The organism is Chromobacterium sp. Beijing, from assembly GCF_021496765.1.
Lineage (GTDB): Bacteria > Pseudomonadota > Gammaproteobacteria > Burkholderiales > Chromobacteriaceae > Chromobacterium.
The window spans coordinates 4,738,028-4,853,370 of record NZ_CP053750.1 but is presented as its reverse complement, the minus strand read 5'-3'; the positions used below and the strand labels follow the sequence as shown (position 1 = coordinate 4,853,370).

Sequence of the window (115,343 nt, the reverse complement as noted above, 5' to 3'; positions counted from 1 at the left end):
CGGTAATACCAGTGATCAGAGCCTTCTTTCGGGCATTGGTTGACATAAAAAAGCTCCTCAGAAACGCAACGAGGCGATCGCTTCAATCGCCTCAGGAATAGGGTAATGGTGGTTACCAACGAACAGGCCAAGCTTATCTATATGATTGGCATTTTCTAATTGACCAACCACCTCATGGTCAAAGTATTGAACAACAGGGTTCTTTGCAAAGTTGCCGGTCACAATGGGACGACATTCAAAGCCAAGAGCGCGCAAACGCTCCAGCAGTTGAGGGCGTGTCACCCTTGATCCTGGGCGGATCACAATGCTAAAACCAAACCAACTACTATTACCATGCTCGTGTTGGATCAGCAGATCGGGATGATTAATCATACGCTCAGTCCACTGTGCACCGTTACGGCGACGCTCAGCAACTATACTAGGTAATTTTTTGACCTGCGCACTACCCAATGCCCCTCCCATCTCCAACGGCCTTAAATTATAACCAGGCAAGACAAACTTGAATGACTCTTCAAAAGGATCATCGCTCTTACGCCCAGTAACTAGATTCTCCTGAGGTAAATTTCGAGTCCAGCCATGGGCACGCAAGCACAGCAGAATATGGTACAACTCCTCATCGTCCGTGCAGATGAGACCACCTTCCATCGTGGAAATATGGTGGGAGAAAAAAGTGGAATAGGAGCCCATCAAACCAAAGGTACCGCATTGACGACCTTCCAGCGTCGCCCCCATAGATTCGCAATTATCCTCTAACAAAACCAGATGATGCTCATCGCAGACAACTTGCAATGCATTGAAATCGCAAGGATTCCCGAGTAAATTTACCGCAAGGATCGCACGAGTATGGGAACTCACGGCCTTACGAACTTGCTCCACGTCCATGTTCAGTGTCTGCAGATCAATATCTACAAACTTGACCTTCAACCCATACTGATGCAACGGATAATAAGTTGTGCTCCAAGAAACAGCCGGCACAATCACCTCATCACCAGGGCGTAAACGACGCGACTCGTCCTTTGTGTAGAACATCGCCGCAATCATGGCTAGATTTGCTGACGAGCCTGAATTCACCATGACGCAGAAGCGGCTGCCGGAAAATTCTGCAAACTCTCGCTCAAACTGCGCCACTCTCGGCCCCATACTGAATACATTGGAGTCCACTACCGATTGAATGGCCCCATACTCTGCATCATCCCAAGTAAACGTAGCCAACGGAAATTTGTAACTCATCTCACAGTCCCTCCAAAAATGCCTTATAAGTATTTTCAATACCCTGATCAAGACTAATACATGGCTTCCAATCCCATTCGGCTTGCCGACTAACATCAACTACTTTTCGCTTCATACCTGCAGGTCTAGTTAAGTCATACTGGAAAGAACCGTTCCAACCAATTACTCGGCGGGCTGCCTCATAATACTCTTGGATACTAAAATCCACGCCGGTACCGACATTCATCAGCGGCGGCAGCTCCTCATAACGTTCGCAGCCTTCAATAATTGCGTCAGCTAGATCGCCTGCATACATAAATTCGCGACGAGCCGTTCCATCACCCCAGATTTCAACTGTATTTTCGCCCCCCGTTTTGGCCTCATGAATTTTGCGAATGATGGCGGGAAGCAGGTGCGCGCGGACAGGATCAAAATTATCAAAAGGCCCAAATATATTACACGGAATAAATGACTTATACTCAATGCCAGAAATAGCATCACGTGCATAGGTGCAGAGTTTTAGCACTGCGATCTTGGCAATTGCATACGCTTCATTAGTAGGCTCCAGCTCCCCAGTCAATAGCATCTCCTCAGTAAGATGCCCAGAATGATTCGCGGGGTAGATACATGAGCTAGCCAGATTGAGCAGACGCGGCACACCAGCCTGACGTGCAGCGCTTACAACATTCATCCCAATAGACACATTCTCGATCATGAAGCCCCAAGGATCAGCCCGATTCGCCTCAATGCCACCTACCTTTCCAGCAGCGTGTACAATGATATCTGGCTGAAATGCCTTGATTACCTTCAGCACCGCAGCCCCATCCCTCAAATCCAGCTCGTCCCTAGTTGGCGCCATGAACTCATGCCTATTGGCGCGTTCATGCAGCAACACATTCTTACCGACCATTCCTCGACCGCCAGTCAGAAAAATCTTCATTGCCTAATACTCCGATCTGGGGATTATTAACGGTTTGTCACATACCAAGACAGTGCTTCATCCAGCCCCAACTTCAAGGTATGTGTGGGTTCATAACCCAGCAGCCGACGAGCCTTACTCACATCCGCCTGACTATGGCGAACATCTCCTGCCCGGAAATCTCTATAGGTCGGCGTTGCATCCAGCGAGCTCCCTTCCTTAGATAAACCATCCCGCAACAGATCAAAAAGCTGGTTCAAAGTAGTACGATCACCGACCGCAACGTTATAAACCTGATTACGAGCCAAGGGGTCTACTGTCGTAGCCGCCAAGATATTAGCTTGGATCGCGTTGGCTACATAGCAAAAATCTCGGCTGGTCTCCCCATCTCCATTGATAAACACCTGCTGGCGATCAAGGAGGGCCGCCGCCCATTTTGGAATCACAGCTGCATATGCGCCATTCGGATCTTGACGGCGGCCGAAGACGTTAAAATAACGCAGCCCGATCGTTGTGAAGTCATAACTTCGAGCGAACACATCAGCATACAATTCATTTACATATTTAGTAACTGCATAAGGAGACAGTGGCTTGCCGATATTTTCTTCAATCTTGGGTAACGCAGGATGATCCCCATAGGTACTGCTGCTAGCTGCATAGGTAAAACTCTTCGCATTAGCATCCTTCGCCGCCACCAACATATGCAAGAACCCAGTGATATTCGTGGAATTACTCGTAATAGGATCAGCTAAGCTTCGTGGCACAGAACCTAGTGCGGCCTGATGCAGCACATAATCCACACCCTCACATGCCGCGTGACAAGCTTGGATATCGCAGATATCCGCTTCGATGAAACGGAAGTGGCTCCACTCTTTGGCACTCACAAGTTGTCGAACCTCATCAAGGTTACGACGGTGTCCTGTGGCGAAATTATCGAGGCCCATCACATTCTGTCCAAGCTTGAGCAGCGCCTCTAAAAGATTACTACCAATAAAACCAGCAACCCCGGTGATCAACCAGGTTCGTGGGGAAGCGCGCAAGTCGGCGCAAACTTGTTCATATCGATTCACAAAAGGCCTTTCACAAGCGACCATCGGCGCTGCCCAGCGGCAGGATGCCCTTAACGTCGTACAGCACCACATCTGGCTTACCCAGAGATTTGATACCTTGCTCACCTAAGGTCACAAACTGATGGTGGCCTACAGCAAGAACAATAGCATCATACCTTCCTTCTGGAGGAAACTCAGATAGACACTCGAGACCATATTCATGCTTGGCTTCAGCCGGATCAATCCAGGGGTCGTAGATATCAATATCTGTATTGTACTGCCGCAAACATTTTACGATATCTACCACCTTGGTATTTCGTACATCAGGGCAATTCTCCTTGAAGCTCAGCCCCAATACCAGCACCCGCCCACCAAGTACAGGCTTATTTTTACGCAGCATCAACTTAACCGTTTCGTCAGCTACGTGATGAGCCATGCTATCATTAATCCGCCGTCCGGCTAAAATAACCTCTGGATGATATCCAACCTCTTGCGCCTTATGTGTCAAATAGTAAGGATCTACACCAATACAATGCCCCCCAACCAAACCAGGACGGAATGGTAAAAAATTCCATTTTGTTCCAGCCGCAATCAAAACTTCTTGCGTATCAATCTCAAGTCTATGGAAAATCAGACTCAACTCATTCATCAGAGCAATATTTACATCTCGCTGCGTGTTCTCAATCACCTTAGCAGCCTCAGCCACCTTGATACTGCTCGCTTGGTGCGTGCCTGCCACGATAATTGAGGCATATAGTTCATTTACCTCGCTAGCGATTTCTGGAGTACTACCGCTGGTCACCTTTTTGATGGCGGGCAATCTATGTACTTTATCGCCTGGATTAATTCTCTCTGGGCTATATCCACAAAAAAAGTCTTGATTAAATTTCAAACCGCTTACACGCTCCAGAACGGGAACGCAAATCTCTTCTGTAGCTCCCGGATAGACTGTCGACTCATAAATTATGACATCACCAGCCTTGATCACCTTGCCAACGGTCTCACTAGCTTTAATCAATGGCACCATGTCTGGTCGATTGGCTTTATCGACCGGCGTCGGCACTGTTACAATAAAAATTTGGGCATCCGCAATATCTGCCACGAGGTGGGTATAGCTAAGATTTTTTGCTTCAGCCAACTCTGAAGAGCTACACTCTAGGGTATGATCCTCTCCTCTTTTCAATTCAGAAACCCTGGCCTCATTAATATCAAACCCAACAACGCAACGAATTCGACCAAACTCGACAGCAAGTGGCAAGCCGACATAGCCCAAACCAATAATTGCTATTTTTTTTTCTGACATTTTCAAATTAGACCTCTAAAAAATGGAAACCGGAAAATCAAATAAAACCTTGCCCCTCATGAGCTTTCCGCCCTTAGGCTGCAATCTAGAGAGACTATTTATCGACCACACTTAACCCCAAGCACTACAATTAACCTAAGTGCTTTTCAAAAACGGGTACATTTCCTCAAAGCCTAAGCAACTAAAGCACTTGCTGAATAAGAGTTTTAGCAACGAAAATCTCTCAAACTGCAGCATCCATATCTTTAATTATAAAACACCATAATAAATGATAGAATTTCTGTAGTTTTGCAATGACAATTTGAAACTACGACACCACCAATCAGACATGTGCAATATTTGGCCACCCCATCACCCTCATCGGCCATAGTTGTCTTCAAAGCGGACTATATCATCCTCGCCAAGGTAGCCGCCAGATTGAACCTCTATAATCTCCAATGGAATTGTTCCTGGGTTTGCCAGGCGATGCACCTCTCCCAATGGGATGTAAGTTGACTGGTTTTCCGTCAAGATAAAATTTTGGCTCCCATTAGTAATCTCCGCAGTACCCCTCACTACGATCCAATGCTCTGCACGATGATGGTGCTTCTGGAGGCTAAGGCTAGCCTTCGGCTTAACTAAAATACGTTTAACCTTGAAACGCCCTCCTTCATCTATACTGTCATACCATCCCCACGGACGGTGTACCTTGCGATGCAGCGTGTGTTCTTCTCGCCTTTGTCTTCCAAGCGTACTCACAATATGTTTAACGTCTTGACTGTGTGACTTATCTACAACCAATACTGCATCAGGGGTTTCAACAACGATGACATCCTTTACCCCAACTAAGCCCACCAGTCTACTAGTTGCATGTACCAAGGTATTCTTACTATTAGTTGTGAGTACATCGCCTATATGGGCATTACCATCACCATCTTTGGGCAAAACTTTCCAAACGGCATCCCAAGCACCTAAATCACTCCAACCTGCATCCAATGGTACCATTTTGATTGGAAATGCACTGCCAGGACAGTGCTCTAGAACTGCGTAATCAACTGACTCCGATGGAATCATGGAGAATTCAGCTTTACCAGGCCTAGTAAATTGAGAGTCGATTGTGCGTTTGCTCCAAGCCGAGCAAGTAGCATCAAAAATATCTGGACGAAATTGTTCAAGAACCTTCAGCCATACAGAAGCCTTGATCACAAATATTCCCGCATTCCAAAAGTACCCACCTTCTGCCAAGTATGCTTCAGCAGTCGATTCATCTGGCTTCTCAATAAAACGCTTGACCGTTAATACTTCCTCGCTTGAAGTACAACTCTCAATCTGAATATAGCCATAACCTGTTTCTGGACAGTCAGGTACTATACCTAGAATTACAATTGAACCGTGCTCGGCTTCATAAATAGCAGATTGCATGGCTGATGAAAAAGCGGTCGAATCAATAACCGTCTGATCCGCAGGAGTCACAACCAAAATTGGGTCTCCCTCTCCCTCGATGGCAGCCAGAGCAGCCAAGGTAAGAGCAGGAGCAGTGTTCCGTCCCACGGGCTCGAGCAAAGCCCCCCCCAACGCAACTCCTATTTCACGTAGTTGCTCAGAAGCTAAGAAACGATGATCCTCACCTGTAACAATAAGTGGATCTGAAACTAGAATGTCTTCACTTGACAAGTCAGAGAGTCGCCGGGCTGCTTGCTGAAAAAGGCTTTCACTTCCAGTCAAACACAGAAACTGTTTAGGGAACCCCGTTCGTGACAATGGCCACAAACGAGTACCCGATCCACCACATAGGATGACAGGCGCAACGTTGATCATACCTTTTGTGCTCCTTCTTTCTCAATTCCATCTATCTCTAACTTAAGAGCATCAATCTCTGCCTTTAGCGCCTCATACTCTTCAACTTTACGCTGTAAAAAACGGTGTGTGATAGCGGCTTTTTCTGCAACGCCGCTCAAAGTCAGCACATAAACATACCCAAACTTATTCTTTGAGTTGGCAAAATTCTTCATTTTCACCAATCCCTTTTGCATCAATGCCTTAAGACAATAGTTAAGCCCACCAACACTAATACCGAGTTTTTCGGCCAATTCACGCTGGGTAAGATCCGGATTTTCCTGCAAGATACGCATCACCCTAAAGTAGGTATCTTCTTGCAATTTTGCTTGGCGACTTATCATAAAATTGAATGATTCATCCAAATTAAATATACGATTACACCAACGATGACAAAGCCATTATAACGCGCCCTTTCAACAACCAAAATATAGACTTTAGACAGAAGAAATTTATGTACGAACTTGAACATCACACGAAGAAAAATACCGACTTAACCACATCGGCATTTAACCATTTCACATAAAGCTTTAGAGTCATAACACAGACTATGGCAAGATCAAACCCTGACCATCCCTGTATAATAAAACAAGTAGCGACTAAAAGTTATATCTTCACACTCAAATATCACTCAAAACCATTTCACATACAAACATTGAGATGAACAATAGCCTATAGAAAATATTACCTACTCTTACTTTCTCCAGTCGGTTTTGTGACACCCTAGTCAGATATGTTTAGAGGAGCAGGATACAGCTACTGTTCCCGCTACCAAATACCCAAGTACGCTAACATACCCTCTGCGGCCTGCCTTCCCTCAAACACAGCTCTCACCACCAAGTCTGCGCCTCGAACCATATCCCCACCAGCAAAAATCCTGGGATTGCTAGTTTGAAACGTGTACGCATCATGGGCAGCAACAAGGGTACGGAAATCAAGAGAGTTGGCAATCCCTAACATTTCCGACCAGGGGGCCGCCTCCGCCTGGAAACCAAAAGCCACAACAACATGGTCGCATTCTATGATTCCTTCGCTACCAGGTACAACCTCTGCCCTCCGACGCCCTTTCGCATCCGGCTCACTCAAGCGTGTCTCCGCTAGTCTCACCACCAACGTGTTATCAGATTTCTGTCCGATCTCCAACGGCTGCCGATTCCACAGGAAGTCAACGCCCTCTTCCTTCGCATTCGCCACCTCACGCTTGGAGCCCGGCATATTCGCCTCATCTCGGCGGTAGGCGCAAATCACGCTTTTCGCGCCCTGGCGTATCGCGGTACGGTTGCAGTCCATCGCGGTATCCCCCCCCCCAACACCACGACGCGTTTGCCTTGCATCGTGATCGGCTCTTCGCCATCCGGCAGCGTACCCAGCCCTTGACGCACGTTATTGATCAAATAAGGCAGGGCTTCCAATACTCCAGGCAAATCCTCTCCAGGAAAGCCGCCCTTCATATACTTGTACGCGCCCATGCCCATGAAGACGGCGTCGTATTGTTCCAGCAACTCTTCTATCTGGACATCCTTGCCGATCTCGGTGTTGAGCACAAACTCCACCCCCATGCCCTCCATGATCTCGCGGCGCCGCTTGATCACGGATTTTTCCAGCTTGAACTCCGGGATGCCAAAAGTCAGCAGGCCGCCAATCTCCTCGTAGCGGTCAAACACCACCGTCTTGACGCCATTGCGCACCAGCACGTCGGCACAGGCCAGGCCGGCCGGGCCGGCGCCGATTACTGCGACTTTCTTGTCCGTCCACACCACCTTGGACATATCCGGCCGCCAACCAGCTTTGAAGGCCTCGTCGGTAATGTATTTCTCGATGCTGCCGATGGAAACCGCGCCGAAGCCGCCCTGGTTCAGGGTGCACGCGCCTTCGCACAGACGGTCCTGCGGACAGACCCGGCCGCAGATTTCCGGCAGGCTATTGGTTTTGTGCGACATTTCCGCCGCCTCGAACAGACGCCCCTCTTCCACCAACTTCAGCCAGTTGGGAATGTAGTTGTGCACCGGGCACTCCCATTCGCAGTACGGGTTGCCACAGGACAAGCAGCGGCCGGCCTGGTCGGCCGCGTCCACGCTGTGCAACGGCTGATAGATTTCTTTGAATTCGATCTTACGCACCGAGGCGTCCACCTTGTCGCCGGGGTTGCGCGAAAGCTTCATGAATTGGAAAACATCGCTCATGGTTGTTTCCTGTCTTGCTGGGCCCGTCGCCCGCTGGCGCCCGGGTTTTGAATGAGGTATCGGCGGAACGGCGCCAGGGCCGCCCGCCATGCGCGTCTTAGTCCTTGAGCAGGCTGTCGAGCTTGGCCGCCTTGGGTTTGACCAGCCAGAAGTAATCGACGTAATCGTCGAAGTTCTCCAGCATCGCTTTGGCCGTCTCGGAACCGGTCAACTCAACGTGCTTGGCGATCTTCTCCAATAGATAGGCGCGATACATGCCCATGGCTTCGCCGTTGATCAGGTGGATGTCGATCAGCTCGTTGTTGTAGCGATAAGCGAATTTCTCATTCGGGTCGTAGACGAAGGCGAAGCCACCGGTCATGCCGGCGCCGAAGTTGTAGCCGGTTTCGCCCAGCACGATGACGCTGCCGCCGGTCATGTATTCGCAGCAATGGTCGCCGGCGCCTTCGATGACGGCCAGCGCGCCGGAGTTGCGCACGCCGAAACGCTCGCCCGCCACGCCCGCGGCGAACAACTGGCCGCCGGTAGCCCCGTACAGACAGGTATTGCCGATGATGATGGACTCGCCCGCCCGGTATCCCGCGTTCTTGGGCGGATAGATGGTCACCCGGCCGCCGGCCATGCCCTTGCCCACATAGTCGTTGGCGTCGCCTTCCAGTTCCAGATGCAGACCGGACGCGTTCCATACGCCGAAACTTTGCCCGGCGCTGCCGCTGAACTTGATCTTGAGACAGCCGAACGGCAGGCCCGCCGCGCCGTGCGCGCGGGCGATCTCGCCGGACAGGCGCGCGCCGATGGAGCGGTGGGTATTCTCGATCGGATAGCTCAGCTCCAACATCTGTTTATTGTGGATGGCGGACAAGGCGTCCTGCAGAATGGCTTCCGCCAGCTCGCCCTTGTCGAAGGAGGGATTGCTGGCGCTGACGCAGAAACGCGGCTCGCTGTCCGGCACCCGGCCTTGCGACAGCAGCGGCGACAGGTCCAGCTTCTGCTGCTTGTCGGTGTCGCCGGCCGTCAGGCTCAGCAAGTCCATCCGGCCGATCAGTTGCTCCATATTGCGCACCCCCAGCTTGGCCATCCACTCGCGGGTTTCGCGCGCGATGAACAGGAAGTAGTTCATCACCATTTCCGGCAAGCCGGTGAAGTACTTGGAGCGCAGCTTGATTTCCTGCGTGGCCACGCCGGTGGCGCAGTTGTTCAGATGGCAGATGCGCAGGTATTTGCAACCCAACGCCACCATGGGGCCGGTGCCGAAGCCAAAGCTCTCCGCGCCCATCATCGCCGCCTTGATCACGTCCAGGCCGGTCTTCAAACCGCCGTCGGTCTGCACCCGCACCCGGCCGCGCAGGCCGTTGGCGCGCAGCACCTGCTGGGCTTCGGACAGGCCCAGCTCCCATGGGGAGCCGGCGTATTTGACCGAGGTCAGCGGTGAGGCGCCGGTGCCGCCGTCGTAGCCGGAGATGGTGATCAGGTCGGCGTAGGCCTTGGCCACGCCGGCGGCGATGGTGCCGACGCCGGGTTCGGCCACCAGCTTGACCGACACCAGCGCGGACGGGTTGACCTGCTTGAGATCGAAAATCAGCTGCGCCAGGTCTTCAATCGAGTAAATGTCATGGTGCGGCGGCGGCGAGATCAGGCTGATGCCTTCCTTGGCGTGGCGCAGCCGCGCAATCAGGCCGGACACCTTGTCCCCGGGCAGCTGGCCGCCCTCGCCCGGCTTGGCGCCTTGCGCCACCTTGATCTGCAGCACTTCGGCATTGACCAGGTAATGCGGCGTGACGCCGAAGCGTCCCGAGGCCACCTGCTTGATCTTGGACATTTTCTCGGTGCCGTAGCGCGCGGCGTCTTCGCCGCCCTCGCCGGAATTGGAACGGCCGCCCAGGCGGTTCATCGCGATCGCCAGCGCTTCATGCGCCTCAGGCGACAAGGCACCGAGCGACATCCCCGCGGAATCGAAGCGCTTGAGGATGGCTTCCACCGGCTCCACTTCGTCGATGGAGATAGGCTCGCCCAGCGGCTGCACCTGCATCAGGTCGCGCAACATCGCCACCGGGCGCTGGTTCACCGCCTCGGCGTATTGCTGATAGGCCTGGTAATCGTCGTTCTGCACCGCTTTTTGCAGCAGGGTCACCACATCGGGTTATAGGCGTGGTATTCCTCGCCGTGCACGTACTTGAGCAAGCCGCCCTGGGAGATCGGCCGCATTGGGTTGAAGGCGAAACGCGCCAGCTTGCGCTGATCGTCCTCGAAGTCGGCGAAGCCCGCGCCGGATACCCGCGACACCGTGCCTTTCAGGCACAACTCCACCACTTCCTCGTGGATGCCCACCGCTTCGAACAGCTGCGCGCCGCGATAGGAGGCGATGGTGGAAATGCCCATCTTGGACAACACTTTGAGCAAACCCTTGTTGATGCCCTTGCGATAGTGCTGCAAGGCTTCGTTGAGTTTGAGTTTGACCTCGCCGCTCTGCACCAGCTCGATGATGCTTTGATAAGCCAGATAGGGGTATACCGCGGTGGCGCCGTAGCCGATGATGCAGGCCATCTGGTGCGCGTCGCGCACCGTGCCGGTTTCCACCAGAATATTGGTCTTGCAGCGCAAGCCGCTGTCTATCAGCGCGTGGTGCACCGCGCCGGTGGCAAACAGCGCCGGGATGGGCAGGCGCTGAGGCGTCACATGACGATCGGACAGCACCACGATGACCGTGCCCTCCTTGACCGCGTCCACGACATGCCGGGTCAGCGTCTCCAGCGCCTGGCGCAAGTCGGTTTCGCTGGGGTCGTAGCACAGGTCGAAAGTCGTCGCCTTCAGATAAGGCTCCGGCCGCGTGGTGACGCGGGTGAATTTCTCGTGCGACAGCACCGGGGAGCGCACTTCCAGCCGCTTGGCGTGCTCGGCGCTCTCTTCAAACATATTGCGTTCCGGCCCGAACACCGTGTTCAGCGACATCACCACCGCTTCGCGGATCGGGTCGATAGGCGGGTTGGTCACCTGGGCGAATTGCTGGCGCAGATAGTCGAAGGGCGAGCGCACTTTCCGGCTCAGCACCGCCATCGGCGTATCGTCCCCCATCGAACCCACCGCCTCCTGGCCGTCCTCGGCCAGCACGCGCAGGATTTGGTCTCGCTCTTCAAAGCTGATATTGAACAGCTTCTGCAAACGCGCCAGTTCGTCCTTGGACAAAGGCTCGACACCGGCGTCGTCCTCGATCGACAGCTCCAGGTATTTGGCGCTGTCCTTGATCCATTGCCGATACGGCTTGGCGCTCTTCAATTGGGCGTCGATTTCCTCCGGCAACAAGAGCTCGCCGGTGGCCAAATCCGCGGCGAACAGCTGACCCGGCTTGACCCGGCCCTTGCGCACCACGTTTTCGGGCTGGTAGTCCCACACCCCCACCTCGGAGGCGATGGTCAGCACATTGTCCCGGGTCAGCACCCAGCGGGCCGGCCGCAGGCCGTTGCGGTCCAGCATGCAGGCGGCGTAGCGGCCGTCGGTGAGCACGATACCGGCCGGGCCGTCCCACGGCTCCATATGCATGGAGTTGAATTCATAAAAGGCGCGCAAGTCCTTGTCGGTGGAGTCGACGTTCTGCCAGGCCGGCGGCACCAGCAGACGCAGAGCGCGGAACAGCGGAATGCCGCCCATCAGCAGGCCTTCCAGCATATTGTCCAGCGACATCGAGTCGGAGCCATCGGTCTGCACGATGGGACGCACCGCGTCCATGTCCAGATGCGGAGACGCCATGATGCGCTCGCGCGCGCGCGCCCAATGGCGGTTGCCCTGCACGGTGTTGATTTCGCCGTTGTGGGCAAGGAAACGGAAAGGCTGCGCCAGCTTCCATTGCGGCCAGGTATTGGTGGAGAAGCGCTGGTGGAATACGGCCAGGCTGGACTCGAAGCGGGGATCGTTCAAATCCAGGAAGAACTTGGACAGGTTCTCCGGCGTCACCAGGCCTTTGTAGGACAGAGTATGCGGCGACAAGGTCGGCAGATAAAAAAACGGGTCGTCCGCCTTATTGGCTTTCTCAGCCTGGCGACGACCCATGTACAAACGGCGCTGGAACATTAATTCATCCATGCCGAATGGACAGTTAACAAAGACCTGGACCATGGCGGGAAGCGAGGCCAAGGCCGCCTCCCCACAGGCGCTGTCGTCGGTGGGAACCTGTCGGAAACCGGACACCTCCAAACCCTGGGACTCCAGAAACTCGCGCAGGCGGCGCAAGCTGCGCTCTCCCTGTTCCGGATCGGGATGGTGGAACACCAGCCCGGCGGCGTACACTGGCTTCAGCGTCAAGCCGGCCTCAGCGGCGACTTCGCGCAAAAAACCGTCCGGCTTGCGAAACAACAGGCCGCAGCCGTCGCCGGATTTGCCGTCGGCGGCCACCGCGCCGCGGTGGGTCAATTTGGCCAGCGAGGAGATGGCGGTATCCACCAGCCAGTGACTGGGTTTGTCGTCAAGCTGGGCGATCAAGCCAAAACCGCAGCTATCCTGCTCGAAGTCCGGATGGTACAGGGTGCCCTGTAGCCAGCGTTGTCTGTCCATAGCTTTGTCCTGCTTATAATGTGAAACGAATGTTTCGATTCTAAGGGCAAGGAGCTTGACCCTGCAACCGGTTTTTGTGCACCGCATTAGACGATAAAAATCATCATGTTACAGTGATTTTTTTGATTTTTCGATGTCGAAAAATCGTATTTTCACGGCGAATTAATTGTGATTTTGTGACGCGAACGTTCAATAAAACGACTGTCAAGCCGCCTTGTCAAGGACATCCAAAATGGCGATTTCAACCAAATTCAGTATATTGTCAAACAATAACCAAATATAATGCCCATTCTGTCCCCCCACCCCGCCAATCAGGAGCTGATCCGTCACCTGGCCGAGCAGGCGTTTTCCCGCTCCGCCGGCGCCCCGCTGGTGGGCGGCAATCAGCTGGAACTGCTCTACGACAGCGTGGAGAACTTCCCGGCTTGGGAACAGGCCATCGCCGACAGCCGGGAATCGATCTTCATCGAGATGTATATCTTCGCCAAGGACGCGTTTGGTCTGCGCATACGGGATCTGCTGATTGAACGCGCGCGCGCCGGAGTGAAGGTCTGCCTGCTTTACGATTGGCTGGGCAGCTGGAAAACGCATCTGGGCAGTTTCTTCAAACCCTTGCAGGCCGCGGGAGCGGAATTGCGCGCCTACAACCCGCCGTCTCTGACCGCCGGCCTCAGCATGCTGGGGCGCAATCATCGCAAGCTGATCGTGATCGACCGCCGGACCGTCTTCGTGTCCGGCCTGTGCATCAGCTCCAGCTGGGAAGGCCGTCCGGAGCGCGGTCAAGAGCCCTGGCGCGATACCGGCGTCAAATTCAGCGGACCGCTGGCGGCCGACGCGCTGGCGGCCTTCGCCGACAGCTGGGCCAGCTGCGGCGGCCCGCTGTCCGCGGAATGGCTGACGCCGCCGCCATTGGAAAACTGCGGCGCGGTGGCGGCGCGCCTGATCGCCACCACGCCCGCCACCGCGCAAATGATGCGGCTGGACTTGCTGATCGCCTGCTTCGCCCGACGCACCCTGTGGCTGACCGACGCCTACTTCATGGGCACCAGCATGTATCTGACCGCGCTGAAACAGGCCGCGCGCGACGGCGTCGACGTCCGCTTGCTGGTGCCGCGCTCCAGCGACATCGGCTGGATCGCCACGGTGTCGCGTACCCAGTACCGCCCGCTGCTGGAGGCCGGCGTGCGCGTCTTCGAATGGGACGGCCCGATGATCCACGCCAAAACCGCGGTGGCGGACGGCCGCTGGGCGCGCATCGGCTCCACCAACCTCAATCTGTCCAGCTGGCTGGCCAACCGCGAACTGGACGTGGCGGTGGAGGACCAGGCCTTGGCGGAAAAGCTGGCCGAGCGGTTCCTTCAGGATCTGGACCACGCCACCGAAGTGATCCTGGCCGGCCAGCGCCGCCGCCCGACGCTGACCAAGCCGCGGCCCAAGGACTATCACGGCCTGCTGCTGCCGCCGCATACCGCCGCCCTCAGCGGCGCCAGCGCCGCCGCGCGGCAAGCGGCGCGGATCGGCGACGCGCTGGGCGTGGTGGTGCGTGGCACCCGCAATGTCGACGCCAGCGAGGCGTCCGCCTTCCTGACCATAGGCATGGCGCTGCTGATCTTCGCCGGACTGATCGCCTTCTTCCCCTGGCTGGTGGCCGCGCCCTTGCTCTTTTTGCTGCTGCTCAGCGGCGGCGCCATCGTCGCCAAGGCTCTGGGCTTGTACTGGGCCAGACGTGGCAAAAAACAACAGCCTCCGCCGGCCGCGCCGGCTGGCGAGCAAGATGGCTCGCCCCAGGACAAATGCGATTAAAAACAATCCGTTGACTTGGGCTGATGTCTCCAAGACATCGCCGCCGCATCGCGCCTGGCCGCCGTCAGGCGTTTTTTTCGCGGAAAAAATTTTGCTGCGCAACAACATGACAAGCAAAAGGTCTAAAATGCGCGCTTTCTTGGGATGTTCTCCAGGCCGGCAGACGTGCCGCCCGCGCAGACAGCACAGCGCGAGCCGACGACGGACCGCGGCGCAAAGCGCCCTGTTTTTATTCGCGCCTCAAGGCCAGCCTCCATGGCGGCGGCGGACCCCGGTCTGCCCGTGCGTACAGAACTGCGCCCCAACGCGCACCGAGTGACACCGCAAAGGGTTACAGGTGCCCGCGGCTTCGGCCCTCGCCCACGGCGAGCCGACGGCCCATCCGCGTCCCGCCCCCTCGCGTGTCCGAGTTAACAGCAACAAGGACTCAGGTATGCGTTTTCATTTCCCCATCGTGATCATCGACGAGGACTTCCGCTCGGAAAACACCAGCGGCTCCGGCATCCGCGAACTCGCCGCCGCCATGGAGGCGGAAGGCATGAGCGTGATCGGCTACACCAGCTACGGCGACCTGACTTCCTTCGCCCAGCAGCAAAGCCGCGCCGCCGGCTTCATCCTGTCGATAGACGACGAGGAATTCCACACCGAGGACGCGGCGCAGGAAGCGCTGGGCAAGCTCTACGGCTTCGTCGCGGAAATCCGCCGCCGCAATCCGGACATCCCGGTCTATCTATACGGCGAAACCCGCACCGCGCGCCACATTCCCAACGACATCCTGCGCGAGTTGCACGGCTTCATTCACATGCACGAGGACACGCCGGAATTCGTCGCCCGCCACATCATCCGCGAGGCCAAAAGCTATCTGGACAGCCTGGCGCCGCCGTTTTTCCGCGCGCTGGTGGATTACGCCCACGACGGTTCCTACTCCTGGCACTGCCCCGGCCATTCCGGCGGCGTCGCCTTCCTGAAAAGCCCGGTGGGCCAGATGTTCCACCAGTTCTTCGGCGAAAACATGCTGCGCGCCGACGTCTGCAACGCGGTGGACGAACTGGGCCAGCTGCTGGACCACACCGGCCCCATCGCCGCCTCGGAACGCAATGCCGCGCGCATCTTCAACGCCGACCACCTGTTCTTCGTCACCAACGGCACCTCCACTTCCAACAAAATCGTCTGGCACAGCTGCGTGGCGGCCGGCGACATCGTGCTGGTGGACCGCAACTGCCACAAATCCAATCTGCACGCCATCATGATGACCGGCGCCATCCCGGTGTTCCTGATGCCGACGCGCAACCATTACGGCATCATCGGCCCGATTCCTAAGTCCGAATTCCAGCTCGACAACATCAAGAAGAAAATTCAGGCCAACCCCTTCGCCCGCGAAGCACTGGCCAAAAACCCGCAAGCCAAGCCACGCATCCTGACCCTGACCCAGTCCACCTACGACGGCATTATCTACAACGTGGAGGACATCAAGCATCTGCTGGACGGCGAGGTCGATACCCTGCACTTCGACGAAGCCTGGCTGCCGCACGCCGGCTTCCATGACTTCTACGGCGACTTCCACGCCATCGGCGAAGGCCGGCCGCGCTGCAAGGACAGCCTGATCTTCTCCACCCAGTCCACCCACAAACTGCTGGCCGGCATCAGCCAGGCCTCGCAGATCCTGGTGCAGGACCCGGAGCAACGCCAGTTGGATACCGCTTGGTTCAACGAAGCCTATCTGATGCACACGTCCACCAGCCCGCAGTACTCCATCATCGCCAGCTGCGATGTGGCGGCGGCGATGATGGAACAGCCGGGCGGACAGGCGCTGGTGGAAGAATCGCTGGTGGAGGCGCTGGACTTCCGCCGCGCCATGCGCAAAGTGGACGAGGAATACGGCCGCGACTGGTGGTTCAGCGTCTGGGGACCGGACGATCTGTCCGACGACGGCATCTGCGACCCGGCCGAGTGGCAACTGCGCCCGAACGAGCGCTGGCACGGCTTCGTCGGCATTGAGGACGGCTTCAATATGCTGGACCCGATCAAGGCCACGGTGCTGACTCCGGGCCTGGATGTGGACGGCAGTTTCGAAGAGATGGGCATTCCCGCCGCCATCGTCACCAAGTATCTGACCGAACACGGCGTGGTGGTGGAAAAGACCGGGCTGTACAGCTTCTTCATCATGTTCACCATCGGCATCACCAAGGGCCGCTGGAACACGCTGATCTCCCTGCTGCAGCAATTCAAGGACGACTTCGACAAAAACCAGCCGATGTGGCGGGTGATGCCGGAATTCATCGCCCAGCACCCGCAATACGAGCGCGTCGGCCTACGCGATCTGTGCCAGCGCATCCATCAGCTCTACAGCAAACACGATGTGGCCCGCATCACCACCGAGATCTATCTGTCGGAAATGGAGCCGGCGATGCGTCCGGCCGACGCCTTCGCCAAGATGGCCCACCGCGAGATCGAACGCGTGCCGGTGGAGCAGCTGGAAGGCCGCGTCACCGCGGTGCTGTTGACGCCCTACCCGCCGGGCATCCCGCTGCTGATTCCCGGCGAGCGCTTCAACAAGACCATCGTCGACTACCTGCGCTTCGCCCAAGACTTCAACCGCGAGCTGCCCGGCTTCGAAACCGATGTGCACGGGCTGGTGGCGACGGAACTGGACGGCCGCAGGGTCTACTGCGTCGACTGCGTGAAATGAGAAAGGGCGGCGGCGCTCCGCCGGCGCGCCGCCGCACAATTTCTACACAATAATCCTTAACACACCAGGCTGGCGCGCTCGCGGCGGCGTGCGATAATCGCCGCCATGATGTCATTGGACCGCCGCTACGCCCTCACCGCCTGGCTCTTGCTCAGCCTGGCGGGTTGCCTATGGCTGGGCTGGCGCCAGTTTGGCGCATTGGAACAGCGCTTCCGCCAGGAATCCTTCATTACCCTGCGCCTGCTGAGCCAGAAAGCTTCGCAACACGATGCGGTGCTGGCCACCCTGGCCGCCTCGGAACAAAGCCGTTTGCCCGCCGATATGCTCAAGCGCCTGCAAACCGCCATGCCTCAGCTGAGCGCCATTGGTTACTGGCGGCAACAGCAATGGCATGGTGATCCCAGCGGCCTGCGTCCGCCGCTGGCCTTGCTGTGGCAAGCCCAGCAACAAGGCCAGACCCTGCTCGGCTTCGACGCGCAACAACGCTACTGGCTGCAAAGCCCGGACGGCTGGGCGCTGTTGATCGACCCGTTGCGCATGCTGGTCCAAGCCGAACTGCCCGAGCCGCTGGAAAACATCTCGCTGCAATTGCGCGGCCACCGCATCGAACTGCTGCAACGCAAGGCCGGCGCGTCTGCCAATGATTGGGATCTGAGCCTGGACCGCAAGCTGCCCAGCGCCAGCCAACCCTTCCGCCTGTCCAGCCGCACCGCCTTGAGTTGGGACAGCTTGCCCTGGATGGAAATCCTGCTGTGGAACGCGCTGCTCGCCGCCGTCGCCGTCGCCCTGTACGCCAGGCATAGGCAACGCGCCTCTCAACAGCGCCAGCAACAGCAGGACCGTCTGGCCGCTCAAGCCCGGCTCAATACCCTGAATGAAATGATGGCCGGGCTGGCGCAGGAATTGAATCCGCCGCTGACCGCCATCATCGCCAATACCCGCCAGCTGGAACGGACGCTGGACGAGCCCTCGCAACGCGAAGCCGCGCGCGACACCCTGCTCGCCACCGGCGCGCAAGCGCGCCGCGCCGCGGCCCTGATCAGCCGGCTCAGCCGCCTGCTGGCCCATCCCAAAGCGACAGACACCACGCCGCTGGATCCCGACGCGCTGGTGAACTCATTGCTGTTTCTGCGCCAGGCGGAATTGGCGAACCAGAACATCACCCTGGAATGGAATAATTTAAGCCCGGACGAGTGGCCGCGCGCGGAACGCACCGCGCTGGAACAGATTCTGCACAACCTGGTGCAGAACGCCTGCGACGCGCTGCAGGAACAAGGCGGCCGCATTGTGATCAGCGGCGAAAGCGACGGCCACAACTACCGTTTCAAGGTCATAGACAACGGCCCGGGCATTCCCGAAGCCATCCTGCCCAAGATCTTCCTGCCCTTCTTCACCACCCGCTCGCGCGGCATGGGCCTGGGGCTGCCGCTCTGCGAGACCTTGGCGCGGGCCCAAGGCGGCAAGCTGCATGTACAAAACGCCGCCAACGGCGGCGTCATCGCCCAACTGATACTGCCCTGGGCCAAGCGCGGCGCCTGAGGCGGCGCGCGTCAAACCCGTTCAAAAATCTGCTGCGCTTCGGCGAGATGGATGGAGCAGGCCGTTAAAAACAAGCTCACAATGCTCACGAGCACTCGCACATTTCGCTTGTGTTCTCTTCGCCTCGCCCCTGCCCGCAAGGTTTTGAACAGGCTCTCAGCTCTTGCTCGCCAGCGCCAGCCGCAAAGCCAGCCCGCCGAACACCGAAGCCAGCAGCCATTGCGGCAGCCGGCTGTTCCCCAGCCTGTCGCCAAGCGCGCGTCCGAAACGGCTGGCCGCCAGGATGATCGCCCCATTGATCAGCAGGCCAATCGCGTTCAACAAGGTCGCCAACACCATGATCTGCAGCGAGACCGGCCCCGCTGACGGATGCACGAACTGGGGAAACAAAGCCAGCACGAAGAGCGCCATCTTGGGATTGAGCAGATTGGTGAGCAGGCCCTGGGCCACGATGCGCGGCATAGACTGCGCGCCCGCGGCGCCCGGCACGCTCAACACGCTGCGGCTGCGCAGCGTCGTCCAGGCCAGATAGAACAGATAGGCGGCGCCGGCGATGCGCACCGCGTCGTAGGCCAGCGGCGCGTGCACGAACAACTGCGCCAAACCGAAGGCCGCCGCCAGCGCGTGGCAATACGTGCCCAGTTGAATGCCCGCCAAGGTGGCGAAGCCGGCCTTGCGTCCCTGGCTGGCGCTGCGGCTGGCGATCAGCAACATATCCGGCCCCGGCGTCGCCGCCAGCGCGACGCAGGCGAGACTGAACAGTAAAAGCGTGGACAAATCAGGCATGGCGGACATTCCGGACGAATACAAAGCGATATGATACAAGCCGGCCCGACGGAATCAAAGCCTCACTCCACCAGCGCCGCGCCGCGCTCCCGCAACAAGGCCCGCAACACCGAGCGGTGACAGCGCGCCTCGTCCTGGCAGTAACAGCCTATGGAAAAGTGGCTGCCGTGCGACAAAGCCGCCAGCAAGTCCAGCTCGCGGCTTTGCTCCGGCGCCTTCATCTCCGCGCGATACGCCCGCTCGAACGTCTGCCATTCGGCTGCGCTCTGCGCCGCCTGCGCCTGTTTCACCAATTCCGCGCTGGGCGCCAGGTTGGGAAACCATACATCGTACCAATCGCCGCTGGCGAAGGCCTCCTTGGGCACGCCGCGCGGCGGCCGCCGCACCGTGCCGATGCGCGTGCCCTCCTGCGGGTGACGCGGACTGCCCAATTGCACCACGCGTATCGTCATCGCTCGTTCTCCAAAACGGCGCGGCCCATGCGCCGCGCGCAACAACATTGTCATCGATGGCCAAGCCTGCGTAGACTAAGGGCCCACCCTCTACGCGAACAATCCTCATGCAACACTATTCGCTTTATCTGCTGATGGCCGCTGCCACCGTGCTCAGCCCCGGCCCCGGCATTTTGATGACCCTGACCAACTCGCTGCGCTTCGGCCTGCGTGGCACCCTTGGCGGCATTCTCGGCACCGCCTGCGGTTCCTTCATCGTCGCCGGCGTGTCGGCCACCAGCCTCGGCCTGTTGCTGGCCGCGTCGGCGCTGGCCTTCACTGTGATGAAATGGATAGGCGCCGCTTACCTATTTTATCTGGGCGTCAAACTGCTGCGCGCGCCGGCTTTTCGCTTCGATGAAATCCCAAGCCAGCCGCGCGGCTTTGCCCGGCGCTTTGGAGAAGGCATGGCGGTACAGCTGACCAACCCCAAGTCCATCTTCTTCTTTCTGTCCATCTTTCCGCAGTTCATCGACACTCAGGGGCCTACGCGCCGCAATTCCTGCTGTTGGTCGGCACCTTCAGCGGCCTGATCATCCTGATCCACACCGTGTACGCGCTCACCGCGCAACGCGCGCGCCGCTGGCTGGCCAGCGACCGCGGCGGCAAATGGGTGAACAAGGCCGGCGGCGCGACCTTCCTGCTGTTCGGCGCCCTGCTCGCCAACTCCAACAGGTAAACGCCATGCGTCTGCAACTGGAGTCGCCGCGACGAGCCGATGTGCTGGCCTTGATAAGCCAGCTGGACGAATACCAGGCCGCGCTCTATCCGGCGGAAAGCAATCATCTGATGGACCCGGCGGCGCTGGAACCGCCACGGGCGCATTTCATCGTCGCTCGCGACGAGAAGCTCGCGGCGGTCGGCTGCGCCGCGCTGGTGCCACATGAGGATTACGGCGAGATCAAGCGCATGTTCGTGGCGCCGTCCCAACGCGGCAAGGGCGTGGCCCAGGCGCTGCTGGCGCGCCTGGAGCGGGAAGCCCGCTCCGCCGGCCTGTCCGCGCTGAAACTGGAGACCGGCGTGTCCCAGCCTGAGGCGATCGGCCTGTACCAGCGCGCCGGTTTCAAGCCCTGCCCGCCCTTCGGCGCCTACCAGCCCGACCCGCTCAGCCTGTTCATGAGCAAGGACTTATAGGCCGCCCTGCGCGCGTCGACTACCAACCGTTTTCCAACACCAGATGACCCGGCGCGCTCTGCCGGCTCATCCGGTAGCCCATCTTCATCAATTGCCGGTGGGTATCCTCCACCATGGCCGGGTTGCCGCAAATCATGAAGCGCGAGTTTTCCGGCGACATCGCCAGCCCCGCCGCCCGCTCCAAACCGCCATTGGCCAGCAAGGCCGGGATGCGCTCGTTCAACACGCCCTCCGGCGCGTCGCGCGTGACGATGGGCAAGTATTGCAACTTGTGGCCGTGCTCGTCCCACAAGGGGTGTTCGCTCAGCTCGGCGATGAAATCCTGATAACTGAGCTCAGCGGCGTGCCGCACGCAGTGCGCCAGCACGATGCGATCAAAACGTTGCCACTGAGCGGGGTCTTGCAGAATCGACAAATACGGTGCCAAACCGGTGCCGGTGGCCAACAACCACAAATCCTTGCCCGCCGGCAAGCGGTCCGCCAGGAAGAAGCCCATCGCCTTCTTGTCCAGCATCACTTCCGCGCCCACCTGCAGCTGCGCCAGACGCGAACTGAACTGGCCGTCCGGCACCACGATGGAATAGAACTCCAGATACTCGTCGGTCACTGCCGAACACATCGAATACGCCCGCCACACCTGACCGCCGTGTTCGCCCAACGACAGGCCCAGCCTCGCGAATTGCCCCGGCTCAAAACGATAGGCGTCCGGCCGCCGCAAGCGGAAGCTGAGCAGATTGTCCGCCCAGCGCCGCAGCCACAAGATGGGTTGAACCGTGTACTTTTCTTCGATCGCTGTATCCATTGCTCGCCAATACCCAAGTAAATTACTCAAGTATTGTGCTCCAGATCGACGCCGGCTTCAAGCCTGCGCCGCGGCGGCGCTCACCGATAGGCGGCCAGCCATTCCTCGTGCAGCGTGGCGACCAGTTGCCCCGCCGCCAGTTCGCGGCCGGCCGCCACGTTTTCCCCAGCCCACAAGGACAGAAAATCGCTCAGCCCGGCCTTGGCCGCCGCGGCGCGCAAGGGCCCGGTCAAGGCGTTCATCACCGGATACGCCGGCACCAGGTCTTCCTTGTCGGCCATCAACTGCATATAACGGTTGTTCAGGCCGCGCGCGTAACGGCCGGAAAACGCGCGAGTCAAACGGGTGCCGCCGGGCGCGGCCTTGGCCAGCTCGCTTTTCCACAAGGCGGAAATGCCGGACTCCGGGCAACGCAAAAACGCGGTGCCCAACTGGCAGGCTTGGGCGCCGTGGCGCATCGCTGCGGCGATATCGCGTCCATGCATGATGCCGCCGGCGGCGATCACCGGCAGCGGCTGGTTCTGCGCCAATTCATAGACCAGCGACAAAGTAGGCCGCAGGCTGTCCTGGGGCCGTCCGATGAAGGTGCCGCGATGGCCGCCGGCTTCCCGACCTTGGGCGCAGATCGCGTCCGCGCCCAGTTCGGCCCAGGCCAGCCCTTCCGCCATATTGGTGGCGGTGCCGATCACGTCTATCTTGGCCTGCTTCAAGAGCTTGAGCTGATGGCGATTGAGAATGCCGAAGGTGAAGCTGGCCGCCGCCGGCTTGGCCTCCAGCAGCGCTTCAAACTGGCGCGCGAACGGCTCACAGAAGCGCTCAGGGACCTGCGGTGCCGGCAGCCCCAGCTCCCGGTGCAGCGGCGCCAGCCATTCCAGCGCCTGCCGCAAGGCCTCCTCGCTGGGAGCGGGATCGTCCTGCACGAATAGATTGATGCCGAAGGGCTTGTCGGTGAGGCGCCGCACCGCGGCGGCTTCGCTGAGCAGGCGTTCGGGCGGCAGCAGCGCCGCCGCCAGAAATCCCAGGCCGCCGGCCTGGCTGACCGCGGCCACCAAGGCCGGAGAGGTGGCGCCGCCCGCCATCGGCGCCTGAATCAAAGGGGTGCGCAACTGCCAGCGACGGCACAAAGCGGAAGCCATATATTTCCTCGATTACGCCCGCGCGGGCGTCGGTTGAAAGAATAGCGCAGTCAGCTCAGTCCGCCAGAGCCTGCTCCAGATCGGCCAGGATATCGTCGATATCCTCTATGCCTATCGACAGCCTCACCCCGCCTTCGCGAATGCCCAATTGAGCCTTCTGCTCCGGCGGCATGCCGCCGTGCGACATGGTGTAGCTGTGGTTGATCAGCGATTCGACCCCGCCCAGCGATTCGGCCAGCGCGAACAGCCTCAACCGCTCGGCCAAGCGGCTGGCCGCCGCGCGGCTGTCGTCCTTCAGCCAGATGCTGACGATGCCGCCGAAGCGACGCATCTGCCGGCGGGCCAGTTCATAGCCCGGATGCTCCGGCAGCCCCGGAAAGAACACCCGCTCCACCTTGGGATGAGATCGCAGATAATCCGCCACCCGCTCCGCATTGTCGCAATGGCGATCCATGCGCAGATGCAGGGTCTTGATGCCGCGCAGGGTCAGGAAGCAATCCTGAGGCCCCGGCACCGCTCCCGCCGCGTTCTGAATGAATTTGATCTCGCGGTGCAGCGCCTCGTCGTTGACGGCCGCCAGGCCCAGCAACACGTCGGAGTGGCCGGCCAGATACTTGGTGGCGGAATGCACGACGACGTCGGCCCCCAGGTCCAGCGGGTTCTGCAGATAAGGCGTGGCGAAAGTGCTGTCCACCGCCACTCGGGCGCCGTGCGCGTGCGCGATCCGGGCCAGTTCCGCGATGTCCACCATGCCCAGCAAGGGGTTGGTGGGCGACTCCAGCCACAGCAGCTTGGTCCGCGCGCTGATCAGCGCCGTCAGGTTCCGGCTATCGCTCAAATTCGCGAAAGTGACCTTGACGCCCGCCGGTTCCATCACCTTGCTCAGCAGCCGGTAAGCGCCGCCATAAAGGTCCGCCACCGCGATCACCTCGTCGCCCGGCTTCAGGCAGGCGCGCAGCACCGCGTCGATGGCCGCCATGCCGCTGGCGAAGGCCAGGCCGTGGCGGGCGTTCTCCAGGCTGGCCAGGCAGGCCTCCAGCGCCGCCCTCGTGGGATTGCCGGTACGGGCGTACACAAAGGGCATGGATTCGCCGACATGGCCGTATTCGAACACCGAAGTCTGGTACACCGGCGGCATCACCGCCTTGCCATGCTCTGCGTTGTCATAGCCGGCATGAATGGATCTGGTTGCAAATTTCACGACTTTTCCTCAAAAAATCATTCACTTGTCCGCTTTGTCGGACAAACCGACCGCAATCAAGCTTCTAGCGCGCCGCAGCCATGACTCTTTCATCATTTTTCGAAAACTTCAAGGAAACCGCCGTTAAAACGGCGACTACTCCCTTGATCTTGACTAAATTTTTAGCAGCTTTGGCTTTACATCCACGCTCTTTAGGACTATTTTGCAGCGTTTCGCATTCAAACAATTGTACGAATGAAGCTAGAACGCGTATTTGACATCCTGCCCCGCCAACTCGAACGCCACCCGCGCACCGACTGCCTCGCCGCCAAAACCGGCAAGGAATGGCGCAGGTTGTCCACCGAGGAAGTCGCGGACAGCGTCAACCGCTTCAGCCTGGGTCTGCTGGAGTTGGGCATCGCCAGCGGCGACAAAGTCGCCCTCGCCGCCGACAACTCCATAGAATGGGTGCTGGCCGATCTGGCGCTGCAGCAAATCGGCGCCGTCAGCGTGCCGCTCTATCCCACCATGACCCTTGATGATGCACGCTATATCCTGACTCATGCCGAGGTCAAGCTCGCTTTCGTCGGCAATGCCGCATTGCAACGCAAATTGCATGAGGCGCTGGGCAAATTCAGCTGCCCGATCTACGGCCTGAGCCAGATCGACGGCTGCCCGTCCTGGACCGAAATCCTGGCCCTGGCCAAACCGGAGCGGCAGGCCGAGCTGGAACGCCGCCGCGACGCGATCCAGCCGGACGACGTCTACACCATCATTTACACCTCCGGAACCACCGGACGCTCCAAAGGCGTGATGCTGTCGCACCGCAACGTGCTCAGCACCGTGGTCGCCACCGCGGAATTCACCCACCTGCCGCACGGAGAATGCCGCGCGCTGAGCTTTTTGCCGCTGTCGCACATCTTCGAGCGCGCCGGGGTCTTCTACTATATGTACAGCAGCGCCGGCGTTTACTTCTCCAGCGTGGAATGCCTGTCCTCCGCGCTCGCCGACATCCGTCCGCACACCTTCAGCGCGGTGCCGCGCGTGCTGGAGAAAGTGCACGACAAGCTGGTGGGCAAGGCGCGCGAACTCAGCGGCTTCAAACGCCGTCTTTATCTGTGGGCCGTGGAACGCGCCGAGCGCTTCGACCCCAACGCCCGCCGCTCGCCGCTGGAAGCCGCCAAGCACGCGCTGGCCGACAAGCTGGTTTACCGCAAGTGGCGCGCCGCGATGGGCGGCGAGCTCAAATGGATCAATGTCGGTTCCGCCGCGCTGCAGCCGCGGCTGGCGCGCCTGTTCTGGGCCTGCGGCGTCTCGGTGGCGGAGGGCTACGGCATGACCGAATCCGCGCCGGTGATCTCCGCCAACCCGTTCAACGCCCGGGACACCCGGATCGGCAGCGTGGGCCTGCCCTTGCCCGGCGTGGAAGTGCGCCTGGCCGACGACGGCGAAATCCTGGTGCGCGGCGACAATGTGATGCTCGGCTATTACAAGGAGCCGGGACTCACCGCCGAAGCGCTGAACAACGGCTGGCTGCACACCGGTGACATCGGCGTGCTGGAGCACGGCTATCTGCGCATCACCGACCGCAAAAAGGAAATGTTCAAGACTAGCAACGGCAAATACATTGCGCCGCAAGCGCTGGAGAACAAGCTGAAGGAATCCGCCTTCATCGACCAGATCATGGTGGTGGGCGACGGTCAGAAGTACGCGGCGGCGCTGATTGTCCCGCTCTTCGAGAAACTGAAGGAATGGTGCGCCGAACACGGCATCGCCTACACCACAGACAGCGAGATGAGCAGCCACCCCAAGATCGTCGAGTTGATTGACCGCGAGATCAAGCGCTTCAACCGCTACTTCGGCAACTGGGAACACATCAAGAAATTCACCCTGATCGACAAGCCCTGGTGCGTCGACGCCGGCGAATTGGCGCCCACGCTGAAGCTGCGTCGCAAGGTGATCGCCGAACGCTGCCGCGCAATGATAGAAAACCTCTACGCCCCGGCCTGAGCCGGATGCGACAAAGCCCCGCAACGCGGGGCTTTTTGCTTGAAGACGGCGGTCAACGCTTGTGGGCCAATTCCAGCCGCCGCTCCACATAACCCTGCACCCGCTCGAAGCTGGCGCTCAGCACCCAGTAGATCGCCGCCGCCGCCAGATAGAGCGGCAAGGGCTGAAAGGTCTGGGCGATCACTTCCTTGGTCGCCAGCATCAATTCGGTCACGGTGATCACCGATACCAGCGAAGTATCCTTGATCAGGCTGATCAGCGAATTGGACAGGCTGGGCACCGACAAACGCAAAGCCTGCGGAGCGATGATGTGGCGCATGGTCTGCCACCAGCTCAGGCCCAAGGACAGGCCGGCGTCCCACTGGCCGCGGTGCACGCCGGCGATGCCGCCGCGCAGACTTTCTGACAAATAGGCGGCCACATTCAGCGTCAAGGCCAGAATGCCCGCCGTCACCGGTCCCAACTCGATGCCCGCGCCGGGCAAGCCGTAATAGATGACGAAAATCTGCACCAAGAGCGGAGTGCCGCGCATCGCGCTGACATAGAAGGCGGCCAGTTGCGCCAGGACCGGCACTTGCGCCACTCGCAGCAAGGCCACGACGAAGCCCAGCGCCAGCCCCAGGATCATGGAGACCACCGCGAACATCAAGGTATAGCCCGCGCCTTGCAATAGCACCGGCAGCGCCGATTCGAACAGGACGATCCAGTCAGTCATTCACGTTTTTCCAAAAAAAACCGACGCCCCCGCGCAAGCAGGGGCGTCTTGCCCTATCCACTCTGAAATCAACTACCGCTTATTTCTTGGCCGCCGCCGGCGCTTTCGACACGTCGATGCCGAACCATTTGACCGAGATCTTCTTGAAGCTGCCGTCGGCCTTCATATCGCCCAGCGCCTTGTCTATCGCCGCCTTGAACTGCGGATTGTTCTTGGCGAACGGGATAGCCATCGTCGCCACCTCGCCCACCGGCGCGCCGGCCTTCAAGGGCAACTTGGCCTGCTTGATGGCGAAGGGAATCAGCAAGCTGTCGTTCAGCGCCGCATCCACGCGGCCGCTGGCCAGATCCTGCAGGTATTCGGGCGCGCCGGGATAGGTTTTCACCTCGATGCCGGCCACGGCCTTGGCCATATCGGCGTAATTGCTGCCCTGGCCCACGCCCAGCTTCTTGCCTTTCAGGTCCGCCAGGCTCTTGAAAACGCGGCTCTCGTTCTTGCGCACGATCAGCTGCGCGCTGGAATAAGTATAAGGCTGGGAAAAGTCGAACACGTCCTTGCGTTTGTCGGTCACGCCCACCTGATTGACCACGATGTCGAACTTGCCGGCCTGCAAGCCCGCCAGCAGGCCGCTCCACTCCGCCGTGGTGAATTCCGGCTTCACTTTCAGACGCTTGGCGATTTCAGTGGCGATCTCGACATCGAAACCCGTCAGCTGCTGTTTGGCGTCCTTGAAGTTGAACGGCGGGTAAGTGCCTTCCAACGCGATTTTCAGGCTGCCGCGCTGCTTGACCGTATCCAGCAAGTCCGCCGCGAACACCTGTCCAGCCAGGCCCGCCATTACGAGAAGCGTCATCAGCTTGCGCATATCAATATAACCTTTGGTAATTTTGAAAAACAAAATAGTCAAAAACGAGAATATCACTAGCCGTTGGCGCTGCCAAGTTCTAGATAGAACAATGGCCGCGAAAAGCGGCCATGATGTCAATTCATCTTACTCTGCTTGCAAGCGCTGGCGCAGCGTTGCCCCCAACTTACGCCCCAAGCCAATCAATACCGCCAAGACAAAGCCCCCCAGACCGGCCAGCAACACGATCATAGTCCGTTTCGGTCCCGCCTTTTCCAAAGGGGGGCTTGCCGGCAACACCACCTGCACATCCTGCGACATCAACGCTCTGGCCACCGAAGCCTGCTTCTGCAGCTCCTCCAACGTGGCCTGATAGAAGAACAAATCACGCATCGTAGCCAACTGCCTCGGAGAGATGGACTTGACCTGCGGATTGCTGCGCTCCAATTCCGCGCGCAGTTGCAATAAAGACGACTGTACCGGGCTATTCCCTTCCATTTGCTGAGCGTTCATTTGCGCTTCCAAGCGCGCGAAACTCTCGATCACACGCGCCGATTCGCTGTTCAGGAAGGTCTCGGCTACCGCGCCCAGCTGCTTCTGCTCGCGCTTCGCCCCTGACACCTGGCCTTGCACCACCTTGATCCGCTCCTGCAGCACCAGGTATTTCCTGCTCTGCTCCGTCACGTGCAAGCCCAGAATCCGCTGCCGGGTCTGCTCCACCAGGTAATTGGCGAGCCGGGCGGCGAACTCCGCATCCACATCTTGGACCGAGACTTCAAGCAAACCGTCTTTGCCCGCGGAAACTCTGAGATTGTCCAACAAACTGAGCTTGGTCTTGTCCGCTCCGGCCACGCCGTAATGCTTGGCCAGCTCAAAATGGGCCGCCGCCTCGCCCAGCATCGCATTATCCTTCAACACGCTGGCGCCGCCCTGAGGACCCAACGGGGCAGGCACGAGGAGCAGGGATGTCGCCGCATACCTGTCTTGCAGGTTCAACGCCAAGGCCACCGCAGCCAGCGCGGCGATGATGGGGAGGAAAACCATCAAACGCCATTGTTCTTTACAAAAACGCACGACATCAATCAAACCAATCTCTTCAACACTTTCAGCTTGGCGTTCCAAAACGTATTCCCTTTTATCGACATCCCGCCGGCATCATATTGCCGCATGACAGTTTACGTCCAAAAAAAAGGCATGAGCCAGAGCTGCATGCCTTTATATTCGATTCGATAAGATCACACATTAAATAAGAAGTTCATCACATCGCCGTCCTGGACCACGTAGTCCTTGCCCTCGGCCCGCATCTTGCCGGCCTCCTTGGCCTTGGCCTCGCCGCCCAGCGCGATGAAGTCAGTATAGGCGATGGTCTGCGCGCGGATGAAGCCGCGTTCGAAATCGGTGTGGATCACGCCGGCCGCCTGCGGGGCGGTGTCGCCGATATGAATCGTCCAGGCTCGCACTTCCTTAACGCCTGCGGTGAAGTAGGTCTGCAAGCCCAGCAGCTTGTAACCCGCGCGGATCAGACGATCCAGGCCAGGCTCTTCCAGACCCAGCGTCTCCAGGAATTCGGCCCTGTCGGCGTCGTCCAGCTCGGCGATTTCGGACTCGATCGCCGCGCACAAGGCCACCACCGGCGCGCCTTCCTTGTCGGCCAGTTGCTGTACCCGCTCCAGCAAGGGGTTGTTGCTGAAGCCGTCTTCAGCCACGTTGGCCACATACATCGCCGGCTTGATCGTCAGCAGACACAGCGGCTTGACCAAGACCATTTCTTCCGGGCTCAAGTCCAGCGAGCGCGCCGGCAGGCCCTGATCCAGATGCGGCACCAGCTTCTCCAGCACCGCGATCAGCGCGCGCGCGTCCTTGTCGCCGGACTTGGCCTTCTTGCCTTCGCGCGTCATCGCCTTTTCCACCGCGGACAGGTCGGCCAGCGCCAGCTCGGTGCCGATGGTTTCGATGTCGGCGATCGGATCCACCTTGCCGGCGACGTGAACGATGTTCTCGTCTTCGAAGCAACGCACCACGTTGACGATGGCGTCGGTCTCCCGGATATTGGCCAGGAACTGGTTGCCCAGGCCCTCGCCCTTGGAGGCGCCCGCCACCAGGCCGGCGATGTCGACGAATTCGACGATGGCCGGCTGGATGCGTTGCGGATTGATGATCTTGGCCAGTTCGGCCAGCCGCTGATCCGGCACTTCCACGATGCCTACATTGGGCTCGATGGTGCAGAAGGGATAGTTGGCGGCTTCGATGCCGGCCTTGGTCAGCGCATTGAACAGGGTGGACTTGCCCACATTGGGCAGGCCGACGATACCGCATTTCAGACTCATGTCCGCATTCCTTCGAATTCTTGAAAAATCTTGTTCTGCCGCAGCATAGCGGCAAGCCGGCGATTTGCCCAGCGGCTCATTTGGCCGCGGAGTGCAATTCCTTCATCGCCGCCGCCATCTTGCCGCCGATGGCCGCCGGCAATTGCCGCAAAGCCTGCTCGATCGCCTCGTCCAGCGCCTGCTGTTCCTCGGCGCGCGGCTTCTTCAGCACGAAATTGGCGACTTCGTTGCGGTCTCCCGGATGGCCGATCCCCAGACGCAAACGCCAGAAGGCCGGCGAGCTCAGCCGCGCGGCGATGTCCTTCAAACCATTGTGGCCGCCGTGGCCGCCGCCCTGCTTGAAACGGGCCGCGCCGGGCGGCAGGTCCAGCTCATCGTGCACCACGAGGATCTGGTCCGGCAGAATCTTGTAAAAATGGGCCAGCGCCAACACCGCCTGTCCGGACAGATTCATATAGGTCATCGGCTTGAGCAGCCAGACGTCCTGTCCCTCGATGTCCACGCGGGCGACGTCGCCTTGAAACTTGCCTTCCGTGCGCCAGTTGCCCTTATAGCGCCAGCACAACTCGTCCACCAGCCAGAAACCGGCGTTATGGCGCGTTCTATCGTATTCAGCGCCGGGGTTGCCCAGGCCGACTATCAGGCGAATGCCGGACATATTCTCTGTTCCAAATGAAAAAGCTCGTTGCGGGCCGACGGCTAGCAACGAGCTTTTCAACCGTTACCGTCAGACGGCACGGCAGCTAGATTACACGCGAGCGAAGTCGATGTGCATTACTTGCTGTTTGTACGGGTGCATTTGGAACGCAGCCACTTTAACTTGTTCTTTCTGGCCGTCGATCACCAGATCCAGAACGGAAGTGTGGAACGCTTCGTTCTTCAGCGCGTAGTACATGGTGTTGTGGTCCAGAACGATGGATACGGCTTCTTTGGAAGCGCCGTAAACAACGGCCGGAACCTGGCCGGCGTGACGCAGGCGGCGGCTCGCACTCGTACCCGACTCTTCACGCTTGCTGGCGGTATATTCAAAAGACATGGCAAAACTCCAGTTTCAGATTAAAAGCACCCGGCCCGCCGCGACCAGCGGGCCCGATGTTCACGGCAGGCAGGCGCCCGCCGCAACCAGTTCCTCATTGAAGAGGTAGGACACCGATTCTTCGTTGTTGATCCGGCGCAGCGTCTCGGCCAGCAGGCCGGCGATGGAGGCCACCCGGATGTTCGGGCAGGCTTTGGCCTCGGCGGTCAACGGGATGGTGTCGGTCACCACCACCATATCGATGTCGGAATTCTTGATGCGATCAATCGCCTGACCGGAGAAGATCGGGTGAGTCGCATAGGCCAACACGCGCTGGGCGCCGCGCTCTTTCAGAGCGCTGGCCGCCTTGCACAGGGTGTTGGCGGTGTCGATCATATCGTCGACGATCAGGCAGGTACGTCCGGACACGTCGCCGATGATGTTCATCACCTCGGCCACATTGGCCTTGGGACGACGCTTGTCGATAATGGCCAGATCGGTGTTCAAGGCTTTTGCCATCGCGCGGGCGCGCACCACGCCGCCCACGTCGGGGCTGACCACGATCAGATCTTCGATGCGCTGCGAGCGGATATCCTTCAGCAGCACCGGCGTCGCGTAGACGTTGTCCACCGGAATGTCGAAGAAGCCCTGAATCTGGTCGGCGTGCAGATCGACGGTCAGCACCCGGTCGATGCCGGCGCTGGTCAGCATATTGGCCACCAGCTTGGCGGAGATCGGCACGCGGGCGGAACGCGGACGGCGGTCCTGGCGCGCATAGCCGAAGTACGGAATCGCCGCGGTAATACGACCGGCCGAAGCGCGTTTGAGCGCGTCGGCCATAGTCAGGATTTCCATCAGATTGTCATTGGTCGGCGCACAGGTCGACTGCAGAATGAACACGTCGCGTCCGCGTACGTTTTCCAGCAGCTCCACCGCCACTTCGCCGTCGCTGAACTTGCCGACGTCGGCGCGTCCCAACGAGATATCCAGATGTTTGACTACGTTTTGGGCCAGTTCCGGGTTCGCGGTCCCGGTGAATACCATCAAACTGTCGTATGCCGCCATGATTCGTGTGCCTTAGCTAGATAAAGAAAAAGCGTGTAAGGGATTCTTACACGCTTTTTTCATGCTCTCTCTTATTGAGAGAAAGTCTTGGCTGGGGAGGTAGGGATCGAACCTACGAATGCCGGAATCAAAATCCGGTGCCTTACCACTTGGCGACTCCCCAGTAACCTTTATTCAGCGCTGTCGATTAAGGGATGGACATCGAGTCCTTTTGCTAAAAACCCCTTATATTTTATCGACACCGCCTGATAAACTTTATCGGCTTCGTCTTTAGACTGGCACTCCAGAAACACGCAGGAACCGGAACCAGTCATCAGCGGCGAACCATATTTTCTTAATTCGGTCAGCACTTCATTCACCGCTGGGTACATATTCGAAACAACGTTTTGCAGATCGTTTCGTCGCTGCTGCGTTGTTTCGAGGATTCGCATTATGCCGACGACCCCTGCCTCTGTCAACACCTCTTGCGAAAAATTTTGAAATACTTTGCCGGTGGGCACCTGCACCTGAGGGTGAATTACCACATACCATGCCGGCTTCAATTTGATTTCATTCAGTTTTTCGCCAACGCCGGTGGCCAGCGCGCTGCGCCCGAAAATAAACACCGGAACGTCCGCGCCCAGCTTCAAGCCCAGTTCCTGCAAAGTCGCCCGCGGCAGATTCAGGCCCCACATGCGGTTCAAGGCCAGCAAAACGGTGGCGGCGTCGGAGCTTCCGCCGCCCAAACCGCCGCCCATCGGTATCTTTTTGTCCAGACGAATGGCCACGCCCAGCCCGCACTGGGCATGGGCCTGCAATAGACGCGCCGCGCGCACCGTCAAGTCCTGCTCCGGGTCCACGCCGGCGATCGGCGTCTCCAGCACGATGCGGCCGTCGTCGCGCAAGGCCAGCGACACGGTGTCGCTGAAGTCGACGAAGCGGAACACCGTCTCCAGCAAATGATAGCCGTCCGGGCGCTTGCCGACGACGTGCAATAAGAGATTGAGCTTGGCCGGGGCCGGAAAGTCTTGGAATACGGGGGAACTCATCAACAGAACACCATGGCAATCATTAGAAATAATACGGAGGAAGCGACGCCGTCAGCGCCAGTCGCGGGTCACCACTCTGACCGTCAAACCGTCTCGGGCCAGATCCACGCGCTTGGGATAGCGCTCGCCGGACTCGGCCTCGCGCACGAAGCGGATGCGCCAACCCTGCTGCAGCAATTCGCCGTCGGGACGGACTTCGCTCGCCTCGCCCGGCACGGGCATGCCACGGATCCACCAGGCCAGGCCGGACAGCGGCAGCGGCCAGCCCAGGGTTTTCTCGGTCAGGCTTTCCACATCCGCAGCCTGCCAGGCCTTGCCGTCCGCCAGCAGGGTGACGCCGCCGGCGTCGCGGATCACTTCGGCCACGGTATTGCCCAGCGGCGAGTTGATCGCCAACTGATCGCGCTCAGGCTGGTGCCGCCAATCGAAGTTGGCGACATGCCCCTTGCCGTCCAGATTCACCGACAAACGTCCGCTGACCGCGAAGGGCTGGTCCGCGGACTGCGTCGCGGCGGGCATGAACACCGCCTCGCGCGTCGCGCAGCCGGTGAGCGCAAGAGACAGGGCCAGGATCAGACCGCTCCACTTCATCAATGGGCCCCCAGACGGCGCATGGTTTCGCGCAGCACATCATGTTCCGGACTCGCCTCCAGAGCCTTGTTCCACACCGCCAACGCCTCGTCCTTCTTGCCCAGCTTCCACAACACCTCGCCCAGATGCGCGGCCAGTTCCGCGTCCGGCAACAGCGCATAGGCCTTCTGCAGCGTTTTCAAGGCGGCGTCCAGGCGGCCCAGCTTGTATTGCGCCCAGCCCAGGCTGTCCAGAATGGTGGGATTGTCCGGCTCGCTCTTCAGCGCCTTTTCGATATAGCCGAGCGCTTCCTGATGGCGGCTGGTGCGATTGGTCAGGGTGTAGCCCAGCGCGTTAAGCGCCTGAGCGTCGCCGGGCTTTTCCTTCAGCACTTGCTTGAGATCGCGTTCGGCGTTGCCGACATTGCCCAGGCTGTCCGACACCAGCGCCCGCTCGTACAACAACTCCGGCGCCTTGGGCATGCGCAGCAGCGCCTTGCTCAACAAGTCATGGGCCTTGCCGGGCTGCTTGCCCTCTCGCGCCAACTGGGACTGCAGCAAAGCCAGGGTGATCTTCTCTTGATCGTTGCCGCCCAAGGGCGCCAGACGCGTCAGGGCCAGATCCAGCTTGCCGTCGCCAGCGTCCATGATCGCCAGCCGGCCTTGCGCCGGCAGGAATTGCGGCCCGGCGCCCACCATTTCATACCAGCCCCTGGCCCCGGCGGCGTCCTGACGCTCCTCGGCGATCTGGCCCAGGGTGTAGCGAATGAAATTGGCCTCCGGATGGCCGGCCGCCAGCGCCTGGCGCAGATGCCGCTCCGCCGCCGGCAGGTCGCGCATCTGATAAGCCATCAGACCGGACGCGTAGAGCAAATCGGGGTTATTGGGATTGCTAGGCAGCAGCTGGTCGAAAGCCAGGCGCGCCTCGGCGAAGCGCTTGGCGCCCACCAACAGCCGCGGCTTGGCCAGCTTCAGTTCCAGGCCGGCGTTCGGCCGCCGCGCCAGTTCACGCTGCAGAAAATCGATAGCCTGCTCCGGCTGCTCGCGGCGAAGCCGGTCCACCTGCCAGGCCACCGGCAAGTCCCAGGCCGGCGCGATCTGCGCCAGCCTGTCGAATTCGCGGTTCATCGTGGCCTGATCGCCGGCCTCGGCGGCCACGGCCAGGAGCGCGAAACGCGCCTCGGCCAGGTCCGGATAGCGGACAGCGAATTGCTTCACCAGCTCGTAAGCGGCTTGTTTGTCGCTCTGGCGCGAGGTCAGCCGCGCCAGTTGAACGAAGATGGCCGGCGCCCGCTCCGGCTCTTTTTGCAGCAGCGCCTCGATCAGCGGCTTGCTTTCCGCCAGCTTGCCGGCGCGCAGCAGGGTGATGAACAGCTGTTCTCTCGCCGGCACCGAGTCCGGCGCCAGCTCCATCCACAGGGTCAGGGCTTCCGAGGTTTCCTTCAGCAGGCCGGCGAACATGGAGAATTCGGCCGCGCGCTGCGCCAGCCGCGGATCCCGCGTCTGACGCGCCAGTTCCAGATAGGTCACGGCGGAGGCGCCCACCGAGCCGCGCTGGGCGGCGATTTCGCCGGCCACCACGCCATAGAGGATTTCCGGCGTCAGCTCCGCCTTGGGCAGTAGGGTTTCGTCTTCTTTCTGCGTGATCGCGGCCTCGTCGCCGGCCGGTTTGCCGGCATCGACCGACTTCGCCGCGCCCGGGTGCTTGAAATTGGCGCATGCCGACAGCAGCGCGACCATCAGCAAAGGGAGTGTTTTTTTCAGCCGTTGCATTCGCATGGAGTCAGAGACCTGCTTATAAACCTGTTGAATGCGTAGAATAGCATGACCTGTTTTTATCTTCGCGCCATTCTACCCATGCCTGAACTGCCAGAAGTCGAAACCACCCGTCGCGGGATTCTGCCCCATTTATTGAACGCCACGCTGGAGGGCGCCGTGGTCCGCCACGCCGACCTGCGCTGGCCGGTGCCGCCGGAACTGCACGCCGCCTTGCGCGGCCTGACGATACGTTCCGTCGATCGCCGCGCCAAATATCTGCTGCTGGGCACCGACGCCGGCACCCTGATCATCCACCTGGGCATGTCCGGCAGCCTGCGTTTCTTGCCGGCCGCCACCCCGCCGGAGAAGCACGACCACATCGATCTGCTGCTGGGCCCCAATGTGCTGCGTTACCGCGATCCCCGCCGCTTCGGCGCGGTGTTGTGGCATGTCGGCGCCATCGAGCACCACCCCCTGCTGCAAGCGCTGGGACCCGAACCGCTGTCCGACGGCTTCGACGGCGACACCCTGATCCGGGCCGCTCAACGCCGCGGCAGCGCGGTCAAGCTGATGCTGATGGACAATCACGTGGTGGTGGGCGTCGGCAATATCTACGCCAACGAGGCGCTGTTCCACGCAGGCATCCATCCCGCCCGCGCCGCCAACGCGGTGCGCGACGGAGAATACCGCCGGCTGGCCGAGGAAATCCGCAGCGTGCTGAACCGCGCCATCCAGGCCGGCGGCAGCACCTTGCGCGACTTTGTGCACAGCGACGGCAAGCCGGGTTATTTCCAACAGACTTATATGGTGTACGGCCGTCAGGACCAGCCCTGCCGCCAATGCGGCACGCCGATCCGGCATTTGCGCCAGGGCCAGCGCAGTTCCTACTATTGTCCGCTATGCCAGCCATGCTAGAGTTACGGCCTCAACCTTGCGCACCGAGCCTCAAAGCATCTTGAAGTCAATCGCCACAACCTCTTTGCTCACCCGGATAGGACGCGTCGCGCGCCTGTTCGGCCACCTGGCCGTCGGTGTTTTCATCCTGGCCACCCGTTATTCTCGGCTGGCCCACGCCGAGCGCGCCGTCGTCACCCGGCGCTGGGCCGCTCACGCGCTGAAGATCCTCGGCATCAGCGTGCGGATCCACGGCGTCAACCCCGGCTTTTACCCGCCCAACACCCTGCTGGTGGCCAACCACATTTCCTGGCTGGACATCTTCGTGCTCAATAGCTGCACGGTGTCCCGCTTCGTCGCCAAGCGCGAGCTCCGCTCCTGGCCGGTGCTGGGCTGGCTGGCGCATCTGGGCGGCACCCTGTTCATCGACCGCAGCAAACGCAAGGACGCCAGCCGCGTTTACAAGGCGCTGGCCCACGCCATGGAAAACGGAGCCTGCATGGCGGTCTTCCCCGAGTCCACCACCTCGGACGGCCTGGCCCTGCTGCCGTTCAAGGCCTCCTTGTTCGAAGCCGCCCTGCTTTCGCGCGGCACCGTTCAGCCGGTGGGCCTGCGCTATTACGGCGCAGACGGCGAACAGACGCTGGAGCCGGCCTTCATCGGCGACCTGACCTTTTTGCAAAGCGTGCGCAAAGTGCTGGCGATGCCGGCGATGGAGGTGGAGGTCAGCTACGGCCAACCGCTGAAAGCCTGGGAAAACGGCCTGGATACCCGCTTCGCGCTGGCGCAGCAGGCGCAGCAGGAAGTGGCGCGCGCGCTGCGCCTGAGCCCGCCTCCGGCAGCGGAAGCGGCGCAGGAACCGGCTCGCCAGCACTGAGCACCTGCGGCGAATCCTCGCCAATGCAAAAGCCCCCGTTCCGGGGCTTTTCTCATCCAGCGCCGACTACGCTCACAGGCTGAGCCGCGCCATCAGATTATCGAACAAATCGTCGGCCAGCTTGGCATAGCCCTGCTGCGAGAAATGCACCATGTCCGGCCGCGCCAGCTGCTGAGCCTGCCAGCGCTTCATGCTGCAAGGCCCGCCCATCGCCTGCTCCCAATCCCAATACAGCACATGACTGTCGCGCGCGACTTTCTGCTGGATGCGCTTGACCGCCGCCAATTGCAGCGGGCGGCCCGGCGAGCACTCCTTGCTGGCCGCGCCGCGCTTGCGCGCGGCGTCCTGCGCGCCCAGCATCAGGATGGCCGCCTGCGGCAGATCGCGGCGCACGGTGTTGATCGCCGCCTGCAGATTGAGCTGGTACTCGATCAGATCCAGCCTGTCGTCAAAGGCCTCGTTGACGCCGTAGGCCAGGATCACCAGGTCGCTGTTGCGCTCCGCCAGCTGAGCGCTCCAGCTCTTGCCCCAGCGCTGCCAGATCGACAGCTGGGCGCCGTTGCTGCCTATGCTGTCCAGCACCACGCCGGGCGCCAGCCGCTCCAGCTCGATGCCGCCCAGCTCCACCGCCGGCAGCGCGCCGGCGCGCACCACAAAGGGGAAGTACAGCTTCTGCTCCACCGTCTGCCAGCCCCTGCCCGCCTCCGGCGGATTCAGTTTGCGGCTGCCGTGGCCGTCATCCACTTCCAGCGCGCCGGCGCCGTCCTGAGCCGCCCGCACGCGGAAGCGCGCGCGCCACAGGCCGTCCAGCGGATTGCGCGGCAGTACGCTGATGGCGGCGCCCGGCCGCTGCGCCTGAGCAATATAACCGCCCAGTGGGAAGTCCGGATCACCGTCTTTGCGGCTATTGATCAGCGTCCAGCCCTCGCTGCGCGCCATCACCAGCGCGTGGCGCTGGCCCGGCACCGCCATCGGCGGCGTCCAGCCGATGCCGGCGTCGCCGAACTTGGCCTGGAAACGCTCCCGCAGCGTGCCGGTCAGATAGTCGGCCGCGGTATGCGAATCCCCCAGCTGAGTAATGCGCACCGGCTGCACGGCGGTGGAAATCGCCTTCAGCCGCGACGCCAGCCTCGCCAGATTGATCTCGCCGAAATCCTGCACCGGCGCGGCCAGCGCCGATGCCGCCGCCAGCCAGCAGGCCAATGCCCCGCTGATTCTCAACTTCATTCAAACCTCAATTCTGCCAACACGCGCCGCGCCAGCAAGACCTGGCCCTGACGGGTGAAATGAATACCATCGGCGGTGCGCACCGCCACTTCGCCCTGATCGGGCAAGGTCATGAACTTGGTGAACGTCTCGTCCTCGCTGCCCAAGGCCTCGCGGGTGGACAGATAGCGCTGACCCGCGCCTTCCACTTCCTCGCGGAAGACGCCGTTAATGTACTGCACGCCGCGATTGAGCTTGTCCTTGCCCATATTCGGCGCGCCCAGCCACAGCAATTGCGTCCCATGCTTGCGGGCCGAAGCCAGGATGGCGCGGATGCGTTCGCGGTAGCGCTGCTCCCACTCCTCGGAGGCGAAACGGATGTAGCGGCTGCCGCCCACCATGTCCCAAGTATCGTTGGCGCCCAGGAAGACCACCACCAGACCGGTGTCGGGATTCGCCGCCAACTGCCGCTCTATCGTGTCCGGCCAGTTGAAGAAATCAGGATAGGTCAGACCGGTGCTCTGCTTGCTGAGATCCAGCGCCTTGATCTGGTGCAGCTTGAACAAGGGGCGCAGCAAATGCGGCGCCACGCCCTGCATCATGGAGTCCCCGGCCAGCAACACCTTCTGCCCCGGACGCAGCAAGATGCGGGCGTCCTTGAGCGCCGCTTGCTGCGGCGGGACCGACGGCGGCCGCGGCGTCGGGGCCGCGTTCGGCAAGGCCGCCGTTGCCGTTGTCTGCGCCATTGTCTGCGCCGCCGCCGGCTCCGCCGGCGCGCTTGCCGGCGGCAATGCCGGCCTCAGGCAGCAGGCGTTGAAATAGGCGATCATCTCGTCGTCCCAACGATCCAGCCGGCTCAGCAGCCCTCGGCTCTGATCGCGAAACTCCCGCCCCAGTTCCGCGCCCAAACGCCAGACGCTCAGCTCGGACAAGGCTTCCAGCTGGCTGGGACGGTGAAAGGTCTGCCGCCAATAGGCGTTGATCGAGCTCTGCTCGATCCAGCACAGCAGCAGCATGCTGCTGCCTAGGATGGCCAGGGCCTGGCGGATGGCGGAACGGGCGATCATTTGACGCTTGCCTCAATGCGGTAAGGAATGAAACGCGCGGCGGCGGATGCGCAGCCGCGCCAGCACGACTAAAACACGGTTAAAACTGGTAATAGATAAAACCCGGAATGCCCGGCGGCGACACCACGATGATCAGCAAGGCGCAGCCGGCCAGCAAGCTGGGCTTGCCCCACCACGGCAGGCGGCCCAGTTGGGCGATGCCGCGTTCGCAAACCGCGCCCAGATGAGGCAGCGCGACAAACGCCGCCGCGCTCAGCGCCAGAAAGCCCGGCGCGTTCAGCGTCAGTTCCTGGCCGGTGCCGGCCATGGCCTCCAAAAAGCTCCAGGCGTCCTCCAGCGACGCGGCGCGGAAAAACACCCAGGCCAGGCAAACGTAATGGAAGGTCAGCAGCCGCGCCAGCCAGGCCCAGCGCCGCGTCAGCGCTTCCTTGCCCAACAGCCGGTCCCCCAGGTTCAAACCCACCACGCCCAGGCCGTGCATGCCGCCCCACACCAGGTATTTCAGGCTGGCGCCGTGCCACAGGCCGGACAGCAGCATCGCGGCCAGCAAATTGAGCTGGGCGCGGGCAAAGCCCAGCCGGTTGCCGCCCAAGGGGATATAGACGTAGTCGCGAATCCAGCTGGACAGCGACATATGCCAGCGCCGCCAGAAGTCGCGCAGATTGTGCGCCAGGTAGGGCGCGTCGAAATTGCGCGGCAACTGGATGCCCAGCAATAAGGCCAGGGCGGTGACCAGATCGGTGTAGCCGGAGAAATCCAGATAGATCTGGAAGGCGTAGGCGTAGAAAGCCGCCCAGACCTCCAGCGCGTGATAGGTTTCCGGCGCGCTGAACACCGGGTCCACCCAGGCGCTGGCCAGCCAGCCGGCCAGCCACAGTTTCTTGGCCAGGGCCAGCACAATCAGACCCAGCGCGCGATCCAGTTGCAGGATGTGGCGACGCGCGCCGCTGCGCAGCTGCTCCAGCAGACCGGTGGCGCGACAAATCGGCCCGGCCAACAAGGTGGGAAAGAACGCCAGGAACAAACCCAGCTCCCTGGCCCGGGCGAAACGCAATTCGCCGCGATACAGGGACACCAGATAACTGACCGATTGAAAGGTGTAAAAGGAAATGCCCACCGGCATCAGGAAATCCACCGCCGGCAATATCGCAGCGATACCCAACGCATGCAGCCCCGCTTGCGCGCTTTCGCGGAAGAAATCGAAGTATTTGAATATCGCCAGATTGCCCACCGCCATCAGCAAACCCGCGCGCAACCAACGCTTGGGCCGGATGGAATCAAGCATCCGCGACGATATCAGGGTCAATAACAGGGTATAAACGGCAAGAATCAGCGCAAATCGCCAATCAAGCTTGGCATAAAAGGCGTAACTGCCCAATAACAGCAAACCATTCTGCCAATCCGTGCGCTTGCGGCACAGCCAATACAGGGCGAAAAAGGCGAGGAATGCCAGCGCGAACTCAATGGAAAGGTAACTCATACAAATAAAAAAACGGCTCTGGCAAGAGCCGCGATTATGACAGCCATAGGGCCTGGCTGACTATGGCTTGTCGATATTTTATTTACGGCGGCGCAGCCGCCCATACTCTTTAGGCGGTGATTTCGCGATAAGCCGAACACGGCAGGGAGAATAAGGCCTGGTCCCCCAAACGCATCGCGGTCAGGCTGCCGCCCCACAAACAACCGGAATCAATCGCCACCACGTCGTCGGTGATATGCACGCCCAGCGCCGACCAATGGCCGCAGATAATCGGCATCTCGCCTTGCCAGCGCCCCGGCGCCTCGAACCAGGGCGTCAGCCCGGCCGGCGCGTTCTCCAGCTCGCCCTTGTAATTCAGATCCATCTCGCCGTCGCGGTTCAAGAAACGCATCCGGGTCATCGCGTTGACGATCACGCGCAGACGGTCGGAGCCGCGCAGCTCCTCGTTCCAGCGCGTCGGCCGGTTGCCGTACAGCCGAGACAGGAATTCGCGGTGCTTGGGGCCGGACAAGCCGGCCTCCACTTCCTCCGCCAGATCCAGCGCGCGGTCTATGCTCCACTCCGGCAGCAGGCCGGCGTGCACCATCGCGTAGCCGTGGCCGGCTATCATCATAGGCTGGCAGCGCAGCCAGTCCAGCAGCACCTTTCCATCGGCGGCGTTGAGAATGTCCAGCACCGTGTCGCTGCGATGCAGCTTGCCGAAACCCTCCGCAACCGCCAGCAAATGCAGATCGTGGTTGCCCAGCACGATCTCCACCTGATCCTGATGCTGGAACACCCAGCGCAGCACTTCCAGCGATTGCGGCCCGCGATTGACCAAGTCTCCCGTCAGCCACAGGGTATCCTTGCCGGGATTGAAATCGATTTGCCGCAGCAACTGCTGAAACGGCTGGAAACACCCTTGAATGTCGCCAATAGCGTAGATGGCCATATGCACCTCATAAGTGGCGGATCGATCTGAGACGTCATCCGCGGATAGCGCCATGATACCGCATGCTACAATGCACTGGCTGAGTTACCGATTTACTGCGCCCCGCCGGGCCCCTTCCCCCATACCGCCATGTCCGCTCCCTTGCTCAATCCGCCGCAGCGCGCGGCGATCCAGTATCTTGACGGCCCCTTGCTGGTGCTTGCCGGCGCCGGCTCCGGCAAAACCCGGGTCATCACCTTCAAGATTTCGCACCTGATCCGCGAAGGCGGCATCAATGCGCGCAATATCGCCGCCATCACCTTCACCAACAAGGCCGCGCGCGAGATGCTGGAACGAGTGGGCAAGCTGATGACGCCGGCGGAGATCCGCGGCATCACCGTTTCCACCTTCCATTCGCTGGGCATGCAGATCCTGCGTCAGGAAGCGCCGCACCTCGGCTATAAGCCTCAGTTCTCCATCCTGGACGCCTTCGACGCCGGCAAGATCATCTCCGACATCCTGAAGACCACCTCCAAGGATGAAGTCCGCAAGGTGCAGAGCCAGATCTCGCTGTGGAAAAACGACCTGAAAACGCCAGACCAGATGCTGCTGGAAGCCCAGGGCGCGTGGGAAAGCGTCTGCGCCTCCACTTACGTCGCCTATCAGGACACCTTGAGCGCCTACCAGGCGATGGACTTCGACGACCTGATCCGCCTGCCGGTGCAGTTGTTCCAAAGCAATGAAGACGTGCTGCAGAAGTGGCAGAACAAGCTGCGCTACCTGCTGATAGACGAATACCAGGACACCAATACCTGCCAGTACCAGCTGGTCAAACTGCTGACCGGCTTGCGCGGCATGTTCACCGCGGTGGGCGACGACGACCAGTCCATCTACGCCTGGCGCGGCGCCAATATGGAAAACCTGCGCTTGCTGCAAAGCGACTTCCCCAAGCTCAAGATCATCAAGCTGGAGCAGAACTACCGCTCCACCGCCCGCATCCTGCGCGCGGCCAACTCGGTGATCTCCAACAATCCCAAGCTGTTCGAGAAACAGCTGTGGAGCGAGCTGGGCCTGGGCGAACCCATCCACGTGGTTCAGTGCAAGGATGAAGAGCACGAGGCGGAAACCGTGGTGCAAAGGCTGCTGGCGCACAAGTTCGAATACCGCACCGAGTTCAAGGACTACGCCATCCTCTATCGCGGCAACTATCAGGCGCGCATCTTCGAACAAGCCTTGCGCAATCAGCGCATCCCCTACCAGATGGCCGGCGGCCAAAGCTTTTTCGACAAGCCGGAAATCAAGGACATGCTGGCCTATATGCGCTTGATCGCCAATCCCGACGACGATCCGGCCTTCATTCGCGCGCTGACCACGCCCAAGCGCGGCGTCGGCGCCGCCACGCTGGAACGGCTGGGCGCCTGGGCCGGCGAACGCGGCAAAAGCCTGTTCGCCAGCGCCCATGAGGAAGGCTTCCGCCTGCAAGTGCAAAAGGCCCAGCTGGAGCCGCTGGAGCAGTTCTGCGACTTCATCGCCAATCTGCAATACCGCGCCACCCGCGAGGACGGCGGCCCGCTGGCGATGGAGATGATGCAGGCCATAGGCTACGAGGCCTGGCTTTACGATAGCGAGGACAGCCCGCGCATCGCCGAAACCAAGTGGAAAAACATCCTGGAAATGGTGAGCTGGCTCAGCCGCAAGGGCGAGGACAGCGGCAAGAACCTGGTGGAGCTGACCCAGACCATCGCGCTGATCACCATGCTGGAAGGACGCGAGGAAGGCGAGGTGGACGCGGTTAAAATGTCCACGCTGCACGCGTCCAAGGGTCTGGAGTACCCGTATGTTTTCCTGGTCGGCACCGAGGAAGGCATCCTGCCGCACAGCGAATCCGTCGACAACGGCATGGTGGAGGAAGAACGCCGGCTGATGTACGTCGGCATCACCCGCGCCCAGCGCATGCTGACGCTGACCTATTGCGTCAAACGCAAGCGCGCCGGCGAATGGCAGTTCGTCGAACCGTCCCGCTTCATCAGCGAGATCAACGGCGACGATCTGCGCCACTTCGGCAAACCCGGCGCCGAGCCCATCGTCAGCAAGACCGAGGGCAAATCGCGGCTGGCCAGCCTCAGCGCGATGCTGGCCAATAAGGAAAAGCCGGCCGAATCCTGAAAAGCCGAGCAAGCCCTGCCCGCGTGGAGAATAGCGCGCGGCGTCCGCCGCTTCGGCATGCCCAGATGACCATGGCCATCTCGCGTTCTCAGTCGCTTGACTTGTCGCGCGCAGGCTCGCCAGGCTTTGAACAGACGCTGAGCACCCGCCCCAAGCCGTGAGAACTTTCGCCTGCGTCGCCAGTCCATCCTGGCTGGCGCGACGCGCAAAAGAAAATGGCGCCAGTGGCGCCATATGAAGAATGAGGAACATCTCTGGGTGAAGCGAAAGTGGAAAGCCACTGAATCCCCACACCAAGCCGCGAAGCGCCTGACGCTTCACGACCTAAACAGATGGACTCATCATGCACCATGCGCCCCGCCAAGGCACCTGTCCCTTGTTACAGCGGGGTTTTGTTGACATAGCACATTGCCATTTCATCCGGTCAAAATTTTCCCAAAAACATAGAAACCCCCGCTTTTGGGCGATAAAAAACGCCTTGCAACCGTGCAAGGCGTTTTTTGCTGCGTTGATCCGCGGCTTATTTGGAATTATTCACCATGTACTCGACGGCGGAGCGGAACTCGGCGTCGCTGCCGGTATAACCGCCTTTGGCCGGCATCGCGTTCAAGCCCTTGATGCCGATCTTGACCACTTCGTCCAGACCCGGCTTCAGACGTTCGGCCCAGGCCGCCTTGTCGCCGAACTTCGGCGCGCCGGCGATGCCGGCCGCGTGGCAGGCCATGCACACGCTGTCGTAGATTTTCTTGCCCACCACGGCCGGGTCCGCCGCCGCGGCCGCGCCGCCTGCGCCGCCCACCGGCGGTTCGGTGAACTTTCCGCCCGCGGAGTTGCCCATATAGGCTACCGCGCGCTTCACTTCGTCATCGCTCAGGTCGGTGGCACCGCCCTTGGCCGGCATCGCGTTGAAGCCCTGCAGCGCGTGCTGGGTCAGCGTGTCCCAACCCTTGGCGATGCGCGAACCCCAGGTGGCGGTGTCGCCGAACTTGGGCGCGCCGGCCAGGCCGGTGCCGTGACAGGAAATACAGATGCCTTTATATACCTGTTCGCCAGTGCGCATGCCCGGAGGCGCGTCGCTGGCCTTGGCTTCGCCGACCGGTTTCAGGCGAGACGCAATGGCCTCCTTGGTCATTACTTCGGCATCCACGTTGTAACCGCTGGTAGCCAACTTGGCCAAAAGCCAGATTGCCACTACAAGAAAGACAACGACGCCAACCAGCACTTTGATGACCTGGCCGGGAGCCATTCCGTTCTCATTACTCATTACGAGCCTCGCCTGGAATTAATGACATTTAAAATAGGATAATTATACGGTAAGCCTGAAGGCAAGGCAAAACCATACACTGGACTCGGGTAAGGAAGTTGCGCTATGATGCGGGCCTGCCTCAAAGCAAGCACAGCGCACCCGTAGCTCAGTTGGATAGAGTGTCAGTTTCCGAAGCTGAAGGTCACAGGTTCGATCCCTGTCGGGTGCGCCACAACGTCTCAGTATTTTCCGTTTTTCCGCTTTTTCCCATTATTTTTCCGCGACGCGCGCCGAAACCGCGTTTTCGTCTAAACGCGTCCTGCGTCGCCGCAGCCGTCTTCCCGTCTCCGCAATGAAAAAAGCGGGCCGCTTGCGCGTCCCGCTCTCTCGCCTTGGCCTTGGCTCGGCCTCAGGCCAGCGTCGCCACCGGCTCCGCTGCGTCGTCGTCCTCTTCGCCGAGGAAGCCCCCGCTCTGATGCGCCCACAGCCGCGAGTACAGGCCGCCCTTGGCCAGCAGGCTGCGGTGGTCGCCCTCTTCCACGATGCGCCCCTTGTCCAGCACGATCAAGCGGTCCATCGCCGCGATGGTGGACAGCCGGTGGGCGATGGCCACCACGGTCTTGCCCTCCATCAGCCGATACAGACTGCGCTGAATCGCCGCTTCCACTTCCGAATCCAGCGCGCTGGTGGCTTCGTCCAGCAGCAGGATGGGCGCGTCCTTCAACATCACCCTGGCGATGGCGATGCGCTGGCGCTGTCCGCCGGACAGCTTGACCCCGCGTTCGCCGACATGAGCATCGTAGCTGACGCGTCCCTTGGGATCGGTCAAGGTCAGGATGAAGTCGTGCGCCTCCGCGCGGCGCGCGGCGGCTTCCATCGCGGCGTCGTCGGCGTCCGGCCTGCCGTAAAGCAGGTTGTCGCGCACCGAGCGGTGCAGCAGCGAGGTGTCCTGCGTCACCATGCCCACCTGGGCGCGCAGGCTGTCCTGCGTCACCCGCGCGATATCCTGGCCGTCGATCAGAATGCGGCCGCCGTCCAGATCGTAAAAGCGCAGCAAGAGATTGACGATGGTGGATTTGCCCGCGCCGGAGCGGCCGACCAGGCCGATCTTTTCGCCCGGGCGTATCGTCAGCGATAGCTGTTCAATCACGCTCTTGCTGCCGCCGTAGCTGAAATCCACCTGATCGAAGCGGATCTCGCCCTGCTTCACCGCCAAGGGCTTGGCGTCGGCGCTGTCATTGACCAGCACCGGGCGCGACAGGGTGGCGATGCCGTCCTGCACCGTGCCCACTTGCTCGAACAGCGAAGCCATCTCCCACATGATCCAGTGCGAGATGCCGTTCAGACGCAGCGCCATCGCGGTGGCCGCCGCCACCGCGCCGACGCCGACTTCGCCCATGCTCCACAGCCACAAGGTGGCGCCGGCGGTGCTGGCGATCAACAACATGCTCAGGCTGTGGTTGATGATTTCGAAGCCGCTGATCAAACGCATCTGGCGATAGGCGGTGGCCAGGAATTCCTGCATCGCGCCGCGGGCGAAGCCGGCCTCGCGCTGGGCGTGCGAGAACAGCTTCACCGTGGCGATATTGGTGTAGGCGTCGGTGATGCGGCCGGTCATCAGGCTGCGCGCGTCGGCCTGGGCGGTGGCGGCCTGGCCCAGACGCGGCACGAAGAAGTACAGCGTGGCCACGTACAAGGCCAGCCAGGCCAGGAAGGGCCACAGCAGACGGCTGTCGAAACTGCCGACCACGGCGATCATGGTGACGAAGTAAATCACCACGAACACCAGGATGTCGGCGACGATCATCACCGTTTCCCGCACCGCGATCGCGGTCTGCATCACCTTGGCGGAGACCCGCCCGGCGAATTCGTCCTGATAGAAATTCATGCTCTGCCGCAGCAGGTGGCGGTGGAAATTCCAGCGCAGCAGCATGGGGAAGTTGGCGGACAGGCCCTGGTATTTGATCAGCGCCTGCACGGCGATCAGCAAGGGACTGGCCAGCAGGATGCCCGCCAGCAGCAAGAGATTATGGCGTTGCGCGTCCCACAACAGCGCGGGCTTGACCGCGCTCAGCCAGTCCACGACGGAACCGAGCATGGAGAACAGCAAGGCCTCGAAGGCGCCGATGCCGGCGGTCAGCAAAATGACGGCCGCAATCAGGCCGCGCAGACCGCGGGTACAGAACCACAAAAATGGGAAAAAGCCCTTGGGAGGTTGGGCCGGAGACGTGTCGGGATACGGATGGATCCGCTTTTCGAACCAGTTGAACAAAGATCGCTCCAGTGCAGAGGCCGCCTCTTGAGCCGCGCCTGCTTTGGGTTTAATGGGAAGTAGGACAATAGCCAAGCGCTGAAAATCGCGCAATGGAAAGTTGGCGTCAACCATGCCCGCATTTGTCATATTCAGCCAATAAGCGCGAACAGGGTTGATTTGTAGGCAACTACATTGGCTAAAACGCGACAGTCAGCACAACTCCTCGAGCTTTTCCGTCTTGCGGCTGCGCAGGTCCACCACGCGGTGAATCTCGATGCGCAGCTGGCCGCGATAAACGTTCCACATCACCAGCGCGGCCCGCCGCGCTTGTTCCTGGCTGGGATGCAGCGGCCCGCTGTCGTCAACGCCGAACTGCTCCGAGATCAGTTTCAAACGATACATCCCCCTTGCGCCCCCCAAGGCCGCGGCGTCCGCTTTCACCGCCGGCAAAAAGTGAGAAACTCGCCATGCCGATGTTTCCTTGATTCCGCCAAAAACAAACCATTGGCATAATTTTACGCGAAGCAAGCGCCGTTTCGCGGACGGCGGCGCTTAACGACACGAGTATTTGGCGCGGGAAACAGCGCGGGCCAAGGGCCCTTGGCATTTATTGACGGATTTTTCCGCTCTTGAGAATGATTCTACCCATTACCGGTGGCATCAGGCAAAGATTCCTGAATTAATTCACGCAGATGTAATATAAACGGATAGAACAATAGCGGGAGAGCCGCGCCGGCCACTGTGAAGAGCGTCCCGGCGCGGCAAGGGAATCAGCAGGAGGTCAAGGCGTGCACATCGCTGCGCTGAGGGTGGCGGATGCGCGCCAAGGCGGCGTCTATCGTCGGGGTGCGCTCTCCCCAATAGCCGTGGCGCGCCAGACAATCGCTGGCGACCAAGGCCGCGTCTATCATGAAGCGCTCTTCCAACAGCAGGCGTTCCACTTCGGCGAACGGCGTCAGGATGTGCTCGGCCACCTCGCCGTCCTGGTTACAGGGCGTCTCGCCCGCGTCCAGCCACAGATCGAAAGCGTAAATCCATTCGCGGTGCAGGCCGCGCTGCACCGGGCGCTCGGCCAGCAGCAAGCTGGATTGCGGCAAATCCCGCACCTGCTCGCGGCGCACGCCGGCTTCTTCCCACCCCTCGCGCTCCAGCGCCAGTTCTATGGTTTCGCCGGCGGCGACGCCGCCGCCGACCAGATTGTCCATGCGATTGGGGTCCACCGCCTTGTGCGGGCTGCGGCGCCCCACCCACATCCGCACTTCGCCGGACGGCAAACGGGTCAGCCCGTTCAGGTGCACGGCGCGGCTGGTCAGGCCCAGCGGGCGGAAAGCGGCGCGTTCCAGTTCGAAATAAGGGGAGCCGTCGTGACGGAAAGCGGTGAAGTTTTCATTGCGCCAGCCATTGAGCCAACCGGCTTGCTGCCAGCGCCGCGCCGCCTGCGCCAGCGCGTGGCTGATGCTGCGGTAGCTGCCGTCCAGCCGGCAATGCAGTTTCTGGTATTGCTCCTCGAACAGCTGCGATTCGCTGTTCAGCAAGCGTTCCTTCCACGCCGCGTTGACCCAGCCCAAGCGCTCTTTGCCGATATACAAAGGCGTGAATTGCTGACGATCAAAACGGGTGATCTTGTCGAGATAGGCCAGAACCGCATCCACTTGCATTGCCGACTCCGCTGCGATGTGTTTCGGGAAGGCTGCATCTTAGGATGCTTCTTGGGCTTTGACTATATCTGGCGTAACAGCCGGCAAATAAACAGATTATTTTGCGTTGGGATGTTGCGGAATTGTCTCGGCGGCCGCTTCGGCAAACCCTCCGCCCAGACAATTTAACGACTTTGTCATTTCAATTTATCCGCCAGCCCCGAGTAACGCTGCGGCGCCGCGACGGCCGCCTGTTCCCACACCGGCTGCGCGCCGGACACGAGGAAGCGCTCCCGCGCCCGGGTGATCGCGGTATACACCAGCGCCCGGTTCAGCAAGGGCCCCGCCGCTTCCGGCAGCTGCAGACAGACCTCGCCGAACTCGGACCCCTGGCTTTTGTGCACCGTCATCGCGTACACGGTGTCGTGCTGCGGCAGCCGGCCGGGGGCGAATTCGCGCCAGCCGCCGTCGTCGCCGGGAAAGGCCACGCGCAAGCCGGCCTCGCGCTGCACCGTGAAACCGATGTCGCCGTTGAACAGGCCCAGGCCGTAATCGTTCTCGCTGATCATCACCGGCCGCCCCGGATACCAGTCGCGGCCGGCCGGCTTGTCGCCGTCGGCCTCCAGTTGCCGCTCCACGCGCAGATTGAAGGCCTCCACCTGCCGCCGTTCCGCCGCCAGCAGCATGAAGCCGGCGAAAGCCTGCTGCCGCTCGGCCAGCGGCGCGTCCGCGCGCACCGCCCGCCAATACGGCCGCCAGCGCGCCAGCACCTCCGCCGCCTCCAAGGCCGGCACCGCTTCCACATCGCCCCACACCGGGTCCTGCAGCACCGCCCAACTGCCGACGCCGTCGCCCGCGTTCACCCGCCGCGCCAGTTCGCCGATGCCGGAATCGGCGCCGAAACGATGGCTGTGGGTCAGCAACGCCACGCAATCGGTGAGCTTGCCGCCCGCGCCCGGCGTCGACGGCAGGGTTTCGCCGCAGTTCGCCCGCAGCCAGTCCAGAGTATCCGGACGGTAATGGATGTCGGCGCACAAATCGCCCAGCACCGCGCCGGCGTCCACCGAAGCCAGCTGATCGCGGTCGCCCAGCAGAATCAGCCGCGCCTGCGACGGCAAGGCCTCCACCATGCGCGCCATCAAGGACAGGTCTATCATCGACGCCTCGTCCACCACCAGCACGTCCAGCGGCAAAGGATTGCCGGCGTGATGGCGCGGCGCCGCCGCGCCCGGGCGCAAGCCCAGCAAGCGGTGCAGCGTCTGCGCCTGCTGCGGCAATTGCCGCAGCGTATCCTCGGCCAGGTCCAGCCGCGCGCGCGCGCCGCGCACCGACTCCGACAGCCGCGCGGCGGCCTTGCCGGTGGGCGCCGCCATCGCCATCACCAGCGGCCGCGGCGACAGGCCGGCGAGCAAGGCCAGCAGCTTGAGCACGGTGGTGGTCTTGCCGGTGCCCGGACCGCCGGAAATGATCATCAGGCGCTGACGCGCCGCCAGGGCCGCCGCCAGCTTCTGCCGGTCCGGCCCCGCCGCGGACGCCGCGCCGAACAAAGCCTCCAGCAAAGGGCGCAAGCGCGCGCCGTCCGGCGCCGGTCCCGGCTCGGCCAGCGCGGCCAGGCGCTCGGCCAGCCGCGCTTCGTCGAACCAGTGGCGGGCGAAATACAGCCGGCCGGCCGCGTCCAGGATCAGGGGCGCGTAGTCGCCGGGGCGGCCGACCAGCGCGCTGGCCTGCAAGGCCTTGCGCTCAGGACGCTGCGCCAGCGGCAGGCAGACGTGGCCGGCCTGATTGGCGCTGGCCAGCTCGTGGATCAACGCCAACGCGGCCTCGTCCACGCCGGGATCGAGACGGGCGAACAAGTGGGCGAGTTCGGCGGGCAACAGGGCTTGCTGGACAGACATGACTTGGAATCCGGATGCTTTGCGCTCCGCGACGCGGAGCCGGAATGGGGAGACTCGAAGCGCTTCAGCGCAATTTGCCGCTATCTTGCAGCTGCTGAATCGCCTTGTCCAATTGCGGCAACAGTTGCCGGTATTGCGGATGCAGGCGCAGCATCACCGACACGCTGCCCACGGCGTCGCCCGCCGCGCAGGGCTGCGCCTCCGGCGCGCGGTTCAACAGCAAGTCCAGCTGGCGCTGACTCAAGACGATGGCCTGCATGCTGCCCTGGCGCAGACCGCTGATCAGATCGCTTTCGCTGGCGGCCTCCACCCGCTTGAATTGCCCGCTGGCGAAACCGGCTTCCAGCACGGGGTAGCTGCGCCCCTGCAGCACGCCCAGACTCAGGCCGCTGAGGCTGGCCGGCGCCGCGCCCTTGCGCCGCTTGCCGGGAGCGAAGCACAGCCGCAACGTCTGCACGTCGATGGGCCGGGTGTAGAAGCCGGCCACCGGCGACAGCGCGCGCCAGGACGGATTGACGCCCACTTCCACGTCCACCTTGCCCACCTCGAACAATTGCTGCAGCCGCGACGACGGATAGTACTCCAGTTCGAAGCGGACGCCGCTGTGCCGGCCGATCAGCTCCAGCGCGGCGCGGTACTGGGTGGCCAGCGCGCCGTCCTGGGCGCTGTACAAAGGGCCGAAGCTGTCGTTGGCCACGCCGGCGCGCAAGCCGGGCGCGGCCGCGGCCGGCATCGCCAGCAGCAAGGCGATCAGCCGGACGCCGCGCTCAAGCAAGCCGGGCTTCCAGCGCATCGCAAATGGTTTTGAGAATTTTGATGCGGGCATAGTATTTATTATTGGCCTCCACCAGCGTCCACGGCACCTTGCTGGTGCTGGTGCGGTCCACCATATCGCTGACGGCCAGCTTGTAGGCGTCCCATTTGTCGCGGTTGCGCCAGTCTTCCTCCGTGATCTTGAAGCGCTTGAAGCCGGTTTCCTCGCGGCCCTTGAAACGCGCCATCTGTTCGTCCTTGCTGATGGCCAGCCAGAATTTGACGATGACGGCGCCGTTTTCGCTCAGCTGATGCTCGAAATCGTTGATTTCGTAATAGGCGCGCATCCAGTCCGCCTCCTTGGCGAAGCCCTCCACCCGCTCCACCAGCACCCGGCCGTACCAGGTGCGGTCGAAAATGGTGATGCCGCCCTTGCCCGGCATATGGCGCCAGAAGCGCCACAGCCAGGGTTTGGCCTTTTCTTCCTGGGTGGGCGCGGCGATGGGCACCACCCGGTAGCGCCGCGCGTCCAGCGCCTGGGTGATGCGGCGTATGCTGCCGCCCTTGCCGGCGGCGTCGTTGCCTTCGAAAGCCAGCACCAGCGAATGCTGGGCGAAGCGCGGGTGACGGGTCAGCCGGTGCAGCCGGCCTTGCAGTTTTTCCAGCTCGGCCTTGTATTCGCCCTTGTCCATGGGCTGGTCCAGTTGCAGGGTGTCCAGCAACAGCTTGTTGTCTATCGGCGCCAGCAGCGGCGGCGCGTCTATCAATTCGGCCTGCGACCCCTGCGCCTGCGCCAGCCGGTTGCGGATGGCGTTGAGCAGGGTGTTGCCCACGGTCAGGCTGCGGTAATTGGCGTCCTCGCCGTCCACCACCACCCAGGGCGCGGCGGCGGTATTGGTCAGCCGCAGGATGTGCTCGGCGGATTTGCGTATCTTGTCGTAGCGCTCGTAATGCTCCCAGTCGGTCTTGGTCACGCGCCAACTGCTGGCCGGATCTTTTTCCATCTGCTTGAGCCGCTTGTGCTGCTGCTCCCGGGTCAAGTGGAACCAGAACTTCAGCACCAGCGCGCCGTCCATGGTCAGCATGCGTTCGAAGCGCAGGATGTCGAATATCTGCTTGTCCAGCGCGTCGCGGTCGCTGCGGGCGAACACCCGGTCGAACAGGGCGTCGGAGTAATAGGAGCCGAAGAACATGCCGATGCGGCCCTTGGCCGGCAGCTGCATCCAGTAACGCCACATCCAGGGCCGGGCGCGGGCGTCGTCGTTGGCTTCGGCGAAGGCCACGGTGTCGATCAGGCGCGGGTCCAGCCATTCATTGATCAGATTCATGGTTTCGCCGCGGCCGGCGCCGTCGAAGCCGTGAATCAGGATCAGCACCGGAAAATCGGCTTTCTCCTTCAAATCGTATTGCAGGTCCAGCAAGGCCTCGCGCAATTTGGGCATGGCTTCCCGGAATGTCTTTTTATCGATGCTATGGCCGATTTCGGCGGATTCGAACATGATGCGTCCTTGTTATTGTCGGCCCGCGCCCGGCGCCACTCTCCCCTTCCGGCCGCGTTCCACTTCAGATAGTTCAGCTTAGTCCCATGACCGCGGCTTGCGCACTCCGCATTCCTACGCATGCCCGGCGAACCATTGGTCCAGCGCCTCCAGCAAGGCCGGCGCGGGCTGATCGCTCCAGATCCCGCAAGCGTCGGCGCCGACGCCGCGCAGATAGAGATAACGCACGCCGCCGAAGCGGGCGGCGAAGTCCACGCCGCGCGCGCTGAAATAGCGCCGCAGGGCCACGCAGTAAATCAGGTATTGCAGATAATAATGTTCTTGGGCGATGGATTCCGCCAGCCGCTCGGCGCGATAGTCTTCGCGCCGCCCGCCCAGGTGGTTGGATTTATAGTCCACCAGATAAATGCGCCCGTCGGACTCGAACACCAGGTCCATGAAACCCTTGAGAAAACCGCGCACGGTGGAAAAGTCCAGTTGCGCCGCCGCCGCGCGCAAGGGCGCGGCCAGGCCGTGTTCCGGCGCGGACAGGATGGCGGCCAGCTTAGCCACCTCCAGCCTGGGCGCCGGCAGCATGAACTCCATCTCCACCAGCCGCTTGCCGTCCGGCACCTCGGCCAGTCTCACCCCCGGATCCAGTTCCGCGTTCAGCGTGGCCGCCACCATCTCGCAGCCGGCGTCGGCCCACTCCGGCGCGAAGCCGTGCTTGGCCAAGGCCCGCTCCACCGCCTGCCGCAGGCCGGCGTCGTCCACGCCGAAGCTGATGGTTTCAAAAATCTCGTGCAGGCAGGTGCCGGCCTTGGCCCCGCGCGGAAAACCGAAACGATCCAGGGCCGGCGGCTCCGGCGCTTCCGCCGCCGCCGCGGGCTGCCCCGCGTCGTGGTCCGGGCTCTCCTGCCATTTGCCGGCCGCCTGCGCGTGGGTCAGCGAGGTGAAGCTGGCCACCCGCCACGGCGCGGCCAGCCGGCGCGTGAACGCTTGAGCCTGATAATCCCGCCCCGTTTCGCGCCGCGCGGCCAAGGCCGGCCGCGCGCCGTCCTCCTCCAGCACCGCGCAAGCGCCTGCCGCGGCGGCGTTGGCCGTCGCCGCGAACGCCTCCAGCTCCCGCCTGAGCACGGCGTCGTCCAGTTCCAGCGTTTCCAGCTCCGGCAAGGCGCGCGCGTCGCGGCCGTGCAGCAGCCAGCTCAGCGCCGCCGTCTCCATGCCGCGCACCCAGCCCCAGCACAGGTATTGGCGATATTGCGCCCGGGTCAGCGCCACGTAGAGCAGACGCAGTTTCTCCGCCAACAGTTCGCTGCGCGCCGCCAGTTTCACCTCGGCGTCGGCCGCGGCGTCCGGCGCCAGCCAGGATTGATCCTGAGCGTGGTAGCGCCAGAACGCGGCGTCGCGTCGCTCCAGCGCGCCGCCCCACAAAAAAGGACAGAAGGCCACCGGGTATTGCAGGCCCTTGGCGGTGTGGATGGTGACGATTTTGACCAGGGCCGCGTCGCTCTCCAGCCGCAGCACCGCCTCCTCTCCGCCCGGCGGCTGCGCCACCCGCGTTTCCAGCCAGCCCAGCAGCGGCGCCATGCCCTGGCGCTGATCGCTCTCTTGCTGAAGCAGTTCGGCCAGATGAGACAGATTGGTCAGCCTGCGTTCGCCGTCCGGCATCGGCAGCAGGCGTTCGGCCACCCGCTCCCGTGCGAAGAAATGCCGCCAGGCGGCCATGAAGCCGCGCTCCCGCCATAGCAGGTGGTCGGCGGCGTTGGCCTGCAGCTGCGCTTCCCAGCGCGCCTCGTCCTCCACCCGGGCCAGCAACTCTCCGGCGTCGACCCCGGCCAGTTCGGTCACCAGCGCCGCGCGCAGCCGCGCCTCGCTGGCCGGCTCCGCCCAGGCGCGCAGCAAGGCCAGCATCTCGCCGGCCTCGCGGCTGGCGAACACGCTCTCCTGGGTCAGCGCCACGCTGGCCACGCCGCGTTCGGCCAAGGACTGGCGCACCCGGTCCCCCTGACGATGGGTGGACACCAGCACGGCGATGTCGCCGCCGGCCAAGGGCCGGCGCGCCTCGCCGGCGACGATGGCGGCGCGATCGACCGCGGCCAGCGCCAGCAGACGCGCGATCTCGTCGGCGCAGGCCTCGGCGGCCCCTTCGGCGGCGGCTTCTCCGCTGGCGGCCTTGCCCTCGGTCTCCGGTCTCAGCCATTGAAAGCAGAACGGCGGCCTGTCGTCGTCGATGTCCAGCCGGCCGCCGGAGGCCGGTTGCGCCGCCACCGGCTGATAGGCGATGCCCTCGATCAGAAACGGCAGTTCCCGCGCGAACAGCGCGTTGACGGTGCTGACCAGCGGAGCCTCGGAGCGGCGGTTGGTGTCCAGCGTGTAATGATGTTGCGCGTCGTTACGCGCCGCCAGGTAGGCGAAGATGTCGGCGCCGCGGAAACTGTAGATCGCCTGCTTCGGATCCCCCACCAGGAAGACCGGCCGCCGCTGCGCGACGAAGCAATGTCGGAAGATGGAATACTGAATGGGGTCCGTGTCCTGGAATTCGTCGATCAAGGCCACCTGGAAGCTGCGCGCCACGTGGGCCGCCAGCAGCGGACCGCTGATCGGGTCGGTCAACGCCGCGCCCAGATCGGTCAACAGGTCGTCGAAACTGCGGCTGCGCTCCCCCACGCGGCGCGCGCTCAATTGTTCATTGGTCCAGGCGATCAGCTCCAGCTTGAGTTGCGCCACCGACAGCGCCACCTCTTCCATATAAGCGTCCCAGGCGCCCAGCCAGGCCTCCGTCAAGGCGAACAAGGGGTGCTCCGGCGCGGCGTGGCCTTTCTTCATGCCCTTGGCCAGCGAGGCCGGCAGCAGCTTGTCCAGCTGGCGACGGCTCTCCTTGTCCAGCACCGGGGTGGTCTCCGGCGTGGCCAGCAGGCCGTCCAGGGCGCCGATGGCGCGTTCGATAATGGCCGGGCTGTAGCTGCGCGCGTTGAAGCCGACGGCGGCGCGCAGCAGATCGGCGGCCTCCGCCGCGCCTTCCGGCCGCGCCGCCAGCGCCCGCCAGCCCCGCTCCACCGCGAGCAAGGCGCGCTCCAGGCCGGCCACGTGCGGCGCGCGCATGCGCAGATAGGGCTTGGACAGATAGGGCCGGATGTCCGCCAGCCAGCCGTCCGGCGTTTCGCCGTTGTCCACCAGCACTTGGGCGAGCAAGGGATCGTCCACCACCCGCCGCCGCCAGAAGTCGTCGACGATTTCGATCAAGCGCTCCTCGTCGTCGCTGACCAGTTCGGCTTCGAAGGTCTGGCTGCTTTCAAAGGCGGCGTCGGTCAGCACCCGCTGGCAGAAGCCGTGGATGGTGTAGATGGCGGCGGCGTCGAAGCCGGTGATCGCGGCCTTGAGCCGCTGCGAGGCCTGCTCCCGCGCCGCGCCGGGCGGAAAACGCGCCGCCAGCGCCGACAGAAAGGGATCGCCGCCGGCCTCGCCTTCTCCGGCCAGCGTCTGCGCCAGCTCGCTCAAGCGCCGGCGCAGCCGTTCGCGCAGCTCCGCGGTGGCGGCCTTGGTATAGGTCACCACCAGCACTTGATCGACGGTGGGCGGCGGCTGACCGTCGCGCTCTTCCAGCAATAGCCGGGCGAACAGGGCCGCAATGGTCCAGGTTTTGCCGGTGCCGGCCGAGGCTTCGATCAGGTTGATGCCGCTCAGCGGGCAGTTCAGCGCGTCCAGCGCTTGGGGAAGCAGGCTCATGATGGCGACACTTTAATGCGATTCGGCCATTTAAACGACCCGTCATCGGGGCCAGCGTCGCTTGTCCGCATTCAGAAGCGCTCGTCCAGGATAGCGGGCAGGACGATTTCCCGCGCAAAGGAGGCGTCGGACAAATTCAGCAAGGCGCGCGTCAGACTCACCACGTCGTGCAGCGGGATCAGCTGGCCGGCGCCGCGCTCGGCGGCGTGTTCGCGGGGCACGGACAAATCATCCTCCGTATTGAGGTAGCCCAATTGCAGGCAGGTCACGGCCAGGCGCTGCGCGCGGTACTCCTCCCGCAGCGCGTCGGCCATGCCGCTCAAGGCGAACTTGCTGGCGGCGAAAGCCACTTCGGGACGGCCGCTGCGCGGCAGGCCCGAAGTCGACCCCGTCAGGATGAGCTGCGGCTTGGCCGCGTCCGACATCCGCGGCAGCAGATGTTTGAGCAGCAGAATCGTCGAAGCGATATTGACCTGGACCACTTCCATCAGCTCCAGATCCGAACAGCGGGAAAACGCATAGGAGGACTCAAACGCCTCCCGCTCCCAGATCCCCACATTGCACATCACCACGTCCAGCCGTTCCGGCAGCGCGCTCATCACTTGCTCCACGGCCAGCGCCGGCTTGGACAAATCGGCCTCTATCCAGCCCAGCGCAACGCCGGCCGGCGGCTTCAGGTCTTCCGGCCTGCGCCTGGAAACGCCGATCACGCAGTCGCCCTCCCGCCCCAATCCTTCCACAAAAGCCTTGCCAAGGCCCCGGCTCGCTCCAATGATCAGTATATTCACGGCGTCTCCAAAATGAATCTGCGCGGCGGTTCCGCTGCAGTGACAGACGAGAAGGATACCTGATTCGTCAAATTTGTCGGCCACGCCGGCAAAGGGGATAATCGCCGCCCGAACCCCGCATTCAAGGCCTGACACAATGAGCGACGCCGCAATCCGACTTTCAAAACGCATGGTGGAACTGGGCCTGTGCACGCGGCGCGAAGCCGACGCCTGCATCGAGCAGGGTCTGGTGAAAGTGGACGGTCAGATCGTCACCGCGCTGGGCAGCCGGGTGGAGCCGCAGCAGCGCGTCGAACTCCTGGGCCGGCCCGACGCGCAGCGCGACGCGGCGGTCACCCTGCTGCTGCACAAGCCGGCCGGCGCCGAGCCGCTGTCCCTGCTGGGCCCGGACAGCCAGATGCCGGGCGACGTCAGCGGGCTGAGCTGGCTGCCGCGCCATCGTCAGCATCTGCAAGGTGTCGGCGCCGTCGCCGACCGCGCCCACGGCCTGGTGGCGCTGACCCAGGACCGCAAGCTGGCGCAGCGGCTGGCCGATTGCCAGCTGGAATTCCTGATCAATGTCGACGCCGCGCCCGCCGCCGCCGAACTGCAACAAAGACAGAGCGGCCTGCGCCCCGGCGGCAAACCGCCTCGCGAACTCAAAGTCTCGCGCCAGAGCGACCGACAACTGCGCCTGGTGCTCGCGGCGCGCGACGCGCGCTGGCTGGACGATATCTGCGCCGGCCTGGGCGTCAGCCCGCTGGCGCTGCGCTGCATCCGCATCGGCCGGCTGGCGATAGGCCAGCTGGCGGCCGGGCAGTGGCGTTATGTGCCGGACTTCGAGCGTTTCTGAGAACCTAGCTTCATGCCCAGCGCCAGCGCCGCCGCCGCGTTGCGCGCGGCGCGGCTGACATTGCCCGCGGCCTCGGCCAAGGCCTGTTCCTGGCTGCACGGCCGGCTGACCGCGGCGAACACCGCGTCCAGCCCGTGCGCGTGGGTCAGTTCGCTGCCCGCGCCCAGACAACCGCCTATCGCCAGCACCGGCACCCCATGACGCCGAGCGACGCGGGCGACGCCTATCGGCGTCTTGCCTTGCACGCTCTGGCTATCGATGCGGCCTTCGCCGGTCACCGCCAGATCGGCGTCGGCCAACGCCGCGTCCAGGCCGACGGCCTCGGCGACGATGGCGCTGCCGGAACGCAGCCGGCCGCCCAGGCAGGCCAGCAGCGCGGCGCCCATGCCGCCGGCCGCGCCGGCCCCGGCCGCCTCGGCCGCGGCCACGCCCGACTCGCCCTCCATCAAGACCGCGAAATGCGCCAAAGCCGCATCCAGCGCCGCCACCATCGCCGGCGTCGCGCCCTTCTGCGGCCCGAACACCGCCGACGCGCCGCGCGGGCCGGTCAGGGGATTATCCACGTCGCAGGCCACGTCGATGCGGCAGGCCGCCAGCCGCGGGTCCAGTCCGGACAGGTCCAGCCGCGCCAGGCTCGCCAAGGCCGCGCCGCCGGCCGGCAGCTCGCCTCCGTCCGCGTCCAGCAGCCTGGCGCCCAGCGCCTGCAACATGCCGGCGCCGCCGTCGTTGGTGGCGCTGCCGCCTATGCCCAGCACAAAGCGGCGCGCGCCGGCGTCCAGCGCGTCGCGGATCAGATCTCCGGTGCCGTGGCTGCCGGTCAGCAAGGGGTTGCGCCGTTCCGGCGGCAATAAGGCCAGGCCACTGGCGGCGGCCATTTCTATCACCGCCACGCCGTCCGCGGTCAGCCCGTAGCGCGCGGACAAGGTCTCGCCCAGCGGGCCTCGCGCCGACGCCTCGCGCCACTGGCCGCCCAGGGCGTCCAGCATCGCCTGCACCGTGCCCTCGCCGCCGTCCGCCATCGGCAGCTTGTGGTAGCGGGCGGCGGGAAACACTTGGCGGAAGCCGTCCTCTATCGCCTGGGCCACCTGCAGCGCGCTCAGGCTTTCCTTGTAGGAGTCCGGGGCAATCACGATTTTCATGCGGTTTTCAATCACAAGAGACGACGATGGCAAGATATTAGCGATTGACCAGCCGCGGCGGAATCCGCAGCACCAGCAGCGCGCCAGCCAGCATCACGCCGGACAGAATGTACAGCGCCGGATCCGTGCTGTGAGTCAGGTCCTTGATCCAGCCCACCAGGAAGGGGCTGACGAAGCCGGCCACCTGGCCCAGCGAATTGATCAAGGCCAGCCCGCCGGCGGCGGCCGCGCTGCCGAGAAAGGCGGTGGGCAGCGGCCAGAACATGGACAGGCCGGCCAGCGCGCCCATGGTGGCCAGGCTCAGGCCCAACATGGACAGCCAGACCGCGCCGCCGCTATTGGCCGCCATCAGCAAGCCCAGCACGCCCATCAGCAGCGGCAGCACCACGTGCCAGCGGCGTTCTCCGCGCCGGTCGCCGGAACGGCCGACCCAGACCATGAAGAAACAGGCGGCCAGATAAGGCAGCGCGCTGAGCCAGCCGATGACGCCGGCGCTCTGGAAACCCAGACCCTTGATGATGGACGGCAGCCAGAAGTTGATCGCGTACACCCCCATCTGGATGGCGAAATAGATCGCGCCCAACATCCACACATTGACGTTGCGCAGCACGCTGGCGAAGGACTGCTCCACCGGCCGCTGCGCCGAGCGCCGCGCCTCGTCGTCGATCAGCGCCTGCCGCATCGCCGCTTTCTCTTCCGCGCTCAGCCAGCGCGCCTCGGCGATGCCGTCGTTCAGATAGAAATACACGCCCAGGCCCAGCAACACCGTGGGCAGGCCTTGCAGCAGGAACAGCCACTGCCAGCCGGCCAGGCCGCCTTGGCCGGCGGCGAAATGCTGCAGCATCCAGCCGGACAGCGGCCCGCCCAACACGCCGGACACCGGGATGGCCGACATGAACAGCGCCATCACCTGGCCGCGCTTGTCGGCCGGAAACCAGCGGGTGAAGTACAGCACGATGCCGGGAAAGAAGCCGGCCTCGGCCACGCCGGTGAAAAAGCGCAGCGTGTAGAAGGACTGCGGTGTGGACACGAACATCAGACAAGCGGACAAGGTGCCCCACACCAGCATCAGCAAGGCGATCCAGCGCCGCGCGCCCACCTTGTGCAGCATCAGATTGCTGGGCACGCCGCACAGCACATAGCCGATGAAGAAAATGCCGGCGCCCAGGCCGTAGACGGTTTCGCTCAAGCCCAGCGCGTCCAGCATCTCCAGCTTGGCGAAGCCGACGTTGACGCGGTCCAGGTAGTTGAACAGATAACAAACGAAAATGAAGGGAATCAGCCGCCAAACGGCTTTCTTGTAAGCGCCGGCCAGAATGTCCTGCCGCGGCGCGCTCAGGGTATCGCTAGGGTTCACATCCATCTCCTCTGCGCGCGGGGGCTCTCCCTCCGGCGCGTCTCCTTGGTTCTGATGAATATTGTTTTTGTATCGCGTCGCTCATTCTGGTCAGCGCCAACGGAAAATACTTCGTGCAGACGTCTGGTTTATGCGCGGGAATTGCCGGAATATATTATGCAAACGCACAAACCCTGGACGCGCCATGCCCATTCTGACCGCCAAACTCGCGCAGGACATCGTCATCCGCACCATGCGCATCATTCCGTTCAACGTGAACGTGATGGACGCCCAAGGCGCGATTCTGGGCAGCGGCGACGCCGGCCGGCTGGGGCAGTTGCACGACGGCGCGCTGCTGGCGCTGGCGCAACGACGCACGGTGGAAATAGACGAGGCCACCGCCGGCAAGCTGCACGGCTCCCGTCCCGGCATCAACCTGCCCTTGCACGTGAACGGCCGCATCGCGGGCGTGGTCGGCCTGACCGGCCAGCCGGAGCAGGTTCGCCAGTTCGGCGAACTGGTACGGCTGACCGCCGAGATGATTCTGGAGCAGGCGCAGTTGCAGCGGGCGCTGCAACACGACGCGCGCCAGCGCGAAGCCTTTGTGCTGGAATGGATACGCGGCGAGCCCGGCGCGGCGCTGGACGCCTGGGCGCAGCGTCTGGGGCTGCGCTTGGAACAGCACCATGTGGCGCTGAGCCTGCAACTGGACGAAGAGGGCTTGGCCGCCGATCAGGCCCAGGCGGCGCTGCAACAGCTGCAATCGGCGCTGGCGGCGCGCTGGCCGCGCTTGCTGAGCGCGGCCACCGGCCCTTACGAGCTGGTGCTGGTGGAGGCTTGCGAGGAGGAAGGCGAAGCCGAACGCGAAGCGCTGCTGCAACGCCGGCTGCGCGCGCTGGCCGCCTGGCTGGAAGAAACGGCGGCGCCCGGCTTCCGCCTGGGCATGGGCATTGCGCTGCCGGGGCGGGACGGCGCGGCCCAATCCTGTCTCAGCGCCCGCGCCGCCGCGCGCATCGGCCGGCAACGACAGCCCAAGCGGCGGGCGCACAGCTATTACGAACTGGCGCTGCCGGTGCTGCTGTCCGGCCTGGATCACGGCTGGCAGGCCCAGCAATTGCGGCAGCCGCTGCAAAGGCTGGAGCAGGCCGGCAAAAGCGGGCTGCGCCGCACCGCCGAGGCCTGGTTCGCCCACCAGTCCCACCCCGGCGCCACCGCGCGGGCGCTGCACATCCACCGCAACACGCTGGACTACCGGCTGGGCCGCATCGCCGACATCACCGGACTGGACCTGCAGCGTCACGAGGACCGTTTCCGGCTCTACGTCGCGCTGCTGCTGGGGTGACACTCGCTCGTCGACGGCATCGGCCTCGGGCTACCGGCCGATGCGCTTGAGCCGCGCCGGCTTGGCCCCCTGCTGCGCCAGCGCGATTTCCAGCAAGGTCTCCAGATGCTTATGCGCAGTCCATGACTGCGGCAACGAAACAAGACCAAGACGGCGTATGGACACTTTTTGAGAGGCAGGCTCCAAGCCTGTCTCTAGTATTGCCCCCTGTCGCGATGCCCGAGATCGCCCTCACCGCACAGGACCGCCATATGCCTTCCATCCCCTTTTTCTCAAGTCGCCCCTCCCAGCAGCCTAGCCCGATTGAAGCGCAACTGCTCGCCAACGCAAAAACCCCGGCAGAACGCCGTGAAACGGAAAATCTGTTTGCTCAGGTGAAACAAATACGCAATGCACCCGATTCGTCGGCATCCACGCTTTCGCCCCCCGCCTTTCCCCTCACCTTGAAAAACGTCCTGCTGAGCGGCCTGTATGTCCAGGCCGGGGTCCAACCGCTTCTCAACCGCGAATCGCCATTGCTTCCAGCGTCCTCCGCGCCATCCGCCCTCCCCTCGGCGCTGCTCCAGGTCCACAGCCAGCCCTATTCCCGCTCCGCGCCTCCACAGCCGGAAACGCCCCTGCTCCGCCAAGCACGCCACGTCGTTCCCAAACCCAAGACCACAACCACGACCGCTGCGCCTGACGACGTCAAGATCGTTAAGATGTTTGATTTTTCCTGCATGAACGAAGGCGAGAATCTGTCCTTCGCCCAAGTGCTGCGCCAAATCGGCAAAACCTTGCGCAACCCCATCACCGCACTGGCCACGGAAAGCAAGCATGTCGACAGCTGGAGACAGGGCCGCGGCTGCGCCACGTCCGAGGAGATCTCGGCCATCACCGACATCACCGAGAAAGTCGACGCCATCACCTCCCAAGTCCTGACGCTGCTGCCAGGCAGCCAGCCCTTGGCCATCGCGCAATACATCGTCGGCCCTCTGCTGGAGCATGCAGCCAATGACCTGGAAGGCAAACCCACCTCGCGGGAAGAAGAGCTCAACCTGTTGCAGCAAGTGACCCAACAAGCCCGCTTCAGCATTGATGGGATGAGCCATGCCGAGCGGCAGCGCTTGCAAACCGCGCCCCAGCCTGGCGGCAAGGCTTCAGGAATAGACCTGCCGGCATTCCATCTCAAAAACGGTCGTAACCACATCAAACTCAAAGCCAACGGCAAACACCATGACGTCGCCTTGTTGGAGAAGGATGGCCGCAGTTTTGCGCAAATCCCGGCCAAGCAGCAGGGAAAGTTTGCTAACCGCGAAGTCTATTTCAACCATCTCGCACAGGAATGGCGCTTGCTGGGCGATGGCAAATTCCGGCACTTCAGCAAGCAGGAACAATTGGCCGCCCATAAACTGGCACTGGGTCCGCATCACTTGCATCGCTCCAGCAGCGCGAACACGCCTCATGTCTACAGCGTTCACAATTCCTTCACTGCGCAACCGGCACGGCTTGAAGCCATCGAGCTGTTTGGCCGCCTGGTGCCTTACCGTCATGAACTCGCCACCGGCAAGGAATACATCTACGATGCCCGCCGGCCTGACGCCGCGCCCCTGGAAGTGGAAAATCGTCTGGGCGAATGGCATATCAAGCACGAGCTCACGCGACAGGCCGCTCCCGAACTGCGCGCGGCCATCGCCAAGCACGACATCGCGCCGCTGGCCCTGGACGAGCGCCAGCTTTCCACGCCCAATCACTTCGGCATCCAGCGCACCGGCGATGGCCAATACGTCCTGGCCATCGACCAGCAGTACTACCCCGTTCAACGGCACGGCAAGCAAGTGCAGCTTGGGGGCGCCCGCAATCTGCAGATCGAGCTGAGCGCCCACGGCAAGCGCGTCGAGGTGGGGTTGGCCAAACCAGCCAGCCGGGACAATCCCGCGTTCAAACTGGTTGACATGCCTATCATCGGCAAGCCGCTGAAAATCCGCGCCGCGCGCAAAGCCATAGGCAAGGCGCTGCCAATCGCGCAAACCAAAATCGCCAATGCGATCCAGGCCTTGAACCGCTCCGACCTCCGCCCCCAAGTCCAGTTGGCGGAGGAGGCCTATTTCGGCAAAACCTTCCATCAGGACCCGAAACGCTTGGCGCAGCTGGGCAAATATCTGGACCAGATCCAGGGCGATCTGGCGCGCATCGATACCGCCAACTTCAATTTCGACAGCCGGGTCGGCTCTCCCACCACGGTGGCGGAACTCTCCAGGGAGCAATACCAGATGCTGGGCCGCAAGCCCAAATCAAAAATCATCAATGTTGGCCGCGATGGCTTCTACGCCTATTACGAACGGATGGGCAAAAACCCGAGCGCGGTCGCCGATGTGCTGATCCATGAGCTGTCGCATGGCGGCCCCAACACGCTGGACTTCGCTTATGTCGGTACGCAAAAGCAGGCCCGCGTCGGCGATGTCGATGTATTCGAACTGATCAACCTCGCCAATAAGCATATCGAGAAGGATAGCCGCTACGGCGGCGCCGACCTGCCGCAGATCGATAACATCAACATTGCGTTCAAAGGGCTCAAGAACGCCGACTCCATCGCCCAGTTCGTCTCCTTCCTGGGCAAGGCGGACAGCGACCCTGCCGGTTTCGAGCGCGACTACCAAACGCTGAAGGCCGCCGCCGACCGCTCTGACCATTTTCAGCAACGCCTGCCGGAAGGCGTGCCGGTGAGCCGCAACCGCCGCTCCATTGAGACCCCGGTCCCGTCACTGCCGCCATTGCTGTTGCTAGTGGAACGACAAAGCGGCCGTTATCACTTGTATCGTCCGCTCGCAGGCTGATTCACCTGGCCCGCCGCCGGGCAGGGTCCGATCTCCCTGCCCGGCCCGCCGATGCGCTAAACTGTTCGGTTTAGACTTCTTGCGTAATCCCTCATGGGCCAGCCCACTGCCACTCCCCCCTCTCCCGCCGGCTGGCCTGGATCGCCGCCGCCGGCTGCCTTGGCTACTATCTGCTGCTGGCGCTGCGTCCGGCCTGGCTGGAAGCCAAACTCGCCGGCTGGCCGGCGTCCGTTCTGCTGGCGCTGGCCATGTTCCTGCTGTTCTTCCTGCTGGCCGCCGGCTACGCGCTGGCCGCCGGCCGCGCCGACGACTCGGAGCGCGCATGAACCACGCGTCCGCTTTTTTCCTATTGTTCGTGCTGCTGACGCTGGCCATTACCGCCGCCGCCGCGCGGCGCACCGCCTCGGCCGGCGATTTCTACACCGCCGGCGGCCGCATCCGCGGCTGGCAGAACGGGCTGGCGCTGGCCGGCGACTACCTGTCCGCGGCGGCCTTCCTCGGCGCCGCCGGCCTGTATCTGTCCCAGGGCTACGACTCTCTGGCCTACGCCGTCGGCACCCTGGCCGGCTGGCCGCTCTTGCTGCTGCTGTTGGCGGAAAAGCTGCGCGGCAGCGGCTGCTACACCGCCGCCGCGGTGCTGGGCCGGCGCTTCGACCACGACGGGGTGCGGCTGGCCGCCAGCGTCAACTCGCTGACGGTGACGCTGTTCTACCTGATCGTGCAGATGGTGGGCGCCGGCAAGCTGATCGAGCTGCTGTTCGGCCTGCCCTATCTGGCCGCGGTGAGCCTGGTGGGCGCGCTGATGGTGCTCTACGTGGCGCTGGGCGGGATGTTGGCCACCACTTGGGTGCAGATGGTCAAGGCGGTGCTGATGTTCGGCTGCGCGCTGTTGCTGGCCGGCGGCGTGCTGGCGCGCTTCGGCGGCGATCCTGCGCGGCTGTTCGCCGCCGTGGAGGCCTTGCGCGGGCCGCAGGCCTTCCTGCCCAGCCCGGCGCTGAGCAATCCGCTGGAAGTGCTGTCGCTGGGCCTGGGCCTTTGCCTGGGCCTGCTGGGCCTGCCCCATGTGCTGATGCGCTTCTTCACCGTGCCTGACCGCCGCGCCGCGCGCCAGTCCGCCTGCTTCGCCACCGGCCTGATCGCGCTGTTCTTCGCCGTCAACATCGTCATCGGCTACGGCGCGCTGGCGCTGGTGGGGCCGGAACCCAGCTTCCACGACGCCGCCGGCAAACTGCTGGGCGGCGGCAATATGGCCGCCATCCACCTGGCCACCTTGCTGGGCGGGCCGGCCTGGCAGGGCCTGGTGGCGGCGGTGGCCTTCGCCACCATCCTGGCGGTGGTGTCCGGCCTGGCCATGGCCGGCGCCAGCGCCATCAGCCACGATCTCTATGCGGTCTGGTGGCGGCGCGGCCGCGTCGACGCCAACGCCGAGCTGCGGGTGTCGCGCTGGGCCACCGTCGGCCTGGGCCTGCTGGCCCTGCTGTTGTCCACGCTGTTCCAGCAGCAGAACATCGCCTTCCTGATGGGCCTGGCCTTCGCCATCGCCGCCTCGGCCAATTTCCCGGTGCTGTTGCTGGCCCTGCACTGGCCCGGCCTCAGCGCGCGCGGCGCGCTGTGGGGCAGCCTGGGCGGGCTGGCCGCGGCGGCGGCGCTGATCGTGGCCGGCCCGGCGGTATGGGTAGGCGCGCTGGGCCACGCCAAGCCGCTGTTTCCCTACGCCAACCCGGCGCTGTTCTCTGTGCCGCTGGCCTTTGCGCTGGCTTGGCTGGGTTCGCGCCGCGGCGCAACGGCGGTATCATCGGCTAGCGATACTTCTCACCGACCCTGACACTCATGACCACACTGACTCTTTACGGCAACCGACTGTCCGGCCACAGCTACAAGGTGCGCCTGGCGCTGATGCTGGCCGATGTTTCCCATGATTACGTCCATGTGGACCTGGAGCTGCCGCGCGAACAGCGGCCGGAGGATTTCCGCGCCGCCAGCCGTTTCGGCGAAGTGCCGGTGCTGGTGGCCGACGGCACCGCGCTGTGCCAGTCCAACGCCATCCTGCAATGGCTGGCCAATAATTTCGGCCAGCTCAGCGGCGAGCACGGCAGCCGCGAGACCGTGCGCGAATGGCTGAGTTGGGAAGCCAACCGCGTCGGCCTGTCGGTGCCCAATCTGCGCTGGTCGCGGATGAACCGGCTGCCTCAGCCGGAGGTGGAAGCCTGGCTGGAGCAACGCGCGCGCGCCGATCTGGACGCCCTGGACGCCGCCCTGGCCGAACAGCCCTATCTAGCCGGCCAACGGCTGAGCATCGCCGACCTGTCCGCCAGCGCCTATCTGTGGTGGCTGGCCGACGCCGGCCTGGATATCGCCGCTTGGCCTCAAGTCCGGGCCTGGCTGGAACGCATCGCCCAGCAGCCGGGCTGGCAGCACCCCGATGTACTGATGGCGCCGGACATTCCCGACTAAGCCCCCACGGAGCCCCGCCATGTCGTCCCGTCCCGATTGCATCCGACACTGGAGCGAGCTGATCGAAGCCCGCTCGCAAAGCTATCCCGACAGCCGGGAGCCGCTGGCGCGCGGCGCGGCGCTGGGCAAGCATTACGGCTTCGCCCGCCTCGGCATCCATCACGAACTGCTGGAGCCGGGCCAACGCACCAGCTGGCCGCACGCGGAAAAAACCGAGGACGAATTCGTCCACGTGCTGGAGGGCGAGCCCGACGTCTGGCTGGACGGCGCGCTGCACCGGTTGCGGCCCGGCGACTCGGTCGGCTTCAAGGCCGGCACCGGCCTCGCCCACACCTTCATCAACAATAGCGATAAGCCGGTGCGCCTGCTCTGCGTCGGCGACGTCAACCGCGACGACAATCAGGTGCACTACCCGCTGCACCCGGCGCGCAACGCCGCCATCGGCCCGCAGCACTGGAGCGACGCGCCCGAGCGCCCGCAGGGCGATCACGACGGCCTGCCCGATCTGCTGCGCGCGGCCGGAGGCCCTTTCTAACATGCACGATTTTCTCCAAGCCGCCGCGTCCCTGATCGGCCCCGCCCATCTGCTGACCGAAGCCGCCGACACCGCGCCCTACACGCTGGACTGGCGCCGCCGCTACCAGGGCCGCCCGCTGGCGGTGGCGCTGCCCGGCAGCACCGCCGAGGTGGCCGAGCTGGTCAAGCTCTGCCGCCGCCATCAGGTGGCCATCGTGCCGCAGGGCGGCAACACCTCCACCTGCGGCGCGGCCACGCCGGACGCCAGCGGCCGCCAACTGGTGGTGGCGATGCGGCGGCTGCGCGCCGTGCGCAAACTGGACGCGGACAACAACGCCGTCACCGTGGAGGCAGGCGCCACGCTGCGCGAGGTGCAGCTGGCGGCGGAACAGGCCGGACGGCTGTTTCCGCTGTCGCTGGCCTCGGAAGGCAGCTGTCAGATCGGCGGCAATCTGTCCACCAACGCCGGCGGCGTCGCGGTGCTGCGCTACGGCACCATGCGCGAACTGACGCTGGGCCTGGAAGTGGTGCTGCCGGACGGCCGGGTGCTGGACGCGCTGGCCGGCCTGCGCAAGGACACCACCGGCCTGGACCTCAAGCAATGGTTCATCGGCGCCGAGGGACAGCTGGGCCTGATCACCGCCGCCACGCTGAAGCTGTTTCCGCTGCCCAGCGCCCGCGCCACCGCGCTGATCGGCGTGGACGACATCGAAACCGCCATCGTCTGGCTCAACCGCCTGCGCCAACGCTTCGACGACCGCCTCACCGCCTTCGAGGTGATCGAGGCCGACTGCCAACAGGCAATCGAACGCCACCGCCCCGGCCAATTGCCGTTCACCGCGCCGTGGCTGCTCTTGATCGAGCTGTCCGACGGCGGCGACGACGCCGCGCTGAACGAGGCGCTGCTGGACTGGCTGGCCGGGCAAACCCCGCGCGACGGCGTGGTGGCGCAAAGCGAGGCCGAGCGCCGCAAGCTGTGGCTGCTGCGCGAGGAGATTTCGGAAATCCAGAAACAGGACGGCCCCAGCATCAAGCACGACATCGCCGTGCCCACCTCGGCGCTGCCGCAATTGGTGCGCGACTGCGGCGCCGCGCTGCGCCGCGCTTATCCCGGCGTGCGCATCGTCGCCTTCGGCCACGCCGGCGACGGCAATCTGCACTACAACATCAGCTATACCCGGCCCGGCAACGTCGATCTGTTCGACGACGAGGCGGCGGTCAACGCCATCGTCTACGACCACGTCTACCGCCTGGGCGGCACGCTGGCGGCCGAACACGGCATAGGCCAGCTCAAGCCCCAGTGGCTGGAACGCTACAAGGACCCGCTGGCGCTGGAGCTGATGCGCGCGCTCAAGGCCGCGCTGGACCCGGAGCGGCTGATGAATCCGGGCAAGTGGCTGTGATGGATTGCCCCGCCCCGCTCAACCCTTAAGGTCCGGATCGCCCGGTAAGGCGCTCGCCAAGCGCGCCAGCGGCGCCGTCCAGTCCCCGGCCTCGCTTTGGCGGAACAGACGATGCCGCGGATACCAGGGCGTGGTTTCGCTCTCCAGCCCCCAGCGCCAGTCGGCGTGCCGCGCCGACAGCAACAAGGCGCAAGGCAGTCCCAAAGCGCCGGCCAGATGGCCGAAGGCGGTGTCCACCGTCACCAGTCCGTCCAGCTCCGCCAGCAAGGCGGCGCTGGCGGCGAAATCCGCCAACTCATCGCCCAGGGCCGGCACGCCGCGCGCGCGCAGCCAATCGCGCTCGGCCTGGTTCAGCTCCGGCTGCAAGGCCAGCCACTGAACGCCGGGCAAGGCCAGCAGGGGAAGCAACGCCTCCGGACCCGGCAAGGAGCGGCAATGGTCGAACTCGTGCTCCGGCCGGCCGCGCCACACCAGGCCCAATTTGCGGCCGCCGGCCGGCAAGCGCGCGCGCCAAGCGGCGCGGCCGGCGTCGTCGGCGCGCAGATAGGCCGGCGCTGGCGCGGGCTCCGGCTGCAAGAGGCCGGGCAAACTCATGGAAAACACATGGCAATCGTGTGCCGGCCACGGACCGGCGAGATCGCTTATCGGCAGCCACTCCACCGGCCAGCCCTGCGCTTGCAACAAGGGCAGCAGGACAGGCCGGCAGGCGACGATCACGCACGCCGGCCCGCGCCCCAGCAGCAGCGGCAGGTAACGCGCCGTCTGCAAGGCGTCGCCGTAACCCTGCTCGAACCACAGCAGCAGACGGCGGCCGGCCAAGGCCTCGCCGCGCCAGCGCGGTGAGCTCAAGGCCGGCGACGGCGTGGTTTCCAGCCGCGCCTCGTGCAAGGGCCAGCCCTCGCCCCAGCGTCCCTGGGTCAGCAGCAAATAGCCCAGATTGCGACGCAGCCCGGCGTGCAGCGGCTGAGCGTCCAGCCCCGCGCGCAGCGTAGTTTCGGCCTCTTCCCAACCACCTTGCTGCGCCAGAGCCAGCGCCAATTGCTGATGAGCGTCCGCGTCCGACGGCTCCAGCGCCAAGGCGCGGCGCGCCAGCGGCTCCGCCTCCTCGCTGCGCCCCTGCCGCCACAAACACAGGGCCAGATTGCCCAGCACCTGCGCCTGTTCCGGCGCGCGCTCCGCCGCCGCGCGCAAGCAGGCCTCGGCCTCGGCCCAACGCCGCTGCGCCTGCAACAACAAGCCCAGATTGCTCAGCGCGCCGGCATGGCTCGCCTCCAGCGCCAGCGCCCGGCGCAACAGCGTTTCCGCCTCGGCCCGCTCCCCGCGCTCCGCCAGCCTTTGTCCCAGCAGATTGAGCGCGTCCACGTCGTCCGGCGCGCAGGCCAGCGCCCGGCGCAAGCAGTCCTCGGCCTCCTCCGGCCGCAGCCGATACAATAAACGGCCCAGATTGAAGCAATGGACGGCGGACTGCGGCCGCAGCCGCAGGGCCAGCCGATACTGGGCTTCGGCTTCGTCCAGCCGTCCCGCCTCCTCCAGCAAGACGCCCAGATTGCCTTGGCAGGCGGCGTGCTCCGGACGCTGCGCCAGTTCCGCGCGGTAATGCGCCTCCGCCTGCGCCAACTGGCCTTGCGCCATCAGGCAGCGGCCCAGATTGTAATGGGCGTCCGGCGTCCGCGGATCGCATTGCAGCGCCTGACGCCAGCACTGCTCGGCCATGGCCAGTTGCTCCAGCCGCGCCGCGCATACGCCCAGCAGGTTCCACAATTCGGCGTTGTCGGCCTGGGCCTGCAAGCCGCTTTGCGCGGCCAGCAAGGCGCCGTTCAGATCGCCGGCGGCCAATAAGGCGCCGGCGCGCAAGGCGTGGGAAGTCGGTTCGGTCATAAGTTTTCAGCGCCCGGAACGCAAGCGCCCCGGCTCCGTTCCGATTAAGCGCTTTTTGAAATCAGCGGAATATCGTCTCCCGCATAGTAACCAGCATCTCTCCTTGATGAAAACGCCCTTTGCCGTGCCCCGCCTGAATTTCCTCCACGCGCGGCGGCCTTTTCACTGGGGGGCGGCAAGAACGCTGCCTGCCGGCTGGATGCTGGGGCCGGCTGAGCCGCCTATGAAAACGGCCGGGGAGCATGCTCCCCGGCCGTGTGTTCTTGCTCTCGCCGTTTTACAAACGGAATTTGTCGAACTCGGCGTTCATCTTGCCGGCATTGAGCGACAAGCCGGTTAGCGTGCTGCTGACGTTCTGCAAGGAGTCGTCGTTTTCCAGCACATGGCCGTTGATCGCCTCCGAGCTTTGCGCAATCAAGGTGGTCGCCTTGTGCTGCTCGCTGGTGGAATCCGAAATCTCGTTCATCTTGGCCACCACGTCCAACATGGACGCGCGGATTTCCTCGATCTTGGCCACCGCTTCGCGGGTCAGCTCCACGCCCTCGTCCACCGCGGCCACGGTCTGATTGACGTCGTTGACCGCGCGGCCGGTTTCGTCGCGGATGGCGCTGACCATATTGGAGATTTCCAGCGTGGCCTGGGCGGTGCGCTCGGCCAGCTTGCGCACCTCGTCCGCCACCACCGCGAAACCGCGGCCCTGTTCGCCGGCGCGCGCGGCCTCGATCGCCGCGTTCAAGGCCAGCAGATTGGTCTGGTCGGCGATGTCGCGGATCACATTGGTGATGCCGGAAATTTCCTGAGAGCGCTTGTCCAGCGAGGACAACATGGTTTCCAGGCCGCGCACCGACTGCACCGTGCCCTCCATGCCGCTGGACAGCCTTTGCATATTGCTGGCGCTGGCCTCCAGGCTGGCGCCGGTCAGGCTGGTCAGCTCGTCGGCCTGGCGCGCGCTGTCGGCGATGTGGGAGATGGACACCGTGATCTGCTCCAGCGTGGCCGCGTTGGACGAGGACACATCGGAAATATGGCGCGAGCTGTCCGCCACGCCGGCCACCAGCTGGCTGGCGTCCTGCACCCCGTTGACCACGCCGGCGGCGTCCTGCTTCAGGCCGCGGAACAGCTGGGCCAATTGGGCGACGAAGGTGTTGAAGGCGCGCGCGGTGGCGGCGATTTCATCCTGGCCGTCGTCCTTCAGCCGCAAGGTCAGATCGCCCTCGCCGTGGGAAATGTCCTCCATCGCATTCTTCAGCCGCACCAGGCCGGCCAGCATGCGGCCTATCACCAGACTCGCCAGCGGGATCATCAGCACGAACACCAGCGCGGTCAGGCCGGCGATGGTGTACAGCAGCGTGGTCAGCGGCGCCAGCACGGTGGCGCGGTCCGCCGCCAAGGCCATCACCCAGTTGGTGCCGGGGATTTCCTGCGCCGACAACAGCATGGCCTGGCCGCCGATCTGCACTTCCGACGCCTGGTCGTGGCTGACGATGTCCGCCAGCCGTTCCGGCGTCAGTTCCGGCGCCACGCTGGTGATGGGCTTCAGCGCCAGATCGGTTTGCGGATGGGCGATCACCGTGCCCTTCTTGTCCATGATGAAGGCGTAGCCGTTGCCGCGCACTTTCAGGCCCAGCACCGATTTCACCAGCGTGTCCACCATCACGTCGCCGCCCACCACGCCGGCGAAAGCGCCGTTGTGGTTGAAGGGCGCGGAAATGGTCACCGTCAGTTTCTTGGTGGCTTCGTCCAGATAGGGGTCGGTCACCACCGCCTGGCCGCTGTCCTTGGCGCGCTTGTACCAATCGCGGTCGGCCACCTTGTAGTCGGCCGGCGCCGTCCAATCATCGGAAAACAGCGAGCGGCCGTCGGCGTAGCCGGCGTAGTTGACGTTGAAACCGCCGGCCTTGGCGCCGGTCTTGAGGAATCGGAGGGCGTCGGGCTCGGACGCCATCGTACTCTGCGCGACAATCTGCTGTTTCTTCTCGCCCAGCCAGGTGGTCACCACCGCGCTTTGTCCCATCAGGCTGGCCTCGAACTCCTGGTCCAGGCCCTGCAATATTTCCGTGCGCATCTGCACGAAGACGATGACCACCAGCACCAAACCAAACAGCGCCATCAATAGCGCGTTCAGGGCGATCAGCCGGCTACGGAGCGATTTCATAACAGTCCTTTTTCTCGCGTGATTGACAACCATGGTTTTGATGCCCCGCCTTGCCGCGCGACACTCCCCTTACCGTTGGCAGCCAATTGTTATTGTTGGTTTATCTTCGGCCAGTTTAACGGATGTAACCCGTTTTAAATATCAAATATGGGTACAGTTGTGACAGATTATGATTTTGTTTGATCAAACACAGGAGCAAGGGAAGACGCGCGCCGGACGGCGGGCAAAAAAAACCCCCTGCGGTTTGACAACGGCAGGGGCCAACACGAGGAAGAAACGTCGTCCGGCGGGCCGGCCGACATTTCGAGGGGCTAACACCTCAAAACCATACGGTTTTCAGTGCAGCCGCCACTGTAGCGTAATTACTCTATTCAGTCCAGTCCATTCCGCGACCGACGTCAGGAACGCCAGCGAAAATCGCGGAACTGCTCGCGCAGCCGCACCTTCTGCAATTTGCCGGTGGCGGTGTGCGGCAGCTCCTCGACGAAGGCCACATCGTCCGGCGTCCACCATTTGGCGATCTTGCCTTCGTAAAAGCCCAGCAGCTCTTCCGCCGTGGCGCTGGCGCCGGGCTTGAGCACCACCACCATCAGCGGCCGCTCGTCCCATTTGGGATGCGGAATGCCGATGGCCGCCGCCTCCGCCACCGCCGGGTGGCCCACCAGGATGTTTTCCAGCTCGATGGAGCTGATCCACTCGCCGCCGGATTTGATCACGTCCTTGGTGCGGTCGGTGATGCGCATGAAGCCGTCGGCGTCTATGGTCACCACGTCGCCGGTGTTGAACCAGCCGTCGGCGCTGTGGCTGGCGTCCAGTTCGCGGCGGAAGTATTGCGACAACACCCACAGGCCGCGCACCTGCAAGTTGCCGAAGGCCACGCCGTCGTGCGGCAGCGGCTTGCCGGCGTCGTCCACGATGCGGAGTTCGACGCCGTAGATCGGCCGCCCCTGCTTGGACAGCAGCGCGTGCAGCCGGGACGGCTCCAGGCCCTCGTGCTTGAGCTTGGGCGTGCCGGTGGTGCCGCAGGGCGACAGCTCGGTCATGCCCCAGAGCTGGCGCATTTCCACGCCGTGCTCGGCCAGTTGTTCGATCATGCTTTCCGGTACCGCCGATCCGCCGGCGATCACCCGCTTCAGGGAATGCAGCTTCAGATGGTTCTTCTGGCAATGCTGCAACAGCATCATCCACACCGTCGGCACCCCGGCGGTGACGGTCACCTGCTCGCTCTCGATCAGCTCGTACAGATTGACGCCGTCCAGCTTGGGTCCGGGCAGCACCAGCTTGCTGCCGTTCATGGTGCAGCTGTAGGGCAGGCCCCAGGCGTTGACGTGGAACATCGGCACCACCGGCATCACGCAGGCGCGGGCCGAGATGTCGAAACTGTCCGGCAAGGCGCTGCCGTAGGCGTGCAGCACGGTGGAGCGATGTGAGAACAGCACGCCCTTGGGGTTGCCGGTGGTGCCGGAGGTGTAGCACAGGCTGGACGCGGCGTTTTCGTCCAGCAACGGCCACTGGTACTGGTCGCTGTGGCTGTTGACCAGGTCTTCGTAGCACAAGAGATTGGACAGCGGCGTCTGCGCCGGCATATGCGCCTTGTCCGTCATCAGCACGAAGGCTTCCACCGTGTCCAGTTGCGGCGCGATCTGCTCCACCAGCGGCAGGAAGCTCAGGTCGAACATCAGCACCCGGTCTTCCGCGTGCTGGACGATCCAGGCGATCTGTTCGGCGAACAGCCGCGGGTTCACCGTGTGGCACACCGCGCCGTAGCCGGACACGGCGAAGTAGGTCTCGTAATGGCGGTAGCCGTTCCAGGCCAGGGTGCCGACGCAGTCGCCCTGGCGCACGCCCAGCGCCGCCAGCGCATTGGCCAGTTGGCGCGCGCGCCGCGCCGCCTCGCGGTAGGTGTAGCGATGGATGGGCCCCTCCACGGTGCGCGACACGATGGGCGTGTCGCCATGGTAGGTTTCGGCGTGGCGCAGCAAGTCGGAAATCAGCAAAGGCCGGTCCATCATCTGTCCGCGAAGCATGGTAGTCCCCTCCATTGGCATGGTTATGGACATTCACCATACGGCGGCTAGAGTGGACGCTCCAATCAATTTTTCTGATGGCGCGGCCAAGCCGGATTTATACCCCCGTCATGACCCGGTAATTGAAGAACAAAGACCGCTACAATCCGCATCCAGCCCATTGGCGCCGGGCCGCCGTGCTGTAGCAATGCAACAGGCCTGGCTTCAACTCTTCACCGGCTTCTTCGCCAGCATTCGCTGCAAAGTGCGCCTGTGCATGTTCAAGGCGCGGGCGGTGGCGGAGATGTTGCCGTCGTTTTCGCTGAGCACCCGTTGCAGATGCTCCCAGGTCACCCGCCGCAGCGACATCGGCTGCGGCGTCAGCGGCAGCTCGGGATTGGCCTGCTGCTGTTCGAAAGCGGCCAGGATTTCGTCCACCGTCGCCGGCTTGGCCAGATACTGCACCGCGCCCAGCTTGGTGGCCTCCACCGCGGTGGCGATGCTGGCGTAGCCGGTCAGAATCAAAATGGCGCTGCGCGGGCAGGCGGCGAGCAAGGCCGGCAGCAGGCGCAGCCCGCTGTCGCCGTCCAGGTTCAAATCCAGCACGATGCGCGCCGGCGCGTCGCCGGCCAGTTCCAAGGCCTGCGCGGCGGTTTGGGCCGCCGCCACTTCAAAACCGCGCCGGCTCAGGGAGCGCGCCAGAATGGCGACGAAGGCCTCGTCGTCGTCCACCAAGAGAAAATCCAGCATCAGGCTCCTTCCTTATCGTCCGCCAGCAAGGGCAGGCGCACCTGCGCGTGCACGCCGCCCTCCGGCCGGTTCAGCAAACGCAGCGAACCGCCCAGCCGCGCCAGCGTCGCATGGCTCAGCATCACGCCCAGGCCCATGCCCACCGGCTTGTCGGACGGCAGCGGGGTCAGGCCGGCGCGCTCCAGCTGCTGCTCGGTCAAACAGCCCTGATGGTTGACGATGTCCAGCAGCAAGGCTCCCTGCTCCAGCCGCGCCGCCACCGTCAGTTCGCCGCCGCCGGCTTCGGCCGCGTTGTTGATCAGATTGAAAAACGCCGGCCAGAACGCCGGGTCCAGCGTCGCCAGCGGGTCCGGCCCGCGCGGCGTCTGCCAGTCCAGCCTCACGTCCGGCCGCAGCGAGCGCCAGCCGGCCAGGCGCTCGGCCAAGGCCGCGAACAGCGCGGTCTCCCCCGGCGCGGACTCCGAACCCAGCTTCAAGCGCGCCAGCGCGCTGCCGCAATTGGCCAGCTGCGCCTTCATCAGCAGCAAGTCTTCCATCAGCTCGGCGTCCCGCTGCCGCGTGGCCAGCAACTCGTCCACCAGCAGCGTCATGGTGTTCAAGGGCGTGGACAACGAGTGGGCGGCGCCGGCCGCCTGCATGCCCACCGCCAGCAATTGCTCGTCGCGCAGCTGAGTTTCCCGCGCCGTCGCCAGCGCCGCCTCGCGCAGGGCCAGCTGCCGCGCCAGCCAGGACACGAAGCCGGCGATCAACAGCGCCGACAGCGCGAAGCTCAACCACATCCCGGTCAGATGCATGGAGAAGATGTGCAGCGCGTTGCCGTGGTCCACCGGCCAGCTCAGATGCCACTCGAACAGCAGGCCGTAGGCGGCGACGCTGGCCAGCGCCAGCGCCCAGGCGAACAGGCCCGGCGACAACAGCGCGGCGAACAGCACCGGCGGCAAAAACAGCGAAGCCAGCGGATTGGCCGCGCCGCCGGTGAAGGCCAGCAACTCGGTCAGCACCAGCACATCGGCGGACAAGCCCAAACGCAAGGCCAGCAAGGGGTCGCCGCCGCGGCGCAACCACCACGGCAGGCAGACGTTGACCGCGGCCAGCGTCAGCAGCGCCTGGGACAGCAAAGGCCAGGGCAGGTAGACGTGCTGCCACCAGCAGACCAAGGCCACGGTGGAGCCCAGCAGCAGCATCAGCCAGCGCAGCCAGCCTATCAGCCGCGCCGAGCGCGCGATGTCAGCGGTCAGGCCCAGGCGGGGGGAGGAAACGGGGAATCCGGCAATCATGGCCGACACTTTATCACCATGCGCCGAACAGGGGCGCTGCGACACTTTGCCGCATTGGGCCGCCGCACCTCGCAACTTAGAATTGTCACCTCTAAATTTGTTAACGTTAGTTTCTAAAAAATGACTAAAAAACCGTATTTGCTGCCGATTCCCCTGGCGCTCGCCGTCGGCCACGCCTTTGCTCAGGAACTGCCGGAATTCCGCGGCGAGGAAGTGCTGGTCACCGCCACCAAGGCGGAACAGCCGCTGAAAATGTCGGTGGACCCGCGCGCGCCGCGCCAGCCGCTGCCGTCCGCCGACGGCGCCGGCCTGCTCAAGGGCCTGCCCGGCTTCAACGTGATCCGCAAAGGCGGCGCCTCCGGCGACCCGCTGCTGCGCGGCCTGGGCGGCTCCCGCCTGGCCATCCTCGCCGACGGCAACTTCGTGTTCGGCGGCTGCGGCGGCCGCATGGACCCGCCCACCGCCTATCTCTATCCGGACGCCTATGACGAGGTGAACGTGGTCAAGGGCCCGCAAAGCGTCAAGCTCGGGCCCGGCCTGATCAGCGGCGGCGTCAACTTCGAACGCAAGACCAAGCGCTTCGACGAGGCCGGCGTGCGCTTCAACGGCAGCCTGACCGGCGGCAACGCCGACCGCAACGACGCCTACGCCGACGCCGCCTTCGGCTCCAGCCTGGGCTATGTGCGCGCCATCGCCAGCCGCAATCACGGCGGCGACTACAAGGACGGCAACGGCGCCAAGGTCCACTCCAGCTTCGACCGCGACAGCCAGACCCTGATCGCCGGACTGACCCCGGACCGGGACACCACGCTGGAACTGGCTCTGGACCGCAGTCGCGGCCAGGCCGCCTACGCGGACCGAGGCATGGACGGCAGCAAGTTCGACCGCGACGCCTGGAGCTTCAAGGCCGAGCGCCGCAATCTCAGCGGCTGGCTGGACGCCGTGCGCCTGCAACTGGGCCATAGCGAAGTGGACCACGTGATGGACAACTACTCGCTGCGCCCGCAGACCGCGCCGGCGGACCGCGCGGCGATGAATCCCGACCGCAGCGCCGACACCGGCCGCCTGGCCGCCGACATGGCCTTCGGCGACTGGGAAGTCAGCGCCGGCTTCGACTGGCTGCGCGACCGCCACCGCAGCCGCATGGGCAAAGGCCCCAACGTCGGCCAATACGTGGATCAGCCGCGCACGCCCAATCAGAGCTTCGACAACCACGGCGTCTACGCCGAAGCCAGCCACCCGCTGGGCGCGGGCGGCAAACTGATTGCCGGACTGCGCCGCGACCAGACCCAGGCGGTGTTCGAGGCCAAGGCCGCCGCCATGGGCAAGCCGGCCCAAGCGCGCCAGGAAACCCAGTACCAGCTCAACGCCGGCTTCCTGCGTTACGAACACACGGCGGGCAGTTGGACCCGCTACGTCGGCCTGGGCCAAGCCGAACGCGCGCCTGACTTCTGGGAGCGCAACAAGAGCTCGACGCTGAACAGCGAAACCAACCGCCAACTGGACGCCGGCCTGCTCTACCGCGACGACAAGCTACAAGGCTCGCTGTCCGCCTACGCCAGCCGCGTGCAGAACTTCATTCTGGTGGAAGGCGACGCCGGCGCCATCGGCGGCAAGGCCCGCAATATCGACGCGCGCCGCTACGGCTTCGAAGGCGACCTCAGCTGGCGCTTCGCGCCGGAATGGACGCTGTCCGGCAGCCTGGCCTGGGTCTGGGCCGCCAATCTCGATGAAAACCGTCCGCTGGGCCAGACCCCGCCACTGGACGCCAAGGCGGCGCTGAAATGGGACAACGGCAAATACGCGACCGGCCTGACCGTGCGCGGCGTGCAGCGCCAGGACCGCGTGGCGCCCGGCCAGGGCAATATCGTCGGCACCGACATCGGCGCGACCCCGGGCTTCGGCGTGGTGTCGCTGGACGGCGGCATGAAGCTGAACAAGCACGCCAAGCTCTTGTTCGGCGTCGACAACCTGTTCAACAAGGCCTACGCCGAAAGCGTCAGCAAGGGCGGCGCGATGGTGGCCGGCTACGACCGCACCCTGCAGGTCAACGAGCCGGGCCGCACAGTGTGGGGCCGCGTGCAACTTCAGTTCTGAGAACGTGTTTACAATCTTGCGAGCGAAGGCGGGACAAGGCGAAAACCGCTGAGAAAGCGGGGTGTACACACGGTATATGAGCATTTCGACGTTGTGCTCGCCGCGCCACGTCTCACGACGCGCAGCAGATCGTAAACAGGCTCTGAGCGCGCGGCCTCTCGCCGCCATGCCTCCAGTCTGCTAGGCTGGAGGCCTTTTGCCACCGCCCAAACCTCACCGCCGGATGAAAACGCCCTATCTGAAAATACTCGCCTGCGGCCTGACCCTGTTCATCCTGCTGGGTCCGCTGGTGGCCTTGCTGGCCAGCGGCGTGGTGCCGATGATGGCTTATTTGATGGGCGCGATTCCGGCGCTGGGCTTCGGCCTGCTGCTCTGCCTGCTGCGCATGCTGCTGGCCCGGCCCATCGCCGGCTGGCAGCAAGGCTGGCCGCGCTGGCTGCTGGCCCTGGTCGCCTTCCTGCCCGGCGCCTTCAGCGGCAGCGTGGTCACCTTCGTCTACGCCCGGCTGGCCGAGCCGCTGCTGTACAACGACCTGATGAACCTCTATCTGGGCGCGATGGCCGGCGGCGTCTGCAACGCGCTGTTCTGGCTGATGCGCTTCGGCGCGCCTAAACGCCCGAGCTAGACAAAAAGAAAGCCCGCCGAAACCGGCGGGCCGCAACCAAATGTAGAACGCTGGCTGCGTCAGGGCCAGCGTCGCCAGCATAGCCGGATTCCCCCTCTGCTCCCATGCGGCGAATTGCCGCATGCTCCAAGCCTCGCCTGCAAGACGAAAACGGCTGAGAAAGCGGAATGCACGAATGCCGCATGAGCGTTTCGAATGCTGCGCTCGTCGCGCCACGTCTCACGAAGCGCAGCGGACTTTGCACCGCTTCTCAGCGCCGCCGCAAGCCGGCCTCCAGCCCGCCGCCGTCTCGCTTGGCCAGAATCAGGCGCAGGCCGTGCAGCTCCGCCACCCGCTCGACGATGGACAAGCCCAGCCCGCTGCCGACCACGTCCTGGCCCGGCGGCCGGAAGAAGCGCTCGCGTATCCGTTCCAGCCATTCCGCCGCCACGCCCGGACCGCGGTCCAGCACGCTGACCGAGTCCTCGGTCAGCACCAGCCGCGCCTCGCCGCCCTCGGCGCCGTAGCGGACGGCGTTTTCCAGCAGATTGCGCAGCATCAGGCCCACCAGGGTTTCGTCTCCGTTCAAGGGCAAGACCCGTTCCGGCACGCAGCGCCATTCGGTTTCCAGCCTCACCCCCTTGAGCGCCGCCTCGGCCGCCATCTCCGCCAGCACGCGCTCGGTCAAGGCCGCCCAGGCGATGGGCTCGCCCTGGCGCGGCGCGTTCAAGGGGTCCAGGCGCGACAGGGCCAGCAACTGCTCCACCAAGCGCGTGGCGCGGTCTATGCCCAACATCAATTGCCGCATGGCGTGCCGGCGGCGGCCCTCGTCCGGCAGCAGCTCCAGCACCTCGGCCTGCACCTTCAGCGCCGCCAGCGGCGTGCGCAGCTCGTGCGCGGCGTCGGCGGTGAAGCGGCGCTCGTGTTCCAGCGTGGCCGCGATGCGGGCGAACAAGGCGTTCAGCGCGTCCACCAGCGGCAGCACCTCCCGCGGCACCTCCCGCGACACCGGCTCGCTGTCGTCCGGCGCGCGCTGGGCGATGCCGGCGGCCAGACGCTTGAGCGGCCCCAGCTCGCGGCGCACCGCCAGCAGGATCAGCAGCAGCATCACCGGCAGGCCCACCAGCCACGGCAGCAGCTGGGCGGACACCACCTTCAACACCATCTCATGGCGCAAGCCCTGTTTCTGTCCCACCGCCACCAGCCGCGAACCGTCCGGCGCGGCCAGATAGATCAGCCGCCAGTTGTGATCGCTGTCCTTGCCGCGGTAATCGTAGAAGCCGCGCCGCTCCGGCTCGAAGTCGAAGCGACGGCCGCGGCCGTCGCTAAGCAAGAGATTGCCGCGACGGTCCCAGACCGCCAGGCCGAAATCGTCGTTTTCCAGCTGCCCCTTGTCGGCGTGCTTGAGCAGGTGCTTGAGCTTGGGCAGCTCGATCAGCGAATTCTCGCTGACCTCCACCAGCAACAGCTGGCGGGCGAACTGCCCCATCTGGGTATCGAACAGCTCGTCCACCTCCTCGTGCGCCAGCCAGGCCGCGGTGGCGGAAGCCACCAGCCAGATGGCCGGCACGATCAGCAACAGCAGCAGCAATAGCCGCGCCTGCAGGCTGCGCGGTCCCCTCATGCCGGATCTCCCAGGGTGTAGCCCACGCCGCGCAGGGTGCGGATGAAGGCGCTGCCCAGCTTCTTGCGCAAATGGTGCACATGCACCTCCACCGCATTGCTTTCCAGCTCCTGGCCCCAGCCGTAGAGTTTGTCCTCGATCAGCTCGCGCGGCAGCACCCGCCCCTTGTGGCTGAGCAGCAACTCAAGCAGCGCCAGTTCGCGCGCGGTCAGCTCCAGCGGCGCGCCGTCCAGCGTGGCCGCGCGCGCCACCGGATCCAGACAAAGGCGGCCGTGCCGCCATTCCGGGTGGCTCTGGCCGTGTCGACGCCTATGCAGCGCGCGCAGCCGCGCCGCCACCTCGCTCAGCGCGAACGGTTTGACCAGATAATCGTCGGCGCCGGCGTCCAAGCCGCCGACGCGGTCCGCCAGCGCGTCGCGCGCGGTCAACACCAGCACCGGCACGTCCTGGCCGCCGCGCCGCCAGGCGGACAGAATGTCCATGCCGTCCATGCCCGGCAGCCCCAGGTCCAGCACCACCGCGTCATAGGGCGCGGCGCTCAGCGCCGCCAGCCCCTGCTTGCCGTCGCGAAACCAGTCCGCGACAAAGCCCAGCTGCTCCAGGCCGATTTTCAACCCGTCGCCGATCTGAGTGTCGTCCTCCACCACCAAAACCCGCATATCCGTCTCCCCGTCGCCGGGCGTTCAAGGTCCCGGCAGCCTAGCGCGCTCTCGCCGCCGTCACAAGCGCCGCCGCAATGCCCGATTGCAACAGACCGCGCTTAAGACAATCTTAAAGGCCCCGCTCAAGAAATTTCATCGCGTCGTCACCAAAATCTCACGCGACTGTCACCTGCCGCTGTCAGCATCGCCAGCAGTCCACAGGCCGACGGAGCCGCCATGCAGCCAGACCCCGCCCCCGACAGCGCCCGACAACTGCGCGCGATCTGGATTTCCGACGTCCACCTCGGCACCTCCGGCTGCCGCGCCGACCACCTGTTGGACTTCCTGCGCTGCCACGAATCCGAATACCTGTACCTGGTCGGCGACATCGTCGACGGCTGGCAACTGAAAAAATCCTGGTACTGGAAGCAGAGCCACAACGACGTGGTGCAAAAAGTGCTGCGCAAGGCGCGCAAAGGCACCAAGGTGATCTACGTGCCCGGCAACCACGACGAGGCGGCGCGCCAGTACGCCGGGCTGGACTTCGGCGGCATCGCCATCCGTCAGGAGGCCGAGCACCGCACCGCCGACGGCAAGCGGCTGCTGATCCTGCACGGCGACGAGTTCGACGGCGTGATCCAGTACGCCAAATGGCTGGCCTACGTCGGCGACACCCTCTACACCCTGATCCTGGAACTGAACCGCGGCTTCAACTGGGCGCGGCTGAAACTGGGCCTGCCGTACTGGTCGCTGTCGCAGTACCTGAAACACAAGGTCAAAAACGCGGTCAACTTCATCAGCAATTTCGAAACCATTCTCGCCGGCGAAGCGCGCCGGCGCGGCTACGACGGCGTGATCTGCGGCCACATCCACAAGGCCGAGGTGCGCGACATCGACGGCATTCTCTACGGCAACAGCGGCGACTGGGTGGAAAGCCTGTCCGCGCTGGTGGAACACGCCGACGGCCGGCTGGAAGTGCTGTACTGGACCCAAATGGGACAGCCGGCCGCCGCCTTGCAAGCCCAAACGGCACAAGCCGACCACAAGGAGACGACATGCGCATCCTGATTGTCACCGACGCCTGGCTGCCCCAGGTCAACGGCGTGGTCCGTTCGCTGACCGAAACCGCGCGCGAACTGGCCGGCTTCGGACACCAGGTGGAAATGATCACCCCGCAGGCCTTCCGCACCCTGCCCTGCCCCACCTACCCCGACATCCGCCTGTCGCTGTTTCCCTACCGCAAAGTGGCCGACCGCATCGCCGCCTTCGCGCCGGACGCCATCCACATCGCCACCGAGGGGCCGCTGGGCCTGGCCGCGCGCCGTTATTGCCTGCGCCACGGCCTGGCTTTCTCCACCGCCTATCACACCCGCTTTCCGGAATACGTGCACGCCCGCTGCCGGCTGCCGCTGGCGCTCAGCTACGCCTGGATGCGCCGCTTCCACAACGCCGCCCATTGCGTGATGGTGCCCACCCAGTCCATCGCCGACGATCTGAGCGCCCGCGGCTTTCACAACGTCAAGCTGTGGAGCCGCGGCGTGGACACCGCGCTGTTCAGCCCCGGCCCGCGCGAGCGGCTGGACGGCACCGCGCCGCCGCGCTTCGTCTACATCGGCCGGGTGGCGGTGGAAAAGAACATCGAAGCCTTTCTCAAGCTGGAGCTGCCGGGCAGCAAATGGGTGGTGGGCGACGGCCCGCAGCTGGCGCGGCTGAAGCAGCACTATCAGGACGTCCACTTCGCCGGCATCTTTCCCCAGCACGAGCTGGCGCGCTTCTACCGCGCCGCCGACGTCTTCGTGTTTCCCAGCCTGACCGACACCTTCGGCCTGGTGCTGCTGGAGGCGATGGCCTGCGGCACGCCGGTGGCCGCCTACCCGGTGGCCGGGCCGCTGGACGTGGTGGGCGACAGCGGCGCCGGCGTGCTGGACGCCGACCTGCGCGCCGCCTGCCTGAAGGCGCTGGAACTGGACCGCGGCCATGTGCGCGCCGTCGCCGAGCGCTACTCCTGGCAGGCCGCCAGCCGCCAGTTCGAACAACATCTGCGGCCCGCTCGGCTGGCGCTGGACGCGCCGCTGGCCGACCCTAAGGCCAGTTGAGGCCGCCGCCCGCCGGCTTGCATTGGGAACGGCAGCGTCTATAGTGGAATGGTCAACACGACAGGGAGGGTTCCGAATGCTTTCATGGCAGTATGCCGGCGGCCATCCAGTTTTCCACGCGTTGAGCATTGGCCAATAAACACGGCCAGCCAAATCGGCACAGTCCGCAACGCCAAGCCAGCCTCCAAGACGGAGCGCATGCAACACCGGCCAGGCCGGTCCGCCAAATCCAGAGTCAATAAACTTGTGATTACCGTTTGTCGATTTGCCCATTAAGAAAGAAGCGGTTGGTCTTTCTGTGATGTCCATCAAGGACACGGTGCGCGGCAAGCTGCCATGATGGCGGCGCCGCCACGACACGGCATCGTCGTAGCGCTGTCTTGTACAGCCCGCTCTTTGGTAACGGCCTTGCGGTAAAGCGGTGGTCGTGCGGTTCTGCAAGGGTAAAGCGCATAGTCTTTCTCTGTAAGTTGTCCGAGAGGGCGTCCCGCCACGGTGACGCCCTCTTTCATTGCGTCGCGGACAAATAACGCGCAGCGATAAACACATCAGAAAACAATCGTTCGGCGGCGACGGCAATGTCGGTTAACATGCTGTTCCAATTGAATTTAACGTCGATATCGCCGGCCTTGCCCAGTAAGAACAAGCGGCGAAGCGACAAACCGGTTAAAATCGGCCCCATACTTTTCGAGCTTCTACTTCATAAATTAGCGAGCAGCAAACCTTATGTCCTCTCCCAACCTGACCTCCGAAAAGGTCCTGTCCGTCCATCACTGGAACGACACCCTGTTCAGCTTCACCTGCACCCGCGACGCCGGCCTGCGCTTCATCAACGGCCAGTTCGTGATGATAGGTCTGGAAGTCAACGGCAAGCCGCTGATGCGCGCCTACTCCATCGTCAGCTCCAACTACGAAGAACACATGGAGTTCTACAGCATCAAGGTGCAGGACGGTCCGCTGACCTCCCGCCTGCAGCACCTGAAGGTGGGCGACACCGTGATGATCAGCAAGAAGCCCACCGGCACCCTGGTACAGGACAATCTGCTGCCCGGCAAAAACCTCTACCTGCTGTCCACCGGCACCGGCCTCGCCCCCTTCATGTCCATCATCAAAGACCCGGACGTGTACGAGCGCTACGACAAAGTGATCCTGACCCATGGCGTGCGCTGGGTCAGCGAGCTGGGCTACCACGACTACATCACCAAAGAACTGCCGGAAAACGAATTCTTCGGCGAGATGGTGCGCGAGAAACTGATCTACTACCCGACCGTGACCCGCGAGCCCTTCCGCAATCAGGGCCGGCTGACCGATCTGATCACCAGCGGCAAGCTGTGCGCCGACATCGGCCTGCCGCAAATGAACCCGGAACACGACCGCGCGCTGATCTGCGGCAGCCCGTCCATGCTGCACGATCTGTGCGAGATCCTGAACGGCATGGGTTTCAAGGAATCCCCGCGCATGGGCGAACCGGCCGACTACGCGATCGAACGCGCCTTCGTCGAAAAATAAGCCGATCCGCCTCCCGCGGCAGCAAAAACGCCATCCTTCGCGGATGGCGTTTTTCATCTCCCGGCGGCGCGGCGCGCGCTGACGCGCGCCCGCCGGACACAGGCCGCGCTTACTTCAACACGCTCTCCAGCGCCTTCAGGCACAGCGCCACGTTCTCGCGGCGCGCGCCGTAGCCCATCAGGCCGATGCGCCAGGCCTTGCCGGCCAGATCGCCCAGGCCGCCGCCTATCTCCAGGTTGTACTCCTGCAACAGACGATTGCGCGTGGCCGCGTCGTCTATGCCCTCGGGAATATAAACCGCGTTCAGCTGCGGCAAGCGCGCCGCGGCGTCCACCACGAACCTCAGCCCCAGCTTCTCCAGGCCGTCGCGCAGGATCAGATGCATGTCGCGGTGGCGCCGCCAAGCCGCTTCCAGGCCCTCGCCGGCCAGCTGGCGCAGCGATTCGTGCAGCGCGTACAAGGCGTTCACCGGCGCGGTGTGATGGTAGCTGCGCTTGCCGCCGCCCCAGTAGGCCATCACCAGGGTCTGGTCCAGGAACCAGCTGGGCACCGGGCTTTGCCGCGCCTGCAGCTTGTCCACCGCCGCCGGCGAAAAAGACAAGGGCGACAAGCCGGGCACGCAGGACAGACACTTCTGGCTGCCGGAATACACCGCGTCCACGCCCCATTCGTCCACGCGCAGCTCCACCCCGCCCAGCGAGGTCACCGCGTCGACGATGCTCAGGCAGCCGTGGCGCTTGGCCAGCGCGCACAGCGTCTTGGCGTCGGACAGCGCGCCGGTGGAAGTCTCGGCGTGAACGAAGGCCAGGAAGCGCGCGTCCGGATTGGCTTTCAAGGCGCTCTCCACCGCGTCCGGATCCACCGGCTGGCCCCAGGGGCTGTCCACCAGCACCGGCACCGCGCCCAGCCGCACCACGTTCTGGCGCATGCGCTCGCCGAACACGCCGTTGCGGCAGACGATGACCTTCTCGCCCGGCTCCACCAGGTTGACGAAGCAGGCCTCCATGCCGGCCGAACCCGGCGCCGACAGCGCCACCGTCATCGGGTTTGCGGTCTGGAACGCGTATTGCAGCAGGCTTTTCACCTCGTCCATCATGCCGACGAACAGCGGGTCCAGATGGCCGACGGTGGGGCGGGCCTGGGCGGCCAGCACTTCCGGATAAACGTCGGACGGGCCCGGCCCCATCAGAATGCGGCGCGGCGGCAGGAAGGCGGAAACTTGCGGGGCGGCTAGCATGGAAGCTCCTTAAGCGCGAAATCAATGAACGAAAGCGGTTTCAAGCCGGGGGCATGCGGCCGGCATCGAAGCGTTTGAGTGTAACAGCATAAGGCCGCCGGGCGCGCCTGTCCTGCCGGCGGTCCCGTTCAAAAAGAAAAAGGAGGCCGCGGCCTCCTTTGAGTCTTGGCCTCCCTGAGGGGCCTGTTTTTTTTAGCGAGCCAGACGCGAGGTCCGGTTTATTTGGCAGCCGATGCAGCGGCCTTCTTGGCCTTGCCGGCGTGCTTCTTGTGTTGAGCGGCCTTTTTCTCTACTTTCTTGGCCGGAGCGGAGGCCTCGGCCTTGGCGGCCTGGGCTTTCTGCGCCGGAGCGGAAGCGGCTTTTTTAGCGTGCTTTGCGTGCGGCTTTTTAGCGGCGTGCTTCTTGGCCGGAGCGGAAGCTTCAGCCTTGGCGGCCTGGGCTTTCTGGGCGGCGGCGGAAGCGGCCTTCTTCGCATGCTTGGCGTGCGGCTTCTTGGCGGCGTGCTTGGCCTTGGCCGGAGCGGACGCTTCGGCCTTGGCGGCCTGGGCTTTTTGCGCCGGAGCGGAAGCGGCTACCTTTTCGCCTTTCTTGGCGTGGTGGATCTTGGCCGGGTGCTTTTCAGCTTTCTTGGCGGCCGGAGCCATTTTGGCTGCCGGAGCGGAAGCGGCCGGCTTGGCGGTTTCGGCGGCGAAACCAGCGGCGGAGCTCAGGCCGAAAGCGGCGGTCAGGGCAAGCAGAGTCAGTTTGTTCATGATGCATCTCCAGTTTCAGGCTTGGGAGCCTTGGGCTCCCGTTCACCGATCACATCGCGCCGGATTCGGCGCTTCCTTGAGACGTATCCTAGCCCTGCCCCCGTCCCGGGTCTGTTAGTCGCTTGTAAGCCCGTGTAACGTCAAGTACGGCGCGCCCTCAAGGCTTCCTCTTCGCCGTCGTCACCTGGTACACCCCGCCGAACAGGGTGCGCTTGCTCCAGTCGAAGCCGTCCGCCTCTTGCGCGTAGTCGCGAATCTCATGGTTCCACAAGGCCTCGGCGAACGGCTCCAGCACGCGGTTCACCCATTTGAGCAGCCAACCTATCGGCTGCCACGGCTTGGGCCTATGGTAGTCGACGAAGACCGCGCGGCCGCCGGGCGGCACCTGGGACAGCATATTGTCGACGATGGCGCGCTTCAGATGATCCGGCACCTCATGCAGCAGGAAGAAACTGCAGATCAAGTTGAAATCGTCGGACTCCAGCCGGTGATTGCCGGCGTTGGCGCGCACCACCGCGGCTTGGGGGCGATCGCGCAGCTTGCGCTCGGCGTGCTCTATCTGCACCGGCGTGATGTCGGTGAGCACGAAGCGCCCGTCCCCGCCCACCCGGTCCGCCGCGCGCTGCACCAGGTCGCCGTAGACATGGGCCACCTGCCACACCTTGTCGCCGGGGCGGATCTGCTCCAGATAGGCGCGCATCAGCCTTTGATCGTTGAAGAACAACAAGACGCGCACCACCAGGTTGCGATCCAGCCAGCCGGCCTTGCGCGGGTTGACGTAAGCCCAGTCGTACACCTGGGTCATGTATTCCGGCACGCCCTCGTAATACGGGTCTACCGGCAGTTTGGGGTGGTTTTGGGTCATCGCGCAGCCATCTGAAAGCAAGAAAGCTCCAGACTAGCAAAACCGGCCGGCGATATTTTTGAGGCAAGCCAAGAAAGCTGGCGGATAGGCCGGCCGCGGCCGGCCTTTAGGCTCAATCGGCCAGGGTCAGCACCACCGGAGTGTGGTCGGACGGACGCTCCCATTTGCGCGGCGCCTTGTCGATCACACATTCCAGCGCGCGCGGCTTCAAGGCGTCGCTGACCAGGATGTGGTCGATGCGCACGCCCTTGTTGCGACGGAACATCATCGCGCGGTAATCCCACCAGCTGTACTGCTTCTCCTCCTGATTGAACAGGCGGAAGCTGTCGCTCAGGCCCAGCGCGATCAAGCGGCGGAAGGATTCGCGTTCCGGCGTGCTGCACAACACTTGTTCGTGCCAGCTTTCCGGGTCGTACACATCACGGTCTTCCGGCGCGATATTGTAATCGCCCAACAGCAGCAACTGCGGGTGGCGTTGCAGCTCCGCTGCGACATAGCGCTCCAGATTGGCCAGCCACTCCAGCTTGTACGGATACTTGGGCGAATCCACCGCCTCGCCGTTGACGAAATAGCCGCAGATCACGCGGATGCCGTTCACCGTGGCGGCGATCACCCGGCGCTGCTCGTCGCCGTAATCGGGGATGCCGAGCACCACGTCTTCCAGCTCCAGCGGCGCGCGCACCAGAATGGCCACGCCGTTATAGGTTTTCTGGCCGAACCAGGCCGCGCGGTAGCCGGCCGCTTCGATCTCGGCCAAGGGAAACACGTCCTGATCCATTTTCAGCTCTTGCAGACAGAGCACGTCCACCGGGCTGTCCGACAGCCATTGGATCACCTGCGGCAGGCGGACCTTGAGGGAATTGACGTTCCAGGTGGCAAAACGCATCGGCGGGCTCTCCAAATGTTTTTCATGCAAAGGCCGACACCATAACCGCAGCGCGCGGCACTGCCAAGCTTTGGGCGGCGACAGTCGATGGCGTCGATTATTTGATGCTTGATTAAACAAAAGTGTTTAAACAAATAAACAACAGCCGGACGACGGGAATTTGCCAAGGCCCGGAACCCCGGCCTATGATCGAAAGCGTCGTCGTAACCGGAGCAAGTTCTTGACTATCAAGCACAAGCAGCACGACGCGCAACAGGCATTATGCCCGACGCGCAACCCCAACCGCCCTCGTCTGGCGCCGTTGACCCCGCCGTTCTCGATGCGGACCCCTACCTTCCAGCACCGCCACACCCTGCAGCCGCTGACGCCGCCCGCCAAACCAGAGCGGGACGACTGAATCTTTTTAGCCGCGCGATCCGCGGCAAAAAAAAGGCGCCTCCGTCTACACGGAGGCGCGCAATAGACACTATATCAATCTACCCTGATATGCGTCTGGCTCGCTTGCTGCTCTGGAGATAACCCACTGAGCAAAAAATTAGAGCCGCGGCGCTTCACAAGAGTTCCGACAAAGCCCGGAATATTTTTCCCTCAGCATAAAACGGCCGTTTCAAACTGTTTCCACCATGCCGGAATGGCGCAGCAAGGCGTCGATCTGCGGATCGCGGCCGCGGAAGGCGCGGAAGGATTCCAGCGCCGGACGGCTGCCGCCCACCGCCAGGATCTCGTCCCAGAAGCGCTTGCCGGTGTCCGCATTGGCACCTCCGGCCTCCTCGAAGGCCGCGTAGGCGTCCGCGGACAGCACTTCCGCCCACTTGTAGCTGTAATAGCCGGCCGAATAGCCGCCGGCGAAAATGTGGCTGAAGCTGTTGGGGAAGCGGTTGTAGGCCGGCGGGAAGTTCACCGCCACCTCGCCGCGCACCTCTTCCAACAGGGCCAGCCAATCGCCCTTGTCGGCGTCGAAGACGCTGTACAGCTGCAGGTCGAACAGCGCGAACTCCAGCTGGCGCACCGTGGCCATGCCGCTCTGGAAGTTCTTGGCCGCCAGCATCTTGTCGAACAGCTCGCGCGGCAAGGTCGCGCCGCTGTCCACATGGCGGGTCATGCCCTGCACCACGTCCCATTCCCAGGCGAAGTTCTCCAGGAACTGGCTGGGCAGCTCCACCGCGTCCCATTCCACGCCGTTGATGCCGGCCACGCCCAGTTCGTCGACGCGGGTCAGCATATGATGCAGGCCATGGCCGAACTCGTGGAACAAGGTGATCACTTCGTCGTGGGTGAACAGCGCCGGCTTGTCGCCCACCGGGCGGGTGAAGTTGCAGGTCAGATAGGCGATCGGGGTCTGCACCTGGCCGCTCTTGCGGCGGCGGCCGCGCGCGTCGTCCATCCAGGCGCCGGAGCGCTTGCCGTCGCGGGCGTACAGGTCGAAATAAAAGCTGCCGACCAGTTGACCGTCCTTGTGGATGTCGAAGAAGCGCACGTCCTGATGCCAGACCGGCGCGCTGCTAGGCCGCACCTCGATGCCGAACAGCGTGGACACCACGCCGAACAGGCCGGGCAGCACCTTGCTTTCCGGGAAGTACTGCTTCACTTCTTGCTCGGAGAAGGCGTAACGCGCCACCCGCAGCTTTTCCGCGGCGTAGGCCAGATCCCAGGCTTCCAGCTTGGCCAGGCCCAGCTCGGCGGCGGCGAAGGCCTCCAGTTCCTGGCGGTCCTTGACCGCGAACGGCTTGGCGCGCGCGGCCAGATCGCGCAGGAAGGCGATCACCTGTTCCGGGCTTTCCGCCATCTTGGTGAACAGGGACAGTTCGGCGAAGTTGGCGAAGCCCAGCAGCTGGGCCTCCTCGCGCGCCAGCTTCAGCTTTTCGCGGATGATGGGGCTGTTGTCGCGTTCGGCCGGGCCGAACTCCGACGCGCGCTGCACATTGGCCTGGTACAGCTTTTCGCGCAGCGCGCGGTTGTCCGCGTACTGCAGCACCGGGAAGTAGAACGGGAATTGCAGCGTGATCTTGTAGCCGCTCTTGTCGTCGCCGGCCGCGGCGGCGGCGAACAGTTCCAGCGAATCCGCGGGCACGCCGGACAGCTCGGCCTTGTCCTCGATATACAGGCTGAAGGCGTCGGTGGCGTCCAGCACGTTCTGTTCGAACTTGGCGGACAGCTCCGCCAGCCGCGTCTGGATGGCGGCGAAGCGCTCTTTTTCCGCCTGCGGCAATTCCGCGCCGGACAGGCGGAAATCGCGCAGATCGTTGGATACGATCTTCTTGCGCGCCGCGCTATAGCCGGCGTGCTCCGGGCTGGCCGCCAGCGCCTTGAAGCGGGCGAACAGCTCCAGGTTCTGGCCCATCTCGGTCCAGAACTCGGAAATTCTCGGGATATTGCTGTTGTAGGCCTCGCGCAACTCCGGCGTGTTCACCACCGCGTTCAGATGGCCCACCACGCCCCAGGCGCGGCCCAGATGCTCGGTGGCGTCGGTCAGCGGATCGACGAAGCTTTCCCAGCTGGGCGCGCCCTGCTCCGCGGTCAGCCGCGCCACCGCGGCGCGCGCGGCGGACAGCAATTCGTCGATGGCGGGGGAAATGTGCTCCGGCTTGATCTCCGCGAAACGGGTCAGTCCGGAAAAGTCCAGCAAGGGGTTCTGGCTCATATTGGCATCCTGTGGGGGTATGATAGGAACTTTACCCGATTTCAGATGAGGACAGACCGATGAAAAGCAATATCCGCCCTTATGACGGGCATCAGCCGCAGATCCACGACAGCTGCTACATCGACCCGGCTGCCGTGGTCATCGGCGAAGTCTCGTTGGCGGAGGGCGCGTCGGTCTGGCCCTGTGCGGTGATACGCGGCGACGTCAACGCCATCAGCATAGGCGAGAACTCCAACATCCAGGACTTCGCCATGCTGCACGTCAGCCACAGAAGCGCAGCGGACCCCGTCGGCGCGCCGCTGGTGATAGGCCGCAACGTCACCATCGGCCACCACGTCACCCTGCACGGCTGCACCATAGGCGACGAAGTGCTGGTCGGCATCGGCAGCATCGTGCTGGACCGCGCGGTGATAGAACCGCGGGTGCTGATCGGGGCCGGCAGCCTGGTGCCGCCGGGCAAGCGGCTGGAGTCCGGCTATCTTTATCTGGGCAACCCGGTCAAGCAAGCGCGGCCGCTGACCGACAAAGAGCTGGCCTATTTCCAATACTCCGCCGAACACTATCTGCGCGTGGCGGCCAAGCACAAACCCAATCTGGAGGATTGAAGATGCAAGACGGCGCGGAAGAACTGGAATACGTCGGCTTCTGGCTGCGGGTGCTGGCCAGCCTGATCGACACCCTGCTGCTGTGCCTGGCCCTGGCACCGGCGATCTGGCTGCTGGCCGGCGGCGGCGGCGAAACCCGCCGCGTGGCGGAAAGCGGCGACGGCTGGATGATGCAGGCCTTCATGATGCAAGGCGGTTTCGAGTTGAGCCCACTGGCCGGCCTGATGGTCAACTGGGTGCTGCCGGCGGCGGCGGTGCTGGCTTTCTGGTGGTTCAAGAGCAGCACGCCGGGCAAAATGCTGCTGGGCGCGCGCATCGTGGACGCCAAAACCGGCGCGCCGATGACGCCGATGCAGGCGGCGCTGCGCTATCTCGGCTACTTCGTATCCTGCTTCCCCTTCTTGCTGGGCCTGATCTGGGTGGGCCTGGACGCGCGCAAACAAGGCTGGCACGACAAGATCGCCGGCACCGTGGTGGTGCGGGCCAAGCGCCTGGGCAAACAGCCTGTGCGCTTTGAGCAACAAGCCTGATTTTCCCTCGCGCCGCCGGCCCCGGCGGCGCGCTTTCCTGCCCCTCCCCTCCCTAAGCCCGCGCGCAAGCCCCATCTCCTCTTTATTTCCAACTGCCATTAAGTACGGCAGAAAATAAAATCAAAGGTTATATAACTACAGGGCAGCAGCGGTTACCGCCGCGGCTCGCACATCGCCATTGGGCCTGGGCGTCCCACCGGGCGCTCCAACTTCTCTGATGTTATTGATCTCAAGGAGTCCAAACATGACTATCGATCGCGATCAAAAATCCGGCCTGTTCATCGTCAGCTACAACGTCAACAAACCCGGCCAGGCGGGCGGCCTGAACCTGCGGCTGGATCTGACCGTGTACACCCCGTCGCGCCATATCACCGGCCGCGCCACCATCACCCACGCCACGCTGCAGCCGCTGGTGTTCGAGCACCCGATCCAGGGCCGCTACGAAGAGCAGGGCCGCGATATCGAACTGCATCTGGTGGGCGCGCCGCGCCTGCACGAGCAGCACGCGCAAAACCAGGCCCACGCGGCCGGCCACGCGCTGCTGGAACAGTTCTTCTTCGACGGCCAACTGAAAGACGGCTGGCAAGCCGGCAACAACTCCAAGGCGCGCTACGCCTTCTTCCAGAACCAGCAATGGCACGAGCAGCTGGGTCAGGAAGTGCGCCTGGCGGATGAAATCAACAACGCGATCAAAGCGTTGAACCTGCGCTAAGAACATGTTTACGATCTCGCGAGCTAAGACGAGACAAGGCGAAAACGGCTGAGAAAGCGGAATGTACATACGGTACATGAGCATTTCGAAGACGGCGCTCATCGCACAATGTCTCTACCGACGCGCAGCTGATCGTAAACAGGTTCTAAGCGCATGCGCCCGGTTCCCTAACCGGGCCATCCATCAGTACCCGAAGCCCGCCCCAGGCGGGCTTTGGGCGTCTTGGCGCGGACTCAGAGACGAAGCGGCAAGCGGCCGCGCAGTCATGGCCGGGCCTCCTCAGAGTGCGGAGACGGCAAGGGGACGGTAATAAGAAATGAGACAAATAGCGGATGAGCATGGGGCCTCCTTCTTCGAAAAGATCGGTCCGGCACCCGTTTCCACTCGGGTGGCGGGCAGGCGGCAGGGGTGGAAAACCGACAAGAAGGCAATCGGCAGGCGCTAGGCCTCCCTGCCCCCCCCCCGCCTTGCAGACGTGGAATGGCTCAGACGCGCGCATACAACGCGTCTGCCTTCTTAACAGCAATACGGGTTTCCACTCCCGGTGCTGCTATGGCGGCAGCACGGCAAGGATTGTTGCTTGCCTATCCATCAGGGTCAAGGCCATGGCGGCCACTGTTCCCGGCTAAGCAGCGAGAACTCCACCACACATGGGGAAAAACAGGCACGTGACAGGGTTAGCGAACCGGCGCACTGAGAACCGGCAGACCATCAAGGTCTCCCTGCCACTGCCTGCCATAGGAAACACAACTACGTTGCTTTAAATAGATGCGAGAAAACCACTCTCGACAAAGGAATCAATACATTTAGGGCGCCAAATCCGGTTCCGCCAATTGAACGACACGACCAAGATTGTACTTGCCGGTTCATCAGGGCCAAAGCCATGGCGATCAGCGTAAAAATAACACCCCGCCTGGGCGGGGTGTTGGCCTGCAATGGACGAAGGGGCGCGGGAGTCCTTTACCCGTCGCCCTCTTCCCGTCCATCCTCGACATCGTCCTGAGCCGGGAAGAACACATGCTTGAAGACGGCCAGCCGCACCGGGTCCAGCCGCCTTTCCGCGACGCCCAGCACCGCCTCGGGATCGAAGTCATCGCTGGCCTCGTAAACGAAAAACGGCTCCTCATCGTCAAGCTCGTACACCGCAATCCGCAAAACGCCGTTCGGGCGCAGTTCCAGCTTGAGTTGCGCCATGGGGATGGCGCTGCTCACCAAATCGCGTTCTTCCATTTCAAACCCGCTTTCCCACAACGCTCATGCCTCCCTCTCAGCATAGGCCAGAGGCGGCGGGACGCCATCCGCCGTCCAAGCGCGGCCCGCCGCGCAAACGCCTCATCAGCGCTTTCTCGCCGCCCGGCCTTAAGGACTGGCATGCGGCGCTTGCTGATAGCCTCGCGCTCGCCTATCTTCACAATCCAAATGGCATTTAAAGATGAAAGATAATTGCCATTTGTATAAATAGGCGACATTTAAGCGCCATTTCACGACGCTAACGCCTCGCCGGCAAGGCCGCTCGCTTGCCGACGGTTCTCAACCATCACCCAAAGGAGCGCCATGCATCCCCCACTCAACTTCCTGTTCCGCCGCGTCGCGGCCTTGCTCGCCGTCAGCGCGCTGTCGCTGACCGCCGGCGGAGCGCTGGCAGCCAATATCAGCGGCAGCCTGCCCAATTACAAGGACAGCGGCATCACCTTCAACTATGTGGAGCAAAAGAGCGGCGGCTCCGGCCCCGGCGCGCGCGGCATTCGCATTTACATCGCCGGCGGCCGCGACCAGAGCTACAAATTCAGCCCCAATCCCCACGACGATCCCTGGTACAACAAGAACCAGATCAAATTCTACCGGCAAGCAGCCGAGGCGCTGGCGGACGCCTACCTAGCCAAGAAGCCGAACCCGGCCTTCCCGCGCTACGGCTTCAAGTCCACGATCAACGGCATCGAGTACAGCTACAACCAGCCGTGAGCGACGGCAATGCCCCCAGCTCATCAGCCTGTTTGAGATGACAAGCCATTGGTGGGTATCGCCTGCGGCTCCACCCACCCTACGCGCCGCTCGCCGTAGGGTGGGTGGAGCGAAGCGATACCCACGCGGAAACGCGCTCGACATCACCGGCCTGTTTGATTTCTGATCATTGGCGGGCATCGCCTACGGCTCCGCCCACCCTACGCGCCGCTCGCCGTAGGGTGGGTGGAGCGAAGCGATACCCACGCGGAAACATGCTCAACGCCGCCGGCCTGTTTGATTGCTAATCATTGGCAGGCATCGCCTGCGGCTCCGCCCACCCTACGCGCCGCTCGCCGTAGGGTGGGTGGAGCGAAGCGATACCCACGCGGAAACATGCTCAACGCCGCCGGCCTGTTTGATTGCTAATCATTGGCAGGCATCGCCTGCGGCTCCGCCCACCCTACGCGCCGCTCGCCGTAGGGTGGGTGGAGCGAAGCGATACCCACGCGGAAACGCGCTCAACATCGCCGGCCTGTTTGATTGCGGATCATTGGCGGGCATCGCCTGCGGCTCCTCCCACCCTACGCGCCGATCGTAGTGGCGAGGATGGAGCGCAACCATACGGAAGCTGGGTCTATCTACTCACTCCTTGTGATCGAATCCCCCCGCTCCCCAAACTCGGCGCCCTCGCCATCTCCCCCGGCCCAATCTTCCGGCAACACGCCATGCCTCACGTAACGATGGAAGGAAGACCATGGCCAGTCCGCAAGTGCGGAGACGTAGCCATGTTTGAGCGGGTTGTTGTGGATGTAATCGATATGGCGGGCAAAGTCTTGCTCATCCCGCAAACGGTGCTCCCAATAACGCCGCTGCCAGACATGTCGCTCGCCCTTGCCACGGCGCGAAGCGGAGATCCGCTCTACCGCCGGCAATGATCGGGTAAACATCGTTTTGATCAAACGCCAACGCAGAGGGTAATCCACGTCAGCAGCCGGCAGAGTCCACACCGTATGCAGGTGGTCGGGCATGATCACGATGGCCTCAACCCGGAAGGGATGGCGGCGCAAGGTGTAACGGAAAGCTTCACGCAGGGCCTCAACATGGTCGAGCAGCAAACGCTGTCGCCTATCAGCCAAGTTGACGGTGAAGAACCAGCTGCCGCCGGCGCTGCGGTCGCGTCGATAATTGGACATGGGCTCTCCTGACAGAGCTAGGGTCTGTCCATGCTAACAAGCAAAAGCCGCCCTAGGGGCGGCTGCGCAGTCTGCTCAAGCCGGTTCGCCGCCGTCCGCGCGGCGGCGGGTTTGCAGAATGGGCGGCGCCCATTGCTCTCCCGGCCGCTTCTTGCGGGTGGCCAGCGTCAGCTCCGACGGCGCGAAGATATTGATGTTGTGGGTGTTGGGCGTGGTGATCAGGTACTGCGCCTCGGTGGCTTTGAGGAAGCCGGCGACGCGGTCGATGTTGAAGATGTCCAGGTGGGCGAACGGCTCGTCGATGAAGACGAAGCCGGACGGGTTGGACTCGTCCATCATCAGGCCGATCAGCAGGATCAGCGACTTCATCACCTGCTGGCCGCCGGAGGCTTCGCCGTCGTTCATGCCCATCAGGCCCTTCTGGTCGAAGTTGAACTTGAGCACCAGGCCGGCCTGGGCCAGCGCCGCGTCGTCGTTGGACAGCTGCGGCAGTTCCACTTCCACCTGGATGCCGGCCAGTTCGCCCAGGCGCTTGACGTTCTGACCGTAGACGCGGACGGTGGCGCGCAGCTTGCCCATATAGGCGGCGCGCGCTTCGTCGGTAAGTTCGCGCGAGCGGTCCACTTCGCTCTGGCGACGCTGACGCTCGCGGTCCAGGCCGGTCAGGTCTTCCACCAGCTTGTCCTTTAGGGCCAACACGGCTTCATCCTGCTCCCAGTCTCCGCTTTGCAGCCGCTCTTCCAAGTAATTGAGCTGGTGCTTGGCGTCGGCGGCGGTGTCGAACTCGCTTTCGAGCGCCGCGACGTTATCCGCCGCCAGCGCCGCATCGGGCAAGCGCTCCGCCCATTCGCGCAGCTCGGACAGCAGGCGGCGCACCTGGCGGCGCGCCTGCTCCACTTCCTGCTGTTTTTGGCGGAAGGCGGCCAGGCTGTCCTGTTCGCGCTGGCAGACGCGGTCGTGCGCCAGCCTTGCGTCGCTGTAGCGTTGGTCGGCGGCTTCCTTCTCCGCGCTGACGAGGCCCAGCGCCGCGCCCAGGCGGGCGATTTCGCTTTCCAGCCCCTGCTTGCGCGTTTCCAGCGCGGCGAACTCTTCGGCGCGGCTGTCCAGCTGGCGGATGGCGTCCATGCCGCCCAGGTATTCGGCCAGGCCGGCGGCTTCGCGCGTGGCGGCCACCAGCCGCTCTTCATCGGCCAGGATGCGGGTGTTCAGCGCTTTCAATGCCTCGCGCACCGCCAGCAGCCGCGATTGGCGGGCGGCTTCGCCGAAGGCGAACTCATGCGCCGGCACGCCGATGTGGCGCGCGCCGCGGCGTTCGCGGAAATAGCCGTCGCGGGTGATCCAGTCGCCGCTGACGTCGGCGCCCTGCTCGGCGTCGTCGACGCGGCTGACGCTGTTCAATTGCCGATACAGCCATTCCGGCGCGTCGGCGGAGAAGCGCACCACTTCCATCAGGCTGCCGGCGTTGGCGCGCGGCGGGCTGCTGCGCTCCGGCACCACGAAGTGGCGGTAGCGCAGTTTCTCGCCGATGCGCCAGGCTTCGCGCCGGTCGGATTCGCGCTCCAGCAGCACCACGTGGCGATAGCCGCGCAACAGCGCTTCCACCGCCGCCTGCCAGTTGGGGTCCAGCACTTCCACGATGTCGGACAACATCAGGTGGCCGATGCCGGCCTCGTCCAGCGCGGCCTTGAACTGGCGCACGTCTTCCGGCGCGCGGCCGCGGCCTATCTCCAGCGCCTCCAGGTGCTGGGAGCTGTCCTGGCGCTGCTTTTTCAGTTCGCGCAGGCCGTCTTTCAATTGCTCGGCTTCGCCGCGCAAGGCGGAGAGCTTGTCGGCCAGTTGGGCGGCGTCGGTGCCGTATTCCTTGCTGGCCAAGGCTTGCAGCCGGTCGCGCTCCTTGAGCTGGCCGGCCACGCCGGCGTGTTCGCCCTTGGCCGCCATAAAGGCTTCCTGCGCGCCGACGCGGGCGGTTTCGGCCGCCTTGCGCGAGGCGTCGGCGGCCACTTCCGCCGCCTTGAGCTTGGCCACCAGTTGCAGGGTGTCGGCGTGCTCGCCCTGGGCCTGGTTCAGCGTGTGGAAGTTGCCGCGGTAGTTTTTCCAGACATTGCCGAGCGCGGACTTGGCGTCCAGATAGGCCAGCACCGGCAGCGCCTCGTCGCGCAGCCGGGCGATGCCGGTTTGCAACTGCCGCCATTCCAGATAGCGGTTGGCGCGGGTCTTCATGGTTTCCACCCGCGTCTGCAGCGCTTCTTCCTGACGGCTCAGCGATTCCAGCTCCAGCTCGGTGGCGCGCTGCTCGTCGCGGGCGCGCTGGTAGTTGTCCAACACGTCCTTGTCGCCGAAGACCTGGAACACCAGGTCCAGCAGTTGGCGCGGGCTGTATTCGGTGAGCTTGTCGGTGTCGCCCTGTTCCAGCGCCAGCACTTCGGCCACCGCCGGGGTCAGGCCGGCCATTTCCAGACGGCGGCGGTATTCCTGCACGCCCATCCATTGGGCCTGGCCTTCGGCCAGCTCCAGCGGCACGTCGCCGTCCAGGATGGCGTAGTGGCGCACCCAGTCCCGCCCTGTTTCTTGACCCGGCACAGCAGGGTGACGGCGTCCGCGACGATGGGGAAGAAGGGCGTCGGATACAGGCCGCCGCTGGGGCGGCGCGGATTGTCCACCACGCCGCGCAGGTAGGCGAAGGGTTCCTTATTGTTGCGAACGTAGCGCTTGTAATCGCGCTTGCCCGAGCATTTGATCGCCAGCAGAGTGCGCATCGCGTCCAGCAAGGTGGTCTTGCCGGAGCCGTTGGGGCCGATGATGGTGACGATCTGCGCGTCCAGCGGCACGGTCAGCCGCTGCCAAAAGTCCCAGTGCACCATTTCCACCGATTTCATCTGGAACATCAGCGCGTCTCCTCGTGGGCCGCGTCCTCGTCAGGCGGCAGGTCAAACAACGGGCCGGCGGAGTCGTCCGCCTCCGCGGCGGCGTCCAGGCCGTCCTCGGCCGCTTCCGCGCGCTTATCGGCCAGCGCGTCGCGGCCTTCGCGGCGCAGCAGCACGTCGGCCAGCGCGCCTTCGATGATGCGCGGCGCCAGCTGAGCGTAGTCGATCATCAGGTCCAGCATCGGCCCTTCGTCCAGCCAGCGGTTGCGGCGCACGATGAAGCCCAGGTTGACCAGGCGGCCCAGGTTGGCGTTGAAGCGGGTGCGGCCGCCCAGCGCCTTGCCGAAGTCCGCGTAGAGCGCGTCCTCGGACACGCCGGTGGACACGGCCTCGCCGGTTTCCAACGGTTTTTGCGCGCCGAACATATCGCTCTGGTTTTCCTTGCCGGCTTCCACGCGGGCGATCTGGCGTTCGCGCTTGGGCAGGATGATCAAGGACCACAGGATGACCAGCAGCGCCACGCCGTCGCGCGGCAGGCCCAGATTATTGTTGAGCCAGGCGTCGCCGGAGCCGAACACCGGTTCGGTCATTTCCGGCAGCAAGGCCACGGCGAGGTGTTCGGCGTAGGGGTTCTCCACCAGGCGCAGGCCGACGGCCGCCAGGCTCTTGTCCAATTCCAGGCGGAAGCTGTCGTCCAGCAGCGCCTTCTTCGCCAGCGCGTCGCCGCGCGGCACCACCCGATGCGCCAGCAGACGGGCGGTCAGGGTTTTGATTTCTGTTTCCATTAAGAACCTTTTTGGGCCGCGGCCACCAGTCGCGCGTCGGACAGCGACGCCACTTCCGGGTGGTCCGGCTCGATCACGCTCTCGCCGCCTTGCAGACTGAACGGCAGCTTGGCCAGCGCGGCGACAATGCTTTGGTCGTTGCTGGTTTCCGGATCCCCGATCAGGGACAGCAGCGACAGCCGATAGGCGGTTTCGTTGTAGCTGTCGGCCAGCACCGCCTGGCTGATGTGGGCGTCGGCCGCGCCGGACATGCCCAGTTCCAGCAAGGCGTCGTACATGGCCTCGGCCTCCAGCAGGCGCTCCATTTCCGGCGCGTCGGCCAGCGGCGCGGCTTCTCCGCCCGGCAGCGTCATGGAGCCGGCCTTGGCGCGCTCGCGCGCCAGCAGTTCGAATTCGGCCACGTCGGCCAGTTCCGGCGTGGACAGGAAGGCGGGCTCGGGGGCGATGGACAGACAGGCGTCCAGCTTGTGCGCCAGCTGGCCGGCCGCCATGCGGCGCAGCCAGTCGGCGATGTCGGTGGAGGTCAGGCCGGAGCCGCCCAGATGCACGCGCTGCGCGGCCAGTTGCGCCAGCCGGCGCTCAAACGTGCCGGCCAGGGCCAGCATGCGGCTTTGCGCCAGCGCGATGGCCTGGGCCTGGTTGAGCACCAGCAGGCTCAGCGTGTCGTCCTGGGTCAGGCTCTTGACCACCTCGGTGGATTTGGCCACCCAGCGCCATACCGCTTCCAGGCGGTGCTGGGCGGCGCGGATGCGGAACTCCGACTGCGATTCCAGCGCTTCTTCAAATTCCGCGTACAGCTCGTTCAGGCGCGCCAGCAGGTGTTTGAGCGCTTCGTCGGAAACCTGGCCCACCGCCTGGCCGGCGGCCACCTGGCTGGTCAGATAGCCCAGCTCCACGTCGTCGCCGGCGAAATCCACCATGGTGGCCAGCGCCGCCAGCGCGACGCGCGCGCCTTCGGACAACTGGTAGACGCCGCCGTCGCTGTCGTAGACCAGCAGGCCGCCCTCGCGCAACCGGCCCAGGATGGTGGCCAGCTTGGTGTCGTTCAGATAGGCGAAACGCTGGGCGATTTCCTGCGGCGTCCATAGCGGCGCTTCGGCGCGGCCGCCCAGTTCCCGCAACACCAGCAGCCGCATCAGCACTTCTTCGTCGCCGCCGCGGAACAGGGTGACGAAGACGGCGAGATAAGGCCAGGCGCCGGTCAGGCGCGACACCGCCTGCAAGGAGGCGGGCTCGATGCCGGGCTGGAAGAAGTCGGAGAGAGAATCCAAAGGCACTCCACCACGCGCGCGGGCGTGGAATGGCAAAAGCCATGATTGTCCGGGGGCATGCTCGTTCGTCAACGCATGTCCGCTCGGCGGCCCTATCTTGCCCGGGCCGGTTTGGCATAAGATTCGACGACAGAGCCGCACACCGCAAGAGGAGAACCCATGTACACCCACCGCCAGCCCTTGCTGTCGCCCAGCCTGGGCAGCCAGCGCGACCTGACCAGCTTCCATTTCGGCGTGCCGCAAAGCGGCCAGAAAATCTATATCCAGGCCAGCCTGCACGCCGACGAGCTGCCCGGCATGCTGACCGCCTGGCATTTGAAGCAAGGCTTGCAGCGGCTGGACGCCGCCGGCTTGCTGCGCGGCGAGGTGATCCTGGTGCCGGTGGCCAACCCCATAGGCCTGAACCAGAACCAGAGCGAGAAGCCGCTGGGGCGTTTCGACCTGCAAAGCGGTCAGAACTTCAACCGCTATTACCCGGTGCTGTCCGAGCCCATTTTCGAGGCGGTGAAAGCGCAGCTGGGCCGCGACGGCAAGGCCAACACCGCCTTGATCCGCGCGGAGGCGCGCCAGCAATTGGGCGCGCTGCGCGCCGACAGCGAGCTGCAATCGCTGCGCCACACGCTAATGAAGCTGGCTTTCGACGCCGACGCGGTGCTGGACCTGCATTGCGACTGCCGCGCCGGCCTGCACCTGTACACCGGCACCCCGCTGTGGGAGCAGTGCGAGCCGCTGTCGCGCTATCTGGGCGCTTGCGCCACCTTGCTGGCCACCGATTCCGGCGACCATCCCTTCGACGAAGCCTGCGGCCAGCTGTGGTGGCAGCTGCGCGACCTGGCGGCGGCCGAGGGCCTGGACGTCCAGATCGACATGGCCTGCCTGGCGGTGACGGTGGAACTGCGCGGCGAAATCGACGTCCATCACGATTACGCGCGCCGGGACGCGGAAGGCATCCTCAACTTCCTGCGCCACCGCGGCGTGATCGCCGAAGCCGCGCCGCCGCAGCCGGAACTGCCCTTCCCGGCCACCCCGCTGGCCGGCTCGGAAAACCTGTACGCGCCGCACGCCGGCGTGGTGGTCTACCACGCCCAACCGGGCAGCGAGGTGGCCAGCGGCGAACTGCTGGCCGAGGTGATAGACCCGATAGGCGACCGCTGCAGCGAGATCCGCGCCAACCGCCCCGGCATGTTGTACGCCACCAGCGCCCGCACCTACACCACCACCGGCCTGTCGCTGGCCAAGGTGGCCAGCCGCGAGGCCTTCAAATCCGGCAAGCTGTTGTCGGCCTGATACTGAAAGGGAAACCGCATGAGAATCTTGATATGCGCCGCCGCGCTCTTGGGCCTGAGCGCCTGCAGCCAGACCAAGCCGCCGGAGCGCCCCGCGGTGGGCATGGCCAATCCGGCCTCCGTGTATTGCGGGGAAAAGGGCGGCAAGCTGTTGCCGCAAAAAGACGCCCAGGGCAATGAGTACGCGCTGTGCCAGCTGCCGGACGGCCGCACGGTGGAGGAATGGACGCTGTTCCGCGCCGATCATCCCCAGTAAACCGGCTTATCCACAGCCAACGGCCAAACTCAAACTTATCCACAAAAGCCAAACCCGCCGGCCATCGCGCGCCGGCGGGTTTGCTCTTTCTTCAGCGGGGCCGGGCCAGGCTTACTTCAGACTACCCGACAGGAAGGCCTTCAAGCGCTCGCTCTTGGTGTTGCCGAACACCTCGTCCGGGCAGCCCTCCTCCTCCACCCGTCCCTGGTGCAGGAACATCACGTGATTGGACACATTGCGGGCAAAGCCCATCTCGTGGGTGACCACGATCATGGTGCGGCCCTCCTCGGCCAAGGCCTGCATCACTTTCAGCACCTCGCCCACCAGCTCCGGGTCCAGCGCCGAGGTGGGTTCGTCGAACAGCATCACTTCCGGCTCCATCGCCAGCGCGCGCGCAATCGCCACCCGCTGTTGCTGACCGCCGGACAGATGCGCCGGGTACTTGTCCTGCGCGCGCTCGTCCAGGCCCACTTTGCGCAGGTATTTGACCGCGCGCTGGGTGGCCTCCTCCTTGGAAATCCCCAGCACGTGCACCGGCGCCTCGATGACGTTCTCCAGCACCGTCATGTGCGCCCACAGATTGAAGTGCTGGAACACCATGGCCAGCTTGGTGCGCATGCCCTGCAATTGCTTCTGGTCCGCCGGCGTCAGTTCGCCGTTCTTGGTGGCGGCCAGGCGGATGGGCTCGCCATTGAGGCTGATGCTGCCCTGGTTCGGTTTTTCCAGGAAGTTGATGCAACGCAGAAAGGTGCTTTTGCCGGAGCCGGATGAGCCGATGATGCTGATCACGTCGCCGGCCTTGGCGGTCAGCGAAACGCCCTTGAGCACTTCGTGGCTGCCGTAGCTCTTGTAGATGTTCTGGATATTCAGCTTGTCCATCTTCTAGTCCGTTTCTCAGGTTTTCGCCGGCTGCAAATAAGCCAGCCATCTGGTCTCGGCCTTGCGGAACAGGCCCACCAGGATGAAGGTGACGCCCAGATAGATCAAGGCGGCCAGGCCGAAGGCGTTGAAGGAGTCATAGGTGGCGGCGTTGACGTCGCGCGCCACTTTCAGAATGTCCGGCACGGTGGCGGTGAAGGCCACGGTGGTGGCGTGCAGCATCAGGATCACTTCATTGCTGTACGCCGGCAGTGCGCGGCGCAGCGCGGACGGAATGATCACTCTTCGGTAAAGAGTGAACTTGCTCATGCCGTAGGCGCGCCCGGCTTCGATTTCGCCGTAAGGGGTGGCCTTGATCGCGCCGGCGAAGATCTCGGTGGTGTAAGCGCAGGTGTTGAGCGCGAACGCCAGGATGGTGCAGTTGTAGCCTTCCCGGAAGAAGTGGTTGAGGAAGCCCACTTCCCGCACCACGTCCAGGCTGTACATGCCGGTGTAGAAGAACAGCAGCTGCACGTAGAGCGGCGTGCCGCGGAACACATAGGTGTAAAACCAGACGCTGCGCGCCAGCCATTTGACCTTGGACACCCGCGCCACCGCCAGCGGGATGGACACGATGAAGCCGAAGGCGATGGACAGCACCAGCAGCCACATGGTGACGGCGAGGCCGGACAAATGGTAGCCGTCCGACCACAGGAAGGGACGCCAGTATTGCTGAATGATGTCTATCATAGCTCGGCCTCCCGCACGCCCATGGAATAACGGCGTTCCAGCCACATCAACACGAAGTTGGACACCGTGGTGAGCAACAGATAGATCGCCCCGGCCACCAGGGTGAAGAAGAACACTTTGTAAGTGCTCTTGCCGGCGTCTATCGATACTTTGACCACGTCGGTCAGGCCGATGATGGACACCAGGGCGGTGGCTTTCAGCATCACCTGCCAGTTATTGGAAATGCCGGGCAACGCGAAACGCATCATCTGCGGGAACTGGACGCGGGAAAACACCTGCCAATGGCTCATGCCGTAAGCGGTGCCGGCTTCCAGCTGGCCCTTGGGCACGGAGATGAAGGCGCCGCGCAGCGTTTCGGTGAAATAAGCGCCGTAGATGAAGCCCAGGGTCACCACGCCGGACACGAAGGGATTGAGGTCAATCCGTTCCATGCCCTGCCATTCGGTCAGATGATTGATGCCGATCTGCAGGCTGTAAAAAATCAACAGCATCAGCACCAGATCCGGCACGCCGCGAATCAGCGTGGTGTACAAGGTGGACACGCCGCTCAGCAAGGGATTGCTGGACAGCTTGGCCCCGGCCCCGATGAGGCCGATGAGGAAGGCCAGCAACAATGACAACACCGCCAACTCCAGCGTCACCAGCGTGCCGTCCCAGATAATGGAACCGAATCCATGCAAAAACATGCTCTTCCCCTTTCAGGGCGGCGGCGCGCGCCGAACCGGCCCTGACTTGCGCAAAAGACGAGCCGCCGACAAAACGGATGGCCCACTCCGGCCACGGAGGCGCTGCGGGTTCCAATGCAGCGGTTTTGTCGGCGGCTTGCGGCTTAGAACATGTTTACGATCCGCGGCGCGTCGTGGACGCCTTAGGCGATGAGGACTCTGGCTCGCAAGATCGTAAACACACTCTTAGAGCCCGTTCAAAGCCTGCCGCGCGGCGGCCTTGCATGCTTGAACGGGCCCTTGCCGTTTACTTGCCGTAAACGTCGAAGTTGAAGTATTTCTTTTCAAGCTTCTTGTAGGTGCCGTCTTTGAGCATGCCAGCGATGGCCTTGTCGATATCGGCCTTCAGTTCCTTGTCTTCCTTGCGCAAGCCGATGGCGGCGCCTTCGCCCAGGGTCTGCGGGTCAACCAGCTCTTTGCCGGCAAAGGCGAAGCCCTTGCCTTCCGGCTTTTTCAGGAAGCCTTCGTCCGCCTGCACCGCGTCTTGCAACGAGGCGTCCAGACGGCCGGCCCCCAGGTCGGACAGCACTTGGGTCTGGTTCTGATAAGGCACCACTTCCACGCCGGCCGGCGCCCAGTGTTTCTTGGCGTAGGCTTCCTGGATGGTGCCTTGCTCCACGCCCACGCGCTTGCCCTTCAGCGAAGCCGGAGTCGGCATCAGGCCGGAACCGGTCTTGGCCACCATGCGGGTAGGCGTGTTGAACAATTTGGCGGAGAAGCTGATTTCCTTCATCCGGGCTTCGGTCACCGACATCGAGGACAGCACGCCGTCGAACTTCTTGGCTTTCAAAGCCGGGATCATGCCGTCGAAATCGTTTTCCACCCACACACACTTGGCTTTCAGGCGCTTACAGATTTCATTGCCCAGATCGATGTCGAAGCCCACCAGCTGGCCGTTGGGCGCCTTGGATTCAAACGGCGCGTAACTGGCGTCCACCCCAAAGCGGACTTCCTTCCAATCCTTGGCCCATGCGCCGATAGACGCGGTCATCAGACCCAAAGCCATCACAGCCAATGCTTTCTTCATTTGCTTCTCCTCATAGACTTCATCTACAGCCAACGGTGAAAATCCCGAGCCGACAGCCGGGCATATGCATTTCACAAGTTAAAGCGCACGGGGCTTTTCGCCCTCTGATCCGGCATCGCCCCGCGGGGGCTGAGCGCTTCATGTTATATAAATAGAGCAATTTGTCTATACCGTCTCCGCCGCCCGCCGCCCACGCCGCTCTTATCTAAGCTTACGTCATGCCGTCATGGAAAATTAATGACTTGGTATTTCAGCACCAGGGCGAATTTGCGGCTTGTTGAGGACAAAATACAACATCCAGACACCCACTCAAGTAACGCTTGGTATCGGAATGGGTGTACCTGCAAGTGAAAAAGTCTTCATATGAACAAGCCGCTTCCACCCGCCGAAGCGGCTGTTCAAATAGCAGACAAGGACAAGGCGGACCGGGAAGAACGCGGGAAGGGTAATGGGCCGCAGCCCTGAAGAATGTGGGAAGGAACAAGCGCCGGCTCAGCGCATGGCTGCACCGCGGCGCCGTCTTTGTCTCGGCTGATCGGCTCAGACCAGCTTGCGCACCTCGGTGGCCTCGGGCGCCAGTTCGACGCCGTCCGCGTCCCTGGGCGACATCAAGGGCACGGGCTGGCCGGTCCGCTTGTCTATCAACAGCGAATGGCCTTCGCCCGCCTCGAACAAATGCCCTTCGCCCCACTGGCGCAAGGCCAGCACCACCGCGAACAGGCTTTCCCCCTTGGCCGTCAACACATACTCCTGGTAAGCGGAGCCGTCCGAGGCCGCCTGGGTGGCGAGCACCTCGGCGTCCACCAGCTTGCGCAGCCGGTCGGACAGGATGTTGCGGGCCATGCCCAGGCCGCGCTGGAAATCGCCGAAGCGGCGCACGCCGTCGAAGGCGTCGCGCACGATCAACAAGGACCAGCGATCCCCGATCACGTCGACGCTGCGCGCCACCGGACATGGCTCCTGATTCATGGTGTTGTGGCGCGTCATGGGCTCTCCTTGGGTTCTGCGGCGGCGGGATCAATCAGTTGCATTTTAAAACTACCTGCCCTAGCATTCAATCGGTTTCATTTTGCAACCAGATTGAACGGACTCGGAACCATGAACGCCAGGCACGCCCCATCGCCACTCTTGAAACACAAGCCAGCGAACACACCCGCCGGCCTGGTATGGCTGTTCGCCGTCGCCAGCGGCCTGAGCGTGGCCAACGTCTATTACGCTCAACCCCTGCTGGACGCGCTGGCTCGGGACTTTTCCATCCACCAGGCGGCGGTGGGCGGCGTAATCACCGCCACCCAGATAGGCTGCGCGCTGGCCCTGCTGCTGCTGGTGCCGCTGGGCGATCTGCTGGAGCGCCGCCGCCTGATGGCGGCGCAACTGCTGGCGCTGGCCGCCGCGCTGACGGCGGTGGCCATGGCGCGCTCCACCCCGGCGCTGCTGGCCGGCATGCTCGCGGTCGGACTGCTGGGCACGGCGATGACGCAGGGGCTGATCGCCTACGCGGCCAGCGCCGCCGCGCCGCATGAGCAAGGGCGCGTCGTCGGCGCGGCGCAAAGCGGCGTCTTCATCGGCCTGCTCCTGGCGCGGGCGTTCTCCGGCGCCGTCAGCGACCTGGCCGGCTGGCGCGGCGTCTACCTCGCCGCCGCCGGGCTGATGCTGGCGATTGCGCTGCCGCTGTGGCGACGCTTGCCGCCGCTCCCCGTCGCCGCAAACGCGATGCGCTACCCCACGCTGCTGGCCTCCATGCTGGACTTACTGCGACGAGAAAAAACGCTGCAAGCGCGCGGCATGCTGGCGCTGCTGATGTTCGCCGCCTTCAACGTCTTCTGGAGCGCGCTGGCCCTGCCTTTGAGCGCGCCGCCCCACGGCTACTCCCGCACCGCCATCGGCGCCTTCGGCCTGGCGGGCGCGATAGGCGCGCTGGCCGCCGCCCGCGCCGGACGCTGGGCCGACGGCGGACATGGCCAGCGCACCAGCGCGGCGGCGCTGGCTTTATTGCTGCTGGCCTGGTGGCCGCTGTCGCTGATGCAGCAGTCGCTGGGCGCGCTGCTGATCGGCATCGTGCTGCTGGACCTGGGCGGCCAGGCGCTGCACGTCACCAACCAGAGCCTGATTTTCCGCGCCCGGCCAGCAGCCCATAGCCGGCTGGTGGGCCTTTACATGCTGTTCTACGCCGTTGGCAGCGGGCTGGGCGCCATCGGCGCAACGGCGGCCTACGCCCATGCTGGCTGGCAAGCCGTGTGTTTGCTGGGCGCCGCCGTCAGCCTGCTGGCCCTGCTGTTCTGGTGGGCGACGCACGGCGTCACCCCCGCGGCGGCGGACTGAAATGAAAAAGGCCAGTCGCGTGACTGGCCTTCTTGCTTGCCGTGGATGCCGGCGCCTGGATGAAAGAACCCACCCAAAGTCTAGCGGGTTAGAACGAGACAAGGCGAAAACGCACTCACCGCGTCACATCTCTCGACGCCCAGCAGATCGTAAACAGGCGCTTATTCTTCCGTCGTGTCCTGATGCATCGCCGCATCCGGAGTAATCATGGTCTGACGCGCGGCGGCGGCTTGCTGCTGCGCCTCTTCCACCTGCTTGCGCTGCTCCGCGCGCACCACGTCCAGATAGGACATGATGGCGAAAGTCAGCTCGCGGGTGCCTTCGTGGTTCAGCGCGGAAATGCTGAACACGCGCGGCGCCTTGAGATCGAAGCCGAAACGGTCGTCCGGCTGCTCTTCCGGCCAGCCGTAGGCCTTGAGGAAGGCGGACACCGTCAGCTCGCGCTCGTCCGGCGGCAACATATCCACCTTGTTCAACACCAGCCAGCGCGGCTTGCCGTGCAGTTCGTCGTCGTACTTCTTCAGTTCCTCGACGATGGCGCGCGCCTCGCGCACCGGATCCACGTCGGGATCGAACGGCGCCACGTCCACCACGTGCAGCAACAGGCCGGTGCGCTGCAAATGCTTGAGGAAGCGGTGGCCCAGGCCGGCGCCTTCCGCCGCGCCTTCGATCAGGCCGGGAATATCGGCGATCACGAAGCTGCGGGTATCGTCCATGCGCACCACGCCCAGATTGGGGTGCAGCGTGGTGAACGGATAATCCGCCACCTTGGGACGCGCCGCCGACACCGCGCGGATGAAGGTGGACTTGCCGGCGTTGGGCATGCCCAGCAGGCCCACGTCGGCCAGCACTTTCAGCTCCAGCTTCAGCGTGCGCTGCTCGCCCTGCTCGCCCGGCGTGCACTGACGCGGCGCGCGGTTGGTGGAGGATTTGAAATGGATATTGCCCAGGCCGCCCTTGCCGCCGCGCGCAATCATGATGCGCTGGCCGTGATGGGTCAGGTCCGCCACCAGCTCGCCGGTGTCATGGTCGGTGATCACCGTGCCCACCGGCATTTTCAGGTCGATGTCGTCGCCGCCCTTGCCGTAGCAATCGGCGCCGCGGCCGCGCTCGCCGTGTTCGGCCAGGTATTTCTTGACGAAGCGGAACTCCACCAGGGTGTTGACGTTCTCGTCCGCCACCGCGTACACGCTGCCGCCCTTGCCGCCGTCGCCGCCGTCCGGGCCGCCGAAGGGCACGAACTTCTCGCGACGGAAACTGGCCACGCCGTTGCCGCCGCGTCCCGCGAATACTTCAATGCGGGCTTCATCGATAAATTTCATGTTTTCAACCTCTGTCTTGCGAGGAGTCAGGGGTCAGGATGGACTCGCGGCCACCCTCACGCCTTGCCCCTCAGGGTATGAAAAAAGCCCTATCGCAGGATAGGGCTTTCTCGGTCACTAGAAAGCGAAAAATTATTCGCCGTCTACGCCGGTGTACGGAACCACATTAACGATCTTGCGCTTCATTGCACCTTTAATGGTGAATTCAACGTAACCGTCAACCTTGGCGAACAAGGTATGATCCTTGCCCTGACCAACGTTTTCACCTGCGTGGAAGCGGGTGCCGCGCTGACGCACGATAATGGAACCTGCCGGAATCAGTTCGCTGCCGTAAACCTTAACGCCCAGGCGTTTGGCTTCGGAGTCACGACCGTTGCGGGAGCTACCGCCTGCTTTTTTGTGTGCCATGACTGTTTATCCTTACTTCGAAATCGCGTCGATGCGGATTTCGGTGAAGTTTTGACGATGACCCTGATGTTTCTGGTAGTGCTTGCGACGACGCATCTTGAAGATGCGGATCTTGTCGCCACGACCGTGGGAAACAACGGTGGCCTTAACAGTGGCGCCGGCAATCATCGGGGCGCCTACAACAACCTGTTCACCGTCAGCAATCATCAGCACTTCTTCAAGTACGATCTGGCTGTCGACGTCTGCAGGTATCTGTTCTACTTTGAGTTTTTCACCAACGACAACTTTGTACTGCTTGCCGCCGGTTTTTATGACCGCATACATTCGCATGAGCTCCTGAATATAAAAATCTCGCCGCCTATTGCGGGAGAACGCGAAACTATACGGACACCCCGTCAACTTGTCAATGATTTCATCGACTTAGTCCTAAGGAGTACGCCCCGTGGCGGCTGGAGGGGCTTTTCTGGTAACATTCCAGCCTTTGGCGTACCCATCTCAAATAACTGGTTGAAATCGTGTCCACCCCGCTTTTCCGTACACTGATAGCCGACGACATGCAGGCCGTAGACCGCGTCATCCGCGCCCGGCTGCACTCCGACGTCGTCCTGATCCGCCAGGTAGCGGAATACATCATTTCCGCCGGCGGCAAACGCCTGCGCCCGGTGTTGACGCTGCTGTCCGGCCGCGCGCTGGGTCACGGCGGCGAACAATTGCACGAGCTGGCGGCGATGATCGAATTCATCCACACCGCCACCTTGCTGCACGACGACGTGGTGGACGAATCCGACCTGCGCCGCGGCCGCGAAACCGCCAATGCGCTGTTCGGCAACGCTGCCAGCGTGCTGGTGGGAGACTTCCTCTACACCCGCGCCTTCCAGATGATGGTGACCACCCGCAATATGGACATCCTGGCGGTGATGGCGGAAGCCACCAACATCATCGCCGAGGGCGAGGTGCTGCAGCTGCTCAATATCGGCAACACCGACGTCACCGAAGACGAATACCTGCGCGTGATCAAGTACAAGACCGCCAAGCTGTTTGAAGCCTCCGCCCGCGTGGGCGCGCTCAGCGCCGGCGCCAGCGCCGAACAGGCGCAGGCGATGGCCGAATACGGCATGTACCTGGGCACCGCTTTCCAGATCATCGACGACGTGCTGGATTACAGCGGCGACGCCGACACCATAGGCAAGAGCCTGGGCGACGATCTGGCCGAAGGCAAGCCGACCCTGCCCTTGATCTACACCATGCGCAACGGCGGCCCGGAAGCCTCCGCCACCGTGCGCGACGCGCTGGAACACGCCAGCCGCGATCGTTTCCAGGACGTGCTGGCTGCGGTACAATCCTGCGGCGCGCTGGACTACGCCCGGGCGGAAGCGGTCAAGGTGGCCGAACAGGCCGTGGCCGCGCTGGCGCCGATTCCGGAATCGGACACCCGTCAGGCCTTGGTGGAGTTGGCCCGCCTGTCGGTGGACCGCAGCGCCTGACCCAGCAGTTTTTCTAAGCGTCTCCGTAGTTAAATGGATATAACGGCCCCCTCCTAAGGGGCAGTTACAGGTTCGATTCCTGTCGGGGGCGCCACCTCTGCTTGCAAAGCAGCAAGCGCCGCAGATCAAACAAGCCGCGACCGGCCAACGGCGCGGCTTTTTTGCGCCCTATTCAGCGCCCTAACCGGCTTAGTCATTGCCACGCCGGCTTCGCCAGGTGAAGACCGGCCGCATCTTCAAGAACCCGCGGCTGCAAAGCCCGGTGGTGCTGGCCGATGGCGTCGAGAAGACCATCCACGGCCGCCGCCAGAGCCACCTGACCGCCATCATCCTGCCGCAACTGGAAAAGCTCGGCCTCTACGCCGCGCCGGACATCCAGTCCTAACCTCCCTCGCCTCCCCTCGACAGCCCGCCTAGTGTGGGCTGTCACGCATTCCCCCGCTCAAACTGCAAAATTGCAAACCCTTCCCCATATGAAATATGACATTGACACGCGCAAACCAGCAAGAACGGCCGGAATCCGCCGGCTTACGCGCCATTGGGTGTGGTAGGATATGAAGAAATTCCGTGGATTGACCCCTTAACTACACCTAAGTCATTGATTGTTGAGAACAACCCATCCACGGTTTGCTCTCTGAAATCCACGGTTTCGCCTCCCACTTCCACGGTTTGCTCCAATTCTTCCACATTGGGGTTTTACGGTTTCACCCCTCTTCTTCTCTTCTTCCTTTATAAAAAACAAAGAGATAGAGAAGAAAAGCAGTGAAAGGGGAAGCAAGCGGCCATCCACGGTTTCGGAGCGCTGCTTAAAAATTAATCCACGGGTTTGCCGACTGATGTGGTGGAAATGGTGGATTCGCCCTTCCCTTCATGGCATTGATTTTATTGAAGTTTATGCGGCATCCACGGAATCGGGGGAGAGGTGGTGGACAAACCGTGGATGAAAAGCCGTTACAGGACAAAGACTTAGGGGTCAATCCACGGTTTCGGGGGGATTCTAGATGTATGTACCTGGCAGCACGCAAAAATGATCCGTAGTAACTTCACTCACTATCAAGTTCTGTAAAACAAAGTAGCAATCCCGAAAGCCTGCCTAGAGCCACCAATCGAGGCTGTAGACCCAGCAGGCTTACTCTGTCATTCGCTAACTAATTTTCCCAAAAGTGTTATCTGGAACAAGCTTGTAAGACTGAATTTGCAACAAAACTTTCTGGCACTATTTCCGATGCAGCATTTATGCCCTAAAATTCAGAAGCTATAACTAGAGCATCGAGAGGACTCTGTGATTAATTTACTCTATGTCAAAGGCTACAAGTCAATTGACAATCTAAAACTTCCCCTTGGTCGTGTAAACGTCATCATTGGAGAAAACGGTGCTGGGAAAAGTAATATTCTTGAGGCGATCGCACTAGCTGGAGCCGCCAGTGCAGGAAAGCTAGATAATGAATTCTTAGCATCTAGAGGTATACGTGTCACACCTCCAGAATATATGCGTCCCGCCTTTCCAGACTGTTCCATCGAGAGGCCAATTGAGATAAGTGCTAATGATGAAAAGACCAAAATCAGCTTCAAATTAACAAATGACAATGCACCATATTCCAAATGGGAATCAAGAATATTCAACGCAACGAATACATTTAACCTAACAAATGCACCTGAGAGGCTGAACAAACTAAAGCACGAAGCCATAAACACTGACACACTTGATGTATTTAGAGAAACGCTTAAGGAAATACTAGGCCAACTTAGTGACACCTTAGATAATGCAAAAAATATATCATCCACCATCAAAAAAGAAATTAAATCAAAAAATCAAGAAATGGCAGACAATATAATAAAGGAATTGATATT

Annotated in this window: 98 protein-coding genes, 3 tRNA genes and 2 pseudogenes (2 of these 103 running past the window's edge); 36 read left to right on the top strand and 67 right to left on the bottom strand. The window is 63.1% G+C overall.

The window, feature by feature from the left end:
• The 9 genes and pseudogenes from gmd to gltB all read right to left on the bottom strand — a co-directional run.
• A protein-coding gene (gene gmd, locus HQN78_RS22625) for a GDP-mannose 4,6-dehydratase (protein WP_235086424.1) crosses the window boundary here: on the bottom strand, positions 1–46 show its beginning. 1,094 nt of this gene lie to the left of the window's left edge; the window shows 46 of its 1,140 coding nt (coding positions 1–46); the start codon lies at positions 44–46; the stop codon falls past the left edge of the window.
• Positions 47–57: 11 nt separating this feature from the next.
• Complete coding sequence (locus HQN78_RS22620) at positions 58–1,230, bottom strand: DegT/DnrJ/EryC1/StrS aminotransferase family protein (RefSeq protein WP_235086421.1); 1,173 nt, start codon at positions 1,228–1,230, stop codon at positions 58–60.
• A gap of 1 nt (position 1,231) precedes the next feature.
• Positions 1,232–2,149, bottom strand: coding sequence for a GDP-L-fucose synthase (locus HQN78_RS22615; RefSeq protein ID WP_235086419.1), 918 nt, complete (start codon positions 2,147–2,149; stop codon positions 1,232–1,234).
• A gap of 26 nt (positions 2,150–2,175) precedes the next feature.
• Positions 2,176–3,144, bottom strand: coding sequence for an NAD-dependent epimerase/dehydratase family protein (locus tag HQN78_RS22610; RefSeq protein WP_304502829.1), 969 nt, complete (start codon positions 3,142–3,144; stop codon positions 2,176–2,178).
• A 64-nt stretch (positions 3,145–3,208) separates the two neighbouring features.
• The gene (gene tviB / locus HQN78_RS22605; protein WP_235089889.1) at positions 3,209–4,480 is read right to left on the bottom strand and encodes a Vi polysaccharide biosynthesis UDP-N-acetylglucosamine C-6 dehydrogenase TviB; all 1,272 of its coding nucleotides are present in this window, start codon (positions 4,478–4,480) and stop codon (positions 3,209–3,211) included.
• Positions 4,481–4,837: 357 nt separating this feature from the next.
• Entirely contained in the window at positions 4,838–6,277 is a 1,440-nt protein-coding gene (locus HQN78_RS22600) for a mannose-1-phosphate guanylyltransferase/mannose-6-phosphate isomerase (protein ID WP_235086414.1), read from the bottom strand.
• Positions 6,274–6,660 carry a MarR family EPS-associated transcriptional regulator gene (locus HQN78_RS22595; protein WP_235086411.1) on the bottom strand — a complete coding sequence of 129 codons (387 nt, stop codon included), beginning with the start codon at positions 6,658–6,660 and terminating at the stop codon, positions 6,274–6,276. The genes HQN78_RS22600 and HQN78_RS22595 overlap by 4 nt, the downstream gene beginning before the upstream one ends.
• A 403-nt stretch (positions 6,661–7,063) precedes the next feature.
• Positions 7,064–8,478 (bottom strand): annotated as a pseudogene (locus HQN78_RS22590) (FAD-dependent oxidoreductase).
• Positions 8,479–8,575: 97 nt separating this feature from the next.
• A pseudogene (gene gltB, locus HQN78_RS22585) lies at positions 8,576–13,023 on the bottom strand (glutamate synthase large subunit).
• Between the two features lie 282 nt (positions 13,024–13,305).
• Between gltB and HQN78_RS22580 the strand changes: the two are divergent.
• From HQN78_RS22580 to HQN78_RS22570, 3 genes are all read left to right on the top strand, one after another.
• On the top strand, positions 13,306–14,826 hold the full coding sequence (locus tag HQN78_RS22580) for a phosphatidylserine/phosphatidylglycerophosphate/cardiolipin synthase family protein (protein WP_107800616.1): 1,521 nt from the start codon (positions 13,306–13,308) through the stop codon (positions 14,824–14,826).
• A gap of 433 nt (positions 14,827–15,259) precedes the next feature.
• The gene (locus HQN78_RS22575) at positions 15,260–17,515 is read left to right on the top strand and encodes an arginine/lysine/ornithine decarboxylase (RefSeq protein ID WP_107800617.1); all 2,256 of its coding nucleotides are present in this window, start codon (positions 15,260–15,262) and stop codon (positions 17,513–17,515) included.
• Positions 17,516–17,620: 105 nt separating this feature from the next.
• Positions 17,621–19,054 (top strand): ATP-binding protein, encoded by a 1,434-nt coding sequence (locus HQN78_RS22570; protein WP_235086409.1) that lies wholly within the window; start codon positions 17,621–17,623, stop codon positions 19,052–19,054.
• Positions 19,055–19,210: 156 nt separating this feature from the next.
• Here the strand turns inward: HQN78_RS22570 and HQN78_RS22565 are convergent, their stop codons facing one another.
• Both HQN78_RS22565 and HQN78_RS22560 read right to left on the bottom strand, forming a co-directional pair.
• A complete protein-coding gene (locus HQN78_RS22565; protein ID WP_235086407.1) occupies positions 19,211–19,840 on the bottom strand; it encodes a LysE family translocator in 630 nt (209 codons plus the stop codon).
• A gap of 62 nt (positions 19,841–19,902) precedes the next feature.
• On the bottom strand, positions 19,903–20,292 hold the full coding sequence (locus HQN78_RS22560) for a DUF488 domain-containing protein (RefSeq protein WP_107800619.1): 390 nt from the start codon (positions 20,290–20,292) through the stop codon (positions 19,903–19,905).
• Positions 20,293–20,399: 107 nt separating this feature from the next.
• Between HQN78_RS22560 and HQN78_RS22555 the strand changes: the two genes are divergently transcribed.
• Genes HQN78_RS22555 through HQN78_RS22545 form a run of 3 tightly spaced genes read left to right on the top strand, consistent with a single transcriptional unit; the run spans position 20,400 to position 21,465 of the window.
• Positions 20,400–20,864 carry a LysE family translocator gene (locus tag HQN78_RS22555; protein ID WP_235086404.1) on the top strand — a complete coding sequence of 155 codons (465 nt, stop codon included), beginning with the start codon at positions 20,400–20,402 and terminating at the stop codon, positions 20,862–20,864.
• Positions 20,840–21,010, top strand: a complete 171-nt coding sequence (locus tag HQN78_RS22550) for a hypothetical protein (protein ID WP_235086402.1) — start codon at positions 20,840–20,842, stop codon at positions 21,008–21,010. Before HQN78_RS22555 ends, HQN78_RS22550 begins: the two co-directional genes overlap by 25 nt.
• Positions 21,011–21,015: 5 nt before the next feature.
• Entirely contained in the window at positions 21,016–21,465 is a 450-nt protein-coding gene (locus tag HQN78_RS22545) for a GNAT family N-acetyltransferase (protein ID WP_235086400.1), read from the top strand.
• Positions 21,466–21,484: 19 nt separating this feature from the next.
• Here HQN78_RS22545 and HQN78_RS22540 read toward each other — a convergent pair whose 3' ends face one another.
• The 3 genes from HQN78_RS22540 to HQN78_RS22530 all read right to left on the bottom strand — a co-directional run bounded on the left by HQN78_RS22540 (position 21,485) and on the right by HQN78_RS22530 (position 24,604).
• Positions 21,485–22,267, bottom strand: a complete 783-nt coding sequence (locus HQN78_RS22540; RefSeq protein ID WP_235086398.1) for a ferredoxin--NADP reductase — start codon at positions 22,265–22,267, stop codon at positions 21,485–21,487.
• An 80-nt stretch (positions 22,268–22,347) separates the two neighbouring features.
• On the bottom strand, positions 22,348–23,403 hold the full coding sequence (locus HQN78_RS22535; RefSeq protein ID WP_235086395.1) for a nitronate monooxygenase family protein: 1,056 nt from the start codon (positions 23,401–23,403) through the stop codon (positions 22,348–22,350).
• Between the two features lie 55 nt (positions 23,404–23,458).
• A complete protein-coding gene (locus HQN78_RS22530; RefSeq protein WP_235086393.1) occupies positions 23,459–24,604 on the bottom strand; it encodes a PLP-dependent aspartate aminotransferase family protein in 1,146 nt (381 codons plus the stop codon).
• Between the two features lie 234 nt (positions 24,605–24,838).
• On the opposite strand from HQN78_RS22530, the gene HQN78_RS22525 reads away from it, so the two are divergent.
• A complete protein-coding gene (locus tag HQN78_RS22525; protein ID WP_235086390.1) occupies positions 24,839–26,593 on the top strand; it encodes a long-chain fatty acid--CoA ligase in 1,755 nt (584 codons plus the stop codon).
• Between the two features lie 52 nt (positions 26,594–26,645).
• Here the strand turns inward: HQN78_RS22525 and HQN78_RS22520 are convergent, their stop codons facing one another.
• The 11 genes from HQN78_RS22520 to HQN78_RS22470 form a co-directional block, all read right to left on the bottom strand.
• Complete coding sequence (locus HQN78_RS22520; RefSeq protein WP_118268338.1) at positions 26,646–27,308, bottom strand: amino acid ABC transporter permease; 663 nt, start codon at positions 27,306–27,308, stop codon at positions 26,646–26,648.
• A gap of 79 nt (positions 27,309–27,387) precedes the next feature.
• The gene (locus HQN78_RS22515; RefSeq protein WP_231580992.1) at positions 27,388–28,161 is read right to left on the bottom strand and encodes a transporter substrate-binding domain-containing protein; all 774 of its coding nucleotides are present in this window, start codon (positions 28,159–28,161) and stop codon (positions 27,388–27,390) included.
• Positions 28,162–28,299: 138 nt separating this feature from the next.
• Positions 28,300–29,274 carry a hypothetical protein gene (locus HQN78_RS22510; protein ID WP_235086387.1) on the bottom strand — a complete coding sequence of 325 codons (975 nt, stop codon included), beginning with the start codon at positions 29,272–29,274 and terminating at the stop codon, positions 28,300–28,302.
• 113 nt (positions 29,275–29,387) lie between these two features.
• Positions 29,388–30,479, bottom strand: a complete 1,092-nt coding sequence (gene ychF, locus HQN78_RS22505) for a redox-regulated ATPase YchF (RefSeq protein WP_235086384.1) — start codon at positions 30,477–30,479, stop codon at positions 29,388–29,390.
• Positions 30,480–30,555: 76 nt separating this feature from the next.
• On the bottom strand, positions 30,556–31,137 hold the full coding sequence (gene pth, locus HQN78_RS22500; RefSeq protein WP_235086382.1) for an aminoacyl-tRNA hydrolase: 582 nt from the start codon (positions 31,135–31,137) through the stop codon (positions 30,556–30,558).
• Positions 31,138–31,227: 90 nt separating this feature from the next.
• Complete coding sequence (rplY, locus tag HQN78_RS22495; protein WP_043589895.1) at positions 31,228–31,515, bottom strand: 50S ribosomal protein L25; 288 nt, start codon at positions 31,513–31,515, stop codon at positions 31,228–31,230.
• A 60-nt stretch (positions 31,516–31,575) separates the two neighbouring features.
• Entirely contained in the window at positions 31,576–32,559 is a 984-nt protein-coding gene (locus HQN78_RS22490) for a ribose-phosphate pyrophosphokinase (protein ID WP_043589892.1), read from the bottom strand.
• Positions 32,560–32,647: 88 nt separating this feature from the next.
• Positions 32,648–32,722, bottom strand: a tRNA-Gln gene (locus HQN78_RS22485).
• A 7-nt stretch (positions 32,723–32,729) separates the two neighbouring features.
• Positions 32,730–33,587: a 4-(cytidine 5'-diphospho)-2-C-methyl-D-erythritol kinase gene (gene ispE, locus HQN78_RS22480; RefSeq protein WP_235086380.1), complete on the bottom strand. Its 858-nt coding sequence runs from the start codon at positions 33,585–33,587 to the stop codon at positions 32,730–32,732.
• 51 nt (positions 33,588–33,638) lie between these two features.
• Positions 33,639–34,178: a lipoprotein insertase outer membrane protein LolB gene (gene lolB, locus HQN78_RS22475; RefSeq protein ID WP_227105020.1), complete on the bottom strand. Its 540-nt coding sequence runs from the start codon at positions 34,176–34,178 to the stop codon at positions 33,639–33,641.
• Positions 34,178–35,935: a tetratricopeptide repeat protein gene (locus HQN78_RS22470; RefSeq protein WP_227105022.1), complete on the bottom strand. Its 1,758-nt coding sequence runs from the start codon at positions 35,933–35,935 to the stop codon at positions 34,178–34,180. Before HQN78_RS22470 ends, lolB begins: the two co-directional genes overlap by 1 nt.
• 78 nt (positions 35,936–36,013) lie before the next feature.
• On the opposite strand from HQN78_RS22470, the gene mutM reads away from it, so the two are divergent.
• Together mutM and HQN78_RS22460 are read left to right on the top strand one after the other, a co-directional pair.
• Positions 36,014–36,829, top strand: coding sequence for a bifunctional DNA-formamidopyrimidine glycosylase/DNA-(apurinic or apyrimidinic site) lyase (gene mutM / locus HQN78_RS22465; protein ID WP_235086378.1), 816 nt, complete (start codon positions 36,014–36,016; stop codon positions 36,827–36,829).
• A 40-nt stretch (positions 36,830–36,869) separates the two neighbouring features.
• Positions 36,870–37,685: a 1-acyl-sn-glycerol-3-phosphate acyltransferase gene (locus HQN78_RS22460; protein ID WP_107800633.1), complete on the top strand. Its 816-nt coding sequence runs from the start codon at positions 36,870–36,872 to the stop codon at positions 37,683–37,685.
• Between the two features lie 72 nt (positions 37,686–37,757).
• On the opposite strand, the gene HQN78_RS22455 is transcribed toward HQN78_RS22460, so the two are convergent.
• From HQN78_RS22455 to HQN78_RS22440, 4 genes are all read right to left on the bottom strand, one after another.
• Positions 37,758–38,912, bottom strand: coding sequence for an SGNH/GDSL hydrolase family protein (locus tag HQN78_RS22455; protein WP_235086375.1), 1,155 nt, complete (start codon positions 38,910–38,912; stop codon positions 37,758–37,760).
• A complete protein-coding gene (locus HQN78_RS22450; protein WP_235086373.1) occupies positions 38,909–39,958 on the bottom strand; it encodes an SGNH family hydrolase in 1,050 nt (349 codons plus the stop codon). Before HQN78_RS22450 ends, HQN78_RS22455 begins: the two co-directional genes overlap by 4 nt.
• 79 nt (positions 39,959–40,037) lie before the next feature.
• Entirely contained in the window at positions 40,038–41,243 is a 1,206-nt protein-coding gene (locus HQN78_RS22445) for an MBOAT family protein (protein ID WP_235086371.1), read from the bottom strand.
• Between the two features lie 304 nt (positions 41,244–41,547).
• Complete coding sequence (locus tag HQN78_RS22440) at positions 41,548–42,369, bottom strand: symmetrical bis(5'-nucleosyl)-tetraphosphatase (protein ID WP_107800637.1); 822 nt, start codon at positions 42,367–42,369, stop codon at positions 41,548–41,550.
• 129 nt (positions 42,370–42,498) lie between these two features.
• Here HQN78_RS22440 and HQN78_RS22435 point away from each other — a divergent pair, with 129 nt between their 5' ends.
• Entirely contained in the window at positions 42,499–44,514 is a 2,016-nt protein-coding gene (locus HQN78_RS22435; RefSeq protein ID WP_227105030.1) for a UvrD-helicase domain-containing protein, read from the top strand.
• 520 nt (positions 44,515–45,034) lie between these two features.
• Here HQN78_RS22435 and HQN78_RS22430 read toward each other — a convergent pair.
• Entirely contained in the window at positions 45,035–45,646 is a 612-nt protein-coding gene (locus tag HQN78_RS22430) for a cytochrome c5 family protein (protein WP_227105032.1), read from the bottom strand.
• A 269-nt stretch (positions 45,647–45,915) separates the two neighbouring features.
• Between HQN78_RS22430 and HQN78_RS22425 the strand changes: the two genes are divergently transcribed.
• Positions 45,916–45,992: transfer RNA gene (locus tag HQN78_RS22425), tRNA-Arg, on the top strand.
• A gap of 177 nt (positions 45,993–46,169) precedes the next feature.
• Here HQN78_RS22425 and HQN78_RS22420 read toward each other — a convergent pair.
• From HQN78_RS22420 to HQN78_RS22385, 8 genes are all read right to left on the bottom strand, one after another.
• Positions 46,170–48,032, bottom strand: a complete 1,863-nt coding sequence (locus HQN78_RS22420; protein WP_107800640.1) for an ABC transporter ATP-binding protein — start codon at positions 48,030–48,032, stop codon at positions 46,170–46,172.
• Between the two features lie 192 nt (positions 48,033–48,224).
• The gene (locus tag HQN78_RS22415; protein ID WP_048409471.1) at positions 48,225–48,416 is read right to left on the bottom strand and encodes a hypothetical protein; all 192 of its coding nucleotides are present in this window, start codon (positions 48,414–48,416) and stop codon (positions 48,225–48,227) included.
• Between the two features lie 368 nt (positions 48,417–48,784).
• Positions 48,785–49,672 carry a DUF4743 domain-containing protein gene (locus HQN78_RS22410; RefSeq protein WP_107800641.1) on the bottom strand — a complete coding sequence of 296 codons (888 nt, stop codon included), beginning with the start codon at positions 49,670–49,672 and terminating at the stop codon, positions 48,785–48,787.
• A gap of 176 nt (positions 49,673–49,848) precedes the next feature.
• A complete protein-coding gene (recD, locus tag HQN78_RS22405; protein ID WP_235086368.1) occupies positions 49,849–51,546 on the bottom strand; it encodes an exodeoxyribonuclease V subunit alpha in 1,698 nt (565 codons plus the stop codon).
• A gap of 64 nt (positions 51,547–51,610) precedes the next feature.
• Complete coding sequence (locus tag HQN78_RS22400) at positions 51,611–52,321, bottom strand: ABC transporter substrate-binding protein (protein WP_235086365.1); 711 nt, start codon at positions 52,319–52,321, stop codon at positions 51,611–51,613.
• Entirely contained in the window at positions 52,314–53,798 is a 1,485-nt protein-coding gene (gene pap, locus HQN78_RS22395; protein ID WP_227105040.1) for a polyphosphate:AMP phosphotransferase, read from the bottom strand. Before pap ends, HQN78_RS22400 begins: the two co-directional genes overlap by 8 nt.
• A gap of 114 nt (positions 53,799–53,912) precedes the next feature.
• Positions 53,913–57,506, bottom strand: a complete 3,594-nt coding sequence (gene recB, locus HQN78_RS22390) for an exodeoxyribonuclease V subunit beta (protein ID WP_235086362.1) — start codon at positions 57,504–57,506, stop codon at positions 53,913–53,915.
• 71 nt (positions 57,507–57,577) lie between these two features.
• Positions 57,578–58,294: an SDR family oxidoreductase gene (locus tag HQN78_RS22385; RefSeq protein ID WP_235086360.1), complete on the bottom strand. Its 717-nt coding sequence runs from the start codon at positions 58,292–58,294 to the stop codon at positions 57,578–57,580.
• Positions 58,295–58,430: 136 nt separating this feature from the next.
• On the opposite strand from HQN78_RS22385, the gene HQN78_RS22380 reads away from it, so the two are divergent.
• Positions 58,431–59,126: a S4 domain-containing protein gene (locus HQN78_RS22380; protein WP_235086357.1), complete on the top strand. Its 696-nt coding sequence runs from the start codon at positions 58,431–58,433 to the stop codon at positions 59,124–59,126.
• Here the strand turns inward: HQN78_RS22380 and HQN78_RS22375 are convergent.
• Both HQN78_RS22375 and HQN78_RS22370 read right to left on the bottom strand, forming a co-directional pair.
• Positions 59,099–60,265, bottom strand: coding sequence for a glycerate kinase (locus HQN78_RS22375; protein ID WP_235086355.1), 1,167 nt, complete (start codon positions 60,263–60,265; stop codon positions 59,099–59,101). The two genes, HQN78_RS22380 and HQN78_RS22375, sit on opposite strands and share 28 nt — an antisense overlap.
• Before the next feature lie 37 nt (positions 60,266–60,302).
• Positions 60,303–61,622, bottom strand: coding sequence for an MFS transporter (locus HQN78_RS22370; protein WP_227105050.1), 1,320 nt, complete (start codon positions 61,620–61,622; stop codon positions 60,303–60,305).
• 184 nt (positions 61,623–61,806) lie between these two features.
• Here HQN78_RS22370 and HQN78_RS22365 point away from each other — a divergent pair, with 184 nt between their 5' ends.
• The 7 genes from HQN78_RS22365 to HQN78_RS22340 all read left to right on the top strand — a co-directional run bounded on the left by HQN78_RS22365 (position 61,807) and on the right by HQN78_RS22340 (position 70,132).
• Positions 61,807–62,943, top strand: a complete 1,137-nt coding sequence (locus tag HQN78_RS22365) for a sugar diacid recognition domain-containing protein (protein ID WP_235086352.1) — start codon at positions 61,807–61,809, stop codon at positions 62,941–62,943.
• Between the two features lie 251 nt (positions 62,944–63,194).
• The gene (locus tag HQN78_RS22360) at positions 63,195–65,759 is read left to right on the top strand and encodes a hypothetical protein (RefSeq protein ID WP_235086350.1); all 2,565 of its coding nucleotides are present in this window, start codon (positions 63,195–63,197) and stop codon (positions 65,757–65,759) included.
• A gap of 86 nt (positions 65,760–65,845) precedes the next feature.
• Entirely contained in the window at positions 65,846–66,085 is a 240-nt protein-coding gene (locus HQN78_RS25925; RefSeq protein ID WP_370646618.1) for a DUF485 domain-containing protein, read from the top strand.
• Positions 66,082–67,584 carry a sodium/solute symporter gene (locus tag HQN78_RS22355; protein WP_235086348.1) on the top strand — a complete coding sequence of 501 codons (1,503 nt, stop codon included), beginning with the start codon at positions 66,082–66,084 and terminating at the stop codon, positions 67,582–67,584. Before HQN78_RS25925 ends, HQN78_RS22355 begins: the two co-directional genes overlap by 4 nt.
• 5 nt (positions 67,585–67,589) lie before the next feature.
• Positions 67,590–68,213 carry a glutathione S-transferase family protein gene (locus tag HQN78_RS22350; protein ID WP_227105058.1) on the top strand — a complete coding sequence of 208 codons (624 nt, stop codon included), beginning with the start codon at positions 67,590–67,592 and terminating at the stop codon, positions 68,211–68,213.
• 19 nt (positions 68,214–68,232) lie between these two features.
• Complete coding sequence (locus tag HQN78_RS22345; protein WP_107800656.1) at positions 68,233–68,748, top strand: cupin domain-containing protein; 516 nt, start codon at positions 68,233–68,235, stop codon at positions 68,746–68,748.
• 1 nt (position 68,749) lies between these two features.
• Positions 68,750–70,132, top strand: coding sequence for an FAD-binding oxidoreductase (locus HQN78_RS22340; RefSeq protein ID WP_235086346.1), 1,383 nt, complete (start codon positions 68,750–68,752; stop codon positions 70,130–70,132).
• A gap of 18 nt (positions 70,133–70,150) precedes the next feature.
• On the opposite strand, the gene HQN78_RS22335 is transcribed toward HQN78_RS22340, so the two are convergent.
• The 5 genes from HQN78_RS22335 to HQN78_RS22315 form a co-directional block, all read right to left on the bottom strand.
• Entirely contained in the window at positions 70,151–72,010 is a 1,860-nt protein-coding gene (locus HQN78_RS22335) for a tetratricopeptide repeat protein (RefSeq protein WP_235086343.1), read from the bottom strand.
• 277 nt (positions 72,011–72,287) lie between these two features.
• Positions 72,288–74,165: a methyl-accepting chemotaxis protein gene (locus HQN78_RS22330; RefSeq protein ID WP_227105066.1), complete on the bottom strand. Its 1,878-nt coding sequence runs from the start codon at positions 74,163–74,165 to the stop codon at positions 72,288–72,290.
• Positions 74,166–74,563: 398 nt separating this feature from the next.
• Positions 74,564–76,192 carry a 3-(methylthio)propionyl-CoA ligase gene (locus HQN78_RS22325; RefSeq protein WP_107800662.1) on the bottom strand — a complete coding sequence of 543 codons (1,629 nt, stop codon included), beginning with the start codon at positions 76,190–76,192 and terminating at the stop codon, positions 74,564–74,566.
• Between the two features lie 204 nt (positions 76,193–76,396).
• Positions 76,397–76,921, bottom strand: coding sequence for a response regulator transcription factor (locus HQN78_RS22320; protein ID WP_107800663.1), 525 nt, complete (start codon positions 76,919–76,921; stop codon positions 76,397–76,399).
• Positions 76,921–78,198, bottom strand: a complete 1,278-nt coding sequence (locus tag HQN78_RS22315; RefSeq protein ID WP_227105070.1) for an ATP-binding protein — start codon at positions 78,196–78,198, stop codon at positions 76,921–76,923. The genes HQN78_RS22320 and HQN78_RS22315 overlap by 1 nt, the downstream gene beginning before the upstream one ends.
• A gap of 120 nt (positions 78,199–78,318) precedes the next feature.
• Between HQN78_RS22315 and HQN78_RS22310 the strand changes: the two genes are divergently transcribed.
• Together HQN78_RS22310 and HQN78_RS22305 are read left to right on the top strand one after the other, a co-directional pair.
• Complete coding sequence (locus HQN78_RS22310; RefSeq protein ID WP_235086341.1) at positions 78,319–80,295, top strand: TonB-dependent copper receptor; 1,977 nt, start codon at positions 78,319–78,321, stop codon at positions 80,293–80,295.
• A gap of 196 nt (positions 80,296–80,491) precedes the next feature.
• Positions 80,492–80,920 (top strand): hypothetical protein, encoded by a 429-nt coding sequence (locus HQN78_RS22305; protein WP_146176715.1) that lies wholly within the window; start codon positions 80,492–80,494, stop codon positions 80,918–80,920.
• A gap of 250 nt (positions 80,921–81,170) precedes the next feature.
• Here HQN78_RS22305 and HQN78_RS22300 read toward each other — a convergent pair whose 3' ends face one another.
• Positions 81,171–82,523: an ATP-binding protein gene (locus tag HQN78_RS22300; protein ID WP_235086338.1), complete on the bottom strand. Its 1,353-nt coding sequence runs from the start codon at positions 82,521–82,523 to the stop codon at positions 81,171–81,173.
• Positions 82,520–83,182, bottom strand: a complete 663-nt coding sequence (locus HQN78_RS22295; protein WP_235086335.1) for a response regulator — start codon at positions 83,180–83,182, stop codon at positions 82,520–82,522. Before HQN78_RS22295 ends, HQN78_RS22300 begins: the two co-directional genes overlap by 4 nt.
• Before the next feature lie 219 nt (positions 83,183–83,401).
• Between HQN78_RS22295 and HQN78_RS22290 the strand changes: the two genes are divergently transcribed.
• A complete protein-coding gene (locus tag HQN78_RS22290) occupies positions 83,402–84,232 on the top strand; it encodes a UDP-2,3-diacylglucosamine diphosphatase (RefSeq protein WP_107800669.1) in 831 nt (276 codons plus the stop codon).
• Positions 84,220–85,260: a glycosyltransferase family 1 protein gene (locus tag HQN78_RS22285; protein WP_107800670.1), complete on the top strand. Its 1,041-nt coding sequence runs from the start codon at positions 84,220–84,222 to the stop codon at positions 85,258–85,260. The genes HQN78_RS22290 and HQN78_RS22285 overlap by 13 nt, the downstream gene beginning before the upstream one ends.
• Positions 85,261–85,768: 508 nt before the next feature.
• Here HQN78_RS22285 and HQN78_RS22280 read toward each other — a convergent pair.
• Positions 85,769–85,942 carry a hypothetical protein gene (locus HQN78_RS22280; protein WP_158274344.1) on the bottom strand — a complete coding sequence of 58 codons (174 nt, stop codon included), beginning with the start codon at positions 85,940–85,942 and terminating at the stop codon, positions 85,769–85,771.
• A gap of 44 nt (positions 85,943–85,986) precedes the next feature.
• On the opposite strand from HQN78_RS22280, the gene HQN78_RS22275 reads away from it, so the two are divergent.
• Positions 85,987–86,769 (top strand): ferredoxin--NADP reductase, encoded by a 783-nt coding sequence (locus HQN78_RS22275; protein ID WP_019104206.1) that lies wholly within the window; start codon positions 85,987–85,989, stop codon positions 86,767–86,769.
• A gap of 109 nt (positions 86,770–86,878) precedes the next feature.
• Here HQN78_RS22275 and HQN78_RS22270 read toward each other — a convergent pair whose 3' ends face one another.
• The 4 genes from HQN78_RS22270 to xth all read right to left on the bottom strand — a co-directional run bounded on the left by HQN78_RS22270 (position 86,879) and on the right by xth (position 90,509).
• A complete protein-coding gene (locus tag HQN78_RS22270) occupies positions 86,879–88,006 on the bottom strand; it encodes an alanine--glyoxylate aminotransferase family protein (protein WP_227105079.1) in 1,128 nt (375 codons plus the stop codon).
• A 218-nt stretch (positions 88,007–88,224) separates the two neighbouring features.
• Positions 88,225–88,758, bottom strand: a complete 534-nt coding sequence (locus tag HQN78_RS22265; protein ID WP_107800672.1) for an acid-shock protein — start codon at positions 88,756–88,758, stop codon at positions 88,225–88,227.
• A gap of 157 nt (positions 88,759–88,915) precedes the next feature.
• Positions 88,916–89,623: a rhodoquinone biosynthesis methyltransferase RquA gene (rquA, locus tag HQN78_RS22260; RefSeq protein WP_107800673.1), complete on the bottom strand. Its 708-nt coding sequence runs from the start codon at positions 89,621–89,623 to the stop codon at positions 88,916–88,918.
• A 112-nt stretch (positions 89,624–89,735) separates the two neighbouring features.
• A complete protein-coding gene (gene xth / locus HQN78_RS22255; RefSeq protein ID WP_107801970.1) occupies positions 89,736–90,509 on the bottom strand; it encodes an exodeoxyribonuclease III in 774 nt (257 codons plus the stop codon).
• A gap of 220 nt (positions 90,510–90,729) precedes the next feature.
• Here xth and HQN78_RS22250 point away from each other — a divergent pair, with 220 nt between their 5' ends.
• Positions 90,730–90,906: a hypothetical protein gene (locus HQN78_RS22250; RefSeq protein WP_158274345.1), complete on the top strand. Its 177-nt coding sequence runs from the start codon at positions 90,730–90,732 to the stop codon at positions 90,904–90,906.
• A 210-nt stretch (positions 90,907–91,116) separates the two neighbouring features.
• On the opposite strand, the gene HQN78_RS22245 is transcribed toward HQN78_RS22250, so the two are convergent.
• Complete coding sequence (locus HQN78_RS22245; protein ID WP_235086331.1) at positions 91,117–93,150, bottom strand: M3 family metallopeptidase; 2,034 nt, start codon at positions 93,148–93,150, stop codon at positions 91,117–91,119.
• A gap of 59 nt (positions 93,151–93,209) precedes the next feature.
• On the opposite strand from HQN78_RS22245, the gene HQN78_RS22240 reads away from it, so the two are divergent.
• The 3 genes from HQN78_RS22240 to HQN78_RS22230 all read left to right on the top strand — a co-directional run bounded on the left by HQN78_RS22240 (position 93,210) and on the right by HQN78_RS22230 (position 94,997).
• Positions 93,210–93,755, top strand: a complete 546-nt coding sequence (locus tag HQN78_RS22240) for a gamma carbonic anhydrase family protein (RefSeq protein ID WP_107800675.1) — start codon at positions 93,210–93,212, stop codon at positions 93,753–93,755.
• A gap of 2 nt (positions 93,756–93,757) precedes the next feature.
• On the top strand, positions 93,758–94,285 hold the full coding sequence (locus HQN78_RS22235; protein ID WP_227105085.1) for an RDD family protein: 528 nt from the start codon (positions 93,758–93,760) through the stop codon (positions 94,283–94,285).
• Positions 94,286–94,529: 244 nt separating this feature from the next.
• Positions 94,530–94,997 carry a DUF1842 domain-containing protein gene (locus tag HQN78_RS22230; protein WP_043589836.1) on the top strand — a complete coding sequence of 156 codons (468 nt, stop codon included), beginning with the start codon at positions 94,530–94,532 and terminating at the stop codon, positions 94,995–94,997.
• Positions 94,998–95,957: 960 nt separating this feature from the next.
• Here the strand turns inward: HQN78_RS22230 and HQN78_RS22225 are convergent.
• Positions 95,958–96,227: a hypothetical protein gene (locus HQN78_RS22225; RefSeq protein ID WP_227105086.1), complete on the bottom strand. Its 270-nt coding sequence runs from the start codon at positions 96,225–96,227 to the stop codon at positions 95,958–95,960.
• Positions 96,228–96,551: 324 nt separating this feature from the next.
• On the opposite strand from HQN78_RS22225, the gene HQN78_RS22220 reads away from it, so the two are divergent.
• The gene (locus HQN78_RS22220) at positions 96,552–96,959 is read left to right on the top strand and encodes a hypothetical protein (protein WP_107800679.1); all 408 of its coding nucleotides are present in this window, start codon (positions 96,552–96,554) and stop codon (positions 96,957–96,959) included.
• A 620-nt stretch (positions 96,960–97,579) separates the two neighbouring features.
• Here HQN78_RS22220 and HQN78_RS22215 read toward each other — a convergent pair.
• From HQN78_RS22215 to HQN78_RS22195, 5 genes are all read right to left on the bottom strand, one after another.
• Complete coding sequence (locus tag HQN78_RS22215) at positions 97,580–98,134, bottom strand: transposase (protein WP_235086328.1); 555 nt, start codon at positions 98,132–98,134, stop codon at positions 97,580–97,582.
• Positions 98,135–98,209: 75 nt separating this feature from the next.
• Entirely contained in the window at positions 98,210–100,684 is a 2,475-nt protein-coding gene (locus HQN78_RS22210) for a chromosome segregation protein SMC (protein ID WP_235086325.1), read from the bottom strand.
• Complete coding sequence (locus HQN78_RS22205; protein WP_235086323.1) at positions 100,573–101,019, bottom strand: ATP-binding protein; 447 nt, start codon at positions 101,017–101,019, stop codon at positions 100,573–100,575. The genes HQN78_RS22210 and HQN78_RS22205 overlap by 112 nt, the downstream gene beginning before the upstream one ends.
• The gene (locus HQN78_RS22200) at positions 101,019–101,783 is read right to left on the bottom strand and encodes a hypothetical protein (RefSeq protein WP_107800682.1); all 765 of its coding nucleotides are present in this window, start codon (positions 101,781–101,783) and stop codon (positions 101,019–101,021) included. Before HQN78_RS22200 ends, HQN78_RS22205 begins: the two co-directional genes overlap by 1 nt.
• Positions 101,783–103,060, bottom strand: a complete 1,278-nt coding sequence (locus tag HQN78_RS22195; RefSeq protein WP_227105088.1) for a hypothetical protein — start codon at positions 103,058–103,060, stop codon at positions 101,783–101,785. Before HQN78_RS22195 ends, HQN78_RS22200 begins: the two co-directional genes overlap by 1 nt.
• 153 nt (positions 103,061–103,213) lie before the next feature.
• Between HQN78_RS22195 and HQN78_RS22190 the strand changes: the two genes are divergently transcribed.
• Both HQN78_RS22190 and HQN78_RS22185 read left to right on the top strand, forming a co-directional pair.
• Positions 103,214–104,341, top strand: a complete 1,128-nt coding sequence (locus tag HQN78_RS22190) for a succinylglutamate desuccinylase/aspartoacylase family protein (protein WP_235086321.1) — start codon at positions 103,214–103,216, stop codon at positions 104,339–104,341.
• 18 nt (positions 104,342–104,359) lie between these two features.
• Positions 104,360–104,596 carry a DUF333 domain-containing protein gene (locus tag HQN78_RS22185; protein WP_166453390.1) on the top strand — a complete coding sequence of 79 codons (237 nt, stop codon included), beginning with the start codon at positions 104,360–104,362 and terminating at the stop codon, positions 104,594–104,596.
• Between the two features lie 111 nt (positions 104,597–104,707).
• On the opposite strand, the gene HQN78_RS22180 is transcribed toward HQN78_RS22185, so the two are convergent.
• From HQN78_RS22180 to HQN78_RS22160, 5 genes are all read right to left on the bottom strand, one after another.
• A complete protein-coding gene (locus HQN78_RS22180; protein ID WP_107800686.1) occupies positions 104,708–105,475 on the bottom strand; it encodes an ABC transporter ATP-binding protein in 768 nt (255 codons plus the stop codon).
• A gap of 15 nt (positions 105,476–105,490) precedes the next feature.
• A complete protein-coding gene (locus HQN78_RS22175; RefSeq protein WP_107800687.1) occupies positions 105,491–106,204 on the bottom strand; it encodes an ABC transporter permease in 714 nt (237 codons plus the stop codon).
• On the bottom strand, positions 106,201–106,890 hold the full coding sequence (locus HQN78_RS22170) for an ABC transporter permease (RefSeq protein WP_107800688.1): 690 nt from the start codon (positions 106,888–106,890) through the stop codon (positions 106,201–106,203). Before HQN78_RS22170 ends, HQN78_RS22175 begins: the two co-directional genes overlap by 4 nt.
• Before the next feature lie 286 nt (positions 106,891–107,176).
• A complete protein-coding gene (locus HQN78_RS22165) occupies positions 107,177–107,956 on the bottom strand; it encodes an ABC transporter substrate-binding protein (RefSeq protein WP_107800689.1) in 780 nt (259 codons plus the stop codon).
• A gap of 540 nt (positions 107,957–108,496) precedes the next feature.
• Positions 108,497–108,943 carry a helix-turn-helix domain-containing protein gene (locus HQN78_RS22160; protein ID WP_235086318.1) on the bottom strand — a complete coding sequence of 149 codons (447 nt, stop codon included), beginning with the start codon at positions 108,941–108,943 and terminating at the stop codon, positions 108,497–108,499.
• 111 nt (positions 108,944–109,054) lie between these two features.
• Here HQN78_RS22160 and HQN78_RS22155 point away from each other — a divergent pair, with 111 nt between their 5' ends.
• Positions 109,055–110,278, top strand: a complete 1,224-nt coding sequence (locus tag HQN78_RS22155) for an MFS transporter (RefSeq protein WP_235086316.1) — start codon at positions 109,055–109,057, stop codon at positions 110,276–110,278.
• Positions 110,279–110,439: 161 nt separating this feature from the next.
• On the opposite strand, the gene obgE is transcribed toward HQN78_RS22155, so the two are convergent.
• The 3 genes from obgE to rplU form a co-directional block, all read right to left on the bottom strand.
• Positions 110,440–111,600, bottom strand: coding sequence for a GTPase ObgE (gene obgE / locus HQN78_RS22150; protein WP_107800692.1), 1,161 nt, complete (start codon positions 111,598–111,600; stop codon positions 110,440–110,442).
• Between the two features lie 132 nt (positions 111,601–111,732).
• Positions 111,733–112,008 carry a 50S ribosomal protein L27 gene (rpmA, locus tag HQN78_RS22145; protein WP_019099926.1) on the bottom strand — a complete coding sequence of 92 codons (276 nt, stop codon included), beginning with the start codon at positions 112,006–112,008 and terminating at the stop codon, positions 111,733–111,735.
• Between the two features lie 12 nt (positions 112,009–112,020).
• Positions 112,021–112,332: a 50S ribosomal protein L21 gene (rplU, locus tag HQN78_RS22140; protein WP_039753142.1), complete on the bottom strand. Its 312-nt coding sequence runs from the start codon at positions 112,330–112,332 to the stop codon at positions 112,021–112,023.
• A 230-nt stretch (positions 112,333–112,562) separates the two neighbouring features.
• Here rplU and ispB point away from each other — a divergent pair, with 230 nt between their 5' ends.
• The 4 genes from ispB to HQN78_RS22120 form a co-directional block, all read left to right on the top strand.
• A complete protein-coding gene (gene ispB / locus HQN78_RS22135; RefSeq protein ID WP_199226037.1) occupies positions 112,563–113,492 on the top strand; it encodes an octaprenyl diphosphate synthase in 930 nt (309 codons plus the stop codon).
• Between the two features lie 19 nt (positions 113,493–113,511).
• A tRNA-Arg gene (locus tag HQN78_RS22130) sits at positions 113,512–113,586 on the top strand.
• A 102-nt stretch (positions 113,587–113,688) separates the two neighbouring features.
• Positions 113,689–113,877 carry a hypothetical protein gene (locus HQN78_RS22125; protein ID WP_235086314.1) on the top strand — a complete coding sequence of 63 codons (189 nt, stop codon included), beginning with the start codon at positions 113,689–113,691 and terminating at the stop codon, positions 113,875–113,877.
• Positions 113,878–114,774: 897 nt separating this feature from the next.
• Positions 114,775–115,343, top strand: partial view of an AAA family ATPase gene (locus HQN78_RS22120; RefSeq protein ID WP_235086312.1) — the beginning only. The gene runs 691 nt beyond the window's last position; only the first 569 of its 1,260 coding nucleotides appear in the window; the start codon lies at positions 114,775–114,777; the stop codon falls past the right edge of the window.

Coding starts and splice junctions, on each gene's coding strand:
- HQN78_RS22235 (WP_227105085.1), top strand. CDS start 93,758: ATGCAAGACGGCGCGGAAGAACTGGAATACGTCGGCTTCTGGCTGCGG.
- HQN78_RS22360 (WP_235086350.1), top strand. CDS start 63,195: ATGCCTTCCATCCCCTTTTTCTCAAGTCGCCCCTCCCAGCAGCCTAGC.
- HQN78_RS22285 (WP_107800670.1), top strand. CDS start 84,220: ATGCGCATCCTGATTGTCACCGACGCCTGGCTGCCCCAGGTCAACGGC.
- HQN78_RS22185 (WP_166453390.1), top strand. CDS start 104,360: ATGAGAATCTTGATATGCGCCGCCGCGCTCTTGGGCCTGAGCGCCTGC.
- HQN78_RS22525 (WP_235086390.1), top strand. CDS start 24,839: ATGAAGCTAGAACGCGTATTTGACATCCTGCCCCGCCAACTCGAACGC.
- rquA (WP_107800673.1), bottom strand. CDS start 89,623: ATGACCCAAAACCACCCCAAACTGCCGGTAGACCCGTATTACGAGGGC.
- HQN78_RS22545 (WP_235086400.1), top strand. CDS start 21,016: ATGCGTCTGCAACTGGAGTCGCCGCGACGAGCCGATGTGCTGGCCTTG.
- HQN78_RS22275 (WP_019104206.1), top strand. CDS start 85,987: ATGTCCTCTCCCAACCTGACCTCCGAAAAGGTCCTGTCCGTCCATCAC.
- recB (WP_235086362.1), bottom strand. CDS start 57,506: ATGAGCCTGCTTCCCCAAGCGCTGGACGCGCTGAACTGCCCGCTGAGC.
- HQN78_RS22470 (WP_227105022.1), bottom strand. CDS start 35,935: ATGCGAATGCAACGGCTGAAAAAAACACTCCCTTTGCTGATGGTCGCG.
- HQN78_RS22565 (WP_235086407.1), bottom strand. CDS start 19,840: ATGCCTGATTTGTCCACGCTTTTACTGTTCAGTCTCGCCTGCGTCGCG.
- rplY (WP_043589895.1), bottom strand. CDS start 31,515: ATGTCTTTTGAATATACCGCCAGCAAGCGTGAAGAGTCGGGTACGAGT.
- HQN78_RS22170 (WP_107800688.1), bottom strand. CDS start 106,890: ATGTTTTTGCATGGATTCGGTTCCATTATCTGGGACGGCACGCTGGTG.
- HQN78_RS22205 (WP_235086323.1), bottom strand. CDS start 101,019: ATGTTCCAGATGAAATCGGTGGAAATGGTGCACTGGGACTTTTGGCAG.
- HQN78_RS22575 (WP_107800617.1), top strand. CDS start 15,260: ATGCGTTTTCATTTCCCCATCGTGATCATCGACGAGGACTTCCGCTCG.
- HQN78_RS22300 (WP_235086338.1), bottom strand. CDS start 82,523: ATGAGGGGACCGCGCAGCCTGCAGGCGCGGCTATTGCTGCTGCTGTTG.
- rplU (WP_039753142.1), bottom strand. CDS start 112,332: ATGTATGCGGTCATAAAAACCGGCGGCAAGCAGTACAAAGTTGTCGTT.
- HQN78_RS22190 (WP_235086321.1), top strand. CDS start 103,214: ATGTACACCCACCGCCAGCCCTTGCTGTCGCCCAGCCTGGGCAGCCAG.
- ychF (WP_235086384.1), bottom strand. CDS start 30,479: ATGAGTCTGAAATGCGGTATCGTCGGCCTGCCCAATGTGGGCAAGTCC.
- HQN78_RS22570 (WP_235086409.1), top strand. CDS start 17,621: ATGATGTCATTGGACCGCCGCTACGCCCTCACCGCCTGGCTCTTGCTC.
- HQN78_RS22515 (WP_231580992.1), bottom strand. CDS start 28,161: ATGACGCTTCTCGTAATGGCGGGCCTGGCTGGACAGGTGTTCGCGGCG.
- HQN78_RS22315 (WP_227105070.1), bottom strand. CDS start 78,198: ATGATTGCCGGATTCCCCGTTTCCTCCCCCCGCCTGGGCCTGACCGCT.
- ispB (WP_199226037.1), top strand. CDS start 112,563: ATGCAGGCCGTAGACCGCGTCATCCGCGCCCGGCTGCACTCCGACGTC.
- HQN78_RS22320 (WP_107800663.1), bottom strand. CDS start 76,921: ATGCTGGATTTTCTCTTGGTGGACGACGACGAGGCCTTCGTCGCCATT.
- HQN78_RS22520 (WP_118268338.1), bottom strand. CDS start 27,308: ATGACTGACTGGATCGTCCTGTTCGAATCGGCGCTGCCGGTGCTATTG.
- HQN78_RS22325 (WP_107800662.1), bottom strand. CDS start 76,192: ATGCTTCGCGGACAGATGATGGACCGGCCTTTGCTGATTTCCGACTTG.
- HQN78_RS22215 (WP_235086328.1), bottom strand. CDS start 98,134: ATGTCCAATTATCGACGCGACCGCAGCGCCGGCGGCAGCTGGTTCTTC.
- HQN78_RS22165 (WP_107800689.1), bottom strand. CDS start 107,956: ATGAAGAAAGCATTGGCTGTGATGGCTTTGGGTCTGATGACCGCGTCT.
- HQN78_RS22445 (WP_235086371.1), bottom strand. CDS start 41,243: ATGCTTGATTCCATCCGGCCCAAGCGTTGGTTGCGCGCGGGTTTGCTG.
- HQN78_RS22440 (WP_107800637.1), bottom strand. CDS start 42,369: ATGGCCATCTACGCTATTGGCGACATTCAAGGGTGTTTCCAGCCGTTT.
- HQN78_RS22450 (WP_235086373.1), bottom strand. CDS start 39,958: ATGATCGCCCGTTCCGCCATCCGCCAGGCCCTGGCCATCCTAGGCAGC.
- HQN78_RS22225 (WP_227105086.1), bottom strand. CDS start 96,227: ATGGAAGAACGCGATTTGGTGAGCAGCGCCATCCCCATGGCGCAACTC.
- HQN78_RS22365 (WP_235086352.1), top strand. CDS start 61,807: ATGCCCATTCTGACCGCCAAACTCGCGCAGGACATCGTCATCCGCACC.
- HQN78_RS22245 (WP_235086331.1), bottom strand. CDS start 93,150: ATGAGCCAGAACCCCTTGCTGGACTTTTCCGGACTGACCCGTTTCGCG.
- xth (WP_107801970.1), bottom strand. CDS start 90,509: ATGCGTTTTGCCACCTGGAACGTCAATTCCCTCAAGGTCCGCCTGCCG.
- HQN78_RS22175 (WP_107800687.1), bottom strand. CDS start 106,204: ATGATAGACATCATTCAGCAATACTGGCGTCCCTTCCTGTGGTCGGAC.
- HQN78_RS22375 (WP_235086355.1), bottom strand. CDS start 60,265: ATGAAAATCGTGATTGCCCCGGACTCCTACAAGGAAAGCCTGAGCGCG.
- rpmA (WP_019099926.1), bottom strand. CDS start 112,008: ATGGCACACAAAAAAGCAGGCGGTAGCTCCCGCAACGGTCGTGACTCC.
- HQN78_RS22380 (WP_235086357.1), top strand. CDS start 58,431: ATGAGCGACGCCGCAATCCGACTTTCAAAACGCATGGTGGAACTGGGC.
- HQN78_RS22230 (WP_043589836.1), top strand. CDS start 94,530: ATGACTATCGATCGCGATCAAAAATCCGGCCTGTTCATCGTCAGCTAC.
- HQN78_RS22290 (WP_107800669.1), top strand. CDS start 83,402: ATGCAGCCAGACCCCGCCCCCGACAGCGCCCGACAACTGCGCGCGATC.
- HQN78_RS22430 (WP_227105032.1), bottom strand. CDS start 45,646: ATGACCAAGGAGGCCATTGCGTCTCGCCTGAAACCGGTCGGCGAAGCC.
- HQN78_RS22350 (WP_227105058.1), top strand. CDS start 67,590: ATGACCACACTGACTCTTTACGGCAACCGACTGTCCGGCCACAGCTAC.
- HQN78_RS22355 (WP_235086348.1), top strand. CDS start 66,082: ATGAACCACGCGTCCGCTTTTTTCCTATTGTTCGTGCTGCTGACGCTG.
- HQN78_RS22340 (WP_235086346.1), top strand. CDS start 68,750: ATGCACGATTTTCTCCAAGCCGCCGCGTCCCTGATCGGCCCCGCCCAT.
- HQN78_RS22180 (WP_107800686.1), bottom strand. CDS start 105,475: ATGGACAAGCTGAATATCCAGAACATCTACAAGAGCTACGGCAGCCAC.
- pap (WP_227105040.1), bottom strand. CDS start 53,798: ATGTTCGAATCCGCCGAAATCGGCCATAGCATCGATAAAAAGACATTC.
- HQN78_RS22560 (WP_107800619.1), bottom strand. CDS start 20,292: ATGACGATACGCGTGGTGCAATTGGGCAGTCCGCGTCACCCGCAGGAG.
- HQN78_RS22155 (WP_235086316.1), top strand. CDS start 109,055: ATGAACGCCAGGCACGCCCCATCGCCACTCTTGAAACACAAGCCAGCG.
- HQN78_RS22345 (WP_107800656.1), top strand. CDS start 68,233: ATGTCGTCCCGTCCCGATTGCATCCGACACTGGAGCGAGCTGATCGAA.
- HQN78_RS22490 (WP_043589892.1), bottom strand. CDS start 32,559: ATGGCGGCATACGACAGTTTGATGGTATTCACCGGGACCGCGAACCCG.
- recD (WP_235086368.1), bottom strand. CDS start 51,546: ATGTCTGTCCAGCAAGCCCTGTTGCCCGCCGAACTCGCCCACTTGTTC.
- mutM (WP_235086378.1), top strand. CDS start 36,014: ATGCCTGAACTGCCAGAAGTCGAAACCACCCGTCGCGGGATTCTGCCC.
- HQN78_RS22600 (WP_235086414.1), bottom strand. CDS start 6,277: ATGATCAACGTTGCGCCTGTCATCCTATGTGGTGGATCGGGTACTCGT.
- HQN78_RS22335 (WP_235086343.1), bottom strand. CDS start 72,010: ATGACCGAACCGACTTCCCACGCCTTGCGCGCCGGCGCCTTATTGGCC.
- HQN78_RS22535 (WP_235086395.1), bottom strand. CDS start 23,403: ATGGCTTCCGCTTTGTGCCGTCGCTGGCAGTTGCGCACCCCTTTGATT.
- HQN78_RS22415 (WP_048409471.1), bottom strand. CDS start 48,416: ATGTATCGTTTGAAACTGATCTCGGAGCAGTTCGGCGTTGACGACAGC.
- pth (WP_235086382.1), bottom strand. CDS start 31,137: ATGTCCGGCATTCGCCTGATAGTCGGCCTGGGCAACCCCGGCGCTGAA.
- HQN78_RS22540 (WP_235086398.1), bottom strand. CDS start 22,267: ATGGATACAGCGATCGAAGAAAAGTACACGGTTCAACCCATCTTGTGG.
- HQN78_RS22580 (WP_107800616.1), top strand. CDS start 13,306: ATGCCCATTCTGTCCCCCCACCCCGCCAATCAGGAGCTGATCCGTCAC.
- HQN78_RS22435 (WP_227105030.1), top strand. CDS start 42,499: ATGTCCGCTCCCTTGCTCAATCCGCCGCAGCGCGCGGCGATCCAGTAT.
- HQN78_RS22555 (WP_235086404.1), top strand. CDS start 20,400: ATGCAACACTATTCGCTTTATCTGCTGATGGCCGCTGCCACCGTGCTC.
- HQN78_RS22330 (WP_227105066.1), bottom strand. CDS start 74,165: ATGAAATCGCTCCGTAGCCGGCTGATCGCCCTGAACGCGCTATTGATG.
- ispE (WP_235086380.1), bottom strand. CDS start 33,587: ATGAGTTCCCCCGTATTCCAAGACTTTCCGGCCCCGGCCAAGCTCAAT.
- HQN78_RS22310 (WP_235086341.1), top strand. CDS start 78,319: ATGACTAAAAAACCGTATTTGCTGCCGATTCCCCTGGCGCTCGCCGTC.
- HQN78_RS22220 (WP_107800679.1), top strand. CDS start 96,552: ATGCATCCCCCACTCAACTTCCTGTTCCGCCGCGTCGCGGCCTTGCTC.
- lolB (WP_227105020.1), bottom strand. CDS start 34,178: ATGAAGTGGAGCGGTCTGATCCTGGCCCTGTCTCTTGCGCTCACCGGC.
- HQN78_RS22455 (WP_235086375.1), bottom strand. CDS start 38,912: ATGAAGTTGAGAATCAGCGGGGCATTGGCCTGCTGGCTGGCGGCGGCA.
- HQN78_RS22620 (WP_235086421.1), bottom strand. CDS start 1,230: ATGAGTTACAAATTTCCGTTGGCTACGTTTACTTGGGATGATGCAGAG.
- HQN78_RS22295 (WP_235086335.1), bottom strand. CDS start 83,182: ATGCGGGTTTTGGTGGTGGAGGACGACACTCAGATCGGCGACGGGTTG.
- HQN78_RS22240 (WP_107800675.1), top strand. CDS start 93,210: ATGAAAAGCAATATCCGCCCTTATGACGGGCATCAGCCGCAGATCCAC.
- HQN78_RS22410 (WP_107800641.1), bottom strand. CDS start 49,672: ATGCAAGTGGATGCGGTTCTGGCCTATCTCGACAAGATCACCCGTTTT.
- HQN78_RS22200 (WP_107800682.1), bottom strand. CDS start 101,783: ATGGAAACAGAAATCAAAACCCTGACCGCCCGTCTGCTGGCGCATCGG.
- HQN78_RS22160 (WP_235086318.1), bottom strand. CDS start 108,943: ATGACGCGCCACAACACCATGAATCAGGAGCCATGTCCGGTGGCGCGC.
- tviB (WP_235089889.1), bottom strand. CDS start 4,480: ATGTCAGAAAAAAAAATAGCAATTATTGGTTTGGGCTATGTCGGCTTG.
- obgE (WP_107800692.1), bottom strand. CDS start 111,600: ATGAAATTTATCGATGAAGCCCGCATTGAAGTATTCGCGGGACGCGGC.
- HQN78_RS22270 (WP_227105079.1), bottom strand. CDS start 88,006: ATGCTAGCCGCCCCGCAAGTTTCCGCCTTCCTGCCGCCGCGCCGCATT.
- HQN78_RS22265 (WP_107800672.1), bottom strand. CDS start 88,758: ATGAACAAACTGACTCTGCTTGCCCTGACCGCCGCTTTCGGCCTGAGC.
- HQN78_RS22280 (WP_158274344.1), bottom strand. CDS start 85,942: ATGGGGCCGATTTTAACCGGTTTGTCGCTTCGCCGCTTGTTCTTACTG.
- HQN78_RS22615 (WP_235086419.1), bottom strand. CDS start 2,149: ATGAAGATTTTTCTGACTGGCGGTCGAGGAATGGTCGGTAAGAATGTG.